This window comes from Rhizobium sp. RU33A (assembly GCF_900156055.1).
Classification (GTDB): Bacteria; Pseudomonadota; Alphaproteobacteria; order Rhizobiales; family Rhizobiaceae; genus Allorhizobium.
Window position 1 is genome coordinate 1 of the sequence record NZ_FTMQ01000003.1, and the last position, 107,370, is coordinate 107,370.

The window sequence follows — 107,370 nt, forward strand, 5'->3', positions numbered from 1 at the left end:
TAGGTGATCGAGCCCGGGATCGGCTGGACGGAGGCGAAAGCGGCCGAACCGGCTGCGAGGGTGATCAGGGCGGCAGAGATGATGGTCTTCATGGTCTTAGTTCCTTTGTGCGTTCTTGTGTGGCGGCGGCTCGGGGCGGTGGAGAGGGCCGAGCCTGCCGCTGGAGGTCTTTTGCGTCTTCAAGAGGCGCGTTAGTTCAGGCGCTTCGGATTAAGAAGCGTTCGAAACGGTGCGGTTGACGAGGGTCACCGACTTGTCGGCATTGACCTTGTAAACTTCGCGAACGTCGCGGCCGTCACCGTTGGCAAAGGTGTGGAAGAAGGTCGAACCGGCCGGTGCCCGCTCCAGCTGAACATTGGCGTTGTCGTAAGTGATCGAGCCTGGGATCGGCTGGACGGAGGCGAAAGCGGCCGAGCCGGCTGCGAGGGTAATCAGGGCTGCGGAGATGATGGTCTTCATGGTCGTTTTCCTTATCTTGAATTGAGCTCAGCCTCAGGCATTCAGCTCTAGATTGTATTGATGGGTAGCATCTACCCGTGATGAGGATCGTCTATTGTGCCGTCAGTCGTTCGCCATGGAACGGGAGACGATGGAGACGGTCCGGTCTGTATTCACCTTGTAGATCTCATGGACTTCCGTGCCGTTGAGATAGAAGGTGTGGAAGAAGTTCGAACCGGCGGGTGCCTGTTCGAGCCTTGGCTGCGCACCGCCATAGGTGATTGAGCCTGGGACTGGCTCGATCGCGAAAGCGGCCGAAGCGGCTGCGATGGTGGTCAGGAGTGCTGCTGCGATGGTCTTCATAGTGTGTAAGCCTTTAGAACCTTGCTTTATCGAACTGCTCGGTTCGATGATATGTATTTGGCGTATGGCGGTTTGGAAATCAATACCCCTTTGCGCACAATCGAACTGATTGGTTCGGTGAAAGTACCCGGTATCACGGAGGATACTTGAAGGGGGAGGTAAGGAAAAACAGTGGGTTAGTCTGGAAATACACCGTCATTTAACTATGACATACAACGATTATTTTTTGTCATCATCACCCTTTTGTGACAGTTTTGTGGGGTGAAAGGGGGCGATCGCGGATACCCAAGATAGCCGGACAGAGGCACCGCCATCCCGCGTGGATCCCCCGCGAACGGCTTTGCGGCGGCACATCGTGTCAGCCTGATGCAGAGGTCAGCAGAAGCCTGCGACAGGCAAAGAGTTTGCCCCCGAACCACTCTCTGCGGCCGCGAGCGGCCTCCCGCATTTCGTCCCTCGACGATATCGCGACAGAATTTCTCCATGATCCGCATCACCGGTAGCGATTCCAGTTCGCCTCCGCCGCCTAATGCGAGCATTGTTTTGCTATTTTCCGGGCAGCGTTGACTAAGACGACCTTTTGGGTAGTCTTAAATCGTTAACGCCAGAGAGGAGGCACAAATGAAAAAGTGCATTGGGAAAAATCTTGCGGCGTTTCTCGTCGGACTGAGCCTGTCCACCGGCCTTGTGCTGCCGGCAGGCGCTGCGGAGCTTCTGAACGTCTCCTATGATCCGACGCGCGAGTTCTACGCCGAGTTCAACACCGCCTTTGCCAAACACTGGCAGACCGAGGCTGGAGAAACGGTAACGATCAGCCAGTCGCATGGCGGCTCGGGTCGCCAGGCGCGCGCCGTGATGGAAGGCCTTGAAGCCGATGTGGTCACACTCGCCCTGCAAAGCGATATCGACATCATCTCCGAGCGGGCAAAGCTGATCGCGACTGACTGGCGTGCCCGCCTGCCGAACAATTCCTCGCCCTACACCTCGACCATCGTCTTCCTGGTACGCAAGGGCAATCCGAAGGGCATCCAGGATTGGGGCGATCTGGTGAAGGGTGACGTGCAGATCGTCACGCCCAATCCGAAGACCTCGGGCGGCGCGCGCTGGAACTATCTCGCCGCCTGGGCCTGGGCCAACAAGGAATTCGGTGGCGACCAGCAGAAGATCCGCGACTATATCGCCGAGATCTACCGCCGCGCGCCCGTGCTCGATACCGGTGCCCGCGGCTCACTGACGAGCTTTGCCCAGCGCGAGATCGGCGACGTGCTGATCTCCTGGGAAAACGAGGCCTATCTCGCCGGCAAGGAATTCGGCGCCGACAGTTTCGACATTGTCACCCCGTCGTTGTCGATCCTCGCCGAACCGCCGGTCGCCGTTGTTGACGTCAACGTCGACAAGAAGGGCACCCGCAGAGAGGCGGAAGCCTATCTGAACTACCTCTATTCAGCCGAAGGTCAGGCGCTTGCCGCCAAACACTTCTACCGCCCCTCGCGTCCGGATCTCGTGGCCGCAGGCTCCGGCCCCGAACTGCCCAAGCTCGATCTCGCCACCATCGACGATCCGCTTTTCGGCGGCTGGGCCAAAGCGCAGCCGGAGCATTTCGGCGAAGGCGGTGTCTTCGACCAGATCTACCGCCCCTGACGGGCGGCTCCTCCCGAGGCAGGAAGGCGGCTCCGCAAGGGCCGCCTTCTTTGTTTTTAGAGAATGCGTAGCGACAGCCTCTTGCCCTCCAGCCGTCGCCTGTCGTTGCGCCGCAGCAGCTTTTCCGCTACAGAACCTCATCCACAAGGACCCGGTGAAAATCCGGGTGGCTCTTCTGGCCGCCGATCCGCCAGACAACACAGCAACGCAACCATTTTCTTTTCCTGGCCCGAGACCCTCTCGGACCGTTGCAACAACTGTGAAAAATCAACAATGCAAACACTTATCCAGTACCGCCGCGAGTGGTTCTCCAACATCCGTGGCGACATTCTCTCCGGCATCGTCGTGGCGCTCGCCCTCATTCCCGAAGCCATCGGCTTCTCGGTTATCGCTGGCGTCGATCCCAAGGTTGGCCTTTATGCCTCCTTCGCCATTGCCTGCGTAACCGCCTTCGTCGGCGGCCGTCCCGGCATGATCTCTGCCGCCACCGCAGCCACCGCCGTCATCATGGTGACACTCGTCAAGGAACACGGGCTGCAATATCTCTTCGCCGCCACAATCCTGATGGGCGTGATCCAGATCCTCGCCGGCTTCCTGAAGCTCGGCCGCGTCATGCGCTTCGTCTCGCGCTCGGTCATCACTGGCTTCGTCAACGCGCTCGCCATCCTGATCTTCATGGCGCAGCTGCCGGAACTGATCGGCGTGCCGGGCCTGACCTATGCCATGATCGCGGGCGGCCTCGCGATCATCTACCTCTTCCCCTATGTGACCAAGGCGATCCCGTCGCCGCTGGTCGCCATCATCGTCTTGACGACGCTTGCCTGGTGGACCGGCATGGACCTGCGCACCGTCGCCGACCTCGGCGAGCTGCCCTCGACGCTGCCCGTTTTCCTGCTGCCGGATGTGCCGCTCACGCTTGAGACATTGCAGATCATCCTGCCCTATTCGATCACGCTTGCCGCAGTCGGCCTGCTGGAATCGCTGCTGACAGCCCAGATCGTCGACGACATGACGGATACGCCGAGCAACAAGAGCCAGGAATGCATCGGCCAGGGCACAGGCAATATCGCCTCCGCCATGATCGGCGGCATGGGCGGCTGCGCCATGATCGGCCAGTCGGTCATCAACGTCACCTCGGGCGGCCGCGGACGCCTGTCGGCCTTCGTCGCCGGCGCCTTCCTGCTCTTCCTGATCGTGGTGCTCGACGATCTCGTTCGCATCATTCCGATGGCAGCCCTCGTTGCCATCATGATCATGGTCTCGATCGGCACCTTCTCCTGGCGCTCGATCCTCGATCTCCGCCGCAATCCCTGGCAGTCCTCCGTCGTCATGCTGGCAACGGTCGTGACCGTGGTCGCAACCCACGACCTCGCCAAGGGCGTCATCGTCGGCGTGCTGCTCTCCGGCATCTTCTTCGCCGGCAAGGTGGCAAAACTCTTCCGCGTCACCCGCCATAGCGAAGAAGCCTCCGGCGCCGTTACCTACCGCGTCACCGGCCAGATCTTCTTCGCCTCGGCCGAGAGCTTCATCCACGCCTTCGATTTCTCGGAGAGGGCAAGCAAGATCGTCATTGACGTGACCGCCGCCCATCTCTGGGACATCACCGCCGTTGGCGCGCTCGACAAGATCGTCTTGAAATACCGCAAGGCCGGCATCGAGGTCGAGGTCCTCGGCTTCAACGAGGCAAGCGCCGACATGGTCGACCGCTTCGCCCTGCACGACAAGGACGAGCGCCTCGCAGCCAGCGCTGCCTTGCACTGAGCTGCCTTGCACTGAAATGAGGGCAGGGGCGCCGGGAAACCGGCGTCCTTTCCCGACCTCACCTTGCGATCAAGCAAAGGTGAGGTCGCAAATCCGGATCCGCGCACTACCCTTGAGAGTAGCTGTGACCAAATCTGGAGACAATCATGACCCGCGCACGTTCCCTGCCGTCCATGCCCAAGTCCATGCCCAAGTCCACGCTGTCCCTCTCGGCCCTGGCCGGCGCCGCACTCTTTGCCGGTGCCGCCCTGGCCCATCACGGCTGGTCCTGGGCCGAGGCCGACCAGATCGACCTGACCGGCACAATCACCACCATCTCCTTTGCCCCGCCGCATCCGACGCTCGAACTGGAGACAGCAGAAGGCTCCTGGCGCATCGAACTTGGCAATCCGAACCAGACCCAGCGCTCCGGATTCGTCGAGGGCGTCGTCGCTGTCGGCGACGAGATCACCGTGCGCGGCAACCGCTCGCTCGATCCGGATGAAAAGCGCCTGAAGGCGGTGCGTGTCGTCGTCGAGGGCAAGAACTACGACATCTATCCAAGCCGCATCGTGACCAACTGACGGCATGGAATGGCTGGCAGCTCTTGGCGAGACGTCTGTGGCGCGGGCGCTGATCCGCTCGCCTACGCTCTACATCTTCGCCAATGCCGGCCATATCCTGTCGCTGGCCATGCTGATCGGCGCAAGCGTATTCCTCGATCTACGTCTGCTCGGCCGGTTCAAGAGCCTCCCGCTCGCCGAAACGGCCGAACTGTTCTCGCGCATTGCAGCCGTGGCCCTTGTCTGCGCCGTGCTGACGGGGGCGATCCTGTTTTCCGTGCGTCCGGTGGAATATGCCGGCAACACAGCCTTCTTGATCAAGCTCCTGCTCGTCGGGCTCGGAACGGCCAATGCCGTCTCTCTTCATCTCTCCCGTGACTGGGCCGAGATGATCGTCGGAAAACAGGCCTCGCTTCGGCTAAAACTCGGGGCTGTCTTCTCGCTGACGATCTGGCTGTCGGCCGTCCTCGCCGGCCGCTGGATCGGCTTCCTCTGAAAGTCTCCGGTCTGAGACTTCGTGCCCTCGGTCCACCCGAAAATGACGGTTGTCAGCTTGTTTGCGCAGCAACCGAGTGGTGTTACTCTGCGACCGTTGTTTCGGGGGATTTCAACATGCCACAACTTTCCATCTGGTACTTCCGCACGGCCATTCTGTTTCTGATCGCCGGCATCTGTCTTGGCCTCTACATGTCGATCACGCACAAGTTCGAGGCGACGGGCGCGCATGCGCATATCAACCTGCTCGGCTGGGTGACGATGGCGATTTTCGGCATCTACTATGCGCTGAACCCGGTACAGGCCGCGAGCCGCATCGCCAGGATCCAGTATATGCTCTACACGCTGGGCATCCTGGTCATGGCACCTTCGCTGTTCCTGATGCTGACCGGCAATCCGGCGCTCGAGCCCGTCGTCGCAATCTCCTCGCTGGTGACTTTCGCAGGCGTTCTGCTTTTTGCAGTGATCCTGTTTAGCAGGAAGGCGTGACGGACGAGCGGGCGTTTCCGTTCTGCCACCGTGCGAGCGCCTCCAGCCCCGCAGGTGTCAGCCCATAGACGCCGCGGTCCACCCGTTCGAACCAGCCATAGACATTGCCCTGCAGGATCTTGCCTGCCTCGGGAACGCTCGCCCTGATGTCGCGCACCTTCTTCGGACCTGCGGCAAGCGCCGCCGCGCAGCCCAGCGCTTGCTGGCGATAGGCGGTCATTTGCGGTATGCGCGTGCTGCCGCCGATGACCGGATCCCCTCGGCGCTTCTGGTGCTCGCGCATCAGGCGAGAGCGCCGTTTCGGATTGGTCCGCGGCATCGGCGTGACGGATGCGACGATGACATTGACCGTGCCGTTGTCGGCAACGCCGAGCATGCCGATGCCGAGCCTGCGGCAGAGATCGCGGTAGCGTTTGTCGCTCTCGCGGCCCTTGCCCTTGGCCGAAATGCGCGCAGCGATCCAGAGCTCGTCGGCGACGGATGCACGATCGACAGCCTGCAGGATGAGTTCGAGATTGAAACTGAGCTTCAGCTCGCAGACGACCATAACGGGTGGATCCTCGTCGCTGAGGCCCACGAGATCACAGCCGCCGATCTCGCCCTTCACGGTGTAACCCGCCTGTTCGAGGAAGGCTTTGACGGGAGCGTAGAGCGAGGTTTCCATGGAACTCGGGATCAGGTTGCGCAAGAGCTGACACATAGAGCACGTCCAGCAAAAGTGCGTTAGCGGTTTTGCGTCCAGACTGCGTAAAAACAAATAGATAGAGCATCTCCGGTGATCTCGTATCACCGGAGATGCTCTAGCCTGCTTTGTCGGTGAGCGTCATCAGGAAATCGCATGTGCGACGCAGGAAACGGGTGGTTCCTCCGGTCTTGTCCAACGATCCTTGGACCCTGTGTCTGAAAGGAAGTCCCGCATGAAACCTGATTTGACAGACGACAATGCCCGCTGGCAGGCAGTCCGCATCCGGGACGCTGCGATGGACGGCCTCTTTGTCTACGGTGTGCTCTCGACCCGGATCTTCTGCCGTCCGTCCTGTCCATCGCGTCCGGCACGGCGAGAGAGCCTCGTCTCCCTTCAAACGCCTGAAGCCGCCCGTGAGGGCGGCTTCAGGGCCTGTCTGCGGTGTCGTCCGGACCAGCCCGAAACCTGGGCCGAGCGGCTCTAACGCCTTCTCACACCAGGAAGATCGAGATGATCGGAAAGGCCGTCAGAAGCACGATGCGGAAGACATCAGCGCCGACGAAGGGCACGATACCCTTGTAGGTCTCACGGATCGGCACGTCGCGCGACATGGCCGATATGATGAAGAGATTTAAGCCCACCGGTGGCGTTATCATGCCGATCTCGGCGACCATCAGCACCAGGATGCCGAACCAGATGGCAAAGTGCTCCGGGCTCATGCCGAAATCCATCGCCGTCACGATCGGGAAGAAGATCGGGATGGTGAGCACGATCATGGAGAGCGAGTCCATGATGCAGCCGAAGATGATGTAGAGCACGAGAATGATGATCAGCACGGTCATCGGTGCAAAGCCCTGTGCCGTCACCCATTCCGCGCCCACTTGCGGCAGGCGTGAGAAGGCGAGGAAGGAGTTGAACACCGAGGCGCCGAGAATGATGAAGAAGATCATGCCGGTGGAAACCGCCGTCTCCTTGAAGCAGGCCGCGAGCGACTGGCGGTCGAGACCGCCATTGGCAAAGGCAACGAGGCCGGCACCCACGGCACCCACGGCGGCGGCCTGCGTCGGCGTGAACCAGCCGAGATAGATGCCGCCGACGACCGCAAAGAAGATCGCGACGACCGGCCAGACGGCAATCAGGGCAGGGACGCGGTCCTTCCAAGGAATACGCGGTGCCTGGCCTGCACTTTCCGGCTTCAGACGGACATAGATGGCGATGACGACGAGATAGGAGATCGCCGCGATGATCCCCGGCACGAAGGCTGCGAGGAAGAGCTTTGCAATGTTCTGCTCGGCGAGGATCGCATAGATGACCAGCACGACGGAGGGCGGGATGAGGATCCCGAGCGTGCCGCCGGCGGCCAGCGTCGCGGTTGCGAGCCCGCCGGCATAGCCGTTGCGCTTCAGTTCCGGAAGCGCCACCTGCGCCATGGTCGCAGCGGTCGCGAGCGATGAGCCGCAGATCGAGCCGAAGCCGGCAGACGCTCCGATCGCCGCCATGGCAACCCCGCCCTTGCGATGGCCGACAAAGGCCGCCGCCGCGTTGAACAGGGCCTGGCTCATGCCGCCGCGGGCCGCGAACTGGCCCATCAGCAGGAAGAGCGGGATGATCGACAGCGAGTAATTCGCGTTCGTGTTCCAGGCCAGAACCTTCATCTGCGCCAGGATTGGCGTCCAGCGGTCGAGCACCAGATAGGTGCCGACGATGCCGGTCGCCAGCATGGCGGCGCCAATCGGCACGCGCAGGAAAATCAGCAGAATGAGGACGGGAAAAGACCAGAGGCCGATTTCAATGCTGCTCATCAGTGCGCTCCCATCGCAGCGACGATCGTCTTGCCGCGGCGGATGTCGCGGATATCGGCAGCGATCACATACAGGCAGACGAGGAGATTGGCGACAAGAAGGGCAAGCGCGATGGCAAAGCCCCACCAGACAGGCAGAAGAAGCAGCGGCGTGGTTTCGCCATTGCCGAACTTGTCCATGGTGCCGATGGCATGGCGCCAGGTGACGAGCCCGATCAGGATGGCGATCACGATGTCGCCGATGAGCTGCGTCCAGTTCATCGCCTTCGGGCCGAAGGCAGAGATCAGGATGTCGACGCCGACATGACCACGCTTCAACTGGCAAAAGGGTAGGAAGGCAAAGACCGCGAGGCCGCACAGCGCTTCGACCAGTTCGATTTCGCCGGGCAGGGGGCGGATGGTGACCGAGCCGACGATCGAGGCGACGGTCAGCGCGCAGGCAACCACGAGACAGAAGCCGCCGAACAGGACGAGGGCGGAGGCCAGGCTATGGCAAGCCCGCTCCAATCGTTCGAAGCTGGTGGAAACAGCAGTCGCCATCAGAATGTCCTTTGAAAGTCTGTGCAAAGGGTCCGGGCGCCTTCCGACAAGCGCCCGGACAAGGCGGGGAGGTTATTGGGTATTGGCCTGGATGAGCGAAAGCGCGTCGTTGTAGAGCGTCGTGCCGTCGAGACCCTTGCCGTCCATTTCGGCGATCCAGGCCTTGGTCACGGCTTCGCCCGCAGCCTTCCAGCGTGCAGTCTCGGCTTCATCCAAGGCGATGATCTTGTTGCCGTTCTTCTCGGCAATATCCTTGCCGCGGATATCGCCTTCATCCATGGCCTGTCCGAAGAGACGTGCGAGTTCCTTGCCGGAATTGTCGTCGATCACCTTCTTCAGGTCGTCCGGCATCGCGTCATAGCTGTCCTTGTTCATCGCGAACACGAAGGTGCCGGTGTAAAGTCCATTCGGACCGGAGAAGCCGGTGTGGTTCGGCGCGAGTTCGGCGATCTTGATCGCGGGCGTCACTTCCCACGGGACGACCGAGCCGTCGATGACGCTCTTGGACAGGCTTTCCGGGACGGCCGTGACCGGCATGCCGACGGCAGACGCGCCCATGGCTTCGAGCATCTGGTTGATCACCTTCGAGGTGCCGCGCAGCTTCAGCCCCTGCATGTCCTCGAGCTTTTCGACCGGCTTGGAGGCGATGGTGTGGATGAGGCCTGGACCATGGGTGTGGACCGCCAGCACGTGGTAGTCGGTCAACTCGTCCTTGAGGTGCTTCTCGTAATATTCCTGGAAGGCGACCGAGGTGGCCTCGGCTGTCGTCACCATGAAAGGAAGCTCGAAGGCTTCCGACTTCGGGAAGCGGCCGGGGGTGTAGCCGAAGAGTGTCCAGGTCAGATCGACCACGCCATCCTTCACCTGGTCCACGAGGTCGGCCGGTCTGCCGCCGAGCTGCATGGCAGGATAAAGCTCCACGGCGATGCGGCCACCGGAATCGGCCTGGATCTTCTCGGCCCAGGGCTGCAGCACCTTGGCCGGGATCGTCGCCTGTGGCGGCAACATCTGGTGAAGCTTGAGGGTAACGTCGGCGGCGAAGCTGGCGGACGCCATCATCGACAATGCGGCACCGGACAGTCCGGCGATAAGAAACTGGCGCAACATGATTTCCTCCCATGTCTTGTTGATCTGGAAAAACCGACCGGCTCGAGGCAACAGAGCAATCAGAAAACATGACTAGCCAAGTCATGTAAAGATCGCGTCGCCCGGTTCCTCACTCCCATCCGGCAGACTCTTCCTTGTCAGTTATGATTACAGATGGGATGCGGGCACGCAAATAATTATGTGGCCGGAAACCATAACCAAACATGTATGGATTGCGCTGTTCAAAGTCGCGCTTTGCAGCCGCTTGCCGCGATCGTGACGACGGGCCGGCTACCGGGCCTTGGCTCCAACCTCGTCTCCGGTTATAGCTCGCCGCTCCGGCCCGGTCATGACGACGTGTGGCGGGCGATTGTCGATCTGCAAGGATGATCCCGGATGCGTCTTCTTTCCTTCGGCCCCCACCAGCGGTCACGCGCGGCCTTCGTGGCGCTCTGCCTGCTTTCGGCTACGGGGCTCAGTGCCTGTGCCGGCCGTCCGGGGCCGGAGACGCTCGGCACGGTGGCGCTGGGTGACTACAAGCCCAGTCGGGTCGAAACGCTCTACACGGTAACCACCCGTGATCGTGCCCAGCCCGGCGAGAACGTTTTCACCACAACCAAGACCCGCGAGCCCAATTACGCGAGCTTTGCTGTCTCCATCCCGCCGAACCATCAGCCGGCCAATATCGAATGGCCGAAGCCCGGCCGTAAGGTCGATCCGAAGACCGATTTCGCCGTCGTGTCGCAGTCGGTGCTGGATCGCCCCGGCCTCCTGCAGGCAATCCGCGCCCGAGAGGCTGCCCCGCCCGTCGTCTTCGTGCACGGCTACAACTACAATTTCCAGGAAGCGCTGTTCCGACTTGCCCAGCTGAAGACGGATAGCAATCTCGACGGCACGCCGGTGCTGTTCTCCTGGCCGTCTCTCGCTGCGCTGCCGGCCTATGTCGCCGACAAGGAAGCGGCTACCTATTCCCGCGATGCGCTGGCGGACCTGCTGGCCGACATGGTGCGTGCACGAAACGGTGAGGTCGACGTCTTCGCCCATTCCATGGGCGGCTGGCTGACGGTCGAGGCCCTGCGACAGTTGAGACTGCAGGGCAAGGGGGACGTTCTCGATCGACTGAGGGTCATCATGGCAGCGCCCGACATCGACGAAGATGTCTTCACGGCCCAGCTCGACGTCATCGGTCGCATGCGCATCCCGATCACCATTCTCGTCTCGCCGGACGACCGGGCGCTGCAGGTGTCAAGCATTCTCGGCGCCGGTACCCAGCGTGTCGGAGCGCTGGACGCGCGCAATCCCGAAGTGGCAGAAGCGGCCAGGCGCTATGGCATGACGGTCATCGATATCTCTTCGCTCGAATCCGTCGATGCGACCAATCATAACCGCTTCTTCGATGTGAAGCAGTTGGCCGCGACCCTCGGCAAGCCGAACTCGAGCGCGACGCTTGGCGATGCCGGCGCCTTCGTGCTGGACGCCGCCGCCCAGACAGTGTCCAGTCCCTTCTCGCTCGCCGCCCGGGTGTTGCGTCAGCAATGACGGTGCGCTGAGCGGAGCTATGGGTGCATTGCAACGCGACGTGCGCAGGTCAGTCCCGCGTCATCAAAGGACCTTTACCGGTCGCTCACTTCCCAGCGCGGGTTGATCCACGGTTCCTGATTGGAACGGGGCAGGGGCTGCCTGCCCAGGATATGGTCCGCCGCCTTCTCCCCCGTCATGATCGAAGGGCCGTTCAGATTGCCATAGGTGACATGCGGGAAGATCGAACTATCCGCCACGCGCAGGCCTTCAACACCGATCACCTTGGTCGTCGGATCGACAACCGCCATCGGATCATCCGCGCGGCCCATCTTGCACGTGCCGCAGGGATGATAGGCGCCTTCCAGATGTTCCCGAAGATAGGCGTCTATCTCCTCGTCCGACTGCACCTTCGGCCCCGGCGCCACTTCCGCCTCGCGATAGGGATCGAAGGCCTTCTGGGCAAAGATTTCGCGGGTGACACGCACCGCATGGCGGAACTTCACCCAGTCCTCCGGGTCGCTCATATAGTTGAAGCGCAACACCGGCGTATCCTTCACGTCAGGCGAGCGCAGCGTCACCGAGCCGCGCGACTTAGACATGTTGTAGCCGACATGCGCCTGGAAACCATGCCCGCCCACCGCCGACTTGCCGTCATAGGAGATCGCGATCGGCAGGAAGTGATACTGGATGTCGGGCCATTTGACCCCCGCCGCCGATCGGATGAAGGCCGCCGCCTCGAACTGGTTGGAGGTGCCCAAGCCCTTCTTGAAGAACAGCCACTGGGCGCCGACGATCCCCATCCAGAACCAGTTGTTCTTCGAATGCAGCGTGATCGGCAGCTTCGACTTGAACTGGTGGTAATATTCCAGATGGTCCTGCAGGTTCTGCCCCACGCCCGGACGGTCTGCGACGACCGGAATGCCCATCTCCTGGAGATGCGCGGCAGGCCCGATGCCCGAGAGCATCAGGATCTTCGGCGAGTTGAAGGCTGAGGCCGCAACGATCACCTCGCGGTTCGCCCTGACGATTTCGATCTTGCCGCCGATCTCGACCTCGACGCCGACGGCGCGGGTGCCCTCCATCACGACCTTTCGGGCATAACAGCGGATCAGCGAGACATTCGGCCGTTTCAGAGCGGGTTTCAGATAGGCATTCGCCGTCGACCAGCGCCGCCCCTGCCAGCTCGTCTGCTCCATCAGGCCGAAGCCTTCCTGTTGCCGGCCGTTATAGTCTTCGGTGACCGGGAAGCCTGCCTGCCGCCCGGCCTCGATGAAGGCGCGGTAAAGCGGGTTCTTCACCTCGCCGCGCCGCACATGCAGCGGCCCGTCGGTCCCGCGCCAGCCCTCTTCGCCGCCATGCGAACTTTCCTGTCGCTTGAAATAGGGCAGCACGTCGGCATAACCCCAGCCGGTGGCGCCCATCTCTTCCCAGCGGTTGAAATCCTCCGCGTGGCCTCGCACATAGACCATGCCGTTGATCGACGAGGAACCGCCGATCACCTTGCCACGCGGCGCAATCATCCGGCGATTGTTCAAATGCGGCTCGGGCTCGGTCATGTAGCCCCAGTTGTAGCGCTCCATGTTCATCGGATAGGCAAGCGCAGACGGCATCTGCACGAAGGGTCCGATGTCCGACCCGCCGAATTCCAGCACGATGACCGTGTTCTTGCCGTCCTCCGACAGGCGGTAGGCCATGGCAGCCCCTGCTGAGCCTGAGCCGATGATGACGAAATCTGCGCTTTTCATGCCTATCCCCAAAACAAACTTGCCCTAGTGCGCCCGTTCACCTCTCGTCCTCGTCCCCAGGGAGCAGAGCGGATCGCGCGACGGCGGCGTCTCAACACCCTCCCCTTGAGGGGGAGGGTCGGCACGCAGTGCCGGGGTGGGGTGATCTTGACGCTGGATCAGTGTTGCCCGTCACCCCCACCCGCGCGTGCCGCGCGACCTCCCCCTCAAGGGGGAGGTGGAGGATCAATACGGCGCCTCGCACTTACCCATGCCGACATAAACCGTCTTCAGTTCGGAATAATGCTCCAACGCTGCTGCCGAATTCTCGCGGCCGAAGCCCGACTGCTTCGAACCACCAAAGGGGATTTCGACCGGGCAGAGATTATAGGTGTTGATCCACAGCGTGCCGGCCTCCAGCTGATCCACGACCCGGTGCGCGCGGGAGAAATCCGATGTGAACACACCGGCCGACAGGCCGAATTCGGTGGCGTTCGCGCGTGCGATCACCTCCGCCTCGTCCTCGAAATCGAGCACGCACATGACAGGCCCGAAGATCTCTTCGCGCGCAATCGTCATGTCGTCGGTGACATCGGCAAACACCGTCGGCTGGATGTAGAAACCTTCGCCGGTGACGCTGTTGGGAATGCCGCCGCCGGTGACAAGCGTCGCGCCCTCTGCCTTGCCCTTGTCGATATAGGACAAGACCTTCTCGCGCTGCGCGAGCGAGACCATCGGCCCCATCTGGGTTGCCTCGTCCTGCGGATCGCCGATCAGGATCGCCTCGGTGCGTGCCTTCAGCCGTGCCAGGAAGGTCTCCTTGATCGCCTTGTGCACGAAGACGCGCGTGCCGTTCGAGCAGACCTGACCGGTCGAATAGAAATTGCCCAGCATCGCGCCCGAGATCGCGCTGTCGATATCGGCATCGTCGAAGACGACGATCGGCGACTTGCCGCCCAGTTCCATGGTCACGTGCTTGAGCTGCGAGGCAGCCGCCCCCGCCACCTTGCGCCCCGTCGGCACGGAGCCGGTCAGCGACACCTTGGCGACATCGGGATGGCTGACCAGCAACGGCCCGGTCTCGCGGTCGCCCTGGATGACATTGTAGACACCCTTCGGCGCACCGGCCTCGATCAGGATCTCGGCGATCTTGAGTGCACCGAGCGGCGTGACTTCCGACGGCTTGAACACAATCGCATTGCCGGCGGCAAGCGCCGGTGCACCCTTCCAGCAAGCGATCTGCTGCGGATAGTTCCAGGCGCCGATGCCGACGACCACGCCGAGCGGCACGCGCTTGGTATAGGCCCAGTCGCCGCCAAGCGGGATCTGGCTGCCATTCATGGCAGTCGCAATGATGCCGCCGAAGAATTCGAAGCTGTCAGCACCAGACGTCGGGTCGGCCACGATCGTCTCCTGGATCGGCTTGCCGGTGTCGAGCGTCTCGAGCTCGGAAAGCTCGCGATTACGCTCCCGCATGATCTCGGCGGCCTTTTTCAAGACGCGCCCGCGCGCCGCCGGGCTCCAGGACGCCCATTCCTTCTGCGCCCGCTTGGCGGATGCAATCGCCTTCTCGATGATATCAGGCGTTGCCGTATGCAGCCGTGCGATCACTTCGCCGGTCGCCGGATAGATGCTCTCGATGACGGTGCCGTCGGTATCCTCGACATACTCGCCGTCGATGAAGTGAGAGGCTTGCGGTTGGGCTTTCATGTCCTGTCTCCAGACGGGTGTTTGCTGTCCACCTCCCCCTTGAGGGGGAGGTCGCCGCTAAGCGGCGGGTGGTGGTGATCTTCTGCTGTCGTTTCGTTCAGTCTGCGGCGCTCATGCTTCACCCCACCCCGGACCTTTGGTCCGACCCTCCCCCTCAAGGGGAGGGTGGGAGGCGAGCTGCCCCGTCACATAATCCTCGACCAATGCGACAGAGGCATCAATCGAAAGCGGCGCTGCCTTCAGAGACTGGCGGATATAGAGCCCGTCGATCATGGCGGCAGCACCTTCGGCGATGCGGTTCGCGTCGGCGGGTCCACAAAGCGGCTTCAGCCCGGACATCAGGTTCGACTGCAGCCGCCGGGCATAGAGCGCCAGCAGCCGGCGAACCTCTTCCGAGCGCTGCGCCTCCGAATAGAAGGCAAGCCAGGCGGCGACCACCTGTTGGTCGAACTGGTCGGCATTGAAGGAGATGCGGATCACCGCTGAGACCCGTTCCCGCGGCGTCTGCGCCCGGCCGAGCGCCTCGACTGCATCCGTCCGCAATTGCCGCAGCAGCGAGCGGATGGTCTCGATCAGCAACCGGTCCTTCGAGCCGAAATAGTGATGCGCCAGCGCAGGAGAAACACCCGCCTCGCGCGCGATCTCCGACATGGTGACTGTCAGCGAGCCGTGATGGCCAATCGTCTTCAACGCGGCATCGACGAGCGCTTTGCGGCGCACTGGCTCCATTCCGACCTTTGGCATCCGGCTTCTCCTGTCTTGCCACATGATAATTTTGATTGACTGATCAATCAATAAAAAAGTCTTTGACGCCGCCCCGCGAGACAGGAGAGCTCGACCGTTAACGGTAAAGCGTGCCGAGGAAGCTGGGCCGCGAAGCTGCGATCCCGTTGCGTGGCGACCCGGGACGGCACACCGGACCGCCTGCGTTTCATGGCCTTTCGCCTTATGATCCGGGCAGACAGCGGCCATTCCGTCAGTTGTTGTGCCGTGAAACTTTCATCCCATTGTCACACTACGGAAAGCCTTTATTGACGATTGGTCCGCCACATTTCCGCCCATAAAAACAAATGCATACTGGGAGTATCGCGTATGGGTGCGGGGGTCGCGGAAGATTTGGGGGCGCTCAGGCGTTTTGCCTCTGACCAGCTCGTCACACTGGCCAAGCTCGTCGTGGAAAACGCCTTCCAGCCGATCGTCGAGGTCGGCACAGGTGCTGTCTTCGGCCATGAGAGCCTGATGCGCGGCCATGACAGGATCGGCTTCGAAAGCCCGCTCGACCTGCTCGACCAGGCGGCCTCGACCGGCCAGCTTCTCGCCCTCGAACAGATGGTCGCAAGTCGGGCGCTTGCCAAGTTCGCGACCCTGCCGGATTGCGCCGGCGCCACCCTTTTTCTCAATCTCGACGTCCGCCTGATCCCCGACGGCAATGCGCTGGTCGACACCCTGCTCGACCAGCTGCGCAAGGCCCATGTGCCGCCGTCCTCCGTCTGCTTCGAGCTTTCCGAGCGTTTCGACAACACCCGTGTCCCGGAATTCGCAGCCCTGGTCGAGCGCCTGCGCCGCTCCGGCTTCAAGCTCGCCATCGATGATTTCGGCGTCGGCCATGGCGAGATGAAGCTGCTCTGCGACTATCCCGTCGACTATGTGAAGATCGACCGCCATTTCATCGCCGGCCTCGACAGCAATCCGCGCAAACGCCACCTCGTCAAGAACATCGTCAACTTCTGCCATGTTCTGGGTGTGCGCGTGATCGCCGAAGGCATCGAGACGGAAGGGGAATTCCTCGCCTGCCGCGAATTCGGCGTCGATCTGGTTCAGGGCTGGTATATCGCCCGCCCCAGCACAATCGTCTCGGAGCTGAAAAGCGCCTTTCCCCATCTCCAGGATGTCGGCAAGGCCCGCCGCGCCACCCAATCGCTCGATGAGATCCTGATCCGCAAGCAGATCGAGACACTGCCCACCGTATTCGAGCACGAGAACATCGACCACGTCTTCGATCTCTTCCGCCGCAATCCCGGCCAGTCCTTCTTCCCCGTGCTCAATGCCAATGGCGAGCCCCGCGGCATCATCAACGAGCGGCATCTCAAGGAATACATCTACCAGCCCTTCGGCCGGGATCTCCTGAAGAACAAGCTCTACGAGCGCTCCATCTCGCATTTCGTTGACCGCGCCCCGATCGTCGGCCTGGATGCCGATGCCGAGCGGTTGATGACGATGTTTGCCAATATGGAAGGCTCGGACTGCGTCATCCTGACGGAAAACATGCGCTATGCCGGCGTCGTCTCCGCCGCCTCGCTGATCCGCATCATGAGCGAGAAGCAGCTGAAGACCGCCCAGGACCAGAACCCGCTGACGAGCCTGCCCGGCAATCGCGCCATCCGCGATTTCATGCGTTCCGCAGCGCTGGATGGCGATGGCGCCCGCTTCTTCTGCTACTGCGACTTCGACCACTTCAAGCCGTTCAACGACCATTACGGCTTTCACCAGGGCGACCACGCGATCTCGCTCTTTGCCGCTCTCCTGCGGCGCTATTTCTTCTCTGAAGGCGATTTCCTTGGCCATGTCGGCGGCGATGATTTCTTCATCGGCGTCACTGACTGGTCCCGCGAGGAGCTGACCGAAATCCTCGACCGTCTGCTGTCGGATTTCCACGACGACGTTATCGACCTCTATTCCGAAACCGATCGCCAGACCGGCCACATCAAGGGCCTTGATCGCCAGGGTCTCGAACGTGATTTCCCCCTGATGCGCTGCTCGATCGGCGTGCTGGAACTCCCCGCCGGCCTCGTCATCGACGATGTCAGCCGCATCAGCGGCGAGATCGCGGATTTGAAGAAGCAGGCGAAGGAGAATGAGGGTGGGCTGTCCTTCGGATTGATTGATGGTTGAAAGCAGCTGTCGCCGCTGCGATCCGTGGAAGACATGGCGACGCCGGTCTATGGTGGGCCATGCCCTTAACCAGTCAGATTGTGCCTTATGATCCCGAATGGCCGGTCCGCTTTGAAAGAGAAGCGGCCAGACTGAGGTCGACATTCGGGTTTGGCCGGTTCGAGATCCACCATGTCGGCAGCACGGCGGTGCCGCGCCTTTCCGCGAAACCCGAGATCGACATTCTGGCAGTCTATCATGGGGCAGAAATCTCCGCCTCGACGGAGCAACAGCTCAAGGATCTCGGATATCGACGTGGCGGGGATCTGACGCCGGGTCACCACTTTTTCAAACGCGACATTGACGGTCTGAGGACCCATAAGCTTCACGTGATCCAGGCGTCTCACGCGAAGATCGCGCATCTGCTGACATTTCGCGACAAATTGCGGGCCAACGAGGTCCTGCGCAGCGAATATGAGCGATTGAAGATTCGGCTGGAGCGCGAGAATATCTCCGGCATACGCGAATATCTTGATGGCAAGGAGCCGTTCATAGATGCCGTTGTCGCGGGTCGACAGTTTGAAGTTGAAGCGAAAGGCTTGGCGACGACGCCGATTTGCGTTGCAGTCGAAGCGGCGGACCAGCCGGATATAGACCGCTTGCTTGCGATATCGGATGCCGTCGCTGCACGTCTCTATCCCGGCGAGTTCCGGCGGCCACTCACAGGACGAGCGCTGGCAGACACTGAAGCTCGTATGTTCGTCGCCCGCGATGCTTCCCGTCAGGCGCTCGGCTGCGCCGCCCTGATCGACCTGCCCGACGGCATAGCCGAACTCAAGCGCATGATCGTTGACCCTCAACATGCCGGGCAGGGTGTCGGTCGCAAACTCCTCCTCGGTCTCCTGCAAACGGCGAAGGAGCGCGGCATCCGCTCCGTGGTGCTCGAAGTCGGCATCCGCAATGTCGAGGCGCGCCGGCTCTACGAAAGCGTCGGTTTCCGCGACCGCGGCCCTTTCGGGAGCTACGAACAGACCCCCATCGCTACCTTCCTGCAGATCGAACTCTAGGATCCGCCCGATCGCCCGATACCATTTGTCACGTCGGACAAAGGGCCTCCTTTTCATCGCATTTCAGAGGCTCTATGCCTCACCTTGAGCAATTGATCCGAGGAACCCGCCCATGTCTCTGCCCGCCACCATGCGCCATGTCGACCTGCCCACCCATGGGGGTCCGGAGGTCATGCACCTCATCGAGGGGCCGCTGCCGAGCCCGAGGCCCGGCGAAGTGCTGGTCAGGGTCGAGGCATCAGGCGTCAACCGGCCGGATGTCGCCCAGCGCCAGGGCGCCTATCCGCCGCCTAAGGATGCAAGCCCCATTCTCGGCCTGGAGATCGCAGGCGAGATCGTCGGTCTGGGTGCCGGCGTCACCGATTTCCAGCTCGGCGACCGCATCTGTGCGCTGGCAAACGGCGGCGGTTACGCCGAATATTGCGCCGTGCCGGCAAGCCAGGCCATGCCGTTTCCGAAGGGATACGATGCCGTGAAGGCGGCAGCACTGCCGGAAACCTTCTTCACCGTCTGGGCCAATCTCTTCCAGATGGCCGGGCTGACCGAAGGCGAGACCGTCCTCATCCATGGCGGATCCTCAGGCATCGGCACGACGGCCATCCAGCTCGCAAAGTCCTTCGGCGCAACCGTCTACACCACCGCCGGCTCGGCCGAAAAATGCGCCGCCTGCATGGATCTCGGTGCAGCAAGGGCGATCAACTACAAGGCCGAGGATTTCGTCGAGATCGTCAAGGAAGAGACCCAAGGCAGGGGCGTCGATGTCGTGCTCGACATGATCGGTGCTGCCTATTTCGACCGCAACCTCCAAGTCCTCGCCAAGGACGGCTGCCTCTCGATCATCGCCTTCCTCGGCGGCTCGACCGTCGAGAAGGCGAGCCTCGCCCCGATCATGACAAAGCGCCTCACGGTCACCGGCTCGACCATGCGCCCGCGCAGCCCGGAAGAAAAACGCGCCATCCGCGACGACCTGATGACGGAAGTCTGGCCCCGCCTGGAGCGCGGCGAAATGGCCCCCGTTGTCCACACGGTCCTTCCCTTCGAGCAAGTCGTCGAGGCGCACCGGCTGATGGAAAGCTCAGAACATATCGGCAAGATCGTGCTGAAGCTGGGGTGACGGGGCCGGCTTCAAGAAAGGTGCCCCGACCCCAGTCTCACGACACCGTCACCGGCTTCGACCTCAGCCGGCTGGCCGTTGCCGGGTCGGCGCGGCGGCAGAGGCGGGGCGGCAGGCCCTTCATGATCAGTTCGGCATCGGCGACGGCCATGGAGCCCAGCGCATAAAAGGCGTCCCGCGTGCCGCCGGTCCTGTGCGCCGAGAGTAGAATGCCCGACGCCTGGCGCACGGGATCGTCGGCCGCGACAGGCTCCTCCGGAAACACGTCGGTTGCCACCATGATATGACCGGATTGCGCCGCCTCGATCATCGCCGAAAAGTCGACGACGGCTGCCCGGCTCATCAGCAGGAAGGCCGCGCCCGGCTGCATCATCGCGAATTCTCGTCTGCCGATGAAACCTTCGTTCTCGCTGGTGACGCTCGCAAACACGAAGACCACCTGGCTATCGCGGAGCACCTCGTCGAGCGTCGACGGCTCGCAATCCTGACCTTCGATGATTTCCCGGGGAAGCCAGGGATCGAAGACGCGAACCCGGTTCTTGAACGGGCGGATCAGGTCACGAAATGCATGGCCGAGATCGCCAAAGCCGATGATGCCGACGGGTGCGCCGGCAAAACGGAAGGTGTGCGCGTTGCCCTCCAGCCCATAGCGCTCGACGCCCTGGCGAAAATCACGATCCGCCGCCGTGATCCCGCGGGCGAGATCGAGCGCCATGGCAAGTGCTGCCTCCGCAACGGGTGAGGCGAAGGCCGAGGCCGGTGTGATCACCCAGATGCCGCGTTCGACACAGGCCTGATAGTCGATATTCGGCAGGAAATTCGATTCCACATTGATGATCGCCTTCAGCCTCGGCGCCCTGTCCAGACGCTCTTTCGGCATGTCGGTCTGGCCGAAGATCAGGACGGTGTCGGCAAGATACCGCTCGACGTCTTCGGCCGGCATCGGGCGATCCTCCGACACGATTACCTCGCCCAGCGCTTCGAGCCGAGCCCGGACGGACGGCTCCATGATCAGGTCGAGTGTCCTCGGCAATGGATCGACCAGAATGATATCGCGGCGCATTGTTTCCTCCCTCGAGAATCTTTGCTTGGTTGCAGCTTAGCGCGAAAACCCTCTCGCATGGCAGGCCGTCTTTGCGGGGCATGCCCGGCCATATCTTCGCCGGTGGAAGGCGAAAAGCGGAGCCTGAATGGAACGGCTTGAGGGCCAAAGGCGTCTATTGGAAGCGGATGATATGTTCCCTCGCATTGTCTGAACGCCAAGACGCCGATCGATTGCCACCGCTGAGAGGTGGACAGTCGAGATATTGGAGACGCTGAAATTGAAAGGACTGCTCAATGACTGTCGTGCTTGCCACCGTGTGTGAAGATGGCGTCGTGATGGGATCGGATTCCCAGATCACCGACAAGGGGCGCGGCATGACCTATCCGGCCCAGAAGCTTCACCCTCTGGGCACCGACGCCGCCTGGGCCGGCAGTGGTGCTCGCTCTGTACTGACAGACGTGCAGCGCAGCTTCAATGAAAACAGTGCCGCGATCCTCGAGGCGCCGGACATCGGTCGTGCCCTGCAGAGCCAGGTCCTGCCCATCCTTCGCCATCACTACGACACCTTCATTCCCGACGTGCCCGGCGAGGAAGGCGGCGGCACGCCCTCGGCCTATGTCATGGCGGCCGGATGGCGGGATGGTGAGCCGTGGATCATCGAGATCACCCCGTCTGGCATGATCGGACATTACGCCGATATCGGTTTCCACGCGATCGGCAGCGGTGCGGCCATGGCCCAGCAGGCGGGCTCGCTGCTCTCGCATTTTAGCCTGGGCAAGCGATCGGTTGAAGTTGGCTGTGCGGCGGTGTTGCGCGTGTTGCAGTCGCTCGACCTCACCTCCGCCAGCGTCGGCAAGCCGTTCAGCTTGTGCCGCATCACCAAGGACGGCGCCCATCACCTGACCGACAAGGAGATCGACAAGGTCGCAGATGTCGTGGCTCGTTGGGAGAAGGCCGAACAGGCCGCTATCGCCAAGATATTCGACTGAACAGAAGGCGCTCTCCCTGGTGAGTTGGAAATAGGGTTCACGCCAGCCTGCCGGAGCAGTGTATGTCCAGGCCTTGGATCATGCCTTCGGCACGGACCGCACGGTCAACTTGTTGCCGTCCGGGTCCCGCATGTAAGCGACGAACTGACCGTTTGGACGGTGAGAAGGCGGTGTTTCGATCGACGTTCCGCCATGCGCCACCCCTTCGTCATGCCAGGCTTGCACATGGTCAGGGCTCTCGGCGAGGATGCCGATGGTCCCGCCATTGGCGGCCGTTGCCGGACCCCCGTCGATGGGCGCAGTAATCATCAGTCGTCCGCCGTTATGGACATAGATTAGTCTGCCGCGCGCATCGGTTTCACCCGCTTGTCCTCCAAGCGCAACGAAGGTGGCGTCGTAGAAGCGTTTCGACCGTTCCAGGTCGTTGCTACCGATCATGATATGCGTGAACATGTCTTCTCCAGAGGTGTGCGCGTACCGTCGAGTTTGCTGAGATAGGTCCAGCAGCCGGCCCGTTCGTCAAATCCCCGAGCCGTCCAGCTCCTTTTCGTCCTCGCCCTCCCAAGCCGGCGGACGGACCATGGCGTCCATGTTGACCCCCGGCAGCGGCATCCAGCATTTCAGCTCCGGCTCCGCATAGGCGACGATCAGGCCAGGCGTCGAATCGGAAGACCTCCAGCCGTCCGCCCCGAACCGATCGCCCTTCGACCAGTAGACGAGATCGACGGCGCCAGGCCCCTGTTCGGATGCGCGGATGGTCACCAGAATGCGGCTGCCGTCGCGCGGCGCTGAGCGCATGTTTCGCCAGCGGATGGTATCGTCCATGATATGCTCCTCCCATTGCAGGCAGGAGTTTCGCTGTCGAAGGCTGGGCGGTCAACACGAATTGCGCCATGGCAAGACGTTGCACCAACAGTGGCGAACCGCCAAGTCACCGACGAGAGGTCCCATGCTCAGACGTCCAATCACATGCGAGATTCGTTATCGGCTGGACCCCGGTCGGATCGCAGATTTCGAAGACTATGCAAGGATCTGGATTGGACTCATCGAGCGCCATGGAGGTCACCACCTTGGCTACTTCATGCCCCGCGAAAGGCCTGACGATGCCCAGATGAACTTTCTTGGCACCGGTCAAGATGGCGAGGCCAACACAGCGGTCGCGATCTTCACTTTTCCAGATGAGCAATCCTACTTGAAGTACCGTGAACAGGTTGCGCAAGATCCGGATGGCTTGGCTGCCAATGAAAGGTTCGGCAAGTCCCCGCCATTCATCAGCTATGAGCGCTTGTTCCTGACGCCTTTTCAGCGAGAGGCGTGACCGAACCACCGGCGCGCGAATTATGATCGCACTCCGCTGCAATGCAACACAATTATCCAAACAAAACGTCACATAACGTGCCTTGTCGAATCCGTTTCTCCGCCCTACCTTCCAATCATCGACAACGTAACGAAAGGAAGGTGATCCAATGTCTAATGAGATTTCGGTCTGCGTGTGTGACTTTGGTAAGGGTGTGGTTTTGACGGGGCAGCCCTCGGCCTGATCCAGCCTTCCTTCGGGCGGTTTCCCCGTCCGGGTCCAGACAAAGGACTAAACTCATGGGAGCCACCCTCGCGGGTGGCTCTTTTGATTCAGGGGATTTGTCGTAAGGGCAGGGCGCTCAAAGTCCCACAGTGCCGAAGCCCGGAACCTTGATGCCCGGCCGCGCGACATCGATGCCGGCCACGAGGCCGAGGAAATTCACCTCCAGCCCGCTGCGCACGCCGACGGACAGCCCGGCAAAGCCGCCGAGGCTTAAGTGCAGGTCGCGGCCATCCTTGTCGAGATGGTAGAAGGCGCCGCCAGCCAGATAATCGCGGCCGACCGCATCGGCCGGAAGCACTGCTCCCAGTTCCGGCACTTCACGCAGCACATGGGCGACGAAGGTGTTGGAGTTCGGCCCCGGATAGATCCGGTAGCCGCCCGGCTGGCCATATTGATAGCCGGCAATCGCCGCCTCCACCATTGGGATCAGCCGCTTGGCCTCCTCGCCCTTCACCTCCGCCACGAGCCGCGGCGGGTTGGAATACCAGAAGGCATCGGGTGCTCGGTGGTTCCGGCGGATCGGCGAGCCCCAGCCCACCTTGTCATAGCGCTGATAATCACCGTTTTCGTCCTTCGTGACGATCCAGGCATGGCTGGCGATCGCCCCCTTAAGTCCTCCGGTCATCGCCGAGAATATGTAGATTGCCGCTTCCGGGCTTTCTTCGGCCGTCGGCAGCAGCCCGGACGAACTCCATCGTGCCGAACTCCAGCCTTCCGGATGGTCGCGTGTCGCCCAGAGCCCAGCCGAAACCAGCGTCGGCAGGACGAAGACAAGCAGGATGACGGAGACAATGCGCAGCAGAAATTTCAACGCGGACCTCGAACAGCAGGACGATGCATGCTTTAAGAAGCATCAGAGAATATTGGCATTTTGAGGCACGTCATGGAAAATCCAATCACGGTCGAGGTCACGCGCGGTCAACTCGTCGAGAGCCGCCATCGCGGCATGGCCGTCGTGATCGATGCGGAGGGCGCGATCGTCTTTTCCGCCGGCGATGTCGATTCCGGTGTTTTCCCGCGTTCCGCCTGCAAGGCCATGCAGGCCCTGCCGCTGGTCGAAAGCGGTGCGGCGGATGCCTATGGTTTTGGAAACCGCGAACTCGCACTTGCCTGCGCCTCCCATTCGGGCGAGCCGGAGCATGTCGCAACAGCAGCCTTCATGCTGAAGGCTGCGGGCCGGGATGAGGACGTGCTCGAATGTGGCGCTCACTGGTCCTCGCATCAGGCTGTGCTGATCGATCAGGCCCGCACTCTGGATAAGCCGACCGCCCTCCATAACAATTGCTCCGGCAAACATTCCGGCTTTGTTTGCACCTGCGTGCATACAGGCGAAGACCCGCGTGGCTATGCCGGCTTCGACCATCCGCTGCAGGAGGCGATCCGCGCCATCATGACGGATCTGACCGGCGCCGTGCTTTCGAGAGACAATTGCGGCACCGACGGCTGCTCGATCCCGACCTATGCCGTGCCGCTCACGGGCCTTGCGCGCGGCTTCGGCAAGCTGGTCACCGGCAAGGGCCTGGAGCCCTTGCGCGCCGCTGCCGCCCGCCGCCTGATCAATGCCTGCATGGCAGAACCTTTCTACGTCGCCGGCACCAAGCGTTTCTGCACGAAGCTGATGCAGGTCGCGCCGGGCAGGATCTTCGCCAAGACCGGCGCCGAAGGCGTCTTCTGCGCGCTTCTGCCGGACAAGGGCCTTTCCTTCGCCGTCAAGGCCGAGGATGGCGCAACCCGCGCCGCAGAGGCGATGATCGCAGCCCTTCTTGCCCGCCATTTCGATGCTGATAGCGAGGAACGGGCGGCCCTGATGGCGCTTGCCCATCACGACATGTTGAACTGGAATGGCATGCCGGTCGGCACAGTCAGGACGACGGACGTGCTGTTCGCCTGAGCTTCGAGCGCCCTTGCCGGGGCGGTCCCGTCGGGGTCACCTGCTTCAAGGGAGGTTTAACCCTTGTCGGTCTAGACTGCGGCACGACCCATCGTGGGCAAACGACGAGGCCGAGTTTCATGACTGTTGCGATCAGAGGGCAAGACCGCGCCGCCGTGGCCAGCGCCGGCCATAGCCGGGCCATTCCGCTTGTGCGCCATGGCCGCCACCTGGAACTCGAATGCCTCGAAACGCTCGATGAACTCGAGGCACTGAAGGATGCCTGGCAGGGGCTTGAAGAGCGCTGCCCGGAGCCTTTCGGTTATTTCCAGAGCTTCGACTGGTGCTTGTCCTGGTGCAGGGTTTTCCTCGCGCCGGAAAAGACGGAGGTGCGCGCCCGGGTCTATGTGCTCTGGGATGGCGCCGATTGCGTGATGATCTGGCCGATGATGACCCGCCGCATCAGTCCGGCGATCACGCTTCTCGTTCCGCTGACGGCGCCGATGAACCAGTATTCGACGCTGCTTTACGATCCCGCTCGTTTTGATCGGGACGCCGGTCGCGCAGTCCTCGATGAGATCCGTGGGGATCGTGGGCTCGATGCCGTCTGCCTCGACCATGTACCGCAATCAGCCCTGCTCGCAGATATCATGGAAGGTCAGGGGGTAAGCCCCGAAGAGGGGCAGCAATCCTCCATCCTCGATCTCTCTGCTATCACTGACTGGGAAAGCCATCACCGCGCCTTGCCGAAGAAGCAGCGCCTGCAGCGCAACAGCCGCCGCAACCGATTGGAAAAGCTGGGCGCCCTCGATTATCGCGTCTATCCGGCAGGAAGTCCTGAATACGCTGACAACATCGATCGCTGCATTGCCCTCAAACAGGCCTGGTTGAGAGACACCGGCCGCCTCGGGCGCGACGTGTTTGATCCGCGTTTTGCCGCCTTCCTCCGCGATCTCGGCACCAGGCCGAACGAGGGCGACGATGGCGTTTACCTCCATGCCCTGACGCTCGACGGCAGCCCGATCGCCATGGAAATCGGCATGCGCTTCCGCGATGACTATTATTGCTTCCTCGGTGCCATCGATCTCGCCTATCAGAAACACTCGCCGGGCAAGGTGCAGATGGAGAGTGCCCAGCGCTGGGCGATCGAAACCGGTATCCGCCGCTTCGATTTTCTCAATGACCCCTCGGCCTACAAGTCGAGCTGGACCAACGCCACCGAGCCGCTGACCGCCTTCTATGTTCCCTTGACCAGCCTCGGCCGGCTCTATTGCCATCACTGGATGGCAGGCCTTCGCCCGCATGTGCGGTCCATCTACCATCGCTTCGGGTCGCAAATCCGGGCCCGCCTCCTGTCCGCGGTCGGCGCAGTCCAGCGCCTGTTTGGTCGCCATGGCGGCAGCATGGGCCTGGTCCTGTGCTGCATGCCATGATCGCGCGATCTGTCGCCAGGCTGCAGCAGGCATTGCGCGACCCCGGCCTGCGCGGGGCGCTTGTCAGCATCTCCGTCCGCATTGCCGCAGCCTTTGTCGGGCTCGGCCTGCAGATCCTGCTTGCCCGGCTGATGGCACTCGAGGACTACGGTGTCTATGTCATTCTCTGGACCTGGGTCAGCGTCGTCGGACAGATCGGCGTGCTCGGCTTCTACGATTCCGCCGCCCGCTTCATTCCCCGCTATGGCCGGCGCGAAAAACACGCCCACCTGACAGGCTATCTCGCAACCGGCTTCCGCGCCGTCATCCTTGGATCCGGCCTGCTAGCGGCTCTCGCCATCGCCTTCCTGCTTGTCCTGCCGGGCCTCGTCGATCCGGCCTTCCTGCTGCCGATCGGCGTGCTTGCCCTCGGCTTCCCGGTCCTGTCGCTTGAAACCTATGTGACAGGTGTTGCCCGCGGCTTCGGCTGGTATGCACTCTCGACCGTACCGGGATTCATCCTGCGGCCCGTGCTGATCATGACCGGTGTCGGTCTGGCGAGGCTTTCGGGCCTGCCGCTCGATGCGGTAACCGTCCTTGCTCTTGTCGTGCTCTCCTCGATCGTTGTCCTTGTCGTCCAGGCACTCCTCCTGCGCGCACGTCTCCCGAAGACGGCCGCGCCTGCTGCAACGACACCGGAGCGCCGTCGCTTCTGGCTGCTCGCTTCGGTGCTGATGATGCCGGCAATGACGGCCGAAGAACTCTTCGTCTGGATCGACGTCCTGATCCTCGGCTTCCTGGTGAGCCCCGACCAGGCCTCGCTCTATTTCGCCGCCCAGCGTTCGCTCTCGCTCGCCGCCTTCGTGCAATATGGCTTCATGCTGGTCGCAGCGCGTGGCTTCTCGCTGTCGCTCGCCTCGGCCGACAGGGCAGGGCTGCAGGCCCGCATCACCCGCTCGACCAATGCCACCTTCTGGCTCACCATCCCCTCGGTGGCGCTGACGCTTGCCGCCGGTTATCCGCTGCTGCACCTCTTCGGAGAGGCCTTCGTCTCGGCCTATCCCTGCCTTGTCCTGCTCGGTCTCGCCTATATCGTCCGCGCCGCCACCGGCCAGGCGGCTGAACTTCTCGTGGTCCAGGGCCGCTATCGCCTGAGCCTTGCCATCGTCTCGATCTCGGTCGCAGCCTGCCTCGGCCTCATGCTGCTGCTGGTCCCCCTCTACGGGATCACCGGCGCTGCCGCCGCCATGGTGCTCGTCCAGATCGTCCGGCTGGTGGTGGTCACGGGGCTGGTCCACCGCCACACGGGGTATTGGGTGCTGGCGCGTCCCTTCACAAGAATTGCCGCGCAGGACTAACTGCGAGGGCGACGGCCGTCAGGCCAGCACAAGATGGGCGCCCTGAGCGCGATAGCTGTCCAGCACGACCGGATCGATATCAGACACGACGATCAGCCCGGTAGGCTGAGCAATCGGCACGATGCCGAAAGGCGAGACGCTGTCGAGCTTCTCTGATGTCAGCGGGCAATAGGTGGCAAGGCTGCGCTCCAAAATCCGTCGCTTGATCGCCGCCTCCTCGAAATCCCCGGTCGACAGCCCCTCCGCCGGATGCGCGGCCGTGGCGCCGAGGAAAAAGACATCCGGCCGGATTTGATCGATTGCGGCCAGCGCCGTCGGCCCGACGGCTACCATCGAATGGCGAAAGATCCGCCCGCCGAGCAGCACCACCTCGATGTCTGTGTGCCGTTCCAGGTCGGCTGCAATCGTCGGCGCATGGGTGACGACGGTGAGCGCCATGTCGAGCGGGATCTGTCGCACGATCTCCGCCGTCGTCGTGCCCCCGTCGAGGAACACCACCTGACCCGGCGAGATCAGCCGAAGCACTGCCGCCGCCAGCCGCTGCTTCTCCTCGGTCGCAAGCCCCCGCCGCGCCGAGAGATCGGGCAGGGGGGCCACAATCGGCAGCGCTCCGCCATGCACGCGCTTGAGCAGACCCGCTGTCGCCATGTCCCGCATGTCGCGCCGGATCGTATCTTCCGAGACCTCCCACAGCCGCGCCAGCTCTCCCGCCACCGCCCGCCCGTCACGCTTCAGCACCTCAAGGATCAGCCGTCGTCTCTGTTCAGTCAGCATGATTGCGCCCGTTTATTCACGATACCTCCGGATTATGCCGAAATAGATTCGACAATCCAGCAGAATCGTGCGGAGATGTGCACGTTTCTGCATGAGGCAGACGAGAAAAGGAGACTGACATGCTGATTTTGATAGCCGGCCCCTATCGTTCGGGTACGGGCGATGACCCGGAAAAGATGGCGGCCAACCTGAAGGCACTCGAAGCGCCGTCCTATGCCCTGTTCAAGGCGGGCCATGTGCCGATGATCGGGGAATGGGTGGCGCTACCCGTCTGGCATGCCGCGGGCGGCAAGACGATCGGCGACGATCTCTACGAGGAGATCTTCCACCCCGTCGCCGGGCGCCTTCTGCAACTCTGCGACGGCGTGCTGCGCTTGCCCGGCGCCTCCAAGGGCGCCGACAACGACGTCCGCATCGCCACCGAACGCGGCATTCCGGTCTGGTACAGACTGGAGGATGTGCCGGGTTGCGGGTGAGGCTGACTCACGAGATCAAGGGGCGGATGGGGTCGGGACTCCCCGCCTTACTCCACCTCTGCCAGCCGCTTCTCCCACATCGCCTTGAAGCCCGGACGGGCCTGGACACGCGCCAGCCATTCGGCGGTCTTCGGATGCGCGTCGAGTAGCGGCTGATAGGCCTGTGCGTAGCGGACGACTTCGGCCAGATTAATATCGGCGACGGTAAATCGTCCGCCGACCGTATAATCATTGTGTGAGAAATGCGCCTCAAGCACCCCGAATGGCCGCGCGAGAACCTTTGCGACCTCGGCCGCTTCCGCCTGACCCTCTTCCGAGGCCAGCTTGCCGCTGGCATTGGCCATGGAGATCTTCAGGGCATCCGTCTCGATCGAGGTGGCCGCAAACAGCGACCATTGCAGCATCTGCGCTTCTTCGTTGAGATCGCGCGGGCCGATCGGTCCGCCGGTCTTCCTGGCCACATAGAGCGTCTGGGCCAGCGACTCGTTCAGGACCAGCTCGTCATCCTCGATCGTCGGAATGCTGCCCATCGGGTTGACGGCGAGGAATTCCGGCGACCGCGTATTGAGCCGCGCATCCGCCGCCGTCTGATCCTTGAGCTTGTAGGCCTGAATGACCGGCACCAGCTCGAAGGGTATGCCGAGCTCTTCCACGAGCCAGAGGACACGCGTTGTGCGCGACTTGTAGACGCCATAGATCTTCAGCATGCCGGTCTCCCTTGATTGGTAGGCCGGAGGCTATCGCGCCGATGGGCTCTGGAAAAGCCGTTCGCGCTGATGGGAACGATGAATTTTGCTGATCGTCGCCGCAATTGACAGCATGCCCGAGCTGCGCTTATCTCTGGACCTCCAGGGTCTGCAGTTCACCCAGGCGTCACCGCCCCGACAAGGGGAGCTAAACCTGCCTTTCTTCTGATCGACGAAGCTCGTTTTCCCGTGCCCCGTCGGAAGTCGGTGACCACCGGCCATGTTGGCTGCTTGAGGCAGCCGGGCACGACCAGGAGAAATGAGATGTCGAAGACAACACATGCCTTCGCAGCCCCCGATCTGTCGGCGCTGGCCAAAAACCTGAAACGCGAACTCGAAGCGCGGGCAGACTTGCCCGGTCATGTCGAGCTCCTGAACATGCTGACGCGTGCCGTCGGCTATCGCAACTACCAGCATTTCAAGGCAAGCCGCGCGGCAGAAGATCGCCTAGCCCATCCGGTGCTGGTCGAAGCGGAGCCCGCCGTCGATTTTCGCCGCGTCGAGCTCACCGCCCGCTGCTTTGCCGGAACCGATAGTCTCGTCCGTTGGCCGGGCAAGCTCAACCAGCAACAACTGGCGCTCTGGGTGCTCTGGTCCTTCCTGCCGGCCGGTGAGGACATGCCGGAAAAGGCGGTCAATGCGGTGCTGATGCGCCATAACGGCTTTGGCGATCACGTGCTGATCCGCCGGGAACTGGTCAATATGGGGCTTCTCACCCGCACCCGCGATTGCCGCCTCTATCGTCGGGTCGAGAAGCGTCCGCCACCGGAGGCGCGCGAACTGATCCGCCTTGTCACCAGTCGGCACCGCGAGACCTGAGCGGATAAACGAGGTTTGAACCAGACTTGGGCGCGGGCGCGCTTGCCGCTCGCGCCTCAACCGGTTCTGTCGAAGACTTGCCGGCTGTGTTCGCGCAGGATGCGGTTCCATTCAAAATGGTGGTCGCTGACCTCCAGCATCTCGCGAACGCTGTCGCGATCCACCGGCCGGGAGAAGAAATAGCCCTGGCCGGCTTTGCAATCGAGCGATAGCAGGTGTTCAGCCTGGGATAGCTCTTCGATGCCTTCCGCAACCACCCAGATACCGAGGCCCTTGGCGATGTCGAGGAGACCCTTGGTGATGACGCCGCCACTTCCGGCATCCGCCAGACGCCTGACAAAGCATTTGTCGATCTTGATGACATCGACTGGTACCGTCAGCAGATGGGTGAGCGAAGCAAAACCGGTACCGAAATCGTCGAGCGCCACCTTGATGCCAGCTTCCCGCATCGCATGGATCTCGTCAGCGACGACATTGTCCTTCTGCGCGAGATAGACGGATTCTGTCACCTCCGCCACGACGGCCGTAGGCTCAAGCCCCGCTTTGGCAAAGGCGTCGACGATGCGCCGCGTCAGCCCCCCGCGATGAAAATCGGCGGCCGAGAGATTGATGCCGACGCGGGAAAAGACCAGGCCTTCCCGGTGCCACTCGCCAGCGGCCGAGGCGGAACGCTCCAGCATTCGATCGGTGACTTCGATCGCGACATGCGCGTCCTTCATCGCCTCATGGAAATGTGCGGCGGCCACGATACGGCCATCTGGCATCAGCATTCGGCAAAGGGATTCAAACCCCATGATGCGGCCGGTCGAGAGCTCGACGATCGGCTGAAAATGGGCGTCGATCCGGTCGTCCCGCAGCGCCTGGTCGACCTCCTGTACCGAGCGGAAGCGCTTGGCGATCGCCGTCCCGAGCCCGGCCTGATATTCGAGATATCTGCCGCGTGCGCGCTCTTTGGCGTGGTAGAGGGCATAGTCGGCATTCTGCCGCACCTGTTGCGGGCTGCGTTCAACTCCGGCCCTTGCACCCCCGAGGGTCGCGGCCGGATAGATGAGATGCCCGCTGCAATCGGCGGGCTCCTTGATCCGGGAAATCAGCGTTTCGGCGAGTGCTGCAGGTTCGGTGGTCGCAAGGCAGGGTACGATCACGGCAAACTCGTCGCCGCCCAGACGAAACGCCATGCCGGCCGGGACTTCCTGCTTCATTCGTTCGGCCACGATGCGGATCAGGTCGTCGCCCGCGCCATGGCCGAAGGTGTCGTTGACCATCTTGAGATTGTCGAGGTCGATCAGCATTAGCGCCCAGTCGCCATCGCGCCTGGCGACCTCCGATATCACTTCGTTGAAGCGGCTGCGGTTCGGCAGTCCCGTCAGCCCGTCCGTATCGGCAAGACGCCGCCGTTCGGCCATGCGCTGGTCGCGTTCGATGGCAATGGCACAAAGATGCACGCAGGCGTTGACGATCTGCCGTTCCTGCTCCGAAGGGCCGCGACTGGTGCGATAATAGAAGGCGAAAGTCCCGAGAACCTTGCCCGAACCGATGATGGGCGTCGACCAGCAGGCCTTGAGCCCGATCGGCAGGGCAAGGTGCTTGTAGGGCTGCCAGTATTCATGCGCGTCGATGTCTTCGACCAGAACAGGCTCGCCATGATAGGCCGCCGTTCCACAGGATCCGACCCCATGGCCGATCGCGATACCGTCGATCGCGGATGTATATTCGAGTGGAAGCGAGGGTCCGGCGAGATGCCGAAGGCGCCGCTCTTCGTCGAGGAGAAGAACCGAGCAGACGACGTCATCGCTCATGGTTTCGACTTCGCGGCACAGGTAATCGACGGTCTCCGCCAGCGACTGGCCGGTGGCGATCTTCTCAAGGATGATGTTCTGCAAACGAAGAAGCATGGGACCCGCGACAAGTTGATTGCCGTCAAGTAAATCAGGCGAGGCTTAAATAGTGATTACGACATCTATCGACGTCAGGGCTTGGTTTCTAAAGCGTTAAGGACGCTGCAGTGACCGCTCAGCGGACGGCCGAGATATTGCCGGCGAGGCTGAGATGCGGGAAGTCCCCGTCGCCGCCGATCATGTCATCCCTGATGCGCTCCTTCCAGCGATATCCGAGGATCGCGCCCTTGTCCGCACCCTCGACGATATTGCCGCGGATCACAGTTTGGCCGGCACCCTCGACCACGCTCACCCGCATGCCCTCCGGGCTGTCGCGCAATATGTTGTCGCTGACGATGACGTTGCGCAGGTAGGGACCCCAGCCGATCGCAAGCGCCGCTGTGTCCGCGCCTTCGACGAGATTGCCGCTCACCAGCGTGTCGGCCTCCACCGAGATGCCGAAGCCGAAGCTGCTGATCGTCGGCACATAGGGGCCCTTGTTGACGATCCGCCTGACGATGTTGTTGCTGACGGTCGACAGGCGCCCGCCATGGTCGAAATTGGCGACAGAAATGCCGATGGCCGCACCATCAATGATGTTGCCTGTGATCAGCGCGCCCTCGAACTCGAATTCGGCATAGATGGCCGTTTCGCCGGATCGGAAGGCCTGGTTGCCGCTGATCGTGATGTTGGAAGCGGAGTTGGCCCGGATGGCCGAAAAAGCGCAGTCCGAAACGTGGTTTTGCGACACCAGCACATTGTCGGCGCGAAAGACGTTGATCCCGTTGCCATATTGCCCGGTGCCGCCATTGGTGGCGCCGATCCGTGCCACCCTGTTGCCGGCAATGACGCTGCCGTCTTCGCCCTTCGTCCAGCGATGCACCAGAACGCCGCCATTGCCACAGTCGAAGATCTGGTTGTTGCGGATCGAGAAGGCCTTGCCCTCGATCGCCCAGATGCCGGCTTCAGTGGCGCCCGAGATCCGCGTCTTATCGATCCGGCCGCCGCAGCGTGCCAGATAGATCCCGGATTTGCGGCTGCCGGTAATTTCGCAGGCCTCGATCGTCACGTCGTCGACACTGCGGAAGGAGAGAAGCCCCTCGGTGTAATCGGCAAGCCAGCGATTGGCGCCGTCGAAGGTGAGGCCCGACAGGCTGAGGCGCCGAATGTCCTGGGCTGCAATCAGATGTCCGTCGCCGCGATAGACAAGCCGCGTCAGTCCCGGCACGCCGACGATCCGGCTGCCATCGCGCAGTTCGAGATTGGCGACTTCGTAAGTGCCGGCCGGTAGGAAGACCGGCTGGCCCATGGCCGCCGCCCGGTCGATCAGATCCTGCAGCTTGGCGCTCTGATCGTCTTCGGCGCCGGGCAGGATCCCGGCTTCGGCCGCGTCGAAGCCGCCGCGCAGTTCCGCCATGGCAAGCGTCTGGGCACACGCAAAGCGCAGGCCGCCGGGCAGGCCCGCTGTCGCAAAGAGCCCGCCAAGGCCGATCATGACCGAGCGTCGAGAAGGCATGTGTCCGTTCCGTTTCCGGCTTTCACTGTCAGGCCAGAACCTTGGAGGAAGCGTGCAGCCCCGGCAAGAACAGGCTTAAAACAGTGTTAACGGCGCGGGTGAGGTGCTTCGCCTTTGGTCTAAGCAATTTCAGGCAAAGACTTGAGCCAGATCAAGGAAACTTGCCGACTTGATCCTATTGTCAGAACAGAAAGACATGAACACGAAGGAAAACGATCATGCTTCGCCTCGCTGCAGTACTCTATATCCTCGTCGCAAGCGCCGTCGGCGGTGCGGCGGTGATCGCGGTCCTGTCGCTCGATATGCGCGAAGGCTGGCAGATCGCGGCGGCTTTCGCTGCCGGTCTTGTGCTCTCGATCCCGCTTTCGGCCGTGCTGGCCAAGAAGATCTACAACGCCTTGCAAGGACCGAAGCCGGTCTGAGCCATTCTCTTCGGCGTGGGACGCAAGCCCTTCCTGTCCTGGCGGAGCGGGGAGGGTGGTGAACAACCAGTCCCATGACGACCGGCCGGCATTTTCTCGGGGGAGGGAATGCCGGTCGGGTCGTTTCCGTCCCTGCTACCCGCTGCCGTTCCGCCTTGAGACCGTCAGCCTTCGGTATCCTCGAAGCGCTTGAACTGCACCTCCAGCCCTTCCGTGAAGCGGGCATAGAGCCGCGCGAACGCCTCCACATCCTCGTCAGACCAACCGGCGGTCGCCTCGGTGATCGTCTCGCGCTTGATGGCCTCGATCTCGTCGAGCACCTTGCGCCCTGCCGCCGTCACCCGGACCAGGCTGCGGCGTCCGTCCTCTTGCGAGGCCGCCCGCTCAAGCAGGCCCTGTTTGACGAGATCGGCCACGATCCGGCTGCCCCGCGAGGGATCGATCCTCAGTTGTTCGGCGATCGTGCCGACCGTGACCTCCTGCTGGCTGCCGATCCGCTTGATGACGCCGATGGCATCGAGGTCCGAGAGTTCCAGCCCTGTGCCGATGCGTTTCAACGCCATGCGCCCGATGAAGCGGCGGCCGATCAACAGCCGCATGCGCGTCATGGCATGCCCGATGATGGCCAGGGACGAATCCCCGCCTTCAGGCAGAGCGTCTGGAATTTCGGTCACCGGCTCATCGCCAGAGGCTTGGGAGTGCGAAGCAGACATCATGGTTCCAGCATAGCAAAGGTCGGACCGTGCGGAAAGCAAAATGAATGCCTTCAGCAAATATGTGCTATTGACATATAATTGCAAGGGGCACATTTTGTGGGACAGACAGGAGCCCCCGATCCATGACCAGAGCCACCAATGCCGCCCCCTCCGGCCCCGAACCCCGTTTCGAACCGCACCCGACGACGAGCGCCACCGGCGGGCCGACCGCAGACAATACGCCGCTGGTCACCGATCCCAGGCTCCGCCTTTTCGTCTATCTCCTGCTGATGTCGGCCATGTTCATGGCGACCCTCGACAACCAGATCGTTTCCACCGCTCTGCCCACCATCGTTGGCGAATTCGGCGAGCTGGAACGCTTCGGCTGGGTCGGCTCCGCCTATCTGCTGACCACCAGCGCCGTCATGCCGCTCTATGGCAAGCTGGGTGATCTCTTCGGCCGCAAATACGTGATTATGGCAGCGATCGCGATCTTCACCGTCGGCTCGCTGGTCTGCGGTCTTGCCGTCTCCATGGACACGCTGATTGCCGCCCGCGTCCTGCAGGCATTGGGCGGCGGCGGCATCATGGTGTCGATCTTCTCGATCAATGCCGATCTCTTCGAACCGCGCGAACGGGCCCGCTACCAGAGCTATGCCAGCCTCGTGCTGATGGCCTCGGGCGCGCTCGGCCCCGTCCTTGGCGGTACGCTGTCCGATCTCTTCGGCTGGCGCTCGATATTCCTCGTCAACCTGCCGATCGGCATCGCGGTCCTCATCGGTCTTGCCTTCCTGCTTCCCTATCGCAAGCCGAACCGGAAGCCGAAGATCGATTATGCCGGTGCCATCCTCCTTGCCGGTGCTGTCGCCTCCATCGTCTTCTGGGCTGATAGTGGCCAGATCTTCGGCTCACTGATTGCCTGGGAAAGCCTCGCCGTTGTCGCCTTCGGTGCTCTGTGTGCCACGGGCTGGGTCCTGGTCGAGCGCCGCGCGCCGGAACCTGTCGTGCCGCTCTCGCTCTTCTCCAAACCGACCATCAACCTGTTGCTGATTATCTCGATCGTCTCCGGCGCCATCGGCATCGGCTCGGTCAACTACATCGCGCTTTTCCTGCAGACGACGACAGGTCTTTCGCCCTCCATGGCCGGCCTGCTCTTCGTCGCGACCACAGGTGGCATCGCCATCGGCTCCATCGCCGCCGGCCGCCTGATTGCGCGCACCGGCCGCTACAAGCCCTTTTCGATTGCCTCTGCGGCCCTCGGCGTCATCAGTCTTGGCATCTTCTCCTTCCTGCACGCCGGAACCCCGCTGATCTTCATCGCACTTGTCATGCTCTTGCAGGGCTTCGGCGTCGGCATCGGCCAGCAGGTGCCGGTCATCGGCGTCCAGAACGCCGCCGCAAAAGCCGATGTCGGGGCCGCCACCGGCACGGTCACGCTGACGCGCATGGGCGGCGCCGCGATCGCCATCTCCATCTACGGCGCGATCGTCAGTTCAGGCCTCACCCATGTCCAGATCGCACTGCCCGGCGGCGTCGATTTCCGCAACCTCACACCCGAAGCTCTGGCTGCCCTGCCGGATGCCGCCCGGACCCTCGTCGCCAACGCCTATTCCGACGCCTTCGTGCCGCTCTTCCTGACGGCCTCGGGCATGATGGTCATCGGCCTGATCGCAGCGCTCCTGCTGCCCAACATCCGCCTGCCGCGCGAAGGCGAGGGCAAGGAAGCCGTAGCCGCCCGCGCATAACGTTCAAAACGAAACAAAAAGACCCCGGCGCGCGAAGTGCCGGGGTCTTGTCTTCTCAGATGGCTTTGGGGCGATCAGGCGGCGTAGCGCTGCGCGCCGGCTTCCCGCTGAACCTTGAAGCGGGCGACGAGGGCGCGCAGATGCGCGGTCTCTTCGGCAAGCTTTGCGGTGCTGGCCGCAGCTTCTTCCACCATCGCGGCGTTCTGCTGGGTCATCTGGTCCATCTGGTTGACGGCCGTGTTGACCTCGGTCAGCCCGAGCGATTGCTCCTGGGCGGCCGTCGCGATCGAGGTGACTTGGCCAGCAATGCCGATCACCTTTGTCTGGATGTCGCTGAGGGCCTGGCCGGTGGAGCTGACAAGGTCCACCCCGGTCTGCACCTCCTGCGACGACTTTGTGATCAGCGTCTTGATGTCCTTTGCAGCTGTCGCCGACCGCTGCGCAAGTTCGCGCACTTCCTGGGCGACGACGGCAAAGCCCTTGCCTGCCTCGCCGGCTCGTGCCGCCTCGACGCCGGCATTCAGCGCCAAGAGGTTGGTCTGGAAGGCGATCTCGTCGATCACGTTGATGATCTGCGAAATTTCCTTCGAAGCCTGCTCGATCCGGCTCATCGCCGACGTCGCTTCGCCCACCACGCTGGAAGACGCTTCGGCGAACTGCCGGGCTTCCGTCACCATCTTGCTCGATTCCTGAGCCCGCGCGGTCGAAGTCTTCACGGCCACCGTGATTTCCTCAAGCGCCGAAGAGGTTTCCTCCAGCGAGGCGGCCTGGTTCTCCGTGCGCCGCGACAGGTCGTCTGAGGCCTGGCGGATTTCGTCGGCACCACCGTTGATCGCATCGGCCGAATGGCGAACCTGCTGCATCAGGTTGCGCAGGCTGCCCATGGTTTCGTTCACATTCGTCTGCAGGCTGGCAAAGACACCCTTATATTGACCTTCCATGCTCTCGGTCAGGTCACCCTTCGCCAGCGCCGAGATCACGCGTCCGGTCTCGGCGATGCCGGCGTCGACGGATTCGACCAGCGTGTTGACGTTGGCGGCGAAGCGGTCGAGGTCCGGATTGTCGTAGCGCTTGGTGATGCGGCGGGTGAAGTCGCCGGCAACGGCGGCATCGACCACGGTCGCGATGTTCGACTGCAGGTCGGCATTCTTCTCCTGCAGTGCTGCTTCCTGGGCCGCGAGATCGCGGATCTTGATGCCGTTCTGCTTGAAGACGTCGACGGCCTTGGCCATCAACCCGATCTCGCTCTTATGGTCGAGGCCAGGGATGACGGTCTCAAGCTTGTTGTCGGCGAGCGCACCCATGGCGCCGGTAATCTGGCCAATCGGCTGCGTGATGCTGCGTGCAATGAAGAAGGCGATGACACCGGCCATGACGAGACCGACGGCCGCGAGCGTGCTGCCGATCACGACGGCGGTCTCCATCGTCGCCTGTATGCTCGGCCCCAGCGTGTCCTGTTCCTTCTTCAGGTCGAGCTTCAGCTGCTCCACGGAATCGGAGAGCGCTTCCCCGGCGACGTTCATCGTCTCGTTGATCACCTGGTTCCGGCTCTGGATCACCTGATGCACCGACTGGAGCGCAGCTTCATAAGTCGCCAAGTCGGCGGTCACCGTGTCCAGCGTGGCCGTAATGCTGGAATCGGTGGAGCTCGACTTGATTTTTGCGATGTCCGCGCGCGCGGTCTCTGCAAACGTCTTGGCGTCTTCGAATGCGGCTTCGCTGTTGGTCAGCAGGAACTTGTTCGTTCCCAGGCGCAAGCTGCTGATTTCATACTTCAATCGTTCGAGCGTAGCGACTGCCTCGACGTTCCCGGAGGATGCCACCGATTGATTGATTGCCGCCAGATCCTCGGCCATCTTCGGTCCGAGGGTGTCGAGCGTTCTGTCCACGAGTTCTTCGCGCTCATTCTGCAGGGCCACAACCTTGTCGAAGCCTTGGGCATAAGTGTCGACGAAGGGGTGAAAACCGGATGCGGCCGCCCTTTCAGCATCACTCAGGCCGAAGCCAAGCATCGTGTCGATCGATGCTTTCGTCGTCGCTAGCCGTGTAATGACGTCCTGCTTCAACTCTTCGGTGGGCTCGGCGCGGAACTTACGGAAGGCAAGCCGCGCTTCCAGCATGTTGGCCTGGATGCGACCCGCTTCATTTGTCTCCTTGGCGCTCTCGCGATACTCGCCGAACGACGCCACATTCGTCAGGTTCGAATAGACGCCTGCCCCGGCAATCACACCGAGCACCAGCAGAACAGATCCGAACCCCAGGTAGATCTTGCTTCCGATTTTCATGTTGTTGAGCACGCGAGTCAGTCCTTGACCAAAGGGGGAATGATAGCGCGATCCTGATCGCGTCATCTTAAAAAGTGATGAAAGGCTAATTGGACGATCCCTAAATTTCGCACTGACTTAATCATTTTAAGCTGCAGAGCCGGTTTATATGCAGCTCATGGATGCCGGCGAGCCTTGTTTCGGTTCCGCGAGGGCGCCTTTCCCCGTTTGCGCACGCGTCAGGCCGCTCGTGCGCGGGCCGGTCCATGCAGCCATAAGCTTCGCGCCAGCCGCAGCTGACAGGTTGCGCGCAACGATGTCAGTGAATCGGTGCAGCATGTTGAAGCCTCTCCCGTCCGGCCCGGCCTCCCTCCTGTCGAAGCGGCTCTTGTCGCTCGGCCTCGGCACGGCGCTTGTCGGCTCGCTCTCGGGCTGCATCCTGATGACCGATACCAGCCGCATGAACATCGAGGTCTTCCAGGACGAGGTGGCCCCGGTCTGGTACGATCCGGCCCGCACGCCGCCGGCCGCCGACCAGTCCGCACCGCAAAAGCGCAGCCTCTACCAGACGCAGTTCCACCAGACCTATGGTCTTCCGGTCTCCAATCCGCTGCATCGCACGCTCTACGGCGTGATGGTCGATGACGGTCACACGCTTCCCGCCATCCCGCTCGATCGCGTGCGCTCCGACATGCTGCGCCAGGAGGTGAGCTACCAGTCGACGGAAGCCCCCGGCACCATCGTCGTTGATACCAGGGCGCATTACCTCTATCTCGTCCAGCCGAACGGCAAGGCGATCCGTTATGGCGTCGGTCTCGGCCGTGACGGTTATGCCTGGTCGGGCCGCGGCGTGATCAAGCGCAAGGCGAAGTGGCCGCACTGGACGCCGACCGACAACATGGTCGAGAACAATCCGAACCTACGGCCCGTTTCCGCCGCCCGCGGCGGTCTGGTCGCCGGCCTCAACAACCCGCTCGGTGCGCGTGCGCTCTACATCTATCAGGACGGCAAGGATACGCTCTACCGTGTCCATGGTACGCCGGACTGGCAGTCGGTCGGCAAGGCGACCTCCTCGGGCTGCGTGCGCATGTTCAATCAGGATGTCATCGATCTCTTCGATCGCGTGCCCGACAACACCCCGATTGTTGTCATTTAGCGACACTGATTTGCGACGTTAGCCCTCTCTCCAAAACGTGAGGGGGTGGTGGCGTTGCTTTAATTGAAGCTTTCCTGTTTGCATCGCATCATCGCGGAACAAAGCGCACCTCCCAGCGTCTTCATCCGCAGAACTGCTACAGGAAACTCATACCTAAATGTCCTCTACACCCAATTTGACCCGTCGGTCGCTTCTGTCCCTGACAGGCCTCGGCGCGGCATCCCTGCTGGCCAGCTGCACCACCTCCCGTCCGCTCCCGGCAGACGCCCGTCTTGAGGGCCCGGTTGTGCCGGCCGCACCGAGCGGCCGCACCCCTGAACTCGATGCCATGTACGGCGAAGTCTATGACGGCGGCTACGTCATTCCGGCCGTCCCCTATTGGCGCATTCCGGAGCGCTTCTATCGCCAGCAGGTCATCGATCCCACCGGCGAAGCGCCCGGCACCGTGGTCGTCGATACCCCGAACCGCTACCTCTATCTCGTCGAGCGCGGCGGCACCGCCATGCGCTATGGCGTCGGCATTGGTCGCGACGGCTTTGCCTGGGGTGGCGCCGGCGTCATCCAGTGGCGCCAGAAGTGGCCGAAATGGACCCCGCCGGACGAGATGATCGCCCGCCAGCCCGAGCTTGAGATCTATTCCGTCCGCAACGGCGGCAAGCCCGGCGGCCTCGACAATCCGCTGGGGGCGCGTGCGCTCTACATCTTCCAGAACGGTCAGGACACGCTCTACCGTCTGCACGGTTCGCCGGAATGGAGCTCCATCGGCAAGGCCGTCTCTTCCGGTTGCGTGCGCCTGATGAACCAGGACATCATCGATCTCTACGAACGCGTGCCGACCAAGGCAAAGATCGTCGTCCGTCAGTAACCGGCGTTCTCGACCGGATCGCGCACGGCGATCACCGTAAGAAAGACAGAAGGCCCCGCCGCTGACGGCGGGGCCTGTTTGCATTCCGGGTTCTCGAATGCGCGTCAGGATCAGGCGGCTTCCAGCGCCTTCTCGATTGCCTGCACGGAGTGACCTGTCAGATCCTTGTCGAGCTCCCCGATCAGCACTGCCGAGAGCTGCTTGTGGTAGCTCTTGCGCATCTCGCCGAGTGTCCGTGGTGCCGCGATGATCACGAGGTTCTTGATCTTTCCGTCGAGCACCTGCTTGTTCAGCATCTCGGTGATGCCGTTGCTGAAGCCGTCCTCGTCCTGCTGGCTGTCGTCAGGATTGGCGGCGCTGCTGGAATGGCGGGCGCCGGATGGGATTTTCGAACCGTCGATCTCGTCTGACGGAATGGCCTTCAGCTTGATATCCAGAGCATTCCCTTCGTTTTGGAAGAGGCTCAGCTTCTCGCCGTCGGCAACGGCAATCACGGCATTCTGCGGTACTTGCATGGGCATTCTCCTTGATGGTCTGTGCGGCGCTCACCCGAGGGTGTCGTCACCGCAGTTGACCGAAGGACAACCCTTGGCGTGCAGATCGGTTCCGCGTTCCAAGCGTCCGCCGCGACGACGGATTGACGCGGCTTATTCCCGACAGCGAAACGGGCTGAACGAGCTCGCAGCACCTGCATTCATACTGGCGATCGTAAGACCATTGGCGACCTCGATGTCGGCTTCCGTCTGCGGACAGGCATCGACATCGGCAAGACAGCCGCTGTCGATGAATGCCTGGTTCCGGGCCATGAACATATCCGAGACGCCCTCGCGTCCGACATGGTCGAGAATATCGGCAAAGGCCTTCCGGTAGACGTCGCATTTCTTCCGCTGCCAGTCGGAGCGCTCCTCCGCTGTCCTGCCGGCTTCCTGCGCCACGGCATGCGTGCCGGGAGCCATCAGTGTCGTGGCCAGTGACAGCGTGAAGGCCAGACGGACGATCGTCCGACCAGTCATCGCGCAAAATCCGCAAAGACCGCTTCGCCGATCTCGGCAATCGCCGCGTCTCGCGTCTTCAGCGGATGGGCCTTGCCGTCCATGTAGATCGCGACGACGAGCGGCGCGCCTTTCGGCGGCCGTACGACAGCGATCACCCCACGCGTGCCATGCCCGCCGGCACCGCTGCGATCGGCGATCGTCCAGCTCTTCGGCAGCTTGGACCGCAAGAGGCCGTCCGCCACCGCATTGGCGGTCATCCATGCGTCGAGCTGGTCGCGGGCGGCAGGGGCAAGCGCGTCGCCGACGAGCAGACCTTGCAGCGTCTGCGCCATCGCCTGCGGTGTCGTCGTGTCGCGCGGGTCGCCGGGTTTCGCCTCGTTGACCTCTGGCTCATAGCGATCGAGCCGCGTGGTCGCATCGCCGATACCGCGCAGGAAGCCTGTCACTTCGGCCGGCCCGCCGAGCACTTTGAGGATCGCATTTGCCGCGGCATTGTCACTGGTCCGCAGGGTGATTTCGCACAGCTCCCGCGTGGAGAGGCTTGTCCCCACCCGCGTCTCCGTCACCGGCGAATAAGGACGCAGGTCCGCCTTTGTGATGCGTGTCGTCTGCTCGAGAACCGCATCGCCACCCGACAGGGCTGCCGCACAGGCGAGCGACTTGAAGGTGCTCGCCATGGCGAAGCGCTCATCGTCCCGGTAGGCGACAACTGCGCCGCTGCCCGTGTCGATCACCGAAAGCCCGACTCGCATGCCGAGCTTCTGCTCCACGCGCTTGGCCGCCGCAACGATTTGGCCTTCGGCAGCCTGCACGGACGCTGGCATCGCTATGCCCAGGAGCATCAGCGGCAGAACGAGAAGCTGGATCTGGGCAGTGATCCGGCGGGCGGTACGGGGTCTCGATTGTGTCATGCGAATCTCTCCTTCTGCTGCCTGCATCGGGGGCAATCAAGGCATCAGGGAGGCACGCGACAGGAGAGGTGGGGACAGCGATCAAGCCGGATTGTCAGCCGGCGCCGTCTCGATCGCTGCCAGAACCTGGCGAGTTTCACTGAGATAAGCCTCCATGGACGACTTGTCGTTCTCGACGGAATGGCAATTGTCGACCGTCTGTTCCAGAGCTGCCAACTGCTCCTTCAATGCGTCGGCCTGGTCAGGCGAACGCCCGGAATGGGCAAGATCGGCAAGCCGGGCGGCAATCCGCATCAGCACCAGCGGCTGGTCGGCGCCCGCCTGGCGGATCGACCGGAAGCCTGTGTTGAGCATGTGGCGATAGTCGGAACGGCTGACGATCAGGCGCAGCACTCCATCGTCATCGTGATACTGCCGATAGGGCAGGGGGCGCTGCTGCACAGCCTCGAAGGAGGCGGCTAGCCGGTCGATGACGGCAACCGCAGTGAACGGGTCGTTGATCCCCGGCGAAAGCGCCCGCACCGCGATTTCGGTGAGCTGCCGGATGCTGAATTCGAGGTCCTGCGCGGTCGTGTTCTGCAGCCCCATGGTGAAGCATCCACGCAAGGCCGCGATCGTCTTGTCGTCGATGTCGGTCCCATCGCCGCCAGCTCCGGAGAAGATGGTGAAATGGTCGCCTCGCGACAGCAGATATTGACCGGCCCTGACCGCCACATCGATCCTCAGATCCTTCTCCGCCGCGATGCGGGTCAGCGCGCGATAGTCGATCACCTGCACATGTCCGACCTTGCCGAGCGCGACCGGTTGGCCAATGCCGGCAAAGCGGGCGACGTCTTCGGCATGGCTCGGCGGCTTGTCGGGCAAGACCTCGTCGACTGTCACGACCAGATTGCGGTGCAATGCGTGCACCATGTTGTCGGCGATGATCAGGCGCGCCACCTTGTGGATGTAGAACAGGAGCGCCATCAGGCAGATGACCGTCAGCAGGCTGCCGGCCGAGATCGCCAGATGCGGAACCCCGTCCGCGCCCAGCGTGTCGGAGATCGTCCGCAAGACGAGGATGAGATAGAGGATCGTGCCAATGAACAGGCCGAGCACGGCCTGGATCTGCCGGTCGGCCATGAAGTGGGAAATCAGTCGCGGCCCGAGCTGGTTGGCCGCAAGCGTCAGGATGACGAAGGTCACGGAGATCACCAGCGACGTCATGGTCATCAACCCGGATAGAAGGCTGCTCAGCAGCTGCCGCGCCGTCTCGGCCTCGCCGCTATAGAGCCACCATGCCCCGCGCACCACATCAGGCCCCAGGAGGTGCCCGTAACTGATCATCAGAATGGCGAGTAGGGCCGCAAGGCCCGAAAAGATGAGAGGTAGAAGCCAGAGCTGACTCCTGACGATGTCGAAAAGATTGCGCGCCTTGTCCATTGTTCCACAACGCGCAAGGCTGCGGATTGCTCCCGATGGTGACGGGTAGCGTGGCTCCAGGGTCAGTCCCCGCCGATCGCCTCGAGATGCCCCTTCAACCGCTTGAGACTGTCGCGCAGGCTCTCGATCTCGGAAATGTCGCAGCCGATTTGGTTGCCGATCGTCGAAAAGACTTCGAGCGCACGCGTCTTGAGTGCCCGCCCTTCCTCCGTCAGCGTGATGAACACCACGCGTTCGTCGGCCGCATCCCGGCGCCGTGAGACGTAATCAATCTGTTCGAGCCGCTTCAAAAGCGGCGACAGCGTGCCGGAATCAAGTCCGACCTTTTCACCCAGCGCCTTCACCGAGATGTCGTCTTCCTCCCACAGCGCCATCATCACCACATATTGCGGATAGGTCAGCCCTAGCGGCGTCAGCAGTGGCTTGTAGGCACGCGTGAAAGCATGTGCTGCGCCGTAGAGCGCAAAGCACAGTTGCTTGTCCAGCCTAAGTTCCTTTTCGAGCGTTTCGTCGTCCATGGCCCTTGATGAACCCCTTTCGGCATCTATTGTTTCCACAGTGGCCAAAATAGGCGCACATTTCAATGCGCAAAAAACAATTGCGCGCAATTCAATTGTGTACTATATAGAAACTCACCAACCACAAAACAAGGAGAACACCTTATGGCTATTCTTTACACCGCACATGGACATGCCACCGGCGGCCGCTCCGGTCATGGCGCCTCCGACAATGGCGTACTCGATGTCACGCTCACCACCCCGAAGGAACTCGGCGGCGACGGCGCGACCGGCACCAATCCCGAGCAGCTCTTTGCCGTCGGCTATTCCGCCTGCTTCCTCGGCGCGCTGAAGGCCGTTGCCGGCAAGGAAAAGGTGAAGATCCCGGAAAACGCCAAGGTCCACGCCGAAGTCGGCATCGGCCCGCGCGAAGACGGCACTGGCTTCGGCATCGAAGTGAAGCTTTCGGTCGAGATCCCCGGCATGGAGCGCGAGCTGGCCGAGAAGCTGGTTGCGGCTGCCCACATCGTCTGCCCCTACAGCCACGCGATGCGCACCTCGACCGAAGTTCCGGTCTCGGTCATCTGATCGGTCTCAATCGAGATATCCACCGCCCGAAGGCCGGCCTCGCGCCGGCCTTTTTCATGTCCGCGTCGCATGCTCCCGAGCCGCGACGATTGTCCGGGTCGCCGCCATCATTGAGCCGGTGCCAAATCGCAGCCGCCAGTTAAGCGGAAAGCGCAACAAGCGGGGGGAGGGGAACCCTTTGCCCTATTCCCGGTTCGACCTTGATACCAACAATCGAGGACGAAACCATGCAAACCACAACAGCCAATGCAATCTACGAGGATCACCGCCTGTCGCCGGATCTTCCGGTCGAGGAAGTCACCCGTCACGAGATCCGCCGCAGCTACCCGGCATCCGCCTTCCGCGGGCCGCTCTTCGAGGGCCGCGATCGGGTGGCGCTCGTTATGGCGACGATCATGCTGATCGGTCCCTTGGTCGCGCTGCCGCTTGGCCTCGGCTGAGGCAGCCGTCAGGCACTGACCTCCAGCAGTCCGCGGCGAAGGATTGCGGGGTCGGCCTGCATGCCGGCCTCGATCTCGCCATGCAGACCGGTCCAGATCGGCACGGCACTTGAGAGCGCGCGTGCGCCCTCATCGGTCAGCCGCAAGCGCTTGCCGCGCTTATCCTTTGGGTCTGGCTCGATCGCGACCCAGCCGCGCGCAGAAAGCGGCTTCAGCGCCGCTGTCAGCGTGGTGCGATCCATGGCCAGAAGTCTGGCAACAGGCCCCATGGGCGGCGGTTCCGGCCGGTTCAACGCCATCATCAGGGAGAATTGCTGGTTGGTGAGCCCGACTGGCTTCAATGCCAGATCGAAGCGGCGAGCGAGCGCCCGTGCAGCGCGCTGGGCATGCAGGCAAAGACAGTTATCTCTGACATGGATGGTCGTGGCATAGGGAATCAGAGGCATATTTGACATGGACTAAATATGTTGATATCAACGTAAATGTCAAGAGGAGGAACAGCAAAATGGAATATTCGGTTGTTTCGCGGGAGGAGTGGCTGGAGGCCCGCAAATCCCTGCTTCTGCAAGAGAAGGAGCTGACCCGCCAGCGCGACCGGGTAAACGCCGCGCGCCTCGCCTTGCCATGGGTGCGCATGGAGAAGGATTACCACTTCCAGTCACCATCGGGCGAAAAGACGCTTGCCGACCTGTTCGATGGTCGCAGCCAGCTGATGATCAACCATTTCATGTTTCATCCCGATTGGGATGCCGGCTGCGAGGGCTGCTCCTTCTTCGGCGATCATATCGACGGCATGTTGCCGCATCTCAACAATCACGACGTGACCCTCGTCACCGTATCGCGGGCGCCGCTCGAAAAGATCGAGGCCTATAAGCGCCGTATGAACTGGCGTTTCCCCTGGGTCTCGTCCGCAGGCAGCGACTTCAACTACGATTTCCACGTCTCCTTCACCAAGGAGGAGCTCGCTTCCGGTTCGGTGAACTACAATTTCCGCGAAACCCCGAGCGACCGGGCCTTCGACGAACTGCCGGGCCTGTCCGCCTTTTACCGCAACGACAAGGGCGAGATCTTCCACACCTATTCGCAATATGCCCGGGGCGGGGAGGAGGCGCTGGGCACACTGATGATCCTCGATCATGCGCCGCTCGGCCGCAACGAAACGGGTACCCTGAGCTTCGTCAAGCGCAAGGACGAGTACGTGGCAAAGCCGGCGGCAAAGGCCGGCTGCTGCCACTGAGGAGGATGTCATGGAGTTTCCAAAACCCAGCGAACATCACCGTGTCCTCGATCGGCTGGTCGGCGACTGGCTCTTCGTGACCTCGACCGGCATGGATGGCTACGACCCAGACGATCCGGAAAAACGCTGGACCGAGAAGGTCCGCTCCATCGGCGGCCTCTGGGTCGTCGCGGAAGGTGAGGGCGGCATGGGCGGTGATGGCGACCGCGCCACCATGATCATGACCCTCGGCTACGATCCGCGCCTCGGCCACTATGTCGGCAGCTGGATCGGCTCGATGATGGACAAGTTCTGGATCTACAAGGGCTGGCTGGAAGATGACGGCCGGACGCTCGTGCTCGAGGCCGAGGGGCCGAGCATGCAGGACCCCGCACGGACCGAGACCTATCGTGATGTCATCCATTTCGTCGATGATGACACCAGAACCTTCTCGGGCAGCGTTCGCCAACCCGACGGCAGTTTTCACACCTTCATGACCAGCGAAGCAAAACGCATCGGCTGAAAGCCGACAGATTGAGAGAGGGACTGCGCATGCATGGCACATTCATCTGGCACGAGCTGATGACCCCCGACCCGGCACAAGCAAAGGCCTTTTACGGTTCGCTGCTCGGCTGGGAGCCGACCGATATGCAGATGGAAGGCTTTACCTACACCTCATTCGCGGTGCCCGGGTTTCCCTTCGGCGTCGCCGGCATGATGGCGCTGACCGAAGACATGAAGGGGCAGGGCATCCCGCCAAACTGGTCCGGTTACATCGGCGTCGATGATGTCGACCAGACCGCAGCCGATTATGCAGCCAATGGCGGCACGATCTGCCGTCCCGCTGAGGATATCCCCGGCGTTGGCCGATTCGCTGTGGTCGCGGACCCCCAGGGCGCTGTCCTTTGCATCATGACCCCGAAGATGGAAGACGGCTCCGAAGGCAGCTGGCCCACCCCGGGCAGCACCGGCACGGTCGGCTGGAATGAGCTAATGGCCGCTGATTGGGAAAAGGTCTGGGACTTCTACACCGCCCGGTTCGGCTGGGAAAAGGATATGGCCGTCGACATGGACGCCATGGGCACCTACCAGACCTTCAAGCTCGGCGACCGTGGCATCGGCGGCATGATGACCAAGCGACCGGAAATGCCGATGCCCTATTGGGGCTTCTATTTCATCGTCCCGGCCATCGACGCGGCGATAGACAAGGTCAAGTCGCTTGGTGGCGAGCTGCTGATGGGCCCGCATCAGGTGCCCGGCGGCTCCTGGATTGCGGCCTGTCGGGATCCGCAGGGCGCTTATTTCAATCTGACGTCAGCAGGTAAATGAAACAGAGGAAGCCGGAACCGTATCGCACGGGCTCCGGCTTCCTTCGAATTCGATCGTTGCGGTCGTTCGTGCTCGGCTCAGCCGCGCTTCACGGCCTTTTTCACGGCCCGCTTCTTCGGTGCGGGAGCCTGCTCGGCTTCGAGCGCTTCACGTTGCATGCGCAGCGCCTTCAGCGTTTCCGTCTTGCGTTCGCGCGCGGTCGCTTCCTGAGCGATCAGCGAGCGGGCAACGCTGTCGGTCGTAGCGGCCTTGTCCTGCGGGGAAACCTTTTCAGGCTTGAAGAAGGTCTCTTTGGTGGCGGTCATGTCCGGATCCTTCCTGCAGTCTGGCTGCCTGTCTCGGCATGTCTGGTCCCTGCCCGCGTCGCAAACTGCGTTGCGCCTTCGTGGCGGGGAGGGCGGGTCCGCGCGCCCGAGGGCGCACGGATCATAGCGTCATTAGCGCGTACGCACTGCCTTCTTCGGAGCCGGCAGAAGGCCTTCGCGCTGCATCTTCTTGCGTGCAAGCTTGCGCTGACGACGAATGGCTTCCGCCTTTTCGCGCACGCGCTTCTCAGACGGCTTTTCAAAGGCGCTGCGGGCCTTCATCTCGCGGAAGAGACCTTCGCGCTGCATCTTCTTCTTCAGCACGCGGAGTGCTTGGTCGACATTGTTGTCACGAACGAGAACTTGCACGGTCGTTTCCTTTCCGGGCGTTGATGCCCGCTTGTTTTCGAGTTTCAAAGGAGGGGATACGACAGGCTAACGCGCCATGCCCCGGCGAAGATCCCGACAAAATCGGGCAAAGATATGGATCGCGGCTGATGGCTTCGATCACAGGATAAACAAAAAAGGCCGGGCGGAACCCGACCTTCCCTCGCCACTCAGCCCCCTCTGCCAGCACATTCGTGGTGAGTGGGGCGAGCGACAGATTATTAAGCGGCGCGCAGGTTGTCGGCCGAGCTCTTGCCCGAACGCTTGTCCTGGACGATGTCGTAGCCGATCTTCTGGCCTTCGACGAGGTCGCGCATGCCGGCGCGCTGAACTGCAGAGATGTGGACGAACACGTCGGCAGAGCCTTCATCCGGCTGGATGAAACCAAAACCCTTGGTGCTGTTGAACCACTTTACGGTACCTGTGTTCATAACGATTTCCTTTCAATCGTTGGGCTTGCCGCCGAGACATTCGACGGCTGGTATATCGACGTTGAAGGAAATCTGGCGTGCGCAAAAAGCGCGTAGACAAAGTCGCTCGCAATCTTCGATGTCGGCAATATAGGGAAACGCTCGCGCTGATACAAGCAAAAACCTGAAAACCCGCTGTTTCAGGACCGGTCATGAAGCGGAGATCGTACAGGAAGCTTCAGAAATCATTGTGCAAATTGACTTTTGCACCGCGGCGAAAAAATGGTGCGTTGAGCGGCGGAGCGCGCCATTTCAATATTTCTTCATCATATCGTGAAGCATTGATATTTTTTCATCGCCGCAGGCCGTTCCACGCAAAAACAGTACGACTCTCTTGACCTTGTGTTGCTACGACAACGCGCCGGCCGCGGATCGAAAACCGCGTTCCGCCACGTCTTGTCACTCATCAACGGACCCTTCGGATGAACAAGTTTCTCGCCGCAACTGCAATCCTCCTGATCACCGCATCCACCGCCTTTGCAGGCACTTTCACCTTCCCCTCCGATGAACCGGCCGCCATCGTCGATATCCCGGATGACTGGCAGCCGACCGAGACCGACTACGGCGTCGAGGCGAACTCTCCCGATGCCGGCACCTATATCTCCTTCGACATTGCAGGCGCCGAGGACATGGACCAGGTGATGACCGACGTCTTCGCCTTCCTCGAGGAAAACGGCGTGGTGCCCGATCCGGCAAGCCAGCAGGAATCGAAGGACGATTTGAACGGCATGCCGTTCCAGACCATTGACTGGAAGGGCACGGACAAGGACGGTCCTGTGTCGATCGGCGTGGGCATCATCGGCCTTTCCGACGAAAAGATCGCCATCGTCACCTACTGGGCATCCACGGAAACCGAAGCCCAGAACATGCCCGAAGTCGGCAAGATCCTCGCAACGCTGAAGCCGGCCGGCTGATGAGCGCCGCTCGTCGCTGACCAGAAGACCAGCGTCCCGGTTCTTGAACGTTCCGGGACGCCATGCGCAACGGCCGGCGAAATGCCGCAGCCGGACAAGCGACAGTGTTCCATGGCGACAAGGCCTCCATGATCTGATAGGAGAGGCAACCCGTTCCAGGAGTAACGGGCGATCTCTAAGTCACGAAAGCCAGCCGACCATGACCATTGCTGCGGGCCTCTCCTTCGGATGCCCCGTGTCGTGCGCCCCGATATCGGGCGTCTTTAGCCTCTCTGCCGCCTTTCCCGATCAAACCAACCTTTCGGAGGCCGGCCTGTGAGCGCTGCATTCGATTACCGCGACGATCAGATCGTCGAAGACCAGTCCCCTGATGCCAAGGCCTGGCTGAAAATCGTCAATACCTATCGCAAGCCGGACCTGACTCGCTCGAGCTTCGAGCTCGGCATCACGCTCGTGCCCTTCGTGCTGCTCTGGCTCGGTGCCTGGGCAAGCTTCGAATACGCCTTCTGGCCGGGCCTCGTGCTCGTTGTGCCGGCAGCGGCATTCCTTCTGCGCCTGTTCATCATCCAGCATGACTGCGGCCACGGCGCCTTCTTCGCCCGTCGCTCGGTGGACGACTGGACCGGTCGCCTGCTCGGCGTTCTGACCTTCACGCCCTACGACTATTGGCGTCGCGCTCACGCCGAACATCATGCGACAGCCGGCAATCTAGAAGAACGCGGCGTCGGTGACATCACCACGCTGACGGTCGCCGAATACAAGGCCCTGTCGCCGATGGGTCGCCTCGGCTATCGCCTCTATCGCAATCCGATCGTGCTCTTCGGCATCGGCCCGATCTGGGTCTTTCTCCTGAAGCAGCGTCTGCCCTTCGGCATGATGAAGGATGGCGCTCTGCCCTGGGTCTCTACCATGGCAACGAATGCCGGCATGGCGATTACGGCAGCGTTGATGATCTGGCTTGCCGGCCTCGATGCCTTCCTGATCGTGCATCTGCCGATCGTTCTGCTCGCTGGCGCACTGGGCATCTGGCTCTTCTATGTCCAGCACCAGTTCGAAGACACCCATTGGTCCAACCCTCCGGAGTGGCAGTTCCAGCACGCGGCTCTTCACGGCGCCTCGCACTACGACCTGCCGTGGGGTCTGCGCTGGCTGACTGGCCATATCGGCGTGCACCACGTGCATCACCTGTCGAGCAAGATCCCTTTCTACCGTCTGCCGGAAGTCCTGCGCGATCACCCGGAACTGAAGACCATCAGCCGCATCACGCTGAAGGAAAGCTTCGCCTGCGTGAAGCTCGTCCTCTGGGATGAAGCCCGAGGCCGCCTCGTGTCCTTCCGCGAGGCAAGGCGGATGGCTGTGGCCGCCTGATCTCTGCACCACAATTTCAAGATTGATGCGCCCGTTGCTCAATCCAGCAGCGGGCGTTTTCTTTCCGACGATGCGAAGCGAAACCTCGGCTCAGCCTTTGGTGCCCGTCTCCCAGCCCGCCACCCAGAGCTTGCGCAGCCGGTCGCCCTCGCGGCGGAAATGCCTTCCCGTCTGACGGCATGCGCTGATCCGGTCGACCCGAAAATTGCGGATGGCCTCGCGCAGTTCGCACCAGGCGACAACGACTTCCGATTCCGCATAGTGGATGACGGCGATCGGCCGGATCCGCCGCGTCGTCGCCTGCTGCTGCTCGTTGACATAGTCGATGTCCAGCGCCTCCTCGTCGCGGATCGCCCTGCGGATCATCGCAAAGTCGATGGCCTCGGGCGCGTCTGCCACCCGTCCCCAGGCATAAAGCGTGCGCGAGATGATCGCCTCGCGCAGTGGGCCTGGAAGGGCAGCCGCAATCTTGTCCAGCACCCGGGCCGATGCCTCCCGCAGTTCCCTGTCCGCCGTGCGTTTGGTCAGCGCCATGCCAAGTACGATCGCTTCCGTTTCCTCAGGCGTGAACATCAAGGGCGGCAGGTGAAAGCCGGGGCGCAGGATATAGCCGATCCCACGCTCGCCCTCGATCGGCACGCGCATCGCCTGAAGGGCGGCGATATCGCGATAGATCGACCGCTGCGTGACCTCCAGCTTTTCCGCCATCTGCTGAGCGGTTATCGGGTGGTTGGCGAGCCTCAAGGTCTGGATGATCTCGAACAGCCGGGAAGCCTTGCGCATGGATGAGATCCTCATCACAACTGACACAGCTCTGTCAGTTGGCTCTCTCTATAGCATGTCCGAACAGGCTGAAAACAGTCGGAAACCTGGATCGGCCATCCACTTTGCAGCATGGACAACTGACATGACCTACACCGAAAACCTCTGGCTTTTCACGCTTCTTCTGGCCGGCATCATCACCGTGCCCGGCATGGACATGATCTTCGTCACCGCCAATGCCCTGACGGGCGGACGCCGGGCAGGCTTCGCCGCGACCTCGGGCATCATGCTCGGCGGTGCCTTTCACACGCTGTTCGGCACCGTCGCGGTCGCTACCCTGTCCACGCTGGTTCCGCAACTCGCTGGCCCGATGCTTATCGTCGGCGCCGCCTATATGATCTGGATCGGCTATACCTTGGCAAAGAGCGCCATCGTCATCGACGGCATCGAAGCCTCGAAGCTGCGCCGGACAGGCCGCATCTTCACCCAGGGTCTGATCACCTGCCTCATCAACCCGAAGGCCTGGCTCTTCATCCTTGCCATCTACCCGCAGTTCATGCGGCCAGAATACGGCCCCTTCTGGCGCCAGGCCATGGTCATGGGCGCGCTCACCCTTCTTCTCCAGGCGACCGTCTATGGCGGTCTTGCGCTCGCCGCCGCCAAAGGGAGAGATGCGCTGACCTCAAAGCCGCAGGTCACCATCTGGATCGGCCGCGCCGCCGGCTGGATGCTGGTCGCGGTGGCGGTGCTGATGCTCGTCGAGGGTTGGCGGAGTTGGTGAAGGGCAGGGAAGGGACTTCGCCAGACTTTACAGCCCCACCGCCTTGCGCAGTGCTTCGTTCATGCGTGACTGCCAGCCATCGCCCGTTGCCTTGAAGCGATCGATCACGTCCTGGTCGAGCCGCAGGCTGATCGCCTTCTTCGGGTTCTCCGCCTTCGGTCGCCCGGCGAGCTTGCGGTCGATCGCCTCGGCGAGATCCGGAAAGACCTCGCGGAAAGGGCGCAATTCGGCGATCTCTGCCTCGGTCATTTCGGGATTGTCGCCGACCTCATCCCAGTCGGTACGCGTATACCCACGGCCCTCATGAAAGCCATCCGCCACAGGTTTGGTCTTCTTCATGGTAGAGCCCTCCTTTCGGCAGCATTTGCCGGGCGCATCGAAACGATCGACAGCCCCTGCGTTCCGAGTCGAACAAAGATCACCGCCACCGTTCCGTCTGCCAAACGACCGACTGCCTGCAGCCTGCTTCTCTTGGCTGGGCGGATCAGTGCGCGCTGGAAGAATTCAAGCGACAGGTCGGAGAAATCCAGCCCGTGCTTGTCGATGTTCGCGAGCCGCTTCGGTTCATCCCAGACAATGATCATAGTTTATGTATATACGGAAATTCCGCAAGCCGGCATCCTGCCAATCTGGGGGCTTTTCGCTCACCCCCGCTGCGGCAGAAGGATCACCGCCGCCCCGATCAGGCAGATCGCGGCACCCGTCAGGTCGAATCGATCCGGCCGCTGCCCCTCGACCACCCAGAGCCAGCAAAGCGAGGCGGCGATATAGACCCCGCCATAGGCCGCATAGGCGCGGCCTGCGGCATCAGAGGGCACAAGCGTCAAAAGCCAGGCAAAGAGGGCGAGCGAGACAAGGCCGGGCACGAGCCAGAGTGGCGAGCGGTCGAGTTTCAGCCAGGCCCAGAAGGCGAAGCATCCGGCGATTTCGGCAAGGGCAGCCAGCGGATAGATCAGCAAGGTCATGGGCGCCATCCTGCCATCTCATCAGCGAGGGCGGAAGGGCATAATGGCTGAGGCCAGAGGCTTAGGCGGATCGGCCCTGCAAGTTCAGCACGTGACAGACGCGCGGCAAAAGTTCTGCTTCCTTCGGGAAGCAGACGAAGAAGCCCTGCACGCTGTCGAAGCCGAGCTGTACGGCAATTTCCATCTGGTCTTCGTTCTCGACACCGGCTGCCGTGACGATCATGCCGAGATCGTGGCCAAGCGCGATCACATGCCGCACGATCGCCTTGTCGACGGCATTGGTGAGCGCGCTGCGCATCAGCGAATGGTCGATCTTCAGGCGCCGGAAGCTGTGGTTGCGGAGCGCCGCAAGCCCGGCATGGGTCGCGCCGAAATTGTCCATGGCCAGCGAAAACCCGCAGTAGTGCAAGGCTTCGAGCGCCAGGCTCACCGGCTTTGCCAGCGGGCCGTAAAAGGCAGGCTCCGCCACCTCGATCTCCAGCATGTCGGGTGTCAGGCCAAAACCCTGCACCATGTCGGTGAGCCGCAGGGCAAAATCGCCGGAACAGAGGTCAAAGGCCGTGGCATTGACGCTGATGCGCCCCATGTCGTGGCCCTCGGCCCGCCAGCGCGCCGCCTGGCGCAGCGTCGTCGACAGCACAAAATCGCGGATCGACAGCGACATCATGGGATCGCGGAAGACCGCGCGGAAGTCCTGCGCGGCCGCAAGCTGGCCAGGCGCAATGCGCCAGCGTAGCAGTGTTTCCACACTGTCCACTTCCCGATTGTCGACAGAATAGATCGGTTGATAGGTGAGCTCGAAGCGTCCGCGTTGCAGCGCGCGCTTTGCATTGTTGACCAGAACGACGTGATCCAGACTGCTGTCCAAGCTCGACCCCATGAATTCCCGGAGACAGATCCGCGAATTGTATCAGTGATGAGTATATATCAGGGATGGTTGCACGGAAGTGAACAAAAACCCGCCGATAACGGTGAGCTTTCGTCACTCAGTTCTTGTGGCACGCGAGAAAAATGCAAGTTTTCACCGGCGAAGACTTCCCAGAATCCCGCGAACCAAGGCACGGCCGACCGAAGTCGCAACGGAGCGTGCCGCACTCTTCATGGCGGCCTCGATCACCGTCTCGCGCTGATAGCCGCCGGAGCGTTTTGTCGTTGTTGTCTTGCGGCCGCTCTGCGTCTCCTCGGGCTCGTCGCCGAAGCCCGGCAGGGTCCAGCGACCAGCAGCGCTCTCGCCGCTTTCCGCCTTCTCCTCCGCCGCGCGCCGCGCCGCCTCGGCGTCTGCGGCCTTCTTCGCCCGGGCGGTGAGGATCTCGTAAGCCGATTCCGAATCGAGATCGATGTCGTATTGCCCGGCGACCGGCGACAGGTTCATCACCTTCTGCCGCGTGGCGTCGTCGATCGGTCCCACCTTGCCCGACGGCGGGCGGATCAGCGTGCGCTCGACCATGGAGGGAATGCCCTTGGCTTCCAGCGTCGACACCAGCGCCTCGCCGATGCCGAGCTGAGTGATCGCATCGGCGCAATCGAAGGCCGGGTTCGGCCGGAAGGTGTCGGCCGCCGTCTTCACCGCCTTCTGCTCTCTCGGCGTATAGGCGCGCAGTGCATGCTGCACGCGGTTGCCGAGCTGGGCGAGCACGGTTTCCGGCACGTCGAGCGGGTTCTGCGTGACGAAATAGACGCCGACGCCCTTGGAGCGGATCAGCCGCACCACCTGCTCGACACGCTCGATCAAGACCTTCGGCGCGTCATTGAAGAGAAGATGCGCCTCGTCGAAGAAGAAGACCAGCTTCGGCTTGTCGAGATCGCCCACCTCCGGCAGCTCCTCGAAAAGCTCCGAGAGCAGCCAGAGCAGGAAGGTTGCGTAAAGCCGCGGGTTCATCATCAGCTTGTCGGCGGCCAGAATCGAGATCGCGCCGCGCCCGTCGTGCGTGGTCCGCATGATGTCGGTCACCTTGAGCGCCGGCTCGCCGAAGAAATTTTCCGCGCCCTGCTGCTCGAGGATCAACAGCCCGCGCTGCAACGTCGCGATTGATGCCTTGGAGATGAGGCCGAACTGGCTCGAAAGCTCGGTCGCATGCTCGGCCATGTAATTGAGCAGCGCCTGCAGATCCTTGAAGTCCATCAGCGGCAGCCCACCCTCATCGGCGATCTTGAAGGCGATGTTGAGCGCACCCTCCTGCGCTTCCGATGCATTCATCAGCCGCGAGAGCAAGAGCGGCCCCATCTCGGCCACCGTGGTGCGCACCCGATGGCCCTTCTCGCCATAGAGATCCCAGAAGATGACAGGGAATTCGGCAGGCGCATAATCGGTAAAGCCGATCTGCTCCGCCCGCTGCGTGATCCAGTCCTTCGGCTCGCCCATGGCGGCAAGGCCGGAGAGGTCGCCCTTGATATCAGATGCAAACACCGGCACGCCGGCCTCGGAGAAGCTTTCGGCAAGAACCTGCAGCGTCACGGTCTTGCCGGTACCGGTCGCGCCGGTGACGATGCCGTGCCGGTTGCCGTATTTCAGCGCCATGTATTCAGCCTTGTTCAGGCTGTCGTCCGGGTTGCGGCTGGTGCCGAGATAGAGCGAACCTTCTTGCAGCATGCGGACGTTTCTCCCTGCGTCGCCAACACTTCAGCTTGCTCTTATAGGTGGACTGTGGAACATCGACAACGGTCGACCATCCCGTTTCGGTACGCTTGGCGATGCGGTCGCACTCCTGTGTCGTCCCCGGCAAATTTCGCCGCACCATGGCTGGACCGCTTGAGTTCACCGTGAACATCCATTACGTTGACGTTAACGTCAAAATCGCCTCAGGAGGACTTCGAGAATGAGCGAAATCGTCACCCGCATCGCCGACAATGTCGGCATTTCCCAGGAAAAGGCCGAAACGGCGCTCGGCATGATGCTCGGCTTCCTGCAGCGCGAAGCAGCAGACGGCCCGGTCGCCCGCATGATCGAAGCCATCCCCGGTGCCGCTGAACTGGTTGCCAAGCACAACGGCGAAGGCGCCGGCGGCGGCGGCCTGCTCGGCGGCCTGATGAGCGCCATCGGCGGCGGCGGCATCATGGGCCTCGGCCAGCAACTGATGTCACAAGGGCTCGGCATGGGCGAAATCTCGACGCTCGCCAAGGAAACCATGGCGGTTGCCCGCGAATACGCCGGCGCCGACGTCGTTGACGAGGTTGTGGCCTCGGTTCCGGGTTTGAGCCAGTTCGTCTGATCGACCTTCCGCCACAAAACGCATCATCAACCGCCGGGTGCAGACCCGGCGGTTTTTTCATGACCCTGCGCGATCGCGAATTGTTCCATGCGTGGAACAAGGGTTGACTGCGCAGCAGTCGCAGCACGGGAGAAGGGACGCGCATCAGTTGATACCCCTCAAAAATAATGGTCGCCCTGTCTTTCAGTCTTTCTGAGAAACTCCGAATTCAACCTTTTTTGGGTGTTTCGGTCAGATTTCCCGCTTAACGTTTGTCATTTGTGGCGAAATACACGCTCCCATTTAGCAGCCGTTAACATAACGCAGGTTTGATTGAGGCATGTATTCACGCCTGGGGGCAAACATGCTGTCGAACTACCTGAACGCGAATAAGCTTGCCGATGACATGAAGGCGCTTTCCACGGCACAGGCGATGATCTCGTTCTCGCCCGACGGCACTGTCCTTCACGCCAACGAGAATTTCCTTAAGACCCTCGGCTACCGCCTGGACGAGATCGTCGGCAAGCATCACCGCATGTTCTGCGAGGAAGCGATCCGCAATGCTCCGGACTATCAGCGCTTCTGGTCGGAGCTTGCGGCCGGTCGCTTCCAGAGCGGCCAGTTCCGCCGACAGAGCAAGTCGGGCGACGATGTCTGGATCGAGGCGACCTACAATCCGGTCTTTAGCGGCGGCCGCGTAGTCCGCATCCTGAAGATCGCCTCCGACATCACGACAAGCAAGATCGCCTCCCTTCACGACGGCAACCGGCTGAGGGCGATCGACCAGTCCCAGGCGATCATCGAGTTCGAGATCGACGGCAGCATCGTTCAGGCCAATGACAACTTCCTCAAAGCCATGGGCTATGACGCAGCCGAGATTGTCGGCATGCATCACCGCATGTTCTGCGATCCCGCCTATGGTGAGACTGCCGAGTATGCCCAGTTCTGGGAGCGTCTGCGCGCCGGTGAGTTCATTTCGTCCAACTTCGTCCGCTACGGCAAGGGCGGCCGCGAGGTCTGGATCCAGGCCGCCTACACGCCCGTCTTCAATTCACGTGGCAAGGTCTACAAGGTGATCAAGGTCGCCACGGACATCAGCCCGCGCATGCGGGCGGTCAAGATCATCGGCCAGGCCATCAAGCGCCTCGCCGATGGCGACCTCACCGTGCGCCTGAACGAGCCGCTCGACGCCGTCCTGGAAGCGACGAGGCTCGACGTCAACACCGCGGCCCAGGCGCTCGACGACACCATGACTGGCATCGTGCGCGCCGCCCAGGCTTTGTCCGAGAATGCCGCTGTCATCAGCGACGTGTCGAACAGCATCGCTGCAAACGGCGAACGCCAGGCCGCGACCGTCGAAGAAACGGCCGCCGCCCTCGAAGAGATCAACCGTACGGTCAAGGACACCACGACCCGCACGCTGACCACCACCCGCCTCGTCAGCGAGACCCGCGCCAATGCCGAGGCCTCGGGCACGGTCGTCACGCAAGCGACATCGGCCATGGACGAGATCGCCGGCTCCTCGCGCGAGATCGAAAACATCATCGGCGTGATCGACGAGATCGCCTTCCAGACCAACCTGCTGGCGCTCAATGCCGGCGTCGAGGCAGCAAGGGCAGGGGAAGCCGGCAAGGGTTTTGCCGTTGTCGCCCAGGAAGTGCGTGAACTCGCGCAGCGTTCGGCGAGCGCTGCCAAGGACATCAAGGGCCTGATCGCCAAGTCGGCAGAAGCCGTCCGCCACGGCGTGACCCTCGTCGACAAGACCGGCCACGCGCTGGAATCGATCGTCAATCAGGTCCAGGAAATCGACGGCAATGTCGACGCGATCTCGCTGTCCGCCCGCGACCAGGCGCAAGGCATCGGTGAGATCAACAGCTCGATCAACATGCTCGACAAAGTCACGCAACAGAGTGCGGCGACCGTTGAAGAAGCAAGCGCTGCCGCCAATTCCCTCGCCGACGGTGCCCGCGAACTCTACGGTCTCGTATCCCGCTTCCAGACCTCGGCGCTGAAGCCCGGCCAGGTGCAGCACGCCATGGGCCGAGCGGCCTGATCGGCTGCGGCCGAGTAATCTCTCACATCACCTCATGCGGCGTCGCGATTGCGACCCGCGACGGTGCCACCTGGAAATCCCGGGGCAGCATGCGGTGATGCGCCATGACCATCTGGCAGGCGCTGCGGGCGTCCTGGCGCAGATCGTGATGGATGACGAAGGTCAGGCGACCCTGCGCCAGCAGCGCGCGATTATCGGCATCAAGGTCATGGGCAGCAAAAACGTCGATCCGGCGCTTTTCTTCCGCGAAGGCGCGCAGGATTGCCCGGTTGCCGCCGCCGATTGAATAGACGGCGCGGATCTCGGGATGGCTGACCAGCGCCGCCTTCACCAGCCGCTCTGTCGTGCGGTCGACGCCGAACCCCTCTGATATCGTTACGCTGCCAAGATGCGGGGCGTCGCGACCGAGCGCATCGCGAAAGCCGCGCTGGCGTTCTTCTTCGCCGGAAAAACGGGCGCTCGACAGTGTGACAAGCACCTTGCCCGCAGCCGCCCCCGCCATGCGGGCGAGCAGATAGGCGGCCGTCGCCCCGGCCACCCGATTGTCCATGCCGACATAACCCTGCCGGACAGCAGCGGGCAGGTCGGTCACCAGCGTCACCACAGGAATGCCGCTCTCCATCAACTCCGCCGCCATCTCCGCGATCGCCGTCGTCGAGGGCACCTTGACGACGACGCCATGGCTGCCGCGCCGACGGATGCGCTTGAGGATGGCGAGAAGATCGCGCTCTTCCATGGTCTCCGCCACGTGAAAGCGGGCAGAAAGAGAGGCTGGGCGCATGCCTGGCAGCTCGGCATCGAAGGCCGCCCGCACGGCATTCGAAAACCGCTGCGGCGTTTCCATCACCACGTCGATGACGAGGCGCCGCCCGCCGATGCGTGCCTCGGCATATTGCCGCTCCAGTTCCGCGATCGCTGCCTCGATGCGAAGGCCCGTCACCTTCGCCACATGCCCGCGTCCGTGCAGGGCCCGATCGACGGTGGCGAGACTGAGGCCGGATTGCAGGGCGATGTCCTTGAGCGGGAAGGGCGGGCGCATGAAAGGAGCCTTGAGGTGTTTTTGAGGTGTTTCGCCGCTCATCTCTCACTCGTTGCCTGACTATGGTCAAGGTGGATGAGGATTTCGGGAGGAAATCATGGACCAGAGAACATTGACCAGCCGTCGCCGCGACAAGGTCTGGCTCGACAGCGAGGCCGGTGACATCCAGGCCTTCAAGGCGCTGGTGGCGCAAAAGACCAGGCGCGAAGACTGGCCATTCGCCGCCGGGGTCGAGAAGAACGTGCTCCTCTATGATGGATCGACCGTGCGCGACATCGCCGGCGATCCGCAAGCCTGCCGCGAATTGATGGCCGAGTGGGTCGAAGCCTTCTCGACCGGCCCCGGCGTCATCGTCATCCGTAACGCCATTGCCGATCTTGCGGTCGTCGATCGCGCCACCGAGGTCTTCAACGCCATCGTCAAGGCCGAGAAGCAAGGCGGCAAGGCCGCCGCCGACCATTTCGCCAAACCCGGCGCCAATGACCGCATCTGGAACTCGCTGCAGAAACACGCGCTCGCCGACCCCGACAATTTCGCCCGCTATTATGCCTCCGACGCAATCGCCATGGCGTCGGAAGCCTGGCTCGGCCGGGGCTACCAGATGACGGCGCAGATGAACCGGGTAAACCCGGGCGGCAAGGCGCAAATCCCGCATCGCGATTATCACCTCGGCTTCATGTCGCCACAGCAGATGCAGGCCTATCCGGGGCACATCCATGCCGTCTCGCCGCTGCTGACGCTGCAGGGTGCCGTCGCCCATTGCGATATGCCGGTCGAAAGCGGCCCGACGCTTTTCCTGCCCTATTCGCAGTCCTTCTTCGAAGGTTACCTCGCCTTCGGCCGTCCTGAATTCCAGGCCGTCTTTGCCGAGAGCCACGTGCAGCTGCCGCTGTCGAAGGGTGACGCCGTCTTCTTCAACCCAGCCCTGATGCACGGCGCCGGCAACAATGTGTCAGCCGATATCTGGCGCATGGCAAACCTCTTGCAGGTCTCCTCCGCCTTCGGCCGCGCGATGGAAAGCGTCGACCGCGATGCCATGTGCAAGGCGGTCTATCCGGCGCTGCTCGCTGCCGAGAGGACGGGCGCGCTGACCTCGGCCGAAATCGGGAATGCCATTGCGGCCACGGCGGAAGGCTATGCCTTCCCGACCAATCTCGACAGCGATCCCCCGGTCGGTGGCCTTGCGCCGAAGACGCAGAACACCATGATGGCGGAAGCGCTCGAGGCGGGCATGGAACCGGAGGCCTTTGCAGCGCTCGTCGAGACACAGGCTGCCAAGCGCAGGGCATGAGGACCACAATGGGAAGACTGGACAACAAGATCGCCGTCGTCACCGGCGGCACGCAGGGGCTGGGCGCGGAAGTCGCCCGGCTGTTTGCCGAGCGCGGTGCAGAGGGCTTAGTCATCTGCGGTCGCAGCCGCGACAAGGGCGAGGCCAAGGCGCGTGAGATCACCGAGCGCTACGGCACCCCGGTGCATTTCGTCTCAGCCGATCTCGGCGAGGTCGCCGACTGCCGCCGGGTGATTGCTGCAGCTGACGAGAAATTCGGCCGCATCGATGCGCTGGTCAATGTCGCCGCCATCACCGATCGCGGCACCATCCTGGACACCGACGAGGCGCTGTTCGACCGCATGTTCGCGATCAACACCCGTGCACCCTTCTTCCTCATCCAGGATGCGGTGAAGCTGATGCTGCGCGACGGTATCGAGGGCACCATCGTCAACATCTCCTCGATGTCCGCAATGGCCGGCCAGCCCTTCATCGCCGCCTATTGTGCCTCCAAGGGTGCGCTCGATACGCTGACCCGCAATGTCGCCTTCGGCCTCCTGAAAAACCGCATCCGCTGCAATGCGCTCAACATCGGCTGGATGGCGAGCGACGGTGAAGATCGCATCCAGCGCGAATATCATGGCGCGCCCGCCGACTGGCTGAAGGAAGCCGCCGCCCGCCAGCCCTTCGGCCGTTTGGTCGATCCGGCCGAAGTGGCGCGCGCCTGCGCTTATCTCTCGTCGGAGGAAAGCGGCCTGATGACGGGTGCCACGATCAATTTCGACCAGTCGATCTGGGGCGCCTACGAGGACAGCCCGCACCCGAAGGAAAAAATGACGCTCTGAGGGGAGGCGAGGGAAGTCGCGGAACCCCCGACGCGGCTTCCCTCACAGGCTGAACCGGATCACGTAACGCGTCCCGCCGTCCATCTCGCGGGTGATCTCGCCGCCAACCTGCTTGACGAAGGCATCGACGAGGCGGGTGCCGGAGCGTCGCGTGGTCTCTTCTTCCATGCCAATGCCGTCATCCGCAATGGTGAGGCTGGCCTGACCCTCGTTCTCGGCTGTGAGCGTCAGGCGGATCGTCCCGCTCTCGCGGTCGACATAGGCATGCTTCACCGCATTGGTCACTAGCTCCAGTGCAGCAAGCGCGAGCGGCGAGGCCCGGTCGGCAGGCAGGAGGATGCCGCTCGGCAGAACGGCTTCGAGTGTGATGTCCCGATCTTCCGGCACCAGCGTCGCCGGATCGCAGGCGCGGGTCAGGAGCTCGCCGAGATCGATCTTCTCGCCGTGGCTGGAGCGGTAGAGCAGGTCATGCACCTCGGCCAACGCTCTGACCCGCATCTGCAGCGCCTGTACGTCGAAGCTGCCCCGCCGGGCCTGCATGTTGATGAGGCTCGTCACCAGCGCGAGATTGTTTTTCACCCGGTGATTCATCTCGCGCACGAGTTCGGCGCGTTGATGCGCGAGGTTCTCGGCTTCTGCCCGCTTCAGCGACTGCCGGTCGCTCTCGCGCTGCACCAGCATGCTGCGTCTGGCAAGCGACGTCGCAACCAGCGTGAAGGCGCTGATGGCGAGCATCAGCAGCCAGACGGGCAGGGCACTGCGGATCGTGGCGGCACGGATGCCGTCGATCGGTACGCCGAAATTGGCGACGAGCGGTATGCCGCCGAGCCGGCTGAAGGCATAGATCCGCCTGATACCGTCGGAGACCGCCAGCGCTTCATAGACACCCTCATTGCCCTGGGCCATGTTCTGTCGCGCCGGCGTGTCGGGGGCAAGAAAGATCGGCTCGGCCGGGACCTGGCGGACCAGGAGCTTGCCATCGTCACGGGTGAGCGACGCCGCCTCATTGTCCTGCGCTGTGACATCGCGCAGGAAGGTGCGGCTGGTGTCGGTGGCGATCGACGAAACGATCATGCCGCGGAATTCATTGGTGACGAACGGCGTTGCGACGATGATCGCATCCTCGCCGCCCGGCTCCAGCTTGATCCGGTCGATGAAGAGCCGGCTGCCGCTCTGGATCGCGTCGATATAGTCGCGCGCGCCCATCGGAACATCGACGGGGAAGGCGCGGCTCGACGCAACCATTCGCCCCTCGTTGCTGATCACCACCAGTCCGAAATTATCGGGCTGGCGACCGTCAAGGCCGGCGAGAAAACTGTGAAAAGCTTCTGAACGCAAAAAGTCCGCCGGCTCGCCGTTCACCCGGCTGCGGGCCGCGCCATGCTTGATGATCTCGGTCTCGAGCAGCCGCTGGGAATATTGGCGCACAAGCGTGACGGTATCGACCGCATGATCGGTGGCGATCGCCTTCTGCTCCTGCCAGGCGATCCCGCCCCAGATCAGCCCGCCAACGACGGGGATCAGGACACTCCCGATTTGAATGGTCCGGAACCAGCGTAACACCATATCGGGACCCCAGACTGCCAAGCCGTGCGCCCTTTCGAAATTGCGTCGAAAATTGTTCAAGGCTGTCCTTTTAGAGCAGGTCGGAACAACCATTGCAACACAACGACGTGGCGTGGGGGCCAGTTTTGCCACGGGAAATCGTAACGAACCGATCACATGCCCGTTCGGCAGGAGGGATAAACCTGAACGCAATCCCTGAATACAATCATGGAGAAAGACGATGACCTCAGACAGCGAAGATCATCGCGAGGAAGGCGTTCGCAAGCTGCCCAAGCCCGCTGACACTGCGACCCGCCCCGACGCAGGCCAAAGGCGTCCAGCCCGCGCGGGCTCTTCAGATAGGCGAAACCGGATACCGCGATGCCGATGACGATCACCGCGACGCCGACGGCCTCGATCGCCCGGGTGATGTGCATGATGCTGGCGAAAGCCATGGATCCGGCCCCCTTCGAAGAGGGTGCAATGTTCCCCCTTCTGATCGGTTTCCACAATCGCCTACTGGTCACGGCACCTTTCGCCGAGTCGCGCGTTGATGAGACGAACACCTTTCATCACGAGAAGCAGGGAGACCAAGATGCAGGATTTCGATCTGAGCGCCATGACCGAGGACGAGCTCGACCGCCTGATTGCCGATGCGACCCGCGAACGCGATACGCGCAGCAACCCGGATGAACGCAAGGCCGATGCCGATGGCGTCCGCGGCCAGGACGTCAACGATCCGAACCACGGCGCCATCACCACGCCCGCCCCGCATCAGGTCCGCGATCACGGGCCACAGGGTCTGGAGCCTGGCGCACGTGTCGAAGGCAGTCGCGTGATCAATGCGGATGAGGCAGCCGGCGCCGATATCGAGCACGCCGCCCGTCGCGTCGTCTGACGATGAACGTCTGACAGGACAGAGTTTCGATGGCCAGCCCCCGGCCATCCGGCCGCCATGCATCGCCCCCGGATGCGTGGCGGCCCTTCTTTTGGTCAGTTTCGAAGCCCTTTTCGAAGCCTTCGTTTGCAAAGACCGGAAGCGTCTGAACCGACGCAGGTGCCGTCGCGCGAACCCACCACATTGCCAGCGGGAACTCGCCGCGCTAGACCGGGCTGGTGATCACAGCGCTCGCCGCCTATACAGCCCTTTTCCTGGCAGCCTTCCTCGCCGCGACCATCGTCCCGGCGCAGTCCGAGGCCGTGCTGGTCGGCCTGATCCTCGCCAAAGACCAGCCGGTTGTCCTGCTGCTTCTCGTCGCGACGACAGGCAATGTGCTGGGCTCGGTCGTCAACTGGCTGCTCGGCCGCTTCATCGAGCATTTGCGCAACCGGCCCTGGTTTCCCGTCTCAGAACAAAAGCTCGCCCGTGCCGAAGCCTGGTACCGGCGCTTCGGCATCTGGTCGCTGCTCTTGTCCTGGGTGCCGATCATCGGCGATCCGCTGACGGTCGTCGCCGGCCTCTTGCGCACGCCGTTTCTCACCTTCCTGATCCTCGTGACCATCGCCAAGGCCGGGCGTTACGCCGTGCTCGCCGCAATTACCCTCGGTCTGATGTGACCTTGGCCGTCTGGCCCGGCTTCAAGCGGGGGCAGAGCTCAGGCGGTAAACTTCACGCCAGCGGCCATCGCCGCTGAGATCAGCGCCTGGCGACCATCCTCTTCCTTCGCCTTGCCCTGCGCCACGGCGCCGAGCACCAGAAGCGCCTTGTCCAGAACCTCGCTCTCTTCCTCCGGCCAGTCTTCGATCAGGGCCCAAGAGGCGCCAAGCGAACTGTCGACCACCACATCCTCGCCCTCTTCGCCGATCCCATGCAGGATCACGGGCTTGCTCCAGGTCTTCGTCATCAGCGTTTTCATCTTTCGTGAAGTCAGAGGCGCTTCGGCGCCGGATCATGGCCGCCTCTATAGCGGCGAGAATGTCAATCCGCCAGAGACGCCCGGTTCTTCTGTGCGACGATGAAAAGCCGGGGAAAGGCGAGCAGCAGCCGTCCGTCCGCCATCGGCGGATAGTCGCGTTCGATGCGCCCGCGATAGGCTGCGCGGAAGGCATCACGCTGGTCCGGTTCGACCGCGGCCAGATAAGGCCTGAGCCCTGTTCCTTCGACCCAGTCGACAATCGCCTGCGCATTCGCCATCGGGTGATAGTAGACCGTGTGCCAGACCTCGACGCTGGCCGACATTGGCATCAGACGGTCGATGTAGGCCGCCGGTCTCGGTCGAGGCTCCCGCTTGGCACGCCCCCCGGCAAAGACAGGGGCCCAGGGGCCATCTGCTGCCGTTTCATCCATCGCCATGTGGCTCGGCTCGCCCAGATTGTCGGGCATCTGGACTGCCAGAAAGCCGCCCGGCGCCAGCCCTTCCATCAGGGCGGCAAGTACGTCCAGATGAGCCGGCACCCATTGAAAGACGGCATTGGAATAGAGAAGGTCCGCCGGCGCGTCAGGGCGCCAGGTGGCGAGGTCAGCCTTGATGAAGGACGTTCGGGGCAGGCGCGCCCGTGCTTTCGCCAGCATGTCGTCGTCGCTGTCGAGGCCGCTGACGGCAGAAAGCCCGAAGCGATCGACAAGAAGCTCGGTCGAATTGCCCGGCCCGCAGCCGAGATCGATCACGTGCCTGGCAATCTCCAGCGGCACCCTCGCAAGCAGATCCCGCGCCGGCCGCGTCCGCTCATCTTCGAAACGGAGATATTGCGTTGCAGACCAGTTCACGCCGAAACCTCGACAAGTCCCGAAAGCGACGACAACACCTTGTCGGGCGCAAAATCGGCATATTCGTCCGGTGCACCGGTTCGGTTGATCCAGTGGCAGGTCATGCCGAAGGCCTTGGCACCGGCGATATCCCAGCGGTTCGAGGACTGGAAGGCGATATCCGGGGCGGCAATCTTGTAGGTCGAGGTGACCAGCGCATAAGCCGCCGGCGCCGTCTTGTAGATCTTCAAGGGATCGACAGAAAAGATGTCGTCGATCAGGTGGCCGATCCCGGCCGCGGCAACCGCCTCGTCGAGCATGGCGGGCGTGCCGTTGGAGAGAATCGCGATCCGTGCCCCGGTCTGGCGCAGCGCCGCCAGAACGTCCGGCACCTCGGCAAAACAGTCGAGCTTGCGATAGGCGTCGAGCAGATCCGCCCGCAGACCCTTGTCGACGCCGGGAAACCGGGCAAGGCAAAAGTCGAGCGCATCTTCGGTCATTGCGCGAAAATCCCGGTATTGCCCCATCAGGCTGGTCACCCAGGTATATTCCAGCTGCTTCACCCGCCAGAGATCGGAGAGTGCCTGGGCATCCGGCCCGATGGCCTGGCCATGCCGGCGCACGGCCGCATGCACGTCAAAGAGGGTGCCATAGGCATCGAAGACATAGGCTTGGCGCCCGGAGCCTGTCTGGACGTCAGCATGGGATGCGATCGCGTCTGTCATGAATGTTCCTCCTGAAAGGAGGTTAGGGCGCTGGCGTCGGCCGTTCAAGCGGGCAGGGGGCCGTGGCCGACCGCAATCAGCTGCGACGCGCCGCAAGCCGCTTTCGGTCGTGTTCGACGGTCGAGAAGCCGCGGGTCGTCAGCCGGAACTGCCGCTTCTGAAATTCGCCCCGGATCTCGATCAGACCCTGTTCCTCGGCCTCGGCCAAGGTCTTCAGGCTGGTGCCCTTCGGCGGCGTCTGCCAGTCCCGGCCTTGAGCCGCATGCAGCAATACCATGATCTTGATCATCGGGGTCTCTCTCTGGGCACTGCCGATCTCAGCCCTCCCACTTTTGAGGCCAGGCCGCAGATCGGAGGACGCGAGCGCAGCGAATGTCCGCCGGCGCGTCACAACTTGAATTGCCTGCTGCTATGCCTGACGTTTTCGCGAGCGTCGATCCGAAAATGAACAAACCCACCCGGTCTCTCAAAGGGATCGGCTAGCTTCGCTAAGTCACAGTCAGGATTTGGTCCGCAGCCAGTCCCTGAGCGCCGCATTGATCCGCGACTGCCAGCCCGGGCCTTCGGCGCGAAAGGCGTCTATTACGTCCTGGTCCAGCCGGATGGTTGTCGAGACCTTCGTCTTGGGACTTTTGGGCCGCCCGCTTCGAACCGGTGCCGCCTGGAGTTTCTCGACCCAGGGGCTGGTCGAAAGGTCAGGCGCCTCATCGTCAATGTCCGACAAGGCGACCTTTGTAGATGGTATACTCACGGTCATTGGCTTTCCTCATGCTGATCACACGGATCGCCGGTTCGCGATGCGTCCAGATCATCACCACCATCCGTTGATCCAGCATGCCGATGGTCATGAAACGGACTTCACCATAATCGCGGCGATCGTCCTCTATCGTCAGATGCCGGCCGGCAAAAACCTCTCCCGCCCGCGCAAAATCCAATCCCCTTTCAACAAGGGCCTTCATCCGCTTTTCAGGATCGAAGGTGATATCCATTATTGTTACTACAAAAATGTCAGAATGGCCATTGTTAAAATAGACAGCTCTACCAATGGATGCAATCGGATGCGATGGCACCATCACCCACCCAGATCCTGATCGATCTCCGTCAGCGCCCGGTCCACATGCCCCTCGAAGACAAGCGTCTCTTCCTCGGTGATGATGAGGATCTCCGGCGCGCCGCGTACGCGCACATGTTGCGATTGCGCCAGCCCCTCGTCGAGGCCGCGGGTCAAGAGATCCATGAAGCGCGTGCCGGGGCCGGTAATCGCGATCGGCATGGTCTCCTCGGCGAGGCTCAGCATGCGTGACAGTCCCTGGCCGAGCGCCAGCCCCGCCTGGCGGAAGGCATATTCCGAGGCGCGGTGTCCCTGGCGGGCGCGGCTTGCGATCTTCTCCATCTCGGCCAGCGGCACGAATTTCGCCGGGATCGTGTCCGGCGGCACTTCGAAGGCCATGCGCAGGATGCCGTAAAAGCCGGCGGAGGCCTCGATGCAGCCGATCGCGCCGCAGCGGCAGAGCTTGCCGTCGCTCGCATGCAGCATGTGGCCGAAATTCGGCGCCCGGATCTCGAGATCGCCATGCTGGTCGCGATAGGCAATCCCGAGCCCGATCGAATGGCCGAGCGACAGCGTGGCAAGCGAGGCGAGCGGTGCGCCCCTGTTCTTCTCCAGCCTGAGTGCCAGCGCATGGGTGACGAGCAGGCTCTCGTTAAAGAGGTGGATCCGGCTGCCGCTGAAGCCGGAAAGCGCGGTCACGAAGTCCAGCTCCTGATAGCCAAAGACTGGCGACCACAGAAGCTTCGCGCCCTCCCGGTCCACCAGCCCCTTGCTGGAGATCGAGATGGTCGAGATCGAAGACGCTGGCAGGCGGGACCGCTGGATCAGGCGCTCAAGCGCCGCCCGAAAACCCTCAATGAACCGCTTGGGCGATTCCGCCCCCTGTTCGCGCGCCTCCTCAAATCGGTCGATCATCGTGCCGCGATAATCGGCGAGCGAATATTGCACCGCATGCGAGGAGATGCGCACTGCAATTACATGGGCGGCGTCCCGGCGACGGGCAAAGAGGGCACGAGGGCGTCCGCGCTGGCCGGCATTCGCCACCTCGCGCCGTTCCAGCAAACCATTTTTCTCGAGATGCGAGGTAATTGCCGAAACGGTCGCGGAAGAGAGCCCCGTCGCGGCAGACAGATCGGTATGCGCCAGCGGGCCCTCACGCCTGAGAACCTTCAGCACAAGCCCATTGTTCTGGTGGCGAACGGCTTCTGTACTCGCCCTCGGACTGGCTGTCATGATGGGCTTGTCGCCCGCTCTCGTATGGTCCACCGCATGCTCCTCCCAAAGCATTTGGCAACTGTCTTTGCAAGCCTCCTCCGGCTCGTGTTGACAGCGTGAGAATCTTCTGACAGTTATTTTCTCGACTGTCGAGAAAAACCATTGGACGGGGGTCCATGGGGTAAGGGCAGTTTCGCAGCGGGTCGTAGGTTGGGAGGTCTTCCGACGGTCCGCTTTCACCTTGGGAGGTTTTAAAAATGAAATCCGTTATGAAGCTGATGGCAGCGACTGCCGTCATCGTGAGCCTGCATTCTGTCGCCAATGCCGAAGGTCTGACCGTCGGCGTCTCCTGGTCGAACTTCCAGGAAGAGCGTTGGAAGACGGACGAGGCAGCGATCAAGGCAGCACTCGAAGCCGCCGGCAACAAGTACATCTCTGCGGACGCCCAGACGTCCGCCGCCAAGCAGCTCACCGACATCGAAAGCCTGATCGCCCAGGGCGCAAACGCCCTGATCGTTCTCGCCCAGGACTCCGAAGCCATTGCTCCGGCGATCGAAAAGGCAACGGCTGAAGGTATCCCGGTCGTCGGTTACGACCGTCTGATCGAGAACCCGGACGCCTACTACATCACCTTCGACAACAAGGAAGTGGGCCGCATGCAGGCTCGCGAAGTGTTCAAGGCGAAGCCGGAAGGCAACTACGTCTTCATCAAGGGCGCCTCGACCGATCCGAACTCCGACTTCCTCTATTCCGGCCAGGTTGAAGTGCTGAAGGAAGCCATCGACTCCGGCAAGATCAAGAACGTCGGCGAAGCCTACACGGACGGCTGGAAGCCGGAAGCTGCTCAGAAGAACATGGAGCAGTTCCTGACCGCCAACAACAACGCCGTTGACGCTGTTGTCTCCTCGAACGACGGCATGGCCGGCGGTGTGGTTGCAGCTCTGGAAGCCCAGGGTCTCGCCGGCGCCGTTCCGGTCTCCGGCCAGGACGGCGACAAGGCCGCTCTGAACCGCGTCGCACTCGGCACCCAGACCGTGTCTGTCTGGAAGGACAGCCGCGAACTCGGCAAGAAGGCCGCTGAAATCGCCAACGAACTGGCCGCCGGCAAGTCGATGGACGAAATCGAAGGCACCGTGAAGTTCTCCGGCGGTCCGAAGGCCGTCGAAATGAACTCCTACTTCATCGCTCCGCTGCCGATCACCAAGGACAACCTCGCCACCGTCATCGACGCTGGCTGGATCTCCAAGGAAGAAGCATGCCAGGGCGTTGCCGCCGGTTCTGTTGCCGCCTGCAACTGATCCTGTAGTGACTGACCACAGAGCTTGAGCCGGAACGCCGCAGCCTTTTGCGCTGCGGCGTTTCGACTGGTCGAGAGCATCGCGGCAGCAAGGTGTGGGCTGGCTTCAAGGGGCCACCGCATGACCAGGCAACAGCCGCCGAAGAACGACAGATGCCTCGATCCGCATGGCGGGTCCAATGCCCGCAAGCCCGCGCAAGGCGCGGCCCTTCGCAAGCCGACAAACGACTGGGGAGAATTTTTCGTATGGCGGATCACAGCCTTGCCACACCCGCGCATGGTGCTCGGGCATCCAATGTTTCAGCGGTAAAACGCTTCTTTCAAGCCACCGAAATCGATACGCGCCTGCTCGGCATGGTCATCGCTCTGGGGTTCATCTGGGTTGGCTTCGACATCCTGTCGAACGGCCTGTTCCTGACCCCGCGTAACCTGTGGAACCTCTCGGTCCAGGCTGCCTCCGTCTCGGTCATGGCGACCGGCATGGTGCTGGTCATCGTCACCCGCAACATCGACTTATCCGTCGGCTCCATTCTCGGTTTCGTCGGCATGATCATGGCGGTGCTTCAGGCCCGCATCCTGCCACCGATCATCGGCTTCGAACATCCGATGATGTGGATCATCGCGCTTGGCGCCGGCATCCTCGTCGGCACGGCGATCGGCGCGCTGCATGGCGCGATCATCGCCTTCCTCGGCGTGCCCGCCTTCATCGTCACGCTCGGCGGCCTGCTCGTCTGGCGCGGTGCTGCCTGGATGGTCACCTCAGGCGCCACTGTCGCTCCGATGGACACCACTTACCGCCTGATGGGCGGTGGCGCGGATGGTTCGATCGGTGTCACGGCCAGCTGGATCGTCGGCCTCGTCGCCTGCCTGATGATCGTTCTGACCATCCTAAACACCCGTCGCCAGCGTCGTCGCTTCGGCTTCCCGCTGCGTCCGGTCTGGGCCGAATACTTCCTCGTCATCTCCGGCTGCTTCGCGGTTCTCGGTGCGGTTTGGGTCGCCAACAGCTATTACATGCCGGTCAATTTGGCCCGCCGTTACGCCGAAGCCAATGGCATTGCCTGGCCGGAAGGTGGCCTGCAGATCGGTCTTGGCATCGCCGTTCCGGTTCTGATCGCCATCGGCATCGCCATGGTCATGGCCTTCATCACCAACCGCACGCGCTTCGGTCGCTATGTCTTTGCGATCGGTGGTAACCCGGAAGCCGCCGAACTCGCCGGCATCAAGGTCAAGTGGGTCATCGTCAAGCTGTTCGCGCTGATGGGTGCACTCTGCGCCATCGCCGCTGCCATCTCGACGGCCCGTCTCAATGCCGCGACCAACGCGCAGGGCACGCTGGACGAGCTCTACACCATCGCCGCAGCCGTTATCGGCGGCACCTCGCTTGCCGGCGGTGTCGGCACCATCGCCGGCGCCATGCTCGGCGCCATCGTCATGCAATCACTGAACTCGGGCATGGTTCTGCTCGGTCTCGACACACCGCTCCAGAGCATCGTCATCGGTATCGTGCTCGTCGTCGCGGTCTGGCTCGACACCGTCTACCGCTCGCGTGCGAAGTAAGGGGAGTTGAACTCATGTCTGAAAACCGCACCCCCCTCGTGGAAATGCGCAACGTTTCCATCTCCTTCGGCGGCATTCACGCCGTCGACGACGCCTCGATCGACCTCTTCCCGGGGGAAGTCGTGGCCCTGCTCGGCCATAACGGTGCCGGCAAGTCGACCCTGATCAAGATCCTCTCCGGCGCCTACAAGCGCGACAACGGCGATATCTTGGTCCGTGGCGAATTTGCCGACATCAACAATCCGCGCGACGCCAAGAAGTATGGCATCGAGACGATCTACCAGACGCTCGCCGTCGCCGATAACGTTGATGCTGCCGCCAACCTCTATCTCGGCCGCGAGCTGCGCACCGCCTGGGGCACGCTCGATGATGTCGCGATGGAAGCGAAGGCCCGCGAAGTCATGGGGCGCCTGAACCCCAACTTCCAGCGCTTCAAGGAGCCGGTGAAGGCGCTCTCCGGTGGTCAGCGCCAGTCGGTGGCAATCGCCCGCGCGATCCTCTTCGACGCCCAGATCCTGATCATGGACGAACCGACGGCCGCCTTGGGCCCGCAGGAAACCGCCCAGGTCGGCGACCTCATCCAGCAGCTGAAAAAGGACGGCATCGGCATCTTCCTGATCAGCCACGACATCCACGACGTCTTCGACCTCGCCGACCGTGTCTTCGTCATGAAGAACGGCCGCGTCGTGGGCCATGCCCGCACCGAGGATGTCACCAAGGACGAAGTCTTAGGGATGATCATCCTCGGCAAGTGCCCTCCCGGGGCAGTGCCCGGGCCGGGCGCCATGCAGGTGGCGTAAGCCGAGCGGACGTTAAGTGAAGTGAGAGAAGCGAGGGGGCGTTAAGCTCCCTCGTTTGCGTTTGGGGCGCCGCTGTTACGCACGCCGAAGTCGGCAGCCTAACCGTTCACCTTTGGCGCGGAGGCCCCGCCAGTCCGAGAAAGACCAGCATCGCCTGATTAAGCCGTACGATGTCCTCGTCATCCAGTCGCCCGACCCACTCACCGAGTTTGGATTTCGAAACCGTCGTGATCTTGTCCACCATCAGCCGAGAGGGGTGCCGCAGGCCATTGCCGGTGGTCGGGAGAACCGGGAGCCTGAACAAGGGCGCGTCGGTCTCGTCGGAGGTGAAGGCGCATAGGGTGAGCGACCCAGTCTGGTCGAAACTGTCGTCTTGCACGATGACCGCCGGCTGCGGTTTTCCGGCACAGTCATTGCCCCCGGCCACCGTCCAGATATCTCCACGTCTCATTCATCGGTCCAGTCGGAAACCGCGTCGATGAAGTCTTGGTCGGCCGTTGCCTGCTCGCTTTTGGCGACAGCCAACGACTGCCGGCTGGCTTCCGCCTTGAAGGAAGGCGATCGGATGTCCGGCACCCAGATCTGGATGGGGCGAAGTCCCTGGGCTCGTAGCCGCTGGCGATGCTCGGCGACCTTGACGCGTGACGACTTGGGCTTGGATGCCGATGTCATGTAAGGCTCCTACAAACATGGTTACATGTAACCTATCACGTACATGCAAACACGCCAAGGTGCCCCGATATGCGCTCTGCCCTACGCCTAACATGTCACGATGCATACGCCCCGCCCCAACGCAAAGAACCGGGCACAAGGCCCGGTTCCATCTGTTTTGCGTTCGTCTTCGCGTCGCCGCGCGATGCCTTACAGCGTGTAGGCGTAATCCGCCGGCTGGAAGCGGTAGTGGTCGCCATCGACGAAGATCTGGCCGAAGCTCGGGAAGGCGATGTGGGTTGCGGCGATCAGCATCTTGTCGGCCGAGACCATGTCGAAGATCCGGCGACGGCTGGCGGCGGCCTCGGCGGGATCCATATCGAAGGCAAAGCCGACATCCGGCTTCTCGGCATGGATCGCGGCATTGTGCACGGTATCACCGACGATCAGCATCTGGTCTGCACCGGAGGCGACGCGCAGGATGCTATGACCGGGCGTATGTCCGGCAGACAGGATCATCTCGACGCCCGGGAAGATCTCGCCATCCTTTGCCAGACGTGTGCGCGCCTCATAGGGCTTCAGCGCCTTGCGGGCGAGGTCGAACATCGGCTTCAGGCCATCGGGGGCGCTGGAAAGAGCGCCGTCATCCAGCCAGAATCCGGCTTCCTTCTCATGCAGAACGAGTTCGGCATTGGCAAAGATTGCCGCGCCATCCGCACCGATCAGGCCGTCGGCATGGTCGGGATGGGCATGGGTCAGGATCACGGCGTCGATCTGGTCTGGCGTGATGCCGGCGGCAGCCAGATTGGCGACGGTGCGGCCAAGCGTCGGGCCAAACATCTGGTTTGCACCAAGCCCGGTATCGACGAGATAGGTCTTTTCGCCGGAATTGATGACGAAGGCATTGACCGAGGTCGGCAGGCTTTCGGTCAGGCCGGCCTGGTTGAGAATGCCGACGAGGTCGGCCTTGTCAGCGCCGGAGAAGTTGTCGACCGACAGCGGGGCAAAGCCGTCGAGCAGGGCGGTGATTTCGAGGCTTCCGACCTTGCGGCGATAGAAGCCCGGGGCCTGGACACCTGAAAGCGGTGCTGCGGCAAAGGCCGAGGTGGAAAAGGCAGCGCCAAGGCCGGCGGCAGCCCCGGTCAACAGCAGGGAACGACGATTGATCAGCATGGTAGATCTCCCATTCGAGATAACTTGGAGCACCATTTCCGTCGCGCGGGCACCGCGCGCAATAGGTTGCGCGAACATATCTGTCACGCGAGACATTTGTGCACAAGTCGTAATGTCGCCTGACGTGATACAAGTTGCTTTGAGGTTGCCTGTGTCGGGTCGCCCAGCCTATACCACCTGCCGATGACAGGATGCTGTCAGCGCAAGCGGTGACCAGGCCAGTCAGTGAAGGGCGCGGCACCGGAAGGAGACGGACGCATGGCGGACAAGGATGAAAAGAGCCTGGACCACCAGCTGTGCTTTGCCATCTATGCGACCTCGCTTGCCTTCACCCGCGCCTATCGTCCGCTGTTGGAAGAACTCGATCTCACCTATCCGCAATATCTGGCCATGCGGTTGCTCTGGGCCGAAGATCGCCTCACCGTTGGGCAGCTTGCCGAACGGCTGGCGCTGGAATCAGGCACGGTCACGCCGCTGATCAAGCGCCTGGAGCAGGCGGGCCTTTTGACCCGGTGTCGCTCGCGCATCGACGAGCGGCAGGTCAATGTCCATCTGACGGAGAAGGGCATCGCGCTGAAACCTGTCGCCGACCGTCTGAATGAGGATCTCAAGGCTATGGTCGGCTCGCGTTTCATCGATGACGAAAACCTGGTCGAAACGCTTCAGTCGCTGCGAAAGGTGCTGGTCGGCGACAGTCGCTGATCCGCTGGTCCGCAGACCCTTCAAGCGCCCCCGACCAGAGCCCCGATCGTTCCGCCGACGAGCAGCACAATGCCGATCAGGAAGGTCAGCGCGGCCCCTGGTCCCCGGGTCTTGGCATCGGCGTAGTATTCCGCGGCATAGAGCGCCCGCGCCGCCGTCCAGGAAAGGCCGAGCAGCCCGGCCAGCATGTCGGAGACGCAATATCCGAAGATCCACAGCGACGGCAGGAAGAGCACCATCTGCTCCACCGTGTTCTGCTGCACCCGGAAGATCCGCTCGAAATCGGCATTGCCGGTTGTCTTCGGCGCCTCGACGCCGAATTTCTTGCGCGCCTGGCCGACCTTGAGCAGAAACCAGCAATAGGTGAGGAGGGCGGCAAAGGTCGCGAGAATGGTGAAACGCATTGTCTATCCGAGGCGTGAAAAGGCATTGCTAACCATTGATTGGTAGGCGGCATGGGCTGAGAAGGCAAGCAAGCAAGGTTACCGGATCGACATGTTCGTGATGGTGCTTCGGCTTGTCGGTTGCAGGCTTTTCCGCCATCATTGTCGCAATGCTTCGACTGCCCGCCGATCCGTCCCCTGCCGAGAAACGAAGAGCCCCGATGACCACCGATCCTTTCAAGTTTGGCCGCGCCTACGACCTGCACGAGCTGGTCGCCGACGGGATCATCCATGGCATCGGCGTGGTCTTTGCGCTGGTCGGCGCGACTGCGCTGATCTTCTACGCCACCGTCTATTCGGACTACGCCAACATCGCCGCCAGCTGGATATACGGCCTCGGCCTGATCATCTCGCTCGGCGTCTCCTTCACCTACAACATGTGGCCGCATTCGCGGGTGAAGTGGATCCTGCGCCGCTTCGATCATTCCGCGATCTTCATCCTGATCGCCTCGACCTACACGCCCTTCCTCATCCAGGGCGCCGATCGCCCGATGATCCTCGCGCTCCTGATCGGCATCTGGATCACGGCCTTTACCGGCATCTGGCTGAAGTTCCGCTTTCCCGGCCGCTATGATCGCCTCGCCATCCTGCTCTATCTCGGCATGGGCTGGAGCGGGGCGCTGGCCATGGGCCCGATCTCCGAGATCATTCCGGGCGTGACCCTGACGCTGATCATCGTCGGCGGCTGCATCTATTCCGCCGGCGTCGTCTTCCATGTCTGGGAACGCCTGCGCTTCCAGAACGCCATCTGGCACGCCTTCGTGGTGACTGCCGCCATCGTCCATTATTCGGCGGTCTTCACGGCCATCAGCCTGGGCTGATCGCCAAGAGACCTATGCGATCGTCATCCTCGGGCTTGTCCCGAGGATCCGCCGAGACCGACCCCGGCCTCAACGCCTCCGCTCCTGTCCCACACATTCCACCGGCAGCAGATGCTCGGCACAAGGCCGAGCATGACGCCAAGAGGTGCTTTGCCTCAGATCCCCGTCATCTTCGCCTGCTTTTCGATCTGCTTGGCCACCTGGCCGGCACCGATGCGAAAGCCTGCAAGCGTCATCGGAAAACTGAGCGCCAGCGAAACGGCGGCCAGCACCAGCGTCGCCATGACCGGCGTCATGCCCATCTGCGCGGCGAGGAGCTGCAATTCCGCGCCGCTGATCCCGTTCACCCAGACGATCGCGAGAAGGATCAGCGAGCCGATGAGCACCGCGACGACGGCAAGCAGGGCGGAAAGCCTGAGGCTCAATCCCCAGCTCGGCCGGCCCTTCAGCCGCTGTGCCACGAACGTGCCGGCAGTGGAGCCGGCGGCCATCAGCACGGCGACGTTGCCGGCCGAAGACAGGCTGTCGCCCCAGCCGAAATTGTCGAGCACCAGGACGAGGAGATAGATGAACAGCTGTGCTGCGACAAAGACGAGCACATAGCGGGTGAGGAGGCCGGGAAGCATGGAGGTCATGAAATCTGTTTTCCGTCTGTGATGGTCTTGCCTTTGCACCCTTGTTGCCCGATGTGTCGATGCGGCGAAGTATCGCCCGTCACATCTCGTTCCCGCAGGGCGGTTTTTCCGCCACAAATTGCAAAAGCCGCATCATGCCCCTCATTCTCCGCGACGCAACGCCAGCTGATCTTTCCGCCATCCTCGCCATCTACAATCACGCCGTCGCCGAGACCACCGCGATCTGGAACGAGACGCTGGTCGATCTCGACAACCGCCGTGCCTGGTTCGATCTCCGCCAGACGCGAGGCTTCCCGATCCTGGTTGCCGATATCGACGGAACGATCGCCGGCTACGCCTCCTATGGCGACTGGCGGCCCTTCGATGGCTTCCGCGCCTCGGTCGAACATTCCGTCTATGTCGAGAAGGATCACTATGGCCAGGGGCTCGGCAAGACGCTGATGACGGCGCTGATCGAGCGGGCAAAGACAGGCGGCATCCACGTCATGGTCGCCGCCATCGAAGCCGGCAACAAGGGCTCGATCGCCCTGCACACCTCGCTCGGCTTCCGCCTCGTCGGCACCCACCACGAGGTCGGCCAGAAATTCGGCCGCTGGCTGGATCTGACGATGATGGAACTGAAGCTGGCCTGATCATCCCACCTCCCCCTTGAGTGGGGAGGGTGGATCTCCGCGCAAACGTTAAGCCCTCATCCTGAGGTGGGAGCGAAGCGACCCTCGAAGGACGAGGGCGGGTGGAGGAATCGGGGCCTCGATCCTTCGAGGCCTGCTGACGCAGGCACCTCAGGATGAGGGGATGCCAAAGCACCCACCTCTCCTCAAGGGTAGGGGGACATATTTGCCTTACAGCAGCTTCAGCAGCGCCTTCGCCGCCTCTTCCGATGAGGCCGGGTTCTGGCCGGTCACCAGTTTGCCGTCTGTCACCACATGCACGCCCCAGTCGGCTCCCTTTTCATACAGCCCGCCGCGCTCCGCCAGCATGTCTTCGACCAGGAAGGGCACGACGTCCGTCAGGCCAACGGCCTCTTCTTCCGAATTGGTGAAGCCCGTCACCTTGCGGCCCTTGACCAGCGGCTGGCCGTCCTTGCCCTTGACGTGACGCAGCACGCCCGGCGCGTGGCAGACCACACCGATCGGGCGATCCTTGGCAGCGAAAGCCTCGATCAGCGCAATGCTGTCCCGGTCTTCGGCCAGATCCCAGAGCGGGCCGTGGCCACCCGGATAAAAGACCGCGTCGAAATCAGCCGGGTCGATGTGGGACAGCGGCGTGGTCGAGGCCAGCAGCTGCTGTGCCGTCTGGTCCGCCTTGAACCGGTCGGTCGCCTCAGTTTGCGCATCCGGCTCGTCGCTCTTCGGATCGAGCGGCGGCTGGCCGCCCTTCGGCGAGGCGAGCGTGATCTCGGCGCCAGCATCCTTCATCACGTAATAGGGGGCGGCGAATTCTTCCAGCCAGAAGCCCGTCTTCTTGCCGGTATCGCCGAGCTGGTCATGCGAGGTGAGAACCATGAGAATTTTCATCGGTGTTTTCCTTTGTATTGTCTGGGGGGTATTCATGTTCGCTTCGGAGGCCTCGCCCCTCGAGGTCCGGCTGCGCCGGACACCTCAGGGTGAGGGGAGATCTTGGTGTTTCAGGCGACAGACGCCCTCATCCTGAGGTGCCCTCGCCAAGGCGAGGGCCTCGAAGGATCAGTTGCGCGGGGTCAGTCATTCGGCCCGACGCGGATCACCCGCTTGCCGAAGGCTTCGCCGTTGAGCAGGCCGATAAAGGCGCGGGGCGCCTGTTCCAGCCCGTCGATCATCTCTTCGCGGTATTTGATTTTGCCGGCCTCGACCCAGCCGGCCATTTCCTTGGAAAATTCCGGGTAGAGATGGCCGAAGTCGTCGAAGACGATGAAGCCGCGCACGGTGACGCGCTTCTTCAGGAAGAGCCCCATCAGCCAGCCCAAGCGGTCGGGCCCCTCGGGAAGCGAGGTCGCATTGTACTGGGCGATCAGTCCGCAAAGCGGAATGCGCGCAGCCGTGTTGAGAAGCGGCGCGACCGCATCGAACACCTGGCCGCCGACATTCTCGAAATAGATGTCGATGCCGTCAGGCACCGCCTGCTTCAATGCCTCCGCAAACCCATCAGCCTTGTAGTCGACGCAGGCATCGAAGCCGAGCGTGTCGGTGGCATGGGCGCATTTGTCCGGACCACCGGCGATGCCGACGACCTTCAGCCCGAGGATCTTGCCGATCTGCCCGACGGTCGAGCCGACGGGACCGGTCGCACCTGCTACCACCAGCGTTTCGCCGGCCTTCGGCTTGCCGATTTCCTTGAGGCCCGACCAGGCGGTGAAGCCCGGCATGCCGGTCACCCCGAGCGCCCACGAGGGATGGCTGGGATGGCCGCCAAGCGGCGTCACGCCCCGACCGTCGGAAAGCGCATAGTCCTGCCAGCCGGTGAAGCCGACGACCCAGTCACCCGCCTGGAAGCCCTCGAGCTTCGAGGTCACCACGCGCGACACGGTACCACCGACCATGGTCTGGCCGATCTCGACCGGCGCCGCATAGGAGGGGGCATCACTCATCCGCCCACGCATGTAAGGGTCGAGCGAAAGAAAGACGGTGCGCAGCAGCATCTGGCCGTCTGCCGGTTCGGGAATGTCGACGTTCTCGAGCCGCAGTGTCTGATCGTTGGGTTCGCCCTTCGGGCGCTCTGCCAGAACGAAGCGGCGGTTGGTATCGGTCGATTGCGGCATGAAAATTCTCCTGTCTTGCAAGGCCTGTCCGTCTCGGCCGGGCCATGAGCACGATGGCCGTTCGATCGTCGGTCGCGCCTCTGCGCTCATCGAAGACGACAGCCATGAGCCATGACAACGACACCCGGATGGCGTTGTTCCATGACATCCTGTCGCGGCCATGACGACAGGGAAACGGAGCGCCGAACACCTCCCCCTTGAGGGGGGAGGTCGCCGCGAAAGCGGCGGGTGGGGGTGAAACATCCGGCGGCTACAATGCACTGGGCAGAGCCGGTGCTTTGCCCATTCACCCCACCCCGGAGCTCCGCTTCGACCCTCCCCCTCAAGGGGAGGGTGATGAAACCGCTGACGCCGTTCTTTCTCTTCTCCCCAGCGGGGAGAAGGTGGCGCTCAAGCGCCGGATGAGGGGGCGCGCGGAGCGCAAGCAAGTCATCACGGGTCCGCCCACCCCCCTCAGCCTTCCTCCGCTCCGAGCACGGCGGCGTCCCGTGCCGGCTCACTCGATCCGCACCCGCGCCATCTCGCCGCGAATGCTGATCTCGGGCTTGGCGCCGGGCGTGTTCGGCAAGGCGCTGTCGACGAAGGAGGCGACGGCCTCGACGCCATAGGAGATCGGCGTCGGCACGAGGAACATCACGGTCGCATCCAGCATCTTGCCGGAAATGCGGATCTCTTCGGTGTTCATCACCCGCTCGAAGGCGAGCCGTGCACGCAAGGCCGCACCCGAGACGGCGACAGACGCGGCATGGCCGGTCAGGGCGAAGTCGCCGGCATCGCTGTCGACGGTGATGGCACCGAAGTCACCGGCAAGCCGCATGCGCGCGGCATCCTGGCGGATCGAGATCCGGGTCTGCGGCGGCAGGGTAGCCGTCAGGGACAGCGTGCAGTCGTCCCAATCGTTCCAGCCGAAGAAGCCGCCCCGATCGCCCATGTCGACATGAAGCGTATCGCCGTCCCGCCGCATCTGAGCCTCACCCATGCAGTCGCCGGCAAACCAGCCGGACCGCCAGATCGCGCCCCAGCCATGCCGTGTGCCCGAGAGAACAGCCTCCCGCGCGCCGTCGCCCCCGGTGGAAATGGCGATGTCGCTCGCAGCCCCGGTCACCGAAAGCTGGGTCACGCCGGTGAGATCGATCGGACCTGACAGCGCGTCGCTTGCCCGGATCATCTGCACACCACCGTCGATGATGGCGAGGCCGATGATCCCGCCGAGGATGGAAAGAAGAATGGTTCGCTTGCGCATGAAGGGCACTCCTGGTTTGGCGCGTCCGTTTCGGCCGGCCGGTTTCGATGCCCTCATCTCCGTCGAGAAACCGGTCATCCGCGACCTCGATCGCGATCCGGGTCGACCGGGATCGCGCTTTCGGTCATGGTCGCAGCACGCTCACTTGGCCTCCATGATCGAAACATTCGCATGCTGCTCGTCCCGCTCTCCTTTCTCGTCGCCCTGTTCCTTGCCGTCTTCCTCGTCCGCCTTCTCGGTGAAGGCCGCGAAAGCTGGCGCCGCAATAGCCTTTTCCTCGCGCTGCTGGCGCTCTATGTGGTGCAGAGCCTGCTGGTCGGGTTGCGCTGGGGCTATGGGGTGATGGCCGTGCTGCCGGCCTTGCCGGTGATGGCGAGCCTCGTGCCGGCGCTCTCCTTCCTCGCCTTCCGCGATCTCACCCGTGAAGAACCGGGGCTCTCGGTCCGCGACTGGCCCCATCTTCTCCCGACAGTCGCGACGCTGCTGCTGCTTTTGCTTGGCCGGGCACCGGTCGATCTCGTCATCATCGCCAATTTCCTCGGTTATGGTCTGGGGCTGCTCTGGCTCGCCCGCCTTGGTCCCGACGGGCTGATCGCCGCCCGCCTCGATGGCTCGCTGCGCTCCTTCCGCGCCCTGCTGCTGACCGGCATCGCCCTGATTGCCTCGGCCCTGACGGATGTCGCGATCAGCCTCGACATGCTCTGGTCCGGCGGCCGCTATTCACCCATGGTCGTCTCGGCCGCCACCACGCTGATCCTGCTGCTCCTCGGCATCGGCGCCGTCACCGCCGGCCAGGAAGAGGCGGGCGAGGGGGCTGATACCGTTGCCGATCGGACGAGCGCTCTTGAGCCTCGCGCCATGTCCGACCGCGACCGGCCGTCACCCGTGCGCATGGATGCGGCGAACACGTCCGCCTCTGTCCCTGCCTTTCCCACACCGACCAAGGCAGCCACTGAAGATCACCGTCAGATCGCAACTGCGCTTGATGACCTGATGCGGGAGAAACGCCTCTGGGCGGATCCGGATCTCAACCTCGCCCGCCTTGCACGCCGCCTCGGCCTGCCTGCCCGCGCGGTCTCGGAAGCGGTCAACCGCGTCCATGGCATCAGCGTCTCGCATTACGTCAACAACCACCGCATATCCGAGGCCTGCCGCCTGCTTAACGACACCGACATGTCAGTTACCCGCATCCTCTTCGAGGCGGGTTTCATGACCAAATCCAACTTCAACCGTGAATTCCTGCGCGTGACCGGTGAAAGCCCCAGCGACTGGCGACGCGCACAAAACCTTGGACTGGCAAAGACCTGCTAGCGAGGATATACTCAGATCCTTGAAGGGATATGCTGCCATGCCGCTATACATCAGGGATCCCGAGGTGGACCAACTCACAAACGAATTGATCGGCCTCACCCGCACGACCAAGGTGGAGGCGGTCAGGGATGCGCTGAAGGACGCCATTGCAAGCCGGAAGGCGAAGCTGTCGATCCGAGATCGCCTTGCCACCACGCTTGCCATGGCTGACGCGGCCGGCCCTTTCCATCCTGGTGACCACAAACGGGAATCCGACGAGATGTGGGGCGAGGACGACTGATGATTTTCATCGACGCCTCCGTCGCCGTCGCGATCATCACCCGGGAGGATGATGCCGATGCGCTCATGGATCGATTGGAGAAAGAAGGCGGGCCGTTTTACGTTTCGGCAGTCATGAAACTCGAAACGAGCCTATCTGTCGCGCGCCGACTGGCTGGTCCGGGCAACCCCGCGACCTCGGATATGCTCGCCATGGCGAGGCGACTTGTCGACCAGTTCATTACCGATCTGGAGGCCCGTGATGTTCCCATTGCGGACGACGTTGCCAATAAAGCTTTGGATGCCGCCCAGCGGTTCGGCAAGATCGTCAACCATGCGGCCCGGCTCAACATGGGCGATTGTTTCGCTCACGCCTGCGCAACAGCAAGCCAGACCCGCGTCGCTTACAAGGGCGACGATTTCGTCCACACCGATATCGGCTGGTGATCACCCACCTCCCCCTTGAGGGGGGAGGTCGCCGCGAAGCGGCGGGTGGGGGTGACCAGAGCCTAGAGTTCGATCTTTTCGGTAAGCGCTGACGCCTCCACGTCACCCCACCCCGGAGCTTCGCTCCGATCCTCCCCCTCAAGGGAAGGGCGAAACCTCACCGCGAATAGGCCGTGATCACTTCGAGAAACGCATCGCCGTAACGCTCCAGCTTCGATTGGCCGATGCCGGAAATCGACAGCATCTCATCCTCGTCCATCGGCCGTTCGGTCGCGAGTGCAACCAGCGTCGTGTCGGGGAAGATGACGTAAGGCGGCACCGATTGCTCGCGGGCGAGCTCCATGCGCTTGGCGCGCAGGGCCTCGAACAGTTCCTGATCCGCCTGGTCGAGCCCGGCCTTGGCCTGCGCCGTGCGCGAGGACTGGCCGCGCGCTGCCTTGCCCGTGGTCGGCCGGTCCTTGCGGAAGCGCACATCGACCTCGCGCTTGAAGACCGTGCGCGCACTTTCCTCCAGCGTCAGTGCACCGTAAGCCGTGTGGTCGACACGGATATAGCCGGCCGCCAAAAGCTGGCGATAGACCGATTGCCAGGTCTTCGCCGGCAGATCCTTGCCCGCGCCGAAGACCGGCATGTCCGTATGGCCGAAACGGATCGTCTTGTCGTTTTCATTGCCGGTGAGCACGTCGATCAGATGCCCGGTGCCGAAGCGCTCTCCGGTGCGGTAGATCGCGGCCAGCGCCTTGATTGCCGCCTCTGAGCCGTCCCAGGTCTCGACAGGCTTCAGGCAGGTATCGCAATTGCCGCATTGGCCCGCGTGGCTCTCGCCGAAATGTTTGAGGATCGCCTGACGCCGGCAGCCGGGCGTCTCGCAGATGGCCAAGAGCGCATTGAGCTTGGCCCGTTCCACCCGCTTGATGTCGTCGGCCGCACCACCCTCATCGATCATCCGCCCGCGCTGGATGACATCGGCCATGCCATAGGCCATCCACACCTCGGACGGCAGACCGTCGCGCCCAGCGCGCCCCGTCTCCTGATAATAGGCCTCGACCGAACCCGGCAGGTCGAGATGCGCGACGTAACGCACATTCGGCTTGTCGATGCCCATGCCAAACGCAACCGTGGCGACCAGGCACAGGTCTTCCTCTTTCAGGAATGCGTCCTGGTTTGAGTCGCGCAGCGCCCGGTCCATGCCGGCATGATAGGGGAGCGCCCGGATCCCCTGGTCGTCGAGCCAGCTGGCGATCTCATCGACCTTGGCGCGCGACAGGCAATAGACAATGCCGCTCGATCCCTTGTGGCGCGAGAGAAACCGGAGCAGTTGCTGGCGCGGCTGGTCACGCTCGACGATCTCATAGGCGATGTTCGGCCTATCGAATGAGGTGGTAAAGACTTGTGCATCGTCCAGCCGCAGCCGGGCAATGATGTCTTCCCGCGTATGCGGATCGGCGGTCGCCGTCAGCGCCAGCCGCGGCACGCCGGGAAAGAGATCGGCAAGCTTGCCGAGTTCGCGATATTCAGGCCGGAAATCATGCCCCCATTGCGAAACGCAATGGGCCTCGTCGATGGCGAAAAGCGCGATTTCCACGCCTTGCATCATCTCGATGAAGCCTGGGGTCGCGGTCCGCTCCGGTGTCACATAGAGAAAGTCGAGCTCGCCGCGATCGAGCGCCCGACGGATCTCGACATATTCCTCGCGGCTCAGCGTCGAGTTGAGTGCCGCAGCCTTGACGCCGAGACCCTTCAAGGCCTCCACCTGGTCGCGCATCAGGGCAATCAGCGGCGAAACGACAACGCCGACGCCCGGCCGGCAGAGTGCGGGCACCTGGAAACAGAGCGATTTGCCAGCCCCCGTCGGAAACAGCACCACGGCATCGCCGCCGGACACCACATGGCTGACCACTTCGGCCTGACGCCCGCGAAAGGCGGAATAGCCATAGACGCGCTTCAGAACGGAAAGCGGACCTTCCTCTGCCTGGGCGGAAAAGAGCGGATCGGTAAGGGAGTGAGTCGGCATGATCAGAGGGTTTAGCCGAGAGGGCAGGGGATGGCCACAGCAAAGCAGAAGGGCGCCCATGAGGCGCCCTTACAATGAACGCGGTGAAACGCCGCTCAGACCCAGCGGTTGAAGCAGCCGTTGACCCGCACAGCCACCTGCTGGTGGTTGAGGTTCAGTGCGATGTATTCGTATTGCAGACCGGTGCTCACGGCGAATTCCTGGAACGCCTTGAATTCATGCAGCTCCCAGCCCGGATAATTGAAGTATTCGTCGAACAGGATGATCGTGCCGGGCACGATGCGCTCGCGCAACTGCGTGAAGACGGTCTGCGTCGAAGAATAGAGATCGCAGTCGACATGCAGGAAGGAGAGCGGCCCCGGATGCGAGTCGAGGAAGGTCGGCAGCGTCCGGTCGAACCAGCCGATGACGAGCTCGACATTCGGCTCCACAGCCGGCAGGTCGGTGCGGGCAAACGCGCCCTTTTCATAACCCTCACGCCAGCCCTCCGGCAGCCCTTCGAAGCTGTCGAAGCCGTAAACGGTACCCGGCCGCTGCAGGGCAGTCTGGTTGATGGACCTTCCCGAGAAGACGCCGAATTCGAGACAGAGCCCCGGAACGGTGGCACAGGACAGCGCGTAATCGAGCACCTCGGTTGGCGTGTTCAGGCGCTTGGCACCCGTCATTTGCGTGGACATATACTGTGCTGCCGAGATCGCGGCAGTGAGGTTCGCCACGGCCTCCAGGTTGTACGATCCGCCTGGCTTCTTGCCGATGACCTCGTTGACGATCAATGCGATGTACTGGACGAATTGCGGGCTGCCTATTGTAATCGCTTCCATGGTCGTGAGTGCCCTTTGGCGCCGGAGTTTTAGCTCGCTTAGCCCTACATAGGGTGTCTTGCCCGAGCCTGATCTGCCGCAGGCGGAAGGGCCGCGTCTCAGACCCGGCCGCGTCGCGCCTCTGACGATCGTCCAAGCCTGTGCACAGCGCCAAAGGGCCCTTGCCGGACGCGGGCCCTCATGTTCCCTTTGCCGCATTTCCGCAACGACCAGAAGATTGCCATTCCCTGATGTCATCTCCCTTGAAACTCTACCTTGCCGGCCCGGAAGTCTTCCTGCCGAATGCCCGCGCCGTGCTCGATGAAAAGGCTGCAATGACGCGCACCTACGGCTTCGAGCCGATCTGCCCCGGAGACCTCGCTATCCCGCCCGCCCCGACCAAACGTCAGTTCGGGCTCAACATTTCGGAGATCGACGAGAGCTTCATGAACCGGGCGGATGGCGTGATCGCCAACTTGACCCCCTTTCGTGGCATCGCCGCTGATCCGGGCACGGTCTTCGAGCTCGGCTACATGTGCGGCGCCGGCAAGATCGTCGCCTGCTACACCAATGTCGCGGAGACACATTACCAGCGCACGCTCGCCTGGTATGGCGGCGCGCTCAGCCGCGATGCCGAAGGCCGGATGCGCGGGCCGGACGGTCACTCGCTTGAAGACTTCGACATGATCGAGAACCTGATGCTGCATGGCGGCGTCGAGCGCCGCGGCGGCCCGGTGGCCGTGCATGCGGCCGAACCCGAAAAGCTCTTCACCGATCTGACGGCCTTCGAGCAGTGCCTGAAGGCGCTGGCGGAAAGAGTCTGAATTCAGGGCTCGGCTACCCTGCCGTTCTAATGCCACCCTCCCCGGTGCGGGGAGGGTGGTCGTCTCTGTCAGGCTTTCTTGGCCGCCGGCTTCGCAGTCGGGTCTTCAAATCGGATGCCGCAATTGTTCTTGATCGAGGCAGCCTCGATTGCCTTCATCTCGCCCTTCAAACGCGCGACTTCCGGTGCCGGTGTTGTCCATCACTCGATCGGCGTGAACACCATCGAGTGCCCGTTGATGCAGTAGCGCAAGCCCGTCGGCTTCGGGCCGTCGGGAAAGACGTGTCCGAGATGCCCGCCGCAATTGGCGCAGCGGATTTCCGTGCGCACCATGCCGAAGGCGGTGTCGCGATGCTCGGTCACGGCATCCGCCTTCACCGGCTCGAAATAGCTCGGCCAGCCGCAGCCGGCGTCGAACTTGGTGTCGGAGACAAAGAGCGGCTCGTCGCAGGCCGCACAACTGTAGAGGCCCTTTTCGAAATTGTCCCAATAGGGGCCGGTAAAGGCGCGCTCGGTGCCGTGCTCGCGCAGGATCCGGTATTGCTCCGGCGTCAGCTGGTCGCGCCATTCGGCATCCGACTTGACGATCTTCGGGGCAGTCGTGGAAGCGGTCATGATGATCTCCTTGGCCAGGCGCGAGGCAGGGCAAAGCCTCGCGGGTGTTGCACTATAGATAGGGAGCGGGAGGCAAGGCGGCAATTGTCTGTCACTGAGCTTTGGTCGTTGCCGCCTCCCGTTTCTTTCACAAGAAACTGAACCCCCTCACTGCGAACTCACAGAATCGTGGGTTGACGCGTCCGTGAAGGGACAAGGTTCCGTTTTCGCTTGAGACAAAGGTTGGCTTGTCCTAACACGTGCCACCTTGTATCGACTGATGATCGAGCGCTGATCGTTGCCCACGGGGAGATGGAATGCCTGAGATGACGAGCGACATGACCTGGGTCGCCATGCTGTTGCCGTTTGCCGCCGCCGTTTTGGCGCCGTTCATCGTCTCCCGTCTCGGTGCAAACGGTGCCTGGGTCCTGGCGCTGGCTCCGGCGCTCGCCTTTGCCCATTTCGCCGGCTTCCTGCCCGAGATCGCGAGCGGCGAGCGCGTCACGGGTGGCTATGCCTGGGTGCCGAGCCTGAACCTCTCCTTCTCCTGGTTTATCGATGGGTTGTCGCTCACTTTCGCGCTTCTGATCACCGGCATCGGTACGCTGATCGTGCTCTATGCCGGCGGCTACATGAAGGGGCATCCGCAGCAGGGGCGCTTCATCGGCTTCATCCTGCTCTTCATGGGCGCCATGCTCGGCCTCGTCGTCTCCGACAGCTTCCTGATGCTCTTCGTCTTCTGGGAGCTGACCTCGATCACCTCCTTCCTGCTGATCGGCTTCGACCACACGCGTGAAGCCTCGCGCCGTGCGGCCTTGCAGGCGCTGGTCGTCACCGGCGGCGGTGGCCTCATCCTGCTCGCCGGCATGATCTTCATCTGGAACATCACCGGCGTCAGCCAGCTGTCGTTGCTCCTCTCCACCGGCGATGCGCTGCGCGACAGTCCCTTCTATCTTGCAGCCCTGCTGCTCGTGCTCGGCGGCGCCTTTACGAAGTCGGCCCAGTTCCCGTTCCATTTCTGGCTGCCCAACGCCATGGAAGCGCCGACCCCGGTCTCCGCCTATCTGCATTCGGCCACCATGGTGAAGGCCGGCGTCTATCTCCTGATGCGCCTCAACCCGGTCATGGGCGAAACGCCCGCCTGGGAAATCCTGCTGCCCTTCTTCGGCGGCATCACGCTGATCGTCGGCGCGGTCCTGGCCGTCCGCCAGACCGATTTGAAGCTGATGCTCGCCTATACGACGGTCGCCTCGCTCGGCCTGCTCGTCATGCTGACCGGCTTTGACACGCCCTACGCGGTCGAGGCGGCGGTGCTCTATCTCGTCGCCCACTCGCTCTTCAAGGGCGCGCTCTTCATGGTCGCCGGCGCGATCGACCACGAGGCAGGTACCCGTGACGTCACGAAGCTGGGTGGCCTCGGCAAACTGATGCCGATCACCTTCGCCGCCGCCATTCTCTCCGGCGTTTCCATGGCCGGACTGCCGCCGCTTTTCGGTTTCCTCGCCAAGGAAGAGATCTATTACGCACTGGCCGGCTCCGACCCGCGCGCCATCCTCTTCACGGCCGTGGCCGTCATCGGCAATGCGCTGATGTTCGTCATCGCCTTTGCCGTCGGCCTCAAGCCCTTCATCGGCAAGGAAGGCAAGACCCCGAAGCACGCCCATGAGGGACCGGTGCTCTTGTGGATCGGCCCGCTGACGCTCGCCCTCCTGTCGCTGGGCGGCGCGCTGTTCTCCGGCCTAACCCATCGCTTCATCTCGTCGCCCATGGCAAGCGCCGTCGATGGCGAGGCGCAGACCGTGACCATCGGCCTGATCCCCTCGCTCGGTGCCGCTCTCGCGCTGTCCGTGCTGACGGTGCTGATCGGCCTCGTGCTTTATCTCGGCCTCGAGCGTCTGAGGGCCGCCGTCGATCGGCTCGTCACGGGTCTCGGCGTCAGCCCCGACCGCGGCTTCGACCATTTCATCTCCGGCCTCGTGCGTTTCTCGACCTCGGTCACCCGCTTCGTCCAGAATGGCCGGCTTGAGACCTATATCACGCTTTCCTTCGTCTTCATCGCGGTCGTGCTTCTGGTGACGCCGATCGTCTTCGACGAACTGCCGAGAGACATGGTCCTGCCGCGCGATGTGGGCCTGCATGAAATGGCCATCCTGGTGATCGCGGTCATCGGCGTCATTGCCGTTCTCACCGCCAAGGATCGCCTGACCGCCATCGTCTGCCTCGGCATCCAGGGCTTCGCTGTCGCCGTCATCTTCCTCCTCTATGGCGCACCGGATCTCTCCTTCACCCAGTTCATGGTCGAGACGCTCTCGGTCATCATTCTGGCTCTGGTCATGACCCGCCTCAGGCTTTCGCTTTCCGACCATCGCCCGATGGCGGCGCGCCTGTTCGATGGTTCGCTGGCGATTGCCTGCGGTCTCGGCTTCGGCCTGATGCTGGTGGCCTCGACATCGGGTCCCTTCGATGGTTCGCTGTCGGCCTTCTTTGGTGAGCACTCCAAGATCATCGCCCACGGCGCCAATGTCGTGAACGTCATCATCGTCGACTACCGCGGTGTTGATACGCTGGGTGAGATCGCCGTCGTGATGATCACCGGCCTGTCCATCCTGGCCTTGATCCGCATCCGGGTGGGTGGTGCCCCGGCAGCACCGACCATGGCCCCGACCAACGCCTCCGCCGCGGTGGCACGTCCGAGCAAGACGAAAGGTGGCAAGCGCTCATGAATACCCTGATCTTCCGAACCTTTGCACCGTTCCTCACCGCGCTGATGCTGGTCTTTTCGATCTTCGTCCTGTTGCGCGGCCACAACGAGCCCGGCGGCGGCTTCATCGGCGGGCTGATCGGCGCTGCGGCCTTTGCCATGTACGGCATCGCCTTCGGCGTCCAGGCCGTGCGCCGCGCCATGGTTTTCCATCCGATGTCGATCGCCGGCTTTGGCCTGCTGGTCTCAACCCTGTCCGGCTTCATTTCCGCGCCGCTCGGTTACCCCTTCATGACCGGTATCTGGGTCTATCCGAGCCTCTTCGGTGTCGAAGTGCCGCTTGCAACGGTGATTTCCTTCGACATTGGCGTCTATCTCGTGGTCGTCGGCACCTTCGCCTCGATCGCGCTTGCACTCGAAGAAAGGGATGACGGCTGATGGAAGTCATCTTCTCGCTCGTCGTCGGTATTTTCTTTGCCGGCGCCGTCTATCTGATGCTGTCGAGAAAGATCGTCCGCATCCTGCTCGGCCTCGTGTTGCTCGGAAATGCCGTCAACATGCTGCTCTTCACCGCCGGTCGCCTGACCCCGTCTATTCCGCCGATCATTCCGGGCGGCGTCGACGTGCTGCCGGCTGGAACCGCCAATCCGCTGCCGCAGGCGCTCATCCTGACGGCGATCGTCATTTCCTTCTCCTTCTTCTGCTTCCTGCTGGTGCTGAGCTATCGCGCCTACCAGGACCTCGGCACCGACGACACGGGTGAAATGCGTGTCGCCGAGCCGATGGACGAGCCGCTGCCGCCGAGCGGCTACTGAGCGGGAGACACGAGGACCACATGGCTGCCCCCACAACGACCCCTGCCGACTACGCCGCCGCCTATGTCATGGAGCCGATGACGGCTGCCGACTGGCTCGCGGTCACGCCGATGGCGCTCTGCATCGCCTTCGGCGCGATCCTGATGATGATCCGCCACCGCACCCATTGGCATCCGCCGGTGGCGCTGGCCGGACTGGCGCTGCTCGTCCTCAACAACGGGCTGCTTCTCGCCAAGGTCATGGCCGACGGCCCCCTGAACATGATGATGGGCCGCTGGCTGCCGCCCTTCGGCATTGCCATCACCGTCGACCTTGCCGGTGCATTGCTGGCGCTTTCGGCCGCCATCGTCGCCTTCTGCGGCGCGCTCTACGCCCATGTCGAGATCAGCAACAGCGGTCGCCGCTATGGCTTCTACCCGCTTCTGATGCTGCTGATGGCCGGCGTCTGCGGTGCCTTCCTGACCGGCGACATCTTCAACCTCTATGTCTGGTTCGAAGTGCTGCTGATCTCCTCCTTCGGTCTGTTGATCCTCGGGTCCGAGCGGGAGCAGATCGATGGCGCGCTGAAATATGCGGTCCTCAACCTGATGGCGACGACGCTCTTCCTGATCGCTGTCGGTTATCTCTACGCCATCTTCGGCACGCTCAACATGGCCGATATCGCCATGAAGGTTCCGCAATATGCGGAGACCGCGCCGCTGATGACGCTGACGGCGCTCTTCATTCTGGCCTTCTCGATGAAGGCTGCGGCCTTCCCGGTGAATTTCTGGCTGCCGGCCTCCTATCACACGCCGCGCGTGGTCGTGTCGGCGCTGTTTGCCGGCCTCTTGACCAAGGTCGGTGTCTACGCGCTGTTCCGCGTCGTGGTGATGCTCTTCCCCGTCGAGCGTGAGGCGCTCAGCCTCGTGATCGCGATCGTCGCAGCACTCACCATGATCTTCGGCGCGATCGGCGCACTCGCCCAGAACGACATCCGCCGCTTCCTCGGTTTCGTCGTCATTGCCGGCATCGGCAACATGATGGCGGGCGTCGCGATCGGCGGCGACATGGCGGTGGGTGCTGCGATCTTCTATGCGCTGCACTCCATCCTCCTGATGACGGCGCTCTACCTGGTCGCCGGCGAGATCGGCCGCATCGGCGGCAGCTTCCGCCTCGACCGCGTCGCCGGCCTCTGGACGGCAGCGCCTGCCTTCGCCGCGATCACCCTTGCGCTGTTCTTCGCCGCAAGCGGCCTTCCGCCGTTCTCCGGCTTCTGGCCCAAGGCGCTTCTGGTCAAGGCCTCGATCGATATCGGCGCCTGGTGGCTGGCCGCATCGGTCCTTGTCTCCGGCTTCCTGACGACGATCGCCTTTGGCCGCGTCTTCCTCTTCTCCTTCTGGCGCCCGGTCGCTGTCGAGGGCAGCGCACAGGCAAAGTCCACCCCGGCATCGGCGGGCGCGCTGCGCTGGCGTTTCACGCCGATCCTCATCCTGACCGGTTTTGTTGTCTGGTTCGGCCTCTTCCCGGATAGCCTGATCGTCGTCACGCAACAGGCAGCCGCCGGTCTTTCGGATCCCACCGCCTATATCCGCTCCGTCTTCCCTGAAGGAGGTGCCCGATGAGCCTTTATGCACTCAGCATCCTGATGGCGGTGATCTGGGCCACCGTCTCCGGCAGCTTCACGGTCCCCAACCTGATCTTCGGCTTCGTCATCTCGCTCTTGACGCTTTACCTCCTGCGCGAGCGTTTCGTCGGACGCGACTACACGAGCCGCTTCCGCCGCGTGTTGGCTCTGGTCCTGCTCTTTCTCGTCGAGCTCGCCAAGTCCGCCTGGCGTGTCGCGACGCTCGTGCTCAAGCCGAAGATGGATCTGAAACCCGGCATCTTCGCCTACCCGCTGATGGTGAAAAGCGATTGGGAGATCTCGCTGCTCGCCAATCTCATCACGCTCACCCCGGGCACGCTCTCCGTTGACGTGTCCGAGGACCGCTCGACGCTCTACATTCACGCGATTGACTGCTCCGATGTCGAGGCCGCCCGCCGTGACATCGCCGAGGGCTTCGAGAAGAAGATCATGGAGGCGTTTGCCTGATGACCCCTGAACTCATCGTCGAATACGCATCCGTCGCCGCTATCGTCATCCTCGTGGTCGCGCTGTTGATGACCGTCTACCGCGCCGTCGTCGGACCGACCCTGCCGGACCGCGTCATCGCCCTCGACATGCTCGTCGGCATTGTCATCGGCTTCATCGCCGTAATTGCGCTCAGAACCGGCTTTACGCTCTACATCGATATCGCGATCGCGCTTGGCCTTGTCGGCTTCCTCGCAACCGTCGCCTTCGCCCGCTTCATCCTGGCGCGTGGCCGCGTCGGCGAGGGGGAGGAGGTTGAAGCCGGTCCGGGGCAGTCGAAGAAGGCCGCAAAGACGAAGGCGGCAAAGAACGCCAAGGCAAGCAAACCGGCCGCACCGCTCGGCAAGGAGGCCAAATGATCTCGCTTCTCGCAGCCATCGCCATTGCCGTTCTGACCATCGGCGGCGCGCTTTTCTCCCTGATCGCCGCCATCGGCCTCAATCGCCTGCCTGACCTCTATACGCGGATGCACGCGGCCTCCAAGGCCGGCACGGTCGGCTCCGGCCTGCTGCTTCTCGCCGTTGGCCTGCATGCGGCCGATGTCGCGACCTTCGGCCGTGCTCTGGCCGGCATCGTCTTTTTCGTCCTGACGGCCCCGATCTCAGCCCATCTCCTTGCCCGCGCAGCCCATAAAGTCGGCTACAAGCTGTCGTCCGCATCGGTACGTGACGATATGATGTCATAATGAAACGGCTCATATTCCCGGTTGAGTAAGCGTCTCTATTGAAATCCTAGCTAAGTTGCTCAGTGCAAATTGGCTGATTGGCGAATAGAAAAGTTTTATACCCGTCAAATCTAGTAGAAATATGATGTGGACATTTGCGGCAGGGGTGTTAATTCATTCCTGAGAGCGCTGATCTGTTGCGTTCGCGGTATCTAGGTGAAGTGAACTGCCAGCTATTGGCAGTGTCTAACAACTGATCTTCGCTGAAATCTGCGTGGCATTACGCCGGACGGTTTGGGGCCGGCCCGGCAAATTGGTGATCTTCGTGGGGGTGTCTTTAGCCTTCCCTGTCCGGCCGGATCGGGAAGACGTTGAAACTATTGTCTGCAGGGGCGGCGGCCCCTTCGGGATCTGAACAGGAGAATTGAATGACTGAAACCCAGCAGGGTCCAAGCCAGCAGTTGCTGGTCGAACTGACCGCTGACATCGTCTCTGCCTATGTCAGCAACCACGTCGTCCAGGTCAGCGACCTGACCAACCTGATTGCCGATGTGCATATGGCCCTGAACAACACCGCTTCGCCGACTCCGGCCCCCGTGGTCGTCGAAAAGCCGAAGCCGCCAGTTCCGATCCGCAAGTCGATCGAGGACGATTATCTGATCTGCCTCGAAGACGGCCAGAAGTTCAAGTCGCTGAAGCGACACCTGATGACCCATTACAACATGACCCCGGACGAATACCGCGAGAAGTGGGGCCTGCCGGCTGACTACCCGATGGTTGCTCCGGCCTATGCAGAAGCGCGTTCGCGCCTCGCAAAGGAAATGGGCCTCGGTCAGCGCCGCAAGCGCGCAAAGTAAGCCTTCTTTGGTTTTCTCACCCGCGATGAAGATCAGGCCGGTCCCGCGACCGGCCTTTTTTGTATCAATAAATAGGAAAAAGATCCGCTTTCACCGGTTGATCGCCACGCGCACCACGCAGGTGGTCGCCTTTTCTAAGGTCGCGGAAATGGTGCCGATGCCCCTAGAATCATGGGGTTCACATTCTCTCCAGCTCTGCTAGCTTGGATAGGAATAAAATCCTTTATCGGAGTGTGGCATGACCCCCGACGAAACCTTCAGTCCGCCATCCCAGACCCTTCCCGTTGCACCCTCTGTCGAATGGCAGCCAGCAGCCGAGGCGGACGATGTTCCCGACCGCCCCCTGACGCCCGAGCGACGGCTACTCTGCATGATCGTCCGGCAATTGACCGAGGAATTGCTGCGCGCCACAGGCCTCGAACATGATCAGGAGCCCGGCCGTCGGGCCACGAGCCATGTCCGCCAGGTGGCGATGTATGTCTGCCACGTCGCCTATTCGATGCCCATGGGGGAGGTGGCCCAGGCCTTCGGCCGTGAGCGCACCACGGTCGGCCATGCCTGCCGTATGGTCGAAGACCGCCGCGACGACCGCGCATACGACACCTTTGTCGCGATTGTCGAGCGCATGGCAAGCGCCGTCCACCTGATTGCCGGCAAGCGCATCTGAAGGAGAGGGCAGGTCATGACCCGCAGCGAACGAAAGCAGATCCGCCAGCTCCTCCGCCGTGCCCTGGCCGGCACCCTGGAACAGCCTCCGCACGGCGCCAGCGGTCGGGCGGCCTCGTCGCCAACCGACGACGGTACGCCCGAACTCCTCGCCCGCCTGGTGGCCGACGGCTTGCTTCTCCGCACCCAGGACGGCCTTGCTCCCACCGCCGAGACAGCCGCTTGGCTGCGCCGTGATCTCTGCGACCTGCCCGAGGAGGCCCATGCCGGTCAGCACCGCACGGTCGAGGTCGGTACGCTCGATATGCCGCAGGGCCGCCAGTCCGTGCGCCGCAACCTGCAGGAATCGCCGCTCTTTCCTCTGCTGCGCCTCAAGGAGAAGGACGGTCGCCCATTTCTGCCAGAGGAGGCTGTTGCCGCCGGTGAGCGTCTGGCAGCCGATTTTGACTTTGCTGGCCTGCAGCCGCGCATCACCGCCAGCTGGCAGCCGCGGCTTTCGACCCGCAACACGGGCGCACCCCTGCCGGCGGCTGACTTCGCCGATGCGACGCTCTCGGCCCGCAACCGCGTCAATCGTGCCGTCCAGGCTATGGGACCGGAGCTCTCAGGCGTGGCGCTCGATGTCTGCTGCTTCGGCAAGGGGCTGGAAACCGTCGAGCACGAGCGCCAGTGGCCGGCCCGTTCCGCCAAGCTGATGCTGCGCACCGCCTTGCTGTCGCTCGCCCGCCACTATGCCCCGCCACCCCTCCGGCCCCGCACCCGCCACTGGGGCGACGAGGGATTTCGACCGGAGATCAGCTGACAGGGATCAGGGCAGAATGTCGTCGACGTCAGGCGCGATCGCCGGCACCTTGTCGAGCACGGCGAGCGCCGCTTGCCGATCGCCCGTCTCAGCCCTCTGCCGTAGCGTCAGGATTGCCCTGCGATGCCCGATGCCATCGGCGATCAGGCTCGACAACAGCTGGTTCAGCGAAACATTGTCCTCTGCCGCGGCACGGCGTGCCTCTTCCAGGACATGGTCTGGCAAACGAAGGGGATAGCTGCTCATGTTAAAGGCCTCCTTCTGAGCTCCGCCGCGATCTCGGCTGCCGGGCATGCCGCAATGCCAAAGCTCCGAAGCGCTGAATGGTGGAAGTGTTTGTCATTGGTCACGATTCGTCTGGCTCCTGCGGCCAGTGCGCATTCGATGTAAAGCTCGTCCTTGGGGTCATCTAGGACAGGTCGATATCTGAATGCGGGAGACACCAGTCTTGCCTGCTGCAGCAGTGCATTCAACACAGTGTCCACGTCGCCGCTGGTTATGGGCGAGTATTGCCCCAGGATGCCGGTTCGCTTGAGTACGTCCTCGTATTCAAGTGCAACAGCAGGCGACATGGCGAATGACAATTGCCCGTTGAGCATTGCCCTCAGAACCACATGCGATGCGCCGAGCGAAGAACGTAGAGCCGCCAGAATGATGTTAACATCAACAACGATCATGCCCCTACAATGATATCACATGTGATATCAGTCAAGGAGTCTGGCAGCTCACACCAGCCGGCGTGCCGCCTCTTCGCGGATCCGCTGGATCATCGAGCGCAACCCGTTGGCGCGCTGCGCCGTCAGGTGTTCGAGAAGGCCAAGCTGCTTGAAGAGATCGAGCGCATCGAAGCTGACCACGTCGGACGCCTTCTTGCCGGAATAGGCGGCCAGCACGATCGCCACGAGACCGCGCACGATGAAGGCATCGCTGTCGCCACGAAAGGTCATGTCCGGATCGGAGCCGTCGCTTGAGGACACCGAGAGCCAGACCTGGCTCGCGCAGCCCTGCACCTTGTTCTCGGCGGACTTCTCGCTGTCGGGCAGATCCGGCAGTGCCTTGCCGAGCTCGATGACGTAGCGCATCCGGTCCTCCCAATCATCCAGGAAGCCGAAGTCGTCGATCATCTCGTTCAAATTAGCCATGCTGCACCCGCTTGTTACGTCGGACCCATATAGTTGAGACCGACAGGCTTTTGAACTGGCTGCGGCAATGAAAGCGTTGCTTGAGCGAAGCCCGAAAAAAGAAAAGCCACGCAGCTTGCGCCACGCGGCCCGGCAAATGCCGAATTCAGTCAGGGACAGGCAGACAGGCATCCGGTCTATGGCAGAACCGGCTGCAAGGCAGGGAGGGGGGCGGCTATCCGCCCCGGAATTCATCAGATGACCGCTTGAGCGTCGGTCAAGCGCGTCCAAGCCCTCATGGCTTTGGCGGCTGGTAGGGTTTCGGCAGATGCCTCGGCCGTTCCGTCGGTGTCACCGTGCCGGTGATGACAGGCGCTTCGGTGTCGGCACTGACGAGTTGCGGGCTCGCGACCTGCGGCCGGATGATCTCGACCGCACCACTCTGGGGAGCCGGGATCTCGTCGGCGACGACCGCCGCACCATCCTCGGTGAACTGTTGGTCGAGCAACTGATAGGCGACGAGTGCCCCTTCGCGGGCCCGCTGACCGAGCGCCTGGAAGGTCTGGGCACCCTTTTCGCAAACCTCGGGCTTCTCGACGCAGAGCGAGGTGACATACTCATAGGCACCGCTTGCGGCGGTGATGGCAGCACCCATGTCGAAGCTGGCACCGTCCTTTTCCTCTGCAGGCGGCGCCGCGAGGAAGGACAGCGCGACAAGCGTCGCGGTGCAATAGAAAGTTCCCTTGATCAGAAACCACATGGTCTTCACCAAATCCCTGTTGCCGGTCTTTGCCGGAACGGTCCGGGTTTCTCCCCGAACTCATGAATTCCACCCTAGGTTTGATTCGCGAAAATCGATTTGCCAAAGACGGTCGGTTTTGATGCGAATTCGACTAAAATTTGAGTGATCTCCCCATTTCGGGACGCGTCGATAAAAGTTTAGCGGTCAGCGTTAAGCATAAATGTGGCGCTGGCCCCGCAATCCACCGCTTTTGGTCTCATGCCGTCGACACAAATCTTAACGACCATCGGAAAACTTGAATGATTTCAGTGCTTACGCCCCGTTAACCATGATTTGGAAAGCCTCGTTCGGCTGTCCTGTTTCGGGTCAGAACGGCTGAGCTGGGGCCCTTCCGGGGCTCTGCCTTATCTATTCCTTAAGCGCGTCGGCCTATCCTCAGACCCATAAATCAGATGAACCGGTCGCGGATTTCTGGCGTGGTTGTATTGCGTAAAATGTCGGCTGCACTGACGGTAAAGATGGACGGGCTCCTGGCCCGTCTTCTCGTGCGTCATGCTGTCGGCCGTCCGGTCGACCGGGCCGAGATTGTCGCCTTGCGCAGGCTGACCTTTGCGGTTCTGCCCGTGATCGTCGCGGTGCCCGCCATTCTCACTCTGGTCTTTGGCGTCGCCACCGGCCTGCCGATCGGTTTTGCCCTCGTTACCGCCCTTTATCTTCTCGCAGCCCTGGCGCTGGTCTCGGGCCTTCGCCTCGGAAGCGAGCGGGACGAAGCCAAGACGGTCCTCGCAACCATCCCGACTGACCCTTACGAATACTGCCCCGGCCTTTTCCTGACGCTCGATGCGACGGGAATTGTGCGCGCGGCCGGTGGTCGCGACCGTCAGATGTTCCTCTCCTTCCTGCGCGAGCCGCTGTCGCGCGCTTTTGTCGAGCAGGTGCATGTTTCCGACCGTCTGGCCTTCGTCCAGGCGCTCGACGAGCTCCGCCTCGGTGCCGATGTCGTCGTGACGGATCTCAGGCTCGACCGCCCGGTGATCGGCCTCGATCAGGCCCAGTTCCTCAATGTCCGTCTCGACATGACCGCCGTTCGCTCCGACGATGGTACGCTTGCCGGTGTCCGCGCCCAGATGCTCGACATTGAGGGCGAGATGCTGATGCGCGACGAAGTCGCCCGCAAGGAAGAAGAAGCAAGCGCCGCCCACGAGATCAAGAGCCGCTTCCTGGCCGCCGTCAGCCACGAGATGCGCACGCCGCTCAACGCGATCCTTGGTTTCTCCGATATCCTGATCGGCGAGTATTTCGGCAAGCTCGAAAACGACCGCCAGCGCGAATACGTCCAGCTGATCCGCCAATCCGGCGCGCACCTGCTCTCTGTCGTCAACACCATGCTCGACATGTCGAAGATCGAGGCCGGCCGCTACGAACTGATGCTAGAGGATGTCGATCTCGCGCAGTCGCTGACCGAATGCGAACGCATGCTTTCGCTGCAGGCCCAGACCAAGGGCGTCAAGCTGACCAGCCGTCTGCCCAAGGGCCTCGGCGAAATCTCGGCGGACGGCCGCGCGCTGCGCCAGATCGTCATCAACCTTGTCGGCAATGCCATCAAGTTCACCGATGCCGGTGGCGCCGTGAACATCGATGCCACAAGACAGGGCAACGACGTCACGATCAGCATCAGCGACACCGGTATCGGCATCTCCCCGGACAAGATGGCGCTGCTCGGTCGCCCGTTTACACAAGTGCAGAACGATCTCAATCGCAACTACGAGGGTTCCGGCCTTGGCCTTTCGCTGGTAAAGGGATTGACGGCGCTCCATGGCGGCACCTTCAGGATCGAAAGCCGTGCAGGCGAGGGCACCGTGGTCTTGGTGACGCTGCCGGCAGACGGTTCGGGCGCCAGGGCTGCCGGTGAAACGAACATGGTCGAATTCCCGCCGCGCCTTGCCGAGACGGGGAGTGAACTGACAAGGGGTGGGAAAGCACCGGGGCATGACGAAGCGAAAGCGAAAATCGCCTGAGAAGAAGAAGGCGGGCTCGAAGGTCCTCCTGGCACTCTCGACGGCCGCTGGCGCCCTTGCGCGGCTTGCCGGACGTCATCCGCGCGCCGTGGGTGGCGCTTTCTGCTTTACGCTCGTCTTCGGCACGATTGCCGCCAATGCCCTCTGGTACCAGCCGGGTCAGCATCCCTCGCCATTCCTGCGCACCCGCGATGCTGCCGATTTCACCGCCCTTGCCGGCACGCCGCGCAGCCCGCTGTTGAGCGAACAGGACGCGGACAACGTCACGACCTTTCGCATCGAACGCGAAAGGCCTGGCAACGAAACGACACCCTCGGATACGACCGAAGCCCGTCCGGCCGCGGCGCCGGCTCAAACCGCGACCTCCGTCTCGCCCGTGCCCGCGAGCCTTCCCGCCAATGCCGCGGAGACAGCCGGCCTCATTCGCCAGGTCCAGGGTGAACTCCTGCGCCGCGGTCTCTACGATGGCGAGGCAGACGGCGTCATCGGGCCGCGCACCGAAACCGCCATTGCTATCTTCCAGAAGACCGTCGGCATGGAAGCGAACGGCCTCGTGACCCCGGAACTCCTGGCAGCGCTCACGCTCGATCGCGGCATCACCGCCGCCGTTCCGGCGCAGCGCCCGGTGATGGATGTCGAGGCGCCGGGAGAAGACCCGGTTGCCGCTGCCATCCGCAATTCCGAAGCCCAGGTGGTGACCGCGCCGCGGCGTCCGGTGACCGCCGCTCAGCCGGTTCCACCGAAAACCGTCGAACCGACGGCCCCACCGCCGGTCCAGCAGGCGAACTTCGATCCGGGCCTCGTCATGGAGATCCAGCGAGGCCTCTCCAACATGGCCTACAAGAACATCCGCATCGACGGTGTGCCGGGGGAAGACACCCGTGCCGCCATTCGACGCTTCGAGCGCCACTACCAGCTGCCGGAAACCGGCGAGCCGAGCGCGGCCGTCTTGAAGAAGCTGAAATCCATCGGCGCCCTTTGATCATGTGCCACTGAAGCGGCGGCGGCTCTAGTCCATCCAGGGCAACAAGCCCAGATGTGCCGCAGCCGGCGCTGTGAAGCTTGTCGAATACAGGCTCTCCCCCGCCTCGATGCTCCGGTCCCATCTGAAAATTGCTTGCGACCGAGCTTCCCCCGGACTTTCGTCTAGGCGAATTTTCGTAGTCCCTAACGAAAGGGCTCATTAAGCTTAACAGATGTAGACTCCTTCAATTGGAGGAGGATGATCCATGACTGCTGCGATGAACGCGCGACACGATGACGACCATCAGCCGGATGTGGCGGAGACCCCGCGGCATCAGGAGAACGATGCAGCCACCTTGCGCGGCATCGTCCAGCGGTTGGCCGAAGAGGCCTCGACGCTCGGCATCGATCTCGTCGATATCGCCGGAGCGATCCAGGACGTCGCCGGCATTTCCAAACGCCATGCGGTGACCTTCGACGGTGTTACCCGAACAGCGCTGTCGATCGCCGAAACCAATCGCGATGTCGCCGTCACACTGCGCGAGACCGACCAGACCGCCGGCGAGGCACGCCGCATGCTGACGGATTCGGCCACCCGGCTCACCGGCGCGGTCGGAAAGATCGACCACATGGTCGAGACATCGGAAGAAATCGGCACCGAGATCGGCAGCTTTTCGCTGTCGCTATCCGAAGTCGACAAGGTCGCGGAAGAGATCGGCACCATCGCCCGCCAGACCAATCTGCTTGCACTGAATGCTGCGATCGAAGCCGCCCGTGCGGGTGAGGCCGGCAAGGGCTTTGCCGTGGTCGCAACAGAAGTCCGCGCGCTCGCACTGCAGACGTCGCAGGCGACCGGCGCCATCCAGGAAACCCTGAACCAGATCCGCCAGAAGATCGTCCGCCTGACCGATGCCGGCCGGGGTGCCACCGCCAGCGCCCGCGACGTGCGCGAGACCTCCCAGGCGATGAACGCTTCCTTCTCGGCCATGGAACAGGTCATCACTCGCATTCTCGACGGCTCTTCCGCCATGGCCCAGACGACCGATCAGGTCGATCGCCAGTGCTCGGAATTCGTCGCGACCCTCAGCGACATGTCCGCCGAAGTCCGCCAGTCCGACCATCACCTGCAGCAGACCGCCGGCCGTGTCGACAAGGTGGTGGCTCTCTCGGAAACGCTGATCCAGCTGACCGCGAGTGCCGGCATCCGCACTGCCGACAGCGACTGGATCGACACCGCCGTCGATGTCGCCGCCCGAATTTCGCACGCCTTCCAGCAGGCCGTCGACAGCGGCCGGATCCGTTCGAGCGACCTCTTTGACCGGAATTATCGTCCGATCCCGGGAACTGATCCTGTGCAGATGATGACCGGTTTCACAGAATTCACCGACCAGGTTCTGCCCGGGATCATCGAGCCGATCGCCGCCTCGTCGGACCGTATCGGCTTCTGTGCCGCCGTCGACGAAAACGGCTATCTGCCGACCCACAACAAGAAGTTCTCCGCACCGCAGCGCCCGGGCGACACGGTCTGGAACACCGCCAACTGTCGCAACCGCCGCATCTTCAACGACCGCGTCGGCCTCTCCGCTGGCCGCTCGACGGCCCCCTTCCTCGTCCAGACCTACCGCCGCGACATGGGCGGCGGCAATTTCGTCTTGATGAAGGACATCTCCGCCCCGATCTTCGTCGGCGGAAGGCATTGGGGTGGGTTGAGGCTGGCGGTGAAGGTGTAAAGCGTCGCTTGACGCCTTCTGTGACGCGCCGCATGTCACCTTTTGCGCAATTCTGATAAGTTGCCTACATTCCTGGGTTGTGCGATGTTGCGCTCGCTAGACTGTGGGAGCTTGGCGATGTCGCGGAGTGATGAAGAGCGCAGAAGACTCGACGCGCTCTATGGACCCGCTCTTCCTGCCGGTGGAAACGGTATCCAGCCCCACGAGATGTCCGTCTCTCCGCGAAGCCGCCAGAAGCTCGACCAGAGATCTGCTGTAGGCCTCGCGGACTATCTTGCGCAGCTATTAGATCTGAGCCTCAGCAACCTTTTCCCCGAAATCTTCCATTTGCTTTGGATTGTCGATGAAGACGGTGACCTATGGTTTTCCGTTCAGGAGGTCATCGATGGAAGCGCCGCCACCATTGGCATCCTTCCAAAGGCAGTCCAAGCCCGTCCGCTCAACTTGCAGAAGCTGGGACACCCGACACTGATCGGCGATCAGCGCAAGCTCGGCCGCATTGGCGGAGAGCTTGTCTTCGATCCGAATGATCCAGAGGGCAGCGGTCGGAGCTTCTGTCTCACTAACGCTTCCGGACGATATGGTTTGCGACCCGGCCAGCGTATGGAGCATCTTCAGGCTGTCGCTGGTAAATTCGCAGAGAATGGCCTACATTTCTGGTTAGACTTCCAGACACCTCGACACTGACAGGGTAGTTATGGTTGACATCCCGAACATGCGTCCTTCCATTCTCCGGAAGCTGCATGAGAACCTAGCCGAGCCGGACTACGCCGAGGAATTCCTTGCGAGTCTAGCAAGTTATCTGGCAAGTGCCGCCCCCGATGGTGGCGTGGATTCTGATCGCCTCAACGTCGTCGGTCTACAGCTCAGCAATGCGAAGGTCTGGGATTATCTCAAGCCCGCGGATGTCATGAAGCGCGCAGGCCATATCTCTTCAGAAGTGCTTCTCACCTTCACATCGGGCATGCCGGATGCTGTCGCCCGATCTTTTCTTGAAACGCGTGTGCGCGACGCGGCCGAGTAGATGGCGAACCACGGCTGCGACGTCAGCGCCTTTAACGCTCCGTCCAACCCTCGACGCCGCCCACGCAATCCCCTAAACCTAGCCCATGCGCATCCGCTCCGACATCTTCGTCTCCGCACTCACCCGCCGCGTCTTCTCCGACGGGGGCTATGCTGCGGTCGTTGCCAAGGGTTCGGAGGCCTCGGGCGCCATCTTCGTGCGCCAGCGCTTCCGCGATGGTCTGGAGACGCTGTATGGCCCAGCCCCTCAGGCCATGATCCTCGACGAGACACGCGACGACCGGACCTTCGAGCCGCGCCTCATGCGTGCCGAGCCCGAGGCCGTGGAGGCTCTGATCGTCCGGGAGCACAAGTTCGACAGCGATCTCTGGCTGGTCGAGATCGAGGTGGAGGATCTCGGGACATACCTGAGGCTGGCGGATACGAAAGATTGAGCGGCCAACAAGATGGCATCTCACCCTCCCCTTGAGGGGGAGGGTCGGCGCAAAGCGCCGGGGTGGGGTGACAACCGGCGACGGCGGCTGCGAAAAAACCACACACAAGCAGGCACGCCTACCGCTTACTGCCTTTGCCTATTGCCTACACTGGGCTTCTACCGCTTGCGCGCCCGGAGAACCTGCCGCCCATGCTCGTCGCCCACTGGCTGGCGCTTGGCCGCAACCTGGTTGGCCGCAGCAAGCGGGGTGACGACCGCGGCAGTCTCACGCCCGCCGGCATCACGCGCGTCGATCGTCTGCTCCTCGCCGGCAAAGGTATAGCGGTCGGCACGGATCCAGCTGTCGATCCGGGCTTCGGCCTGGTCCGGGTCCATGCCCAACAGGAGGTTCTCCGCCCGGCTCGCACCGTTCTCGCGACGCGCGAGATGCGGGTAAATGTGCTCGAGGATGAAAATCGCGTCGCGATCCTCCATGGCAACGCCGGCAAGCGTCGTTGCGAGCTGCCGCCCGGAAATGTCGAGCAGGATGCGCTCGGCAAGCCAGCGGCTCGAGGTCAGCATGTCGGCGAGCGTCGTTGCAAAGAAGCCGCCGTCATTCGTGCGGGCAAAGCGGACGAGCAGCGCGGTCTGCACCTGTGTCGCCTGGCGTCGGCCAAGCCGGTCACTGCGGGGCGGTCGCTGCTGATAGGCCATGCGTTTGATCGTCTGGCGCAGCGCTTCTTCGCGGCTCTCTGCTGCAGGCTCGGCCGCAGCGTTTGATGCGGCGCCCGGCAGGTCGCGCATCTCAAGATCTGTCATCACCATGTCGAAGCTCGAAGCCGGCGCCTTGGCCGCCTGCAGAGGCTGCATTTCCGGCGCCTGCTCATCGGCCTTCACCTTGTCCTGTCGCGGCGGAAGTGCATGGCGCAGCGACACCAGCGCGTCGATGACCGTCGGCGACAGCCGCTCGCGCTTGACGATGGCGCGGGCATGGTCGGCGCCTTGCGTGCGCGCGATCATGATCAGCATGTCGTCGGAGAGTGCCGGAGAGGAGGCAAGAAAGGGCGCGGCGATCGAAATCGGCTGAGAGGCGATGAAGGCGGCAATCGAGAGCGGCAGATTAGGGCTCTGCGAGAGCGCTGCGACCGCTTCCCGACGCGCTTCGGCAGAGGACCCGGCAAACAGCGGCTGGAACAGCTCGGCAAATTGTCGGAGTTCCGACTTGCCGGGGAAGGAGAGCGCCTGGAAACTCGTGACCGTGGCCATCAGAACGACATCCTTGTTCCGCGCGCCGGCCGGCCTTTCAAGCTCCCTGAACTGTTCGCTCACGACTACCCACTCCAACGCAATACAGATGTGTGCGAGATTAGAACGAATTTGTTAGCAAGCTGTTAACTAACCTATGGCTTCTTGTGGACAGGCGGATGGTCACGTCAGACGATTCGTCGCATGTTTCCGATATTAGGCATATGCGTACCCCGTTTCGTGGGGTGAACCGCGACAGGGGGAACGCGTCGGAGAAAGGCGCAGATGACCCTGGTTTGTGTGAGACTTTCCGCAGCATGAACCGGATTGTGCCGGCCCTCGTAAAAGGAGGGCAGGGCGAGATGATGCTCTCGACCCTCTCGATCTTTCTTCTCGAAAGGAGACGAGCATGGCGGATATCATCAGGATTTCGGACCGGCTGAACCCCTCGCGCCGTTCGACAGTGACGCGTGAGCACAAGGCGGAGATCCTTTTCTTCACCGGAATCCGCTATGAGCGGCTCGATCCTAACGCCATCTGGCCGCGGGTGGAATTGCCGACTTTGCCGGCCCTGCCGTCGCCAAAGGGACCTGTTTTCGGACCCGATCGCCGGCCGTTCTGATCCTGCCCGGAAAGCCAGACTTTGCGCGACACAAGCGGATCGCTAGGTTCCGTCGTCGTCAAACTTGCGCCGATGAACTCCCCCGAGGCGATCAGTCCCCGGGACCGTGCGCCGCGATCCGTCCGGCTGCGAGACGCGCCT

122 protein-coding genes and 1 other annotated feature are annotated in these 107,370 nt (G+C 62.5%); of the genes, 62 read left to right on the plus strand and 60 right to left on the minus strand.

Going from position 1 to position 107,370, the window contains the following annotated elements; all coding sequences use genetic code 11:
• Nucleotides 1-210: 210 nt before the first annotated feature.
• Together BW978_RS10765 and BW978_RS10770 are read right to left on the minus strand one after the other, a co-directional pair.
• Nucleotides 211-459 carry a hypothetical protein gene (locus tag BW978_RS10765; RefSeq protein ID WP_076394998.1) on the minus strand — a complete coding sequence of 83 codons (249 nt, stop codon included), beginning with the start codon at nucleotides 457-459 and terminating at the stop codon, nucleotides 211-213.
• 102 nt (nucleotides 460-561) lie between these two features.
• Nucleotides 562-801: a hypothetical protein gene (locus BW978_RS10770; RefSeq protein ID WP_076395000.1), complete on the minus strand. Its 240-nt coding sequence runs from the start codon at nucleotides 799-801 to the stop codon at nucleotides 562-564.
• Between the two features lie 621 nt (nucleotides 802-1,422).
• On the opposite strand from BW978_RS10770, the gene BW978_RS10775 reads away from it, so the two are divergent.
• The 5 genes from BW978_RS10775 (at nucleotide 1,423) to BW978_RS10795 (ending at nucleotide 5,729) form a co-directional block, all read left to right on the plus strand.
• A complete protein-coding gene (locus BW978_RS10775; RefSeq protein ID WP_076395002.1) occupies nucleotides 1,423-2,442 on the plus strand; it encodes a sulfate ABC transporter substrate-binding protein in 1,020 nt (339 codons plus the stop codon).
• Between the two features lie 144 nt (nucleotides 2,443-2,586).
• Nucleotides 2,587-2,642, plus strand: a sequence feature (sul1 is cis-regulatory element that is thought to sense ions involved in sulfur or methionine metabolism; They are found in Alphaproteobacteria).
• A 73-nt stretch (nucleotides 2,643-2,715) separates the two neighbouring features.
• Nucleotides 2,716-4,203 (plus strand): SulP family inorganic anion transporter, encoded by a 1,488-nt coding sequence (locus tag BW978_RS10780; RefSeq protein WP_076395005.1) that lies wholly within the window; start codon nucleotides 2,716-2,718, stop codon nucleotides 4,201-4,203.
• Nucleotides 4,204-4,388: 185 nt separating this feature from the next.
• Nucleotides 4,389-4,766, plus strand: a complete 378-nt coding sequence (locus tag BW978_RS10785; protein WP_244551966.1) for a DUF6152 family protein — start codon at nucleotides 4,389-4,391, stop codon at nucleotides 4,764-4,766.
• Between the two features lie 4 nt (nucleotides 4,767-4,770).
• Nucleotides 4,771-5,241, plus strand: coding sequence for a DUF6644 family protein (locus tag BW978_RS10790; RefSeq protein ID WP_076395007.1), 471 nt, complete (start codon nucleotides 4,771-4,773; stop codon nucleotides 5,239-5,241).
• A 116-nt stretch (nucleotides 5,242-5,357) separates the two neighbouring features.
• A complete protein-coding gene (locus BW978_RS10795; RefSeq protein ID WP_076395009.1) occupies nucleotides 5,358-5,729 on the plus strand; it encodes a hypothetical protein in 372 nt (123 codons plus the stop codon).
• Here BW978_RS10795 and BW978_RS10800 read toward each other — a convergent pair.
• Nucleotides 5,713-6,393 (minus strand): DUF2161 domain-containing phosphodiesterase, encoded by a 681-nt coding sequence (locus BW978_RS10800; protein WP_076396437.1) that lies wholly within the window; start codon nucleotides 6,391-6,393, stop codon nucleotides 5,713-5,715. The genes BW978_RS10795 and BW978_RS10800 overlap by 17 nt on opposite strands.
• 253 nt (nucleotides 6,394-6,646) lie before the next feature.
• On the opposite strand from BW978_RS10800, the gene BW978_RS10805 reads away from it, so the two are divergent.
• Nucleotides 6,647-6,898 (plus strand): Ada metal-binding domain-containing protein, encoded by a 252-nt coding sequence (locus BW978_RS10805; protein WP_076395011.1) that lies wholly within the window; start codon nucleotides 6,647-6,649, stop codon nucleotides 6,896-6,898.
• 7 nt (nucleotides 6,899-6,905) lie between these two features.
• On the opposite strand, the gene BW978_RS10810 is transcribed toward BW978_RS10805, so the two are convergent.
• From BW978_RS10810 to BW978_RS10820, 3 genes are all read right to left on the minus strand, one after another.
• Nucleotides 6,906-8,216: a TRAP transporter large permease gene (locus tag BW978_RS10810; RefSeq protein WP_076395013.1), complete on the minus strand. Its 1,311-nt coding sequence runs from the start codon at nucleotides 8,214-8,216 to the stop codon at nucleotides 6,906-6,908.
• The gene (locus BW978_RS10815; protein ID WP_076395015.1) at nucleotides 8,216-8,755 is read right to left on the minus strand and encodes a TRAP transporter small permease; all 540 of its coding nucleotides are present in this window, start codon (nucleotides 8,753-8,755) and stop codon (nucleotides 8,216-8,218) included. Before BW978_RS10815 ends, BW978_RS10810 begins: the two co-directional genes overlap by 1 nt.
• Nucleotides 8,756-8,827: 72 nt before the next feature.
• Nucleotides 8,828-9,862: a TRAP transporter substrate-binding protein gene (locus BW978_RS10820; protein WP_076395017.1), complete on the minus strand. Its 1,035-nt coding sequence runs from the start codon at nucleotides 9,860-9,862 to the stop codon at nucleotides 8,828-8,830.
• Between the two features lie 375 nt (nucleotides 9,863-10,237).
• On the opposite strand from BW978_RS10820, the gene BW978_RS10825 reads away from it, so the two are divergent.
• Nucleotides 10,238-11,380, plus strand: a complete 1,143-nt coding sequence (locus tag BW978_RS10825; RefSeq protein ID WP_076395019.1) for an alpha/beta hydrolase — start codon at nucleotides 10,238-10,240, stop codon at nucleotides 11,378-11,380.
• Nucleotides 11,381-11,454: 74 nt separating this feature from the next.
• On the opposite strand, the gene betA is transcribed toward BW978_RS10825, so the two are convergent.
• The 3 genes from betA to betI all read right to left on the minus strand — a co-directional run bounded on the left by betA (nucleotide 11,455) and on the right by betI (nucleotide 15,540).
• The gene (gene betA / locus BW978_RS10830; RefSeq protein ID WP_076395021.1) at nucleotides 11,455-13,107 is read right to left on the minus strand and encodes a choline dehydrogenase; all 1,653 of its coding nucleotides are present in this window, start codon (nucleotides 13,105-13,107) and stop codon (nucleotides 11,455-11,457) included.
• A 225-nt stretch (nucleotides 13,108-13,332) separates the two neighbouring features.
• Complete coding sequence (gene betB / locus BW978_RS10835; RefSeq protein ID WP_076395023.1) at nucleotides 13,333-14,796, minus strand: betaine-aldehyde dehydrogenase; 1,464 nt, start codon at nucleotides 14,794-14,796, stop codon at nucleotides 13,333-13,335.
• Nucleotides 14,797-14,907: 111 nt separating this feature from the next.
• Nucleotides 14,908-15,540 (minus strand): transcriptional regulator BetI, encoded by a 633-nt coding sequence (gene betI / locus BW978_RS10840; protein ID WP_076395025.1) that lies wholly within the window; start codon nucleotides 15,538-15,540, stop codon nucleotides 14,908-14,910.
• A gap of 348 nt (nucleotides 15,541-15,888) precedes the next feature.
• On the opposite strand from betI, the gene BW978_RS10845 reads away from it, so the two are divergent.
• The 3 genes from BW978_RS10845 to BW978_RS10855 all read left to right on the plus strand — a co-directional run bounded on the left by BW978_RS10845 (nucleotide 15,889) and on the right by BW978_RS10855 (nucleotide 19,848).
• Entirely contained in the window at nucleotides 15,889-17,688 is a 1,800-nt protein-coding gene (locus BW978_RS10845; RefSeq protein WP_139330465.1) for a bifunctional diguanylate cyclase/phosphodiesterase, read from the plus strand.
• Between the two features lie 59 nt (nucleotides 17,689-17,747).
• Complete coding sequence (locus tag BW978_RS10850; RefSeq protein ID WP_076395029.1) at nucleotides 17,748-18,734, plus strand: GNAT family N-acetyltransferase; 987 nt, start codon at nucleotides 17,748-17,750, stop codon at nucleotides 18,732-18,734.
• Between the two features lie 112 nt (nucleotides 18,735-18,846).
• A complete protein-coding gene (locus BW978_RS10855; protein ID WP_076395031.1) occupies nucleotides 18,847-19,848 on the plus strand; it encodes an NAD(P)H-quinone oxidoreductase in 1,002 nt (333 codons plus the stop codon).
• 37 nt (nucleotides 19,849-19,885) lie between these two features.
• On the opposite strand, the gene BW978_RS10860 is transcribed toward BW978_RS10855, so the two are convergent.
• Nucleotides 19,886-20,911, minus strand: a complete 1,026-nt coding sequence (locus BW978_RS10860; RefSeq protein ID WP_076395033.1) for a hydroxyacid dehydrogenase — start codon at nucleotides 20,909-20,911, stop codon at nucleotides 19,886-19,888.
• 275 nt (nucleotides 20,912-21,186) lie between these two features.
• On the opposite strand from BW978_RS10860, the gene BW978_RS10865 reads away from it, so the two are divergent.
• Nucleotides 21,187-21,882, plus strand: coding sequence for an Ntn hydrolase family protein (locus BW978_RS10865; RefSeq protein ID WP_076395035.1), 696 nt, complete (start codon nucleotides 21,187-21,189; stop codon nucleotides 21,880-21,882).
• Nucleotides 21,883-21,960: 78 nt separating this feature from the next.
• On the opposite strand, the gene BW978_RS10870 is transcribed toward BW978_RS10865, so the two are convergent.
• Together BW978_RS10870 and BW978_RS10875 are read right to left on the minus strand one after the other, a co-directional pair.
• The gene (locus tag BW978_RS10870) at nucleotides 21,961-22,335 is read right to left on the minus strand and encodes a VOC family protein (protein ID WP_076395037.1); all 375 of its coding nucleotides are present in this window, start codon (nucleotides 22,333-22,335) and stop codon (nucleotides 21,961-21,963) included.
• Between the two features lie 66 nt (nucleotides 22,336-22,401).
• Entirely contained in the window at nucleotides 22,402-22,707 is a 306-nt protein-coding gene (locus BW978_RS10875; RefSeq protein ID WP_076395039.1) for a hypothetical protein, read from the minus strand.
• 124 nt (nucleotides 22,708-22,831) lie between these two features.
• Here BW978_RS10875 and BW978_RS10880 point away from each other — a divergent pair, with 124 nt between their 5' ends.
• Entirely contained in the window at nucleotides 22,832-23,200 is a 369-nt protein-coding gene (locus BW978_RS10880) for an NIPSNAP family protein (RefSeq protein WP_076395041.1), read from the plus strand.
• A 340-nt stretch (nucleotides 23,201-23,540) separates the two neighbouring features.
• Here the strand turns inward: BW978_RS10880 and BW978_RS10885 are convergent, their stop codons facing one another.
• On the minus strand, nucleotides 23,541-24,275 hold the full coding sequence (locus BW978_RS10885) for a DUF3750 domain-containing protein (RefSeq protein WP_076395043.1): 735 nt from the start codon (nucleotides 24,273-24,275) through the stop codon (nucleotides 23,541-23,543).
• Nucleotides 24,276-24,347: 72 nt separating this feature from the next.
• On the opposite strand from BW978_RS10885, the gene BW978_RS10890 reads away from it, so the two are divergent.
• From BW978_RS10890 to BW978_RS10900, 3 genes are all read left to right on the plus strand, one after another.
• On the plus strand, nucleotides 24,348-25,355 hold the full coding sequence (locus tag BW978_RS10890; protein ID WP_076395045.1) for an asparaginase: 1,008 nt from the start codon (nucleotides 24,348-24,350) through the stop codon (nucleotides 25,353-25,355).
• Nucleotides 25,356-25,474: 119 nt separating this feature from the next.
• Entirely contained in the window at nucleotides 25,475-26,767 is a 1,293-nt protein-coding gene (locus BW978_RS10895) for a GNAT family N-acetyltransferase (protein WP_076395047.1), read from the plus strand.
• Nucleotides 26,764-28,104: a lipopolysaccharide biosynthesis protein gene (locus BW978_RS10900; protein ID WP_139330467.1), complete on the plus strand. Its 1,341-nt coding sequence runs from the start codon at nucleotides 26,764-26,766 to the stop codon at nucleotides 28,102-28,104. The genes BW978_RS10895 and BW978_RS10900 overlap by 4 nt, the downstream gene beginning before the upstream one ends.
• 18 nt (nucleotides 28,105-28,122) lie before the next feature.
• Here BW978_RS10900 and BW978_RS10905 read toward each other — a convergent pair whose 3' ends face one another.
• Nucleotides 28,123-28,878 carry a DeoR/GlpR family DNA-binding transcription regulator gene (locus tag BW978_RS10905; RefSeq protein ID WP_076395051.1) on the minus strand — a complete coding sequence of 252 codons (756 nt, stop codon included), beginning with the start codon at nucleotides 28,876-28,878 and terminating at the stop codon, nucleotides 28,123-28,125.
• Nucleotides 28,879-28,997: 119 nt separating this feature from the next.
• Here BW978_RS10905 and BW978_RS10910 point away from each other — a divergent pair, with 119 nt between their 5' ends.
• Nucleotides 28,998-29,354 carry a DUF4406 domain-containing protein gene (locus tag BW978_RS10910; protein ID WP_076395053.1) on the plus strand — a complete coding sequence of 119 codons (357 nt, stop codon included), beginning with the start codon at nucleotides 28,998-29,000 and terminating at the stop codon, nucleotides 29,352-29,354.
• A gap of 47 nt (nucleotides 29,355-29,401) precedes the next feature.
• Here BW978_RS10910 and BW978_RS10915 read toward each other — a convergent pair whose 3' ends face one another.
• Nucleotides 29,402-30,061 carry a glutathione S-transferase family protein gene (locus BW978_RS10915; RefSeq protein ID WP_076395055.1) on the minus strand — a complete coding sequence of 220 codons (660 nt, stop codon included), beginning with the start codon at nucleotides 30,059-30,061 and terminating at the stop codon, nucleotides 29,402-29,404.
• Between the two features lie 303 nt (nucleotides 30,062-30,364).
• Between BW978_RS10915 and BW978_RS10920 the strand changes: the two genes are divergently transcribed.
• Nucleotides 30,365-30,919 carry a DUF2087 domain-containing protein gene (locus BW978_RS10920; protein WP_076395057.1) on the plus strand — a complete coding sequence of 185 codons (555 nt, stop codon included), beginning with the start codon at nucleotides 30,365-30,367 and terminating at the stop codon, nucleotides 30,917-30,919.
• A 56-nt stretch (nucleotides 30,920-30,975) separates the two neighbouring features.
• On the opposite strand, the gene BW978_RS10925 is transcribed toward BW978_RS10920, so the two are convergent.
• Together BW978_RS10925 and BW978_RS10930 are read right to left on the minus strand one after the other, a co-directional pair.
• Nucleotides 30,976-32,814 (minus strand): putative bifunctional diguanylate cyclase/phosphodiesterase, encoded by a 1,839-nt coding sequence (locus BW978_RS10925; protein WP_076395059.1) that lies wholly within the window; start codon nucleotides 32,812-32,814, stop codon nucleotides 30,976-30,978.
• 118 nt (nucleotides 32,815-32,932) lie between these two features.
• Complete coding sequence (locus tag BW978_RS10930; protein ID WP_076395061.1) at nucleotides 32,933-34,312, minus strand: TIGR03808 family TAT-translocated repetitive protein; 1,380 nt, start codon at nucleotides 34,310-34,312, stop codon at nucleotides 32,933-32,935.
• A 218-nt stretch (nucleotides 34,313-34,530) separates the two neighbouring features.
• On the opposite strand from BW978_RS10930, the gene BW978_RS10935 reads away from it, so the two are divergent.
• Complete coding sequence (locus BW978_RS10935) at nucleotides 34,531-34,734, plus strand: hypothetical protein (protein ID WP_076395063.1); 204 nt, start codon at nucleotides 34,531-34,533, stop codon at nucleotides 34,732-34,734.
• Nucleotides 34,735-34,898: 164 nt separating this feature from the next.
• On the opposite strand, the gene BW978_RS10940 is transcribed toward BW978_RS10935, so the two are convergent.
• Nucleotides 34,899-35,507, minus strand: coding sequence for a MarR family winged helix-turn-helix transcriptional regulator (locus tag BW978_RS10940; protein WP_139330469.1), 609 nt, complete (start codon nucleotides 35,505-35,507; stop codon nucleotides 34,899-34,901).
• A 65-nt stretch (nucleotides 35,508-35,572) separates the two neighbouring features.
• Between BW978_RS10940 and BW978_RS10945 the strand changes: the two genes are divergently transcribed.
• Nucleotides 35,573-37,174: an MDR family MFS transporter gene (locus BW978_RS10945; RefSeq protein WP_244551939.1), complete on the plus strand. Its 1,602-nt coding sequence runs from the start codon at nucleotides 35,573-35,575 to the stop codon at nucleotides 37,172-37,174.
• 74 nt (nucleotides 37,175-37,248) lie between these two features.
• On the opposite strand, the gene BW978_RS10950 is transcribed toward BW978_RS10945, so the two are convergent.
• A complete protein-coding gene (locus BW978_RS10950; RefSeq protein WP_076395065.1) occupies nucleotides 37,249-39,471 on the minus strand; it encodes a methyl-accepting chemotaxis protein in 2,223 nt (740 codons plus the stop codon).
• 304 nt (nucleotides 39,472-39,775) lie between these two features.
• Between BW978_RS10950 and BW978_RS10955 the strand changes: the two genes are divergently transcribed.
• Entirely contained in the window at nucleotides 39,776-40,594 is an 819-nt protein-coding gene (locus tag BW978_RS10955; RefSeq protein ID WP_076395067.1) for a L,D-transpeptidase, read from the plus strand.
• Between the two features lie 157 nt (nucleotides 40,595-40,751).
• Nucleotides 40,752-41,459, plus strand: a complete 708-nt coding sequence (locus tag BW978_RS10960; RefSeq protein WP_076395069.1) for a L,D-transpeptidase — start codon at nucleotides 40,752-40,754, stop codon at nucleotides 41,457-41,459.
• 110 nt (nucleotides 41,460-41,569) lie between these two features.
• Here the strand turns inward: BW978_RS10960 and BW978_RS10965 are convergent, their stop codons facing one another.
• The 5 genes from BW978_RS10965 to BW978_RS10985 form a co-directional block, all read right to left on the minus strand.
• Nucleotides 41,570-41,974: a host attachment family protein gene (locus BW978_RS10965; RefSeq protein WP_076395071.1), complete on the minus strand. Its 405-nt coding sequence runs from the start codon at nucleotides 41,972-41,974 to the stop codon at nucleotides 41,570-41,572.
• A 132-nt stretch (nucleotides 41,975-42,106) separates the two neighbouring features.
• Nucleotides 42,107-42,472, minus strand: a complete 366-nt coding sequence (locus BW978_RS10970) for a hypothetical protein (protein ID WP_076395073.1) — start codon at nucleotides 42,470-42,472, stop codon at nucleotides 42,107-42,109.
• Nucleotides 42,469-43,365: a class A beta-lactamase gene (gene bla, locus BW978_RS10975; RefSeq protein WP_076395075.1), complete on the minus strand. Its 897-nt coding sequence runs from the start codon at nucleotides 43,363-43,365 to the stop codon at nucleotides 42,469-42,471. Before bla ends, BW978_RS10970 begins: the two co-directional genes overlap by 4 nt.
• 81 nt (nucleotides 43,366-43,446) lie before the next feature.
• Nucleotides 43,447-44,787, minus strand: coding sequence for a DUF2254 domain-containing protein (locus tag BW978_RS10980; protein WP_076395078.1), 1,341 nt, complete (start codon nucleotides 44,785-44,787; stop codon nucleotides 43,447-43,449).
• A 62-nt stretch (nucleotides 44,788-44,849) separates the two neighbouring features.
• A complete protein-coding gene (locus tag BW978_RS10985; RefSeq protein ID WP_076395080.1) occupies nucleotides 44,850-45,305 on the minus strand; it encodes a MarR family winged helix-turn-helix transcriptional regulator in 456 nt (151 codons plus the stop codon).
• A gap of 144 nt (nucleotides 45,306-45,449) precedes the next feature.
• On the opposite strand from BW978_RS10985, the gene BW978_RS10990 reads away from it, so the two are divergent.
• Nucleotides 45,450-45,872 carry an organic hydroperoxide resistance protein gene (locus BW978_RS10990; protein WP_054151131.1) on the plus strand — a complete coding sequence of 141 codons (423 nt, stop codon included), beginning with the start codon at nucleotides 45,450-45,452 and terminating at the stop codon, nucleotides 45,870-45,872.
• 227 nt (nucleotides 45,873-46,099) lie between these two features.
• Nucleotides 46,100-46,312, plus strand: a complete 213-nt coding sequence (locus tag BW978_RS10995; protein WP_076395082.1) for a hypothetical protein — start codon at nucleotides 46,100-46,102, stop codon at nucleotides 46,310-46,312.
• Between the two features lie 8 nt (nucleotides 46,313-46,320).
• Here the strand turns inward: BW978_RS10995 and BW978_RS11000 are convergent, their stop codons facing one another.
• Nucleotides 46,321-46,767: a MarR family winged helix-turn-helix transcriptional regulator gene (locus BW978_RS11000; RefSeq protein WP_076395084.1), complete on the minus strand. Its 447-nt coding sequence runs from the start codon at nucleotides 46,765-46,767 to the stop codon at nucleotides 46,321-46,323.
• Between the two features lie 50 nt (nucleotides 46,768-46,817).
• Here BW978_RS11000 and BW978_RS11005 point away from each other — a divergent pair, with 50 nt between their 5' ends.
• From BW978_RS11005 to BW978_RS11015, 3 genes are read left to right on the plus strand one after another with little or no spacing between them, the layout of a single operon-like run.
• Nucleotides 46,818-47,549 (plus strand): DUF899 domain-containing protein, encoded by a 732-nt coding sequence (locus BW978_RS11005; RefSeq protein WP_076395088.1) that lies wholly within the window; start codon nucleotides 46,818-46,820, stop codon nucleotides 47,547-47,549.
• A gap of 10 nt (nucleotides 47,550-47,559) precedes the next feature.
• Nucleotides 47,560-48,051 carry a DUF1579 domain-containing protein gene (locus BW978_RS11010; protein ID WP_076395090.1) on the plus strand — a complete coding sequence of 164 codons (492 nt, stop codon included), beginning with the start codon at nucleotides 47,560-47,562 and terminating at the stop codon, nucleotides 48,049-48,051.
• A 29-nt stretch (nucleotides 48,052-48,080) separates the two neighbouring features.
• Nucleotides 48,081-48,857, plus strand: coding sequence for a VOC family protein (locus BW978_RS11015; protein WP_076395092.1), 777 nt, complete (start codon nucleotides 48,081-48,083; stop codon nucleotides 48,855-48,857).
• Nucleotides 48,858-48,934: 77 nt separating this feature from the next.
• Here the strand turns inward: BW978_RS11015 and BW978_RS11020 are convergent, their stop codons facing one another.
• The 3 genes from BW978_RS11020 to BW978_RS11030 all read right to left on the minus strand — a co-directional run bounded on the left by BW978_RS11020 (nucleotide 48,935) and on the right by BW978_RS11030 (nucleotide 49,980).
• Nucleotides 48,935-49,162 carry a hypothetical protein gene (locus tag BW978_RS11020; RefSeq protein ID WP_006727163.1) on the minus strand — a complete coding sequence of 76 codons (228 nt, stop codon included), beginning with the start codon at nucleotides 49,160-49,162 and terminating at the stop codon, nucleotides 48,935-48,937.
• A 132-nt stretch (nucleotides 49,163-49,294) separates the two neighbouring features.
• Nucleotides 49,295-49,531: a 30S ribosomal protein S21 gene (rpsU, locus tag BW978_RS11025; protein WP_054151125.1), complete on the minus strand. Its 237-nt coding sequence runs from the start codon at nucleotides 49,529-49,531 to the stop codon at nucleotides 49,295-49,297.
• Between the two features lie 239 nt (nucleotides 49,532-49,770).
• The gene (locus tag BW978_RS11030; protein WP_006727165.1) at nucleotides 49,771-49,980 is read right to left on the minus strand and encodes a cold-shock protein; all 210 of its coding nucleotides are present in this window, start codon (nucleotides 49,978-49,980) and stop codon (nucleotides 49,771-49,773) included.
• Between the two features lie 461 nt (nucleotides 49,981-50,441).
• Between BW978_RS11030 and BW978_RS11035 the strand changes: the two genes are divergently transcribed.
• Both BW978_RS11035 and BW978_RS11040 read left to right on the plus strand, forming a co-directional pair.
• Complete coding sequence (locus BW978_RS11035; protein WP_076395094.1) at nucleotides 50,442-50,933, plus strand: histidine kinase; 492 nt, start codon at nucleotides 50,442-50,444, stop codon at nucleotides 50,931-50,933.
• Nucleotides 50,934-51,248: 315 nt separating this feature from the next.
• The gene (locus tag BW978_RS11040; RefSeq protein WP_076395096.1) at nucleotides 51,249-52,301 is read left to right on the plus strand and encodes a fatty acid desaturase; all 1,053 of its coding nucleotides are present in this window, start codon (nucleotides 51,249-51,251) and stop codon (nucleotides 52,299-52,301) included.
• Nucleotides 52,302-52,391: 90 nt separating this feature from the next.
• Here the strand turns inward: BW978_RS11040 and BW978_RS11045 are convergent, their stop codons facing one another.
• Nucleotides 52,392-53,084, minus strand: coding sequence for a helix-turn-helix transcriptional regulator (locus BW978_RS11045; protein WP_076395098.1), 693 nt, complete (start codon nucleotides 53,082-53,084; stop codon nucleotides 52,392-52,394).
• A 124-nt stretch (nucleotides 53,085-53,208) separates the two neighbouring features.
• On the opposite strand from BW978_RS11045, the gene BW978_RS11050 reads away from it, so the two are divergent.
• Entirely contained in the window at nucleotides 53,209-53,844 is a 636-nt protein-coding gene (locus BW978_RS11050; protein ID WP_076396443.1) for a LysE family translocator, read from the plus strand.
• A 27-nt stretch (nucleotides 53,845-53,871) separates the two neighbouring features.
• On the opposite strand, the gene BW978_RS11055 is transcribed toward BW978_RS11050, so the two are convergent.
• From BW978_RS11055 to BW978_RS11075, 5 genes are all read right to left on the minus strand, one after another.
• Nucleotides 53,872-54,183 carry a BrnA antitoxin family protein gene (locus tag BW978_RS11055; protein WP_076395100.1) on the minus strand — a complete coding sequence of 104 codons (312 nt, stop codon included), beginning with the start codon at nucleotides 54,181-54,183 and terminating at the stop codon, nucleotides 53,872-53,874.
• On the minus strand, nucleotides 54,180-54,428 hold the full coding sequence (locus BW978_RS11060) for a BrnT family toxin (protein WP_076395102.1): 249 nt from the start codon (nucleotides 54,426-54,428) through the stop codon (nucleotides 54,180-54,182). Before BW978_RS11060 ends, BW978_RS11055 begins: the two co-directional genes overlap by 4 nt.
• A 60-nt stretch (nucleotides 54,429-54,488) precedes the next feature.
• Nucleotides 54,489-54,809 (minus strand): YnfA family protein, encoded by a 321-nt coding sequence (locus BW978_RS11065; RefSeq protein ID WP_076395104.1) that lies wholly within the window; start codon nucleotides 54,807-54,809, stop codon nucleotides 54,489-54,491.
• Between the two features lie 61 nt (nucleotides 54,810-54,870).
• A complete protein-coding gene (locus BW978_RS11070) occupies nucleotides 54,871-55,677 on the minus strand; it encodes an EAL domain-containing protein (protein WP_244551940.1) in 807 nt (268 codons plus the stop codon).
• Nucleotides 55,678-55,830: 153 nt separating this feature from the next.
• A complete protein-coding gene (locus BW978_RS11075; RefSeq protein WP_076395108.1) occupies nucleotides 55,831-57,399 on the minus strand; it encodes a helicase HerA-like C-terminal domain-containing protein in 1,569 nt (522 codons plus the stop codon).
• Between the two features lie 226 nt (nucleotides 57,400-57,625).
• Between BW978_RS11075 and BW978_RS11080 the strand changes: the two genes are divergently transcribed.
• Together BW978_RS11080 and BW978_RS11085 are read left to right on the plus strand one after the other, a co-directional pair.
• The gene (locus BW978_RS11080; RefSeq protein ID WP_076395111.1) at nucleotides 57,626-58,018 is read left to right on the plus strand and encodes a DUF937 domain-containing protein; all 393 of its coding nucleotides are present in this window, start codon (nucleotides 57,626-57,628) and stop codon (nucleotides 58,016-58,018) included.
• A gap of 319 nt (nucleotides 58,019-58,337) precedes the next feature.
• Complete coding sequence (locus tag BW978_RS11085; protein WP_280173593.1) at nucleotides 58,338-60,050, plus strand: methyl-accepting chemotaxis protein; 1,713 nt, start codon at nucleotides 58,338-58,340, stop codon at nucleotides 60,048-60,050.
• A gap of 22 nt (nucleotides 60,051-60,072) precedes the next feature.
• Here the strand turns inward: BW978_RS11085 and BW978_RS11090 are convergent, their stop codons facing one another.
• On the minus strand, nucleotides 60,073-61,089 hold the full coding sequence (locus BW978_RS11090; protein ID WP_076396446.1) for a LacI family DNA-binding transcriptional regulator: 1,017 nt from the start codon (nucleotides 61,087-61,089) through the stop codon (nucleotides 60,073-60,075).
• Between the two features lie 97 nt (nucleotides 61,090-61,186).
• On the opposite strand from BW978_RS11090, the gene BW978_RS11095 reads away from it, so the two are divergent.
• Both BW978_RS11095 and BW978_RS11100 read left to right on the plus strand, forming a co-directional pair.
• Complete coding sequence (locus BW978_RS11095; RefSeq protein WP_076395113.1) at nucleotides 61,187-62,380, plus strand: phytanoyl-CoA dioxygenase family protein; 1,194 nt, start codon at nucleotides 61,187-61,189, stop codon at nucleotides 62,378-62,380.
• Nucleotides 62,377-63,204, plus strand: coding sequence for an SDR family oxidoreductase (locus BW978_RS11100; protein WP_076395115.1), 828 nt, complete (start codon nucleotides 62,377-62,379; stop codon nucleotides 63,202-63,204). The genes BW978_RS11095 and BW978_RS11100 overlap by 4 nt, the downstream gene beginning before the upstream one ends.
• A 42-nt stretch (nucleotides 63,205-63,246) precedes the next feature.
• Here the strand turns inward: BW978_RS11100 and BW978_RS11105 are convergent, their stop codons facing one another.
• Entirely contained in the window at nucleotides 63,247-64,770 is a 1,524-nt protein-coding gene (locus tag BW978_RS11105) for a sensor histidine kinase (protein WP_175616873.1), read from the minus strand.
• 152 nt (nucleotides 64,771-64,922) lie between these two features.
• Nucleotides 64,923-65,204, minus strand: a complete 282-nt coding sequence (locus tag BW978_RS11110; protein ID WP_076395119.1) for a hypothetical protein — start codon at nucleotides 65,202-65,204, stop codon at nucleotides 64,923-64,925.
• A gap of 140 nt (nucleotides 65,205-65,344) precedes the next feature.
• On the opposite strand from BW978_RS11110, the gene BW978_RS11115 reads away from it, so the two are divergent.
• Nucleotides 65,345-65,647 carry a hypothetical protein gene (locus tag BW978_RS11115; RefSeq protein WP_076395121.1) on the plus strand — a complete coding sequence of 101 codons (303 nt, stop codon included), beginning with the start codon at nucleotides 65,345-65,347 and terminating at the stop codon, nucleotides 65,645-65,647.
• Nucleotides 65,648-65,868: 221 nt separating this feature from the next.
• On the plus strand, nucleotides 65,869-66,306 hold the full coding sequence (locus BW978_RS11120; RefSeq protein WP_076396448.1) for a YqaA family protein: 438 nt from the start codon (nucleotides 65,869-65,871) through the stop codon (nucleotides 66,304-66,306).
• Between the two features lie 38 nt (nucleotides 66,307-66,344).
• Here the strand turns inward: BW978_RS11120 and BW978_RS11125 are convergent, their stop codons facing one another.
• The 7 genes from BW978_RS11125 to BW978_RS11155 all read right to left on the minus strand — a co-directional run bounded on the left by BW978_RS11125 (nucleotide 66,345) and on the right by BW978_RS11155 (nucleotide 70,444).
• Nucleotides 66,345-66,593, minus strand: a complete 249-nt coding sequence (locus BW978_RS11125; protein ID WP_076396450.1) for a DUF982 domain-containing protein — start codon at nucleotides 66,591-66,593, stop codon at nucleotides 66,345-66,347.
• Between the two features lie 74 nt (nucleotides 66,594-66,667).
• Complete coding sequence (gene tam, locus BW978_RS11130; protein WP_076395123.1) at nucleotides 66,668-67,456, minus strand: trans-aconitate 2-methyltransferase; 789 nt, start codon at nucleotides 67,454-67,456, stop codon at nucleotides 66,668-66,670.
• Nucleotides 67,453-68,160, minus strand: a complete 708-nt coding sequence (locus BW978_RS11135) for a haloacid dehalogenase type II (protein ID WP_076395125.1) — start codon at nucleotides 68,158-68,160, stop codon at nucleotides 67,453-67,455. The genes tam and BW978_RS11135 overlap by 4 nt, the downstream gene beginning before the upstream one ends.
• A 76-nt stretch (nucleotides 68,161-68,236) precedes the next feature.
• Nucleotides 68,237-68,449 carry a hypothetical protein gene (locus tag BW978_RS11140; RefSeq protein WP_244551941.1) on the minus strand — a complete coding sequence of 71 codons (213 nt, stop codon included), beginning with the start codon at nucleotides 68,447-68,449 and terminating at the stop codon, nucleotides 68,237-68,239.
• Nucleotides 68,450-68,659: 210 nt separating this feature from the next.
• Complete coding sequence (locus BW978_RS11145) at nucleotides 68,660-68,884, minus strand: BrnA antitoxin family protein (RefSeq protein ID WP_348529163.1); 225 nt, start codon at nucleotides 68,882-68,884, stop codon at nucleotides 68,660-68,662.
• Nucleotides 68,871-69,149 (minus strand): BrnT family toxin, encoded by a 279-nt coding sequence (locus tag BW978_RS11150; protein ID WP_076396454.1) that lies wholly within the window; start codon nucleotides 69,147-69,149, stop codon nucleotides 68,871-68,873. Before BW978_RS11150 ends, BW978_RS11145 begins: the two co-directional genes overlap by 14 nt.
• An 83-nt stretch (nucleotides 69,150-69,232) precedes the next feature.
• The gene (locus BW978_RS11155) at nucleotides 69,233-70,444 is read right to left on the minus strand and encodes an ROK family transcriptional regulator (RefSeq protein WP_076396456.1); all 1,212 of its coding nucleotides are present in this window, start codon (nucleotides 70,442-70,444) and stop codon (nucleotides 69,233-69,235) included.
• 239 nt (nucleotides 70,445-70,683) lie between these two features.
• Between BW978_RS11155 and xylF the strand changes: the two genes are divergently transcribed.
• The 3 genes from xylF to BW978_RS11170 all read left to right on the plus strand — a co-directional run bounded on the left by xylF (nucleotide 70,684) and on the right by BW978_RS11170 (nucleotide 74,083).
• Nucleotides 70,684-71,724: a D-xylose ABC transporter substrate-binding protein gene (gene xylF / locus BW978_RS11160; protein WP_076395129.1), complete on the plus strand. Its 1,041-nt coding sequence runs from the start codon at nucleotides 70,684-70,686 to the stop codon at nucleotides 71,722-71,724.
• Nucleotides 71,725-71,969: 245 nt separating this feature from the next.
• Nucleotides 71,970-73,283 (plus strand): sugar ABC transporter permease, encoded by a 1,314-nt coding sequence (locus tag BW978_RS11165; RefSeq protein WP_076395131.1) that lies wholly within the window; start codon nucleotides 71,970-71,972, stop codon nucleotides 73,281-73,283.
• A 14-nt stretch (nucleotides 73,284-73,297) separates the two neighbouring features.
• Entirely contained in the window at nucleotides 73,298-74,083 is a 786-nt protein-coding gene (locus BW978_RS11170) for an ATP-binding cassette domain-containing protein (RefSeq protein WP_006727196.1), read from the plus strand.
• A 106-nt stretch (nucleotides 74,084-74,189) separates the two neighbouring features.
• On the opposite strand, the gene BW978_RS11175 is transcribed toward BW978_RS11170, so the two are convergent.
• The 3 genes from BW978_RS11175 to BW978_RS11185 form a co-directional block, all read right to left on the minus strand.
• A complete protein-coding gene (locus tag BW978_RS11175) occupies nucleotides 74,190-74,534 on the minus strand; it encodes a type II toxin-antitoxin system PemK/MazF family toxin (RefSeq protein ID WP_076395133.1) in 345 nt (114 codons plus the stop codon).
• Nucleotides 74,531-74,755, minus strand: coding sequence for an antitoxin MazE family protein (locus tag BW978_RS11180; RefSeq protein ID WP_076395135.1), 225 nt, complete (start codon nucleotides 74,753-74,755; stop codon nucleotides 74,531-74,533). The genes BW978_RS11175 and BW978_RS11180 overlap by 4 nt, the downstream gene beginning before the upstream one ends.
• A 189-nt stretch (nucleotides 74,756-74,944) precedes the next feature.
• On the minus strand, nucleotides 74,945-75,907 hold the full coding sequence (locus BW978_RS11185) for an MBL fold metallo-hydrolase (RefSeq protein WP_175616874.1): 963 nt from the start codon (nucleotides 75,905-75,907) through the stop codon (nucleotides 74,945-74,947).
• 258 nt (nucleotides 75,908-76,165) lie between these two features.
• Here BW978_RS11185 and BW978_RS11190 point away from each other — a divergent pair, with 258 nt between their 5' ends.
• A complete protein-coding gene (locus tag BW978_RS11190) occupies nucleotides 76,166-76,609 on the plus strand; it encodes a MarR family winged helix-turn-helix transcriptional regulator (RefSeq protein WP_076395137.1) in 444 nt (147 codons plus the stop codon).
• Between the two features lie 20 nt (nucleotides 76,610-76,629).
• On the opposite strand, the gene BW978_RS11195 is transcribed toward BW978_RS11190, so the two are convergent.
• Entirely contained in the window at nucleotides 76,630-77,013 is a 384-nt protein-coding gene (locus BW978_RS11195; RefSeq protein ID WP_076395139.1) for an MAPEG family protein, read from the minus strand.
• Between the two features lie 200 nt (nucleotides 77,014-77,213).
• Here BW978_RS11195 and BW978_RS11200 point away from each other — a divergent pair, with 200 nt between their 5' ends.
• Nucleotides 77,214-77,873, plus strand: a complete 660-nt coding sequence (locus tag BW978_RS11200) for a PAQR family membrane homeostasis protein TrhA (RefSeq protein ID WP_076395141.1) — start codon at nucleotides 77,214-77,216, stop codon at nucleotides 77,871-77,873.
• Between the two features lie 155 nt (nucleotides 77,874-78,028).
• Here the strand turns inward: BW978_RS11200 and BW978_RS11205 are convergent, their stop codons facing one another.
• On the minus strand, nucleotides 78,029-78,508 hold the full coding sequence (locus BW978_RS11205) for an ABZJ_00895 family protein (RefSeq protein ID WP_076395143.1): 480 nt from the start codon (nucleotides 78,506-78,508) through the stop codon (nucleotides 78,029-78,031).
• A gap of 134 nt (nucleotides 78,509-78,642) precedes the next feature.
• Between BW978_RS11205 and BW978_RS11210 the strand changes: the two genes are divergently transcribed.
• Nucleotides 78,643-79,140, plus strand: a complete 498-nt coding sequence (locus BW978_RS11210) for a GNAT family N-acetyltransferase (protein ID WP_076396460.1) — start codon at nucleotides 78,643-78,645, stop codon at nucleotides 79,138-79,140.
• A gap of 210 nt (nucleotides 79,141-79,350) precedes the next feature.
• Here the strand turns inward: BW978_RS11210 and BW978_RS11215 are convergent, their stop codons facing one another.
• The 3 genes from BW978_RS11215 to BW978_RS11225 form a co-directional block, all read right to left on the minus strand.
• Nucleotides 79,351-80,025, minus strand: a complete 675-nt coding sequence (locus BW978_RS11215; protein WP_076395145.1) for a type 1 glutamine amidotransferase domain-containing protein — start codon at nucleotides 80,023-80,025, stop codon at nucleotides 79,351-79,353.
• Between the two features lie 182 nt (nucleotides 80,026-80,207).
• The gene (locus tag BW978_RS11220; protein WP_076395147.1) at nucleotides 80,208-81,245 is read right to left on the minus strand and encodes an NADP-dependent oxidoreductase; all 1,038 of its coding nucleotides are present in this window, start codon (nucleotides 81,243-81,245) and stop codon (nucleotides 80,208-80,210) included.
• Between the two features lie 496 nt (nucleotides 81,246-81,741).
• Complete coding sequence (locus BW978_RS11225) at nucleotides 81,742-82,488, minus strand: hypothetical protein (RefSeq protein WP_076395149.1); 747 nt, start codon at nucleotides 82,486-82,488, stop codon at nucleotides 81,742-81,744.
• 171 nt (nucleotides 82,489-82,659) lie between these two features.
• On the opposite strand from BW978_RS11225, the gene BW978_RS11230 reads away from it, so the two are divergent.
• From BW978_RS11230 to BW978_RS11240, 3 genes are read left to right on the plus strand one after another with little or no spacing between them, the layout of a single operon-like run.
• The gene (locus BW978_RS11230; RefSeq protein WP_244551942.1) at nucleotides 82,660-83,799 is read left to right on the plus strand and encodes a helix-turn-helix domain-containing protein; all 1,140 of its coding nucleotides are present in this window, start codon (nucleotides 82,660-82,662) and stop codon (nucleotides 83,797-83,799) included.
• A 37-nt stretch (nucleotides 83,800-83,836) separates the two neighbouring features.
• Entirely contained in the window at nucleotides 83,837-84,079 is a 243-nt protein-coding gene (locus BW978_RS11235) for a type II toxin-antitoxin system VapB family antitoxin (protein WP_076395153.1), read from the plus strand.
• Nucleotides 84,079-84,504, plus strand: coding sequence for a type II toxin-antitoxin system VapC family toxin (locus BW978_RS11240; protein WP_076395155.1), 426 nt, complete (start codon nucleotides 84,079-84,081; stop codon nucleotides 84,502-84,504). Before BW978_RS11235 ends, BW978_RS11240 begins: the two co-directional genes overlap by 1 nt.
• Nucleotides 84,505-84,661: 157 nt before the next feature.
• Here the strand turns inward: BW978_RS11240 and recQ are convergent, their stop codons facing one another.
• Together recQ and BW978_RS23320 are read right to left on the minus strand one after the other, a co-directional pair.
• The gene (gene recQ, locus BW978_RS11245; protein WP_076395157.1) at nucleotides 84,662-86,518 is read right to left on the minus strand and encodes a DNA helicase RecQ; all 1,857 of its coding nucleotides are present in this window, start codon (nucleotides 86,516-86,518) and stop codon (nucleotides 84,662-84,664) included.
• Nucleotides 86,519-86,613: 95 nt separating this feature from the next.
• The gene (locus BW978_RS23320; RefSeq protein ID WP_076395159.1) at nucleotides 86,614-87,339 is read right to left on the minus strand and encodes a TylF/MycF/NovP-related O-methyltransferase; all 726 of its coding nucleotides are present in this window, start codon (nucleotides 87,337-87,339) and stop codon (nucleotides 86,614-86,616) included.
• A 230-nt stretch (nucleotides 87,340-87,569) separates the two neighbouring features.
• On the opposite strand from BW978_RS23320, the gene BW978_RS11255 reads away from it, so the two are divergent.
• Nucleotides 87,570-88,142 carry a nucleoside 2-deoxyribosyltransferase gene (locus BW978_RS11255; protein ID WP_083697604.1) on the plus strand — a complete coding sequence of 191 codons (573 nt, stop codon included), beginning with the start codon at nucleotides 87,570-87,572 and terminating at the stop codon, nucleotides 88,140-88,142.
• 200 nt (nucleotides 88,143-88,342) lie between these two features.
• On the opposite strand, the gene msrB is transcribed toward BW978_RS11255, so the two are convergent.
• Entirely contained in the window at nucleotides 88,343-88,756 is a 414-nt protein-coding gene (msrB, locus tag BW978_RS11260; RefSeq protein WP_076395163.1) for a peptide-methionine (R)-S-oxide reductase MsrB, read from the minus strand.
• Between the two features lie 305 nt (nucleotides 88,757-89,061).
• On the opposite strand from msrB, the gene BW978_RS11265 reads away from it, so the two are divergent.
• From BW978_RS11265 to BW978_RS11310, 10 genes are all read left to right on the plus strand, one after another.
• Nucleotides 89,062-91,458 carry a putative monovalent cation/H+ antiporter subunit A gene (locus BW978_RS11265; protein ID WP_076396462.1) on the plus strand — a complete coding sequence of 799 codons (2,397 nt, stop codon included), beginning with the start codon at nucleotides 89,062-89,064 and terminating at the stop codon, nucleotides 91,456-91,458.
• The gene (locus BW978_RS11270) at nucleotides 91,455-91,874 is read left to right on the plus strand and encodes a Na+/H+ antiporter subunit B (protein ID WP_054149850.1); all 420 of its coding nucleotides are present in this window, start codon (nucleotides 91,455-91,457) and stop codon (nucleotides 91,872-91,874) included. Before BW978_RS11265 ends, BW978_RS11270 begins: the two co-directional genes overlap by 4 nt.
• Nucleotides 91,874-92,251 carry a Na+/H+ antiporter subunit C gene (locus BW978_RS11275; protein WP_076395165.1) on the plus strand — a complete coding sequence of 126 codons (378 nt, stop codon included), beginning with the start codon at nucleotides 91,874-91,876 and terminating at the stop codon, nucleotides 92,249-92,251. The genes BW978_RS11270 and BW978_RS11275 overlap by 1 nt, the downstream gene beginning before the upstream one ends.
• A gap of 20 nt (nucleotides 92,252-92,271) precedes the next feature.
• Nucleotides 92,272-93,852, plus strand: coding sequence for a Na+/H+ antiporter subunit D (locus tag BW978_RS11280; RefSeq protein WP_076395167.1), 1,581 nt, complete (start codon nucleotides 92,272-92,274; stop codon nucleotides 93,850-93,852).
• Nucleotides 93,849-94,322 (plus strand): Na+/H+ antiporter subunit E, encoded by a 474-nt coding sequence (locus BW978_RS11285; RefSeq protein ID WP_076395169.1) that lies wholly within the window; start codon nucleotides 93,849-93,851, stop codon nucleotides 94,320-94,322. The genes BW978_RS11280 and BW978_RS11285 overlap by 4 nt, the downstream gene beginning before the upstream one ends.
• On the plus strand, nucleotides 94,322-94,720 hold the full coding sequence (locus BW978_RS11290; RefSeq protein ID WP_076395171.1) for a cation:proton antiporter: 399 nt from the start codon (nucleotides 94,322-94,324) through the stop codon (nucleotides 94,718-94,720). Before BW978_RS11285 ends, BW978_RS11290 begins: the two co-directional genes overlap by 1 nt.
• A complete protein-coding gene (mnhG, locus tag BW978_RS11295) occupies nucleotides 94,717-95,046 on the plus strand; it encodes a monovalent cation/H(+) antiporter subunit G (RefSeq protein ID WP_076395173.1) in 330 nt (109 codons plus the stop codon). The genes BW978_RS11290 and mnhG overlap by 4 nt, the downstream gene beginning before the upstream one ends.
• A 407-nt stretch (nucleotides 95,047-95,453) precedes the next feature.
• Nucleotides 95,454-95,882, plus strand: coding sequence for a Ros/MucR family transcriptional regulator (locus BW978_RS11300; RefSeq protein ID WP_076395175.1), 429 nt, complete (start codon nucleotides 95,454-95,456; stop codon nucleotides 95,880-95,882).
• 238 nt (nucleotides 95,883-96,120) lie between these two features.
• Nucleotides 96,121-96,549 (plus strand): helix-turn-helix domain-containing protein, encoded by a 429-nt coding sequence (locus BW978_RS11305; protein ID WP_076395177.1) that lies wholly within the window; start codon nucleotides 96,121-96,123, stop codon nucleotides 96,547-96,549.
• A gap of 15 nt (nucleotides 96,550-96,564) precedes the next feature.
• Nucleotides 96,565-97,350 carry a DUF6456 domain-containing protein gene (locus BW978_RS11310; RefSeq protein ID WP_076395179.1) on the plus strand — a complete coding sequence of 262 codons (786 nt, stop codon included), beginning with the start codon at nucleotides 96,565-96,567 and terminating at the stop codon, nucleotides 97,348-97,350.
• A gap of 6 nt (nucleotides 97,351-97,356) precedes the next feature.
• On the opposite strand, the gene BW978_RS11315 is transcribed toward BW978_RS11310, so the two are convergent.
• From BW978_RS11315 to BW978_RS11330, 4 genes are all read right to left on the minus strand, one after another.
• Entirely contained in the window at nucleotides 97,357-97,596 is a 240-nt protein-coding gene (locus tag BW978_RS11315) for a hypothetical protein (RefSeq protein WP_076395181.1), read from the minus strand.
• Entirely contained in the window at nucleotides 97,593-98,027 is a 435-nt protein-coding gene (locus BW978_RS11320) for a putative toxin-antitoxin system toxin component, PIN family (RefSeq protein WP_076395183.1), read from the minus strand. The genes BW978_RS11315 and BW978_RS11320 overlap by 4 nt, the downstream gene beginning before the upstream one ends.
• Nucleotides 98,028-98,075: 48 nt before the next feature.
• Complete coding sequence (locus BW978_RS11325; protein ID WP_076395185.1) at nucleotides 98,076-98,492, minus strand: SufE family protein; 417 nt, start codon at nucleotides 98,490-98,492, stop codon at nucleotides 98,076-98,078.
• Nucleotides 98,493-98,766: 274 nt separating this feature from the next.
• Nucleotides 98,767-99,231 carry a DUF5330 domain-containing protein gene (locus BW978_RS11330; protein ID WP_076395187.1) on the minus strand — a complete coding sequence of 155 codons (465 nt, stop codon included), beginning with the start codon at nucleotides 99,229-99,231 and terminating at the stop codon, nucleotides 98,767-98,769.
• A gap of 458 nt (nucleotides 99,232-99,689) precedes the next feature.
• Here BW978_RS11330 and BW978_RS11335 point away from each other — a divergent pair, with 458 nt between their 5' ends.
• The 6 genes from BW978_RS11335 (at nucleotide 99,690) to BW978_RS11360 (ending at nucleotide 105,381) form a co-directional block, all read left to right on the plus strand.
• Nucleotides 99,690-101,231 carry a sensor histidine kinase gene (locus tag BW978_RS11335; protein ID WP_244551944.1) on the plus strand — a complete coding sequence of 514 codons (1,542 nt, stop codon included), beginning with the start codon at nucleotides 99,690-99,692 and terminating at the stop codon, nucleotides 101,229-101,231.
• Nucleotides 101,203-102,213, plus strand: coding sequence for a peptidoglycan-binding domain-containing protein (locus tag BW978_RS11340; RefSeq protein WP_076395191.1), 1,011 nt, complete (start codon nucleotides 101,203-101,205; stop codon nucleotides 102,211-102,213). The genes BW978_RS11335 and BW978_RS11340 overlap by 29 nt, the downstream gene beginning before the upstream one ends.
• A gap of 247 nt (nucleotides 102,214-102,460) precedes the next feature.
• Nucleotides 102,461-103,924, plus strand: coding sequence for a methyl-accepting chemotaxis protein (locus tag BW978_RS11345; RefSeq protein ID WP_139330477.1), 1,464 nt, complete (start codon nucleotides 102,461-102,463; stop codon nucleotides 103,922-103,924).
• A gap of 111 nt (nucleotides 103,925-104,035) precedes the next feature.
• Nucleotides 104,036-104,611 carry a hypothetical protein gene (locus tag BW978_RS11350; protein ID WP_139330479.1) on the plus strand — a complete coding sequence of 192 codons (576 nt, stop codon included), beginning with the start codon at nucleotides 104,036-104,038 and terminating at the stop codon, nucleotides 104,609-104,611.
• Nucleotides 104,612-104,621: 10 nt separating this feature from the next.
• Complete coding sequence (locus BW978_RS11355) at nucleotides 104,622-104,948, plus strand: hypothetical protein (protein ID WP_076395196.1); 327 nt, start codon at nucleotides 104,622-104,624, stop codon at nucleotides 104,946-104,948.
• Nucleotides 104,949-105,033: 85 nt separating this feature from the next.
• The gene (locus BW978_RS11360; protein WP_076395198.1) at nucleotides 105,034-105,381 is read left to right on the plus strand and encodes a DUF1491 family protein; all 348 of its coding nucleotides are present in this window, start codon (nucleotides 105,034-105,036) and stop codon (nucleotides 105,379-105,381) included.
• A gap of 158 nt (nucleotides 105,382-105,539) precedes the next feature.
• Here BW978_RS11360 and BW978_RS11365 read toward each other — a convergent pair whose 3' ends face one another.
• The gene (locus BW978_RS11365; RefSeq protein ID WP_076395200.1) at nucleotides 105,540-106,628 is read right to left on the minus strand and encodes a DUF2336 domain-containing protein; all 1,089 of its coding nucleotides are present in this window, start codon (nucleotides 106,626-106,628) and stop codon (nucleotides 105,540-105,542) included.
• Nucleotides 106,629-107,016: 388 nt separating this feature from the next.
• Between BW978_RS11365 and BW978_RS11370 the strand changes: the two genes are divergently transcribed.
• Nucleotides 107,017-107,229: a hypothetical protein gene (locus BW978_RS11370; protein ID WP_076395202.1), complete on the plus strand. Its 213-nt coding sequence runs from the start codon at nucleotides 107,017-107,019 to the stop codon at nucleotides 107,227-107,229.
• Nucleotides 107,230-107,370 lie beyond the last annotated feature (141 nt).

Bases quoted from the DNA above. Each gene is read 5' to 3' on its own strand.
- BW978_RS10765 (WP_076394998.1), bottom strand. From the start codon at position 459: ATGAAGACCATCATCTCCGCAGCCCTGATTACCCTCGCAGCCGGCTCG.
- BW978_RS10770 (WP_076395000.1), bottom strand. From the start codon at position 801: ATGAAGACCATCGCAGCAGCACTCCTGACCACCATCGCAGCCGCTTCG.
- BW978_RS10775 (WP_076395002.1), top strand. From the start codon at position 1,423: ATGAAAAAGTGCATTGGGAAAAATCTTGCGGCGTTTCTCGTCGGACTG.
- BW978_RS10780 (WP_076395005.1), top strand. From the start codon at position 2,716: ATGCAAACACTTATCCAGTACCGCCGCGAGTGGTTCTCCAACATCCGT.
- BW978_RS10785 (WP_244551966.1), top strand. From the start codon at position 4,389: ATGCCCAAGTCCACGCTGTCCCTCTCGGCCCTGGCCGGCGCCGCACTC.
- BW978_RS10790 (WP_076395007.1), top strand. From the start codon at position 4,771: ATGGAATGGCTGGCAGCTCTTGGCGAGACGTCTGTGGCGCGGGCGCTG.
- BW978_RS10795 (WP_076395009.1), top strand. From the start codon at position 5,358: ATGCCACAACTTTCCATCTGGTACTTCCGCACGGCCATTCTGTTTCTG.
- BW978_RS10800 (WP_076396437.1), bottom strand. From the start codon at position 6,393: ATGGAAACCTCGCTCTACGCTCCCGTCAAAGCCTTCCTCGAACAGGCG.
- BW978_RS10805 (WP_076395011.1), top strand. From the start codon at position 6,647: ATGAAACCTGATTTGACAGACGACAATGCCCGCTGGCAGGCAGTCCGC.
- BW978_RS10810 (WP_076395013.1), bottom strand. From the start codon at position 8,216: ATGAGCAGCATTGAAATCGGCCTCTGGTCTTTTCCCGTCCTCATTCTG.
- BW978_RS10815 (WP_076395015.1), bottom strand. From the start codon at position 8,755: ATGGCGACTGCTGTTTCCACCAGCTTCGAACGATTGGAGCGGGCTTGC.
- BW978_RS10820 (WP_076395017.1), bottom strand. From the start codon at position 9,862: ATGTTGCGCCAGTTTCTTATCGCCGGACTGTCCGGTGCCGCATTGTCG.
- BW978_RS10825 (WP_076395019.1), top strand. From the start codon at position 10,238: ATGCGTCTTCTTTCCTTCGGCCCCCACCAGCGGTCACGCGCGGCCTTC.
- betA (WP_076395021.1), bottom strand. From the start codon at position 13,107: ATGAAAAGCGCAGATTTCGTCATCATCGGCTCAGGCTCAGCAGGGGCT.
- betB (WP_076395023.1), bottom strand. From the start codon at position 14,796: ATGAAAGCCCAACCGCAAGCCTCTCACTTCATCGACGGCGAGTATGTC.
- betI (WP_076395025.1), bottom strand. From the start codon at position 15,540: ATGCCAAAGGTCGGAATGGAGCCAGTGCGCCGCAAAGCGCTCGTCGAT.
- BW978_RS10845 (WP_139330465.1), top strand. From the start codon at position 15,889: ATGGGTGCGGGGGTCGCGGAAGATTTGGGGGCGCTCAGGCGTTTTGCC.
- BW978_RS10850 (WP_076395029.1), top strand. From the start codon at position 17,748: ATGCCCTTAACCAGTCAGATTGTGCCTTATGATCCCGAATGGCCGGTC.
- BW978_RS10855 (WP_076395031.1), top strand. From the start codon at position 18,847: ATGTCTCTGCCCGCCACCATGCGCCATGTCGACCTGCCCACCCATGGG.
- BW978_RS10860 (WP_076395033.1), bottom strand. From the start codon at position 20,911: ATGCGCCGCGATATCATTCTGGTCGATCCATTGCCGAGGACACTCGAC.
- BW978_RS10865 (WP_076395035.1), top strand. From the start codon at position 21,187: ATGACTGTCGTGCTTGCCACCGTGTGTGAAGATGGCGTCGTGATGGGA.
- BW978_RS10870 (WP_076395037.1), bottom strand. From the start codon at position 22,335: ATGTTCACGCATATCATGATCGGTAGCAACGACCTGGAACGGTCGAAA.
- BW978_RS10875 (WP_076395039.1), bottom strand. From the start codon at position 22,707: ATGGACGATACCATCCGCTGGCGAAACATGCGCTCAGCGCCGCGCGAC.
- BW978_RS10880 (WP_076395041.1), top strand. From the start codon at position 22,832: ATGCTCAGACGTCCAATCACATGCGAGATTCGTTATCGGCTGGACCCC.
- BW978_RS10890 (WP_076395045.1), top strand. From the start codon at position 24,348: ATGGAAAATCCAATCACGGTCGAGGTCACGCGCGGTCAACTCGTCGAG.
- BW978_RS10895 (WP_076395047.1), top strand. From the start codon at position 25,475: ATGACTGTTGCGATCAGAGGGCAAGACCGCGCCGCCGTGGCCAGCGCC.
- BW978_RS10900 (WP_139330467.1), top strand. From the start codon at position 26,764: ATGATCGCGCGATCTGTCGCCAGGCTGCAGCAGGCATTGCGCGACCCC.
- BW978_RS10905 (WP_076395051.1), bottom strand. From the start codon at position 28,878: ATGCTGACTGAACAGAGACGACGGCTGATCCTTGAGGTGCTGAAGCGT.
- BW978_RS10910 (WP_076395053.1), top strand. From the start codon at position 28,998: ATGCTGATTTTGATAGCCGGCCCCTATCGTTCGGGTACGGGCGATGAC.
- BW978_RS10915 (WP_076395055.1), bottom strand. From the start codon at position 30,061: ATGCTGAAGATCTATGGCGTCTACAAGTCGCGCACAACGCGTGTCCTC.
- BW978_RS10920 (WP_076395057.1), top strand. From the start codon at position 30,365: ATGTCGAAGACAACACATGCCTTCGCAGCCCCCGATCTGTCGGCGCTG.
- BW978_RS10925 (WP_076395059.1), bottom strand. From the start codon at position 32,814: ATGCTTCTTCGTTTGCAGAACATCATCCTTGAGAAGATCGCCACCGGC.
- BW978_RS10930 (WP_076395061.1), bottom strand. From the start codon at position 34,312: ATGCCTTCTCGACGCTCGGTCATGATCGGCCTTGGCGGGCTCTTTGCG.
- BW978_RS10935 (WP_076395063.1), top strand. From the start codon at position 34,531: ATGCTTCGCCTCGCTGCAGTACTCTATATCCTCGTCGCAAGCGCCGTC.
- BW978_RS10945 (WP_244551939.1), top strand. From the start codon at position 35,573: ATGACCAGAGCCACCAATGCCGCCCCCTCCGGCCCCGAACCCCGTTTC.
- BW978_RS10955 (WP_076395067.1), top strand. From the start codon at position 39,776: ATGTTGAAGCCTCTCCCGTCCGGCCCGGCCTCCCTCCTGTCGAAGCGG.
- BW978_RS10960 (WP_076395069.1), top strand. From the start codon at position 40,752: ATGTCCTCTACACCCAATTTGACCCGTCGGTCGCTTCTGTCCCTGACA.
- BW978_RS10965 (WP_076395071.1), bottom strand. From the start codon at position 41,974: ATGCAAGTACCGCAGAATGCCGTGATTGCCGTTGCCGACGGCGAGAAG.
- BW978_RS10970 (WP_076395073.1), bottom strand. From the start codon at position 42,472: ATGACTGGTCGGACGATCGTCCGTCTGGCCTTCACGCTGTCACTGGCC.
- bla (WP_076395075.1), bottom strand. From the start codon at position 43,365: ATGACACAATCGAGACCCCGTACCGCCCGCCGGATCACTGCCCAGATC.
- BW978_RS10980 (WP_076395078.1), bottom strand. From the start codon at position 44,787: ATGGACAAGGCGCGCAATCTTTTCGACATCGTCAGGAGTCAGCTCTGG.
- BW978_RS10985 (WP_076395080.1), bottom strand. From the start codon at position 45,305: ATGGACGACGAAACGCTCGAAAAGGAACTTAGGCTGGACAAGCAACTG.
- BW978_RS10990 (WP_054151131.1), top strand. From the start codon at position 45,450: ATGGCTATTCTTTACACCGCACATGGACATGCCACCGGCGGCCGCTCC.
- BW978_RS10995 (WP_076395082.1), top strand. From the start codon at position 46,100: ATGCAAACCACAACAGCCAATGCAATCTACGAGGATCACCGCCTGTCG.
- BW978_RS11000 (WP_076395084.1), bottom strand. From the start codon at position 46,767: ATGTCAAATATGCCTCTGATTCCCTATGCCACGACCATCCATGTCAGA.
- BW978_RS11005 (WP_076395088.1), top strand. From the start codon at position 46,818: ATGGAATATTCGGTTGTTTCGCGGGAGGAGTGGCTGGAGGCCCGCAAA.
- BW978_RS11010 (WP_076395090.1), top strand. From the start codon at position 47,560: ATGGAGTTTCCAAAACCCAGCGAACATCACCGTGTCCTCGATCGGCTG.
- BW978_RS11015 (WP_076395092.1), top strand. From the start codon at position 48,081: ATGCATGGCACATTCATCTGGCACGAGCTGATGACCCCCGACCCGGCA.
- BW978_RS11020 (WP_006727163.1), bottom strand. From the start codon at position 49,162: ATGACCGCCACCAAAGAGACCTTCTTCAAGCCTGAAAAGGTTTCCCCG.
- BW978_RS11030 (WP_006727165.1), bottom strand. From the start codon at position 49,980: ATGAACACAGGTACCGTAAAGTGGTTCAACAGCACCAAGGGTTTTGGT.
- BW978_RS11035 (WP_076395094.1), top strand. From the start codon at position 50,442: ATGAACAAGTTTCTCGCCGCAACTGCAATCCTCCTGATCACCGCATCC.
- BW978_RS11045 (WP_076395098.1), bottom strand. From the start codon at position 53,084: ATGCGCAAGGCTTCCCGGCTGTTCGAGATCATCCAGACCTTGAGGCTC.
- BW978_RS11050 (WP_076396443.1), top strand. From the start codon at position 53,209: ATGACCTACACCGAAAACCTCTGGCTTTTCACGCTTCTTCTGGCCGGC.
- BW978_RS11055 (WP_076395100.1), bottom strand. From the start codon at position 54,183: ATGAAGAAGACCAAACCTGTGGCGGATGGCTTTCATGAGGGCCGTGGG.
- BW978_RS11060 (WP_076395102.1), bottom strand. From the start codon at position 54,428: ATGATCATTGTCTGGGATGAACCGAAGCGGCTCGCGAACATCGACAAG.
- BW978_RS11065 (WP_076395104.1), bottom strand. From the start codon at position 54,809: ATGACCTTGCTGATCTATCCGCTGGCTGCCCTTGCCGAAATCGCCGGA.
- BW978_RS11075 (WP_076395108.1), bottom strand. From the start codon at position 57,399: ATGCTGCAAGAAGGTTCGCTCTATCTCGGCACCAGCCGCAACCCGGAC.
- BW978_RS11080 (WP_076395111.1), top strand. From the start codon at position 57,626: ATGAGCGAAATCGTCACCCGCATCGCCGACAATGTCGGCATTTCCCAG.
- BW978_RS11085 (WP_280173593.1), top strand. From the start codon at position 58,338: ATGTATTCACGCCTGGGGGCAAACATGCTGTCGAACTACCTGAACGCG.
- BW978_RS11090 (WP_076396446.1), bottom strand. From the start codon at position 61,089: ATGCGCCCGCCCTTCCCGCTCAAGGACATCGCCCTGCAATCCGGCCTC.
- BW978_RS11095 (WP_076395113.1), top strand. From the start codon at position 61,187: ATGGACCAGAGAACATTGACCAGCCGTCGCCGCGACAAGGTCTGGCTC.
- BW978_RS11100 (WP_076395115.1), top strand. From the start codon at position 62,377: ATGAGGACCACAATGGGAAGACTGGACAACAAGATCGCCGTCGTCACC.
- BW978_RS11105 (WP_175616873.1), bottom strand. From the start codon at position 64,770: ATGGTGTTACGCTGGTTCCGGACCATTCAAATCGGGAGTGTCCTGATC.
- BW978_RS11110 (WP_076395119.1), bottom strand. From the start codon at position 65,204: ATGGCTTTCGCCAGCATCATGCACATCACCCGGGCGATCGAGGCCGTC.
- BW978_RS11115 (WP_076395121.1), top strand. From the start codon at position 65,345: ATGCAGGATTTCGATCTGAGCGCCATGACCGAGGACGAGCTCGACCGC.
- BW978_RS11125 (WP_076396450.1), bottom strand. From the start codon at position 66,593: ATGACGAAGACCTGGAGCAAGCCCGTGATCCTGCATGGGATCGGCGAA.
- BW978_RS11135 (WP_076395125.1), bottom strand. From the start codon at position 68,160: ATGACAGACGCGATCGCATCCCATGCTGACGTCCAGACAGGCTCCGGG.
- BW978_RS11140 (WP_244551941.1), bottom strand. From the start codon at position 68,449: ATGATCAAGATCATGGTATTGCTGCATGCGGCTCAAGGCCGGGACTGG.
- BW978_RS11150 (WP_076396454.1), bottom strand. From the start codon at position 69,149: ATGGATATCACCTTCGATCCTGAAAAGCGGATGAAGGCCCTTGTTGAA.
- BW978_RS11155 (WP_076396456.1), bottom strand. From the start codon at position 70,444: ATGACAGCCAGTCCGAGGGCGAGTACAGAAGCCGTTCGCCACCAGAAC.
- xylF (WP_076395129.1), top strand. From the start codon at position 70,684: ATGAAATCCGTTATGAAGCTGATGGCAGCGACTGCCGTCATCGTGAGC.
- BW978_RS11165 (WP_076395131.1), top strand. From the start codon at position 71,970: ATGGCGGATCACAGCCTTGCCACACCCGCGCATGGTGCTCGGGCATCC.
- BW978_RS11170 (WP_006727196.1), top strand. From the start codon at position 73,298: ATGTCTGAAAACCGCACCCCCCTCGTGGAAATGCGCAACGTTTCCATC.
- BW978_RS11175 (WP_076395133.1), bottom strand. From the start codon at position 74,534: ATGAGACGTGGAGATATCTGGACGGTGGCCGGGGGCAATGACTGTGCC.
- BW978_RS11180 (WP_076395135.1), bottom strand. From the start codon at position 74,755: ATGACATCGGCATCCAAGCCCAAGTCGTCACGCGTCAAGGTCGCCGAG.
- BW978_RS11185 (WP_175616874.1), bottom strand. From the start codon at position 75,907: ATGCTGATCAATCGTCGTTCCCTGCTGTTGACCGGGGCTGCCGCCGGC.
- BW978_RS11190 (WP_076395137.1), top strand. From the start codon at position 76,166: ATGGCGGACAAGGATGAAAAGAGCCTGGACCACCAGCTGTGCTTTGCC.
- BW978_RS11195 (WP_076395139.1), bottom strand. From the start codon at position 77,013: ATGCGTTTCACCATTCTCGCGACCTTTGCCGCCCTCCTCACCTATTGC.
- BW978_RS11200 (WP_076395141.1), top strand. From the start codon at position 77,214: ATGACCACCGATCCTTTCAAGTTTGGCCGCGCCTACGACCTGCACGAG.
- BW978_RS11205 (WP_076395143.1), bottom strand. From the start codon at position 78,508: ATGACCTCCATGCTTCCCGGCCTCCTCACCCGCTATGTGCTCGTCTTT.
- BW978_RS11210 (WP_076396460.1), top strand. From the start codon at position 78,643: ATGCCCCTCATTCTCCGCGACGCAACGCCAGCTGATCTTTCCGCCATC.
- BW978_RS11215 (WP_076395145.1), bottom strand. From the start codon at position 80,025: ATGAAAATTCTCATGGTTCTCACCTCGCATGACCAGCTCGGCGATACC.
- BW978_RS11220 (WP_076395147.1), bottom strand. From the start codon at position 81,245: ATGCCGCAATCGACCGATACCAACCGCCGCTTCGTTCTGGCAGAGCGC.
- BW978_RS11225 (WP_076395149.1), bottom strand. From the start codon at position 82,488: ATGCGCAAGCGAACCATTCTTCTTTCCATCCTCGGCGGGATCATCGGC.
- BW978_RS11230 (WP_244551942.1), top strand. From the start codon at position 82,660: ATGCTGCTCGTCCCGCTCTCCTTTCTCGTCGCCCTGTTCCTTGCCGTC.
- BW978_RS11235 (WP_076395153.1), top strand. From the start codon at position 83,837: ATGCCGCTATACATCAGGGATCCCGAGGTGGACCAACTCACAAACGAA.
- BW978_RS11240 (WP_076395155.1), top strand. From the start codon at position 84,079: ATGATTTTCATCGACGCCTCCGTCGCCGTCGCGATCATCACCCGGGAG.
- recQ (WP_076395157.1), bottom strand. From the start codon at position 86,518: ATGCCGACTCACTCCCTTACCGATCCGCTCTTTTCCGCCCAGGCAGAG.
- BW978_RS23320 (WP_076395159.1), bottom strand. From the start codon at position 87,339: ATGGAAGCGATTACAATAGGCAGCCCGCAATTCGTCCAGTACATCGCA.
- BW978_RS11255 (WP_083697604.1), top strand. From the start codon at position 87,570: ATGTCATCTCCCTTGAAACTCTACCTTGCCGGCCCGGAAGTCTTCCTG.
- msrB (WP_076395163.1), bottom strand. From the start codon at position 88,756: ATGACCGCTTCCACGACTGCCCCGAAGATCGTCAAGTCGGATGCCGAA.
- BW978_RS11265 (WP_076396462.1), top strand. From the start codon at position 89,062: ATGACGAGCGACATGACCTGGGTCGCCATGCTGTTGCCGTTTGCCGCC.
- BW978_RS11270 (WP_054149850.1), top strand. From the start codon at position 91,455: ATGAATACCCTGATCTTCCGAACCTTTGCACCGTTCCTCACCGCGCTG.
- BW978_RS11275 (WP_076395165.1), top strand. From the start codon at position 91,874: ATGGAAGTCATCTTCTCGCTCGTCGTCGGTATTTTCTTTGCCGGCGCC.
- BW978_RS11280 (WP_076395167.1), top strand. From the start codon at position 92,272: ATGGCTGCCCCCACAACGACCCCTGCCGACTACGCCGCCGCCTATGTC.
- BW978_RS11285 (WP_076395169.1), top strand. From the start codon at position 93,849: ATGAGCCTTTATGCACTCAGCATCCTGATGGCGGTGATCTGGGCCACC.
- BW978_RS11290 (WP_076395171.1), top strand. From the start codon at position 94,322: ATGACCCCTGAACTCATCGTCGAATACGCATCCGTCGCCGCTATCGTC.
- mnhG (WP_076395173.1), top strand. From the start codon at position 94,717: ATGATCTCGCTTCTCGCAGCCATCGCCATTGCCGTTCTGACCATCGGC.
- BW978_RS11300 (WP_076395175.1), top strand. From the start codon at position 95,454: ATGACTGAAACCCAGCAGGGTCCAAGCCAGCAGTTGCTGGTCGAACTG.
- BW978_RS11305 (WP_076395177.1), top strand. From the start codon at position 96,121: ATGACCCCCGACGAAACCTTCAGTCCGCCATCCCAGACCCTTCCCGTT.
- BW978_RS11310 (WP_076395179.1), top strand. From the start codon at position 96,565: ATGACCCGCAGCGAACGAAAGCAGATCCGCCAGCTCCTCCGCCGTGCC.
- BW978_RS11315 (WP_076395181.1), bottom strand. From the start codon at position 97,596: ATGAGCAGCTATCCCCTTCGTTTGCCAGACCATGTCCTGGAAGAGGCA.
- BW978_RS11320 (WP_076395183.1), bottom strand. From the start codon at position 98,027: ATGATCGTTGTTGATGTTAACATCATTCTGGCGGCTCTACGTTCTTCG.
- BW978_RS11325 (WP_076395185.1), bottom strand. From the start codon at position 98,492: ATGGCTAATTTGAACGAGATGATCGACGACTTCGGCTTCCTGGATGAT.
- BW978_RS11330 (WP_076395187.1), bottom strand. From the start codon at position 99,231: ATGTGGTTTCTGATCAAGGGAACTTTCTATTGCACCGCGACGCTTGTC.
- BW978_RS11340 (WP_076395191.1), top strand. From the start codon at position 101,203: ATGACGAAGCGAAAGCGAAAATCGCCTGAGAAGAAGAAGGCGGGCTCG.
- BW978_RS11345 (WP_139330477.1), top strand. From the start codon at position 102,461: ATGACTGCTGCGATGAACGCGCGACACGATGACGACCATCAGCCGGAT.
- BW978_RS11355 (WP_076395196.1), top strand. From the start codon at position 104,622: ATGGTTGACATCCCGAACATGCGTCCTTCCATTCTCCGGAAGCTGCAT.
- BW978_RS11360 (WP_076395198.1), top strand. From the start codon at position 105,034: ATGCGCATCCGCTCCGACATCTTCGTCTCCGCACTCACCCGCCGCGTC.
- BW978_RS11365 (WP_076395200.1), bottom strand. From the start codon at position 106,628: ATGGCCACGGTCACGAGTTTCCAGGCGCTCTCCTTCCCCGGCAAGTCG.
- BW978_RS11370 (WP_076395202.1), top strand. From the start codon at position 107,017: ATGGCGGATATCATCAGGATTTCGGACCGGCTGAACCCCTCGCGCCGT.